This window comes from Aliirhizobium wenxiniae (genome assembly GCF_014201355.1).
In the GTDB taxonomy this organism is placed as follows: domain Bacteria; phylum Pseudomonadota; class Alphaproteobacteria; order Rhizobiales; family Rhizobiaceae; genus Neorhizobium; species Neorhizobium wenxiniae.
In genome coordinates, this window is the sequence record NZ_JACHEG010000001.1 from 1017343 (window position 1) to 1130874 (window position 113532).

Here is a 113532-nt window from a genome sequence, read left to right on the forward strand (position 1 = left end):
GGCCTTTGCTACCGCGACTGCGCCCCTGTTTCCGGCATGCGCATCGGCCCTGCCGGCGAAAACCTGAAGGTACATCTTACAGTGAAGCCGACACAGGAGCAGTCACAAGGCCAGAGCCAGTCCTGAACCTATTGCAGCGCAAGCCCGGCGCCATGTCCGGCTGCCAGAATGATATTTCTGGACCGAGGGACGCATGCTGTTAGGGCAGTCTATATTCCAGTCGGTGCTGACCCGGCTGAAAGAAGAAGAGAAGGATGACGAGGAGGCGTCGCCCGAAGGACCGGATTTCCGTATCCGTGGCCTTGGTGCAGGTTTTCTCACGCCTGATGGCCGCCCTGCAGCATCAGAGGCCGACGCTGGCAGCTATTTGGACTATCTGTACGAATGGTCCGCAAGCGAGCCGGATGCGCAGACAGACACTTCGCCCGAAGCAGTGAAAGTGGAAAAACCGCCGGAAAAGCCCGTGATGCCGGCACATCTCATGCGGCTGACGGAAGAGGAAATTGCCGAGGATCTGGCGATTTCACCTAAGGACAGTGAAGCGTCGCTCAACGAGAAACGCCGCCAGTTCGCCAAGCTGAACCACCCGGACCGGATAGAGCCGGAATTTCGCGACAATGCGACGGTAAGGATGAAGACGGCCAACCTCTTGATCGACCGGGCAATCTCCTCCCTCTACTGGCGCTGACGGAGGCCCTTGCCCCTCAGTCCTCCTGCCGCTCCTTGGGTTTCGCTCCCTCGGACGGCTTCCGATCGAAAAAGAGCTTGTAGGTGGCAAACAGACCGACGACAGCGACAATCCCCGCCCAGACCGCCTCGCCCGCATAAAGCTCGATGCCGACCCAGACGAAGCAAACCGCCGGGATCAAGATCCGGCGCCAGAGCGCATCGTAGAAAGGATGGTTAGGGTCGATCATCTGTCTTTTCTCCTCCGGCCGAACTTGCGCGGCCGCAGCTCGATATCCGGCTTGGCGGGAAAAAATGCAAGATCGCGTGCAGATGAACTTAGCTTTACCAAACCGACTGCGCCACCGTGCTTTCCTCTCATCGCCGATATTCACCCCCAAACATAAAGTTCAGCATCACAATCGATTTTTCCGTCATCCGAAGCGCTATGGGCATTGAAGCCTTAGCCGAGCTAGGCTAAGAACCAACCATCGGACACCGGCGAGTCATCGTCGGAACGGTTAGCACCCGTAGCTCAGCTGGATAGAGTGTTGGATTCCGATTCCAAAGGTCGCAGGTTCGAATCCTGCCGGGTGCGCCAAAAACACACTGAAATCATTGAATTTTATTTTTATTCTTGATCTCTAAAGGATCGGAATTACGCTAGCACAGCGTTAGCACAACGCTTACTGTATCCGAAAAAACTCTATGTTTTCAGTGCTGCGAACTCGCGGCAGGATTGCGTGTTAGCACAGTTTTAGCGCGCCCCGCCTACCGTAGTGACACCATTGGAGACCATGTTCCGTGCTACAGCGCGTCGATAAATTTAACAAACCTGAATATTCCGAGGCAGCGAAAGCGCCCTTTGTTCTTTTCCAACGCGACCGCTCAAATTGGAGCATGCGCTATACGATGAATGGCCGACAGATCCGCAAATCTCTCGGCACGTCGGATTACAATGATGCTTATCGGCAGGCCAATGAGATTTGGCATGAGCAAAAATATCGGCTGAAGCATGGATTAAGCATAAAAGAGCATGCGTTTCGCGATGTAGCGGAAGAGTTTATCGCAAAAGTCGAAGCGGAATCTGCCCGCAAAGAACGCAGCGAAGACCATGCGTACTACTGGCCACCTAAAATTCGGCGCTTCCTCATCGGTTATTTTGGCGAAAGGCCGATAGATAAAATTACGCCGCCCGACATAGAGCGGTATTTGGAGTGGCGAAAGACCTACTGGACCTCCGGGCCAGGCTCAGACATCAAAAAAATCCGCTGCGAGCGGGAAGATGGAAGGGTTTTCAATCGACCAGCACCTAAGAAAATTGCCGCGCCTTCAACGGTTAAAGGTGAAATGGTCATTATCCGGAACCTATTCCAGCAAGCAGTACGCTGGGGATATTGCCAGCCGATCGTAATCCCAGCGCCCTTCTTTAAGAAACGCGAGGACAATCGCCGTCCGGGTTTTACGAAAGAGGAATACACCAAGCTGTTCGACACAGCCATTGCACGTATTTCAGAGTGGCAGCCTAAAACCAAGCACATCAAAGCAAAAGATGGACGTGAGTGGTTCCAAACGCAAAAGCAACCGCCCAAACGCATCATGGCCGACCGAATTCGGTTATATTGCTATATCGAAATCATGGCGCATTCGGGAATGAGGCCCACGGAAGCCAAGAACCTGCTTTGGAGTAATATTGTCGGTTTCAAAAGCTCCCGAGATAAGCCCATAAAAGATAAAGACGTCAGACTGCAGGTTCGAGGCAAAGGCAAATCAGGAACATCCATCCCTCTTCTAGCCGTCGTTCCTGCACTTTCGATGCTGTGGGAGATGTTCGAAGCAGAAGTCGGTCGGGAACCGGAAGACGCTGATCCAGTTTTCGCGGATGCCCAAGGTAACGCAATCAAGTCATTCAAGACCGGCTTCAATGAGCTGTTGAAGGCAAGTGGTCTTGAGCTTGATTATCGCGGAAAACGCCGGACAGCGTACTCGTTGCGCCATTACTACATCTCACGAATGCTGATCAGTGGAGCGTCAATTTATGATGTATCTCTAAACACACGCACTTCATTGGAAATGATTGAAAAACACTACGCGCATGTTGCGACAGAGGACATCAAGGATCGCCTACGGCCGCAGTCTTCAGAGTGGTAAGGTACTGTGGACCAGACCGGGCATATGGAAGCGCGGCTAACTCTCGGACGCAGACATAGCTTTTCCTTAAGGGCGACCGAAACCAACTCTTTAGTCGCTCTTTCTGAAAAAGGATATACTTTCAGAGACATGGAAGAAATTCGGGAAAGGATTTTGGCATGTCTTACCTCAAAAATCTGAAACTTGCAGCAGTATCGGCATCTTCGATGTCAGGTGATCCCATGGTGCATACCAGGGAAAAGGCAGTAGCTGCCTTGCTCGAACAGAAGCGGATGGCCGAAGCGAAGATCGCGGGTCAACCGTTTACGGCAGCCCATATTGTTCGCCAGAAGAATGCGGAGGGGCAGCGTGTCGAGGTGGAAAAGCAGAAGCGCGTTCGTCAAAGCTGGTTTGCCGACGGCAGCGGCAAGATCTTTTTCGTAATCCGCTATGCCGGTAAGGCGATCGAGTTCGCCAAGGACAAGAACGCTATCGAGGTTGGTGAGATTGCCGGGCTTCCTAGCATCATCGATACGCTTACCGAGGCCGTTCGCGCGGGAGAACTGGATGCACAGCTGGCGAAAGCGGCAGCCGAGCGCAGCAAGCAGTTGCGCAAGGCGGGTTAAAACCAGCTTTTAATCCGCGAGGGCTTTTTAACGGGCATATAATCCGATGGATTATATGCCCGTCCTGCGTTTCGGTTGGAACGCATCACTGAGCCCCGTATGCGCGCTATTGGGTTATCGTGCTGCATGACGTGCTGGATCCCCGCAACCGCGCTGTAGACCCCTGTCCGGGCACAGCAGGGTTAGGCAAGCACATCTCCGTCACCGCGATGAACGATGTCACTCTAAGCAATTGTCTTTACTCGCTCTTTTCTTGAAAAGGCTGTTTGTTCGCCCTGCAATCCATGGGGCATGACATGAAAGAGACTGAAAATGACAAACGAGAAATCAGCGATGAAGAACCGCCGCAACCCACTTTATCGGGACTGCGCCGTGATCTCACCTTGTTATGCCTGAACGAGCTTTTCGTCGGTGGCGAGCCGTTACGGCTGCTGAAGAAACAAGGCCCTCTTTTCCTTCGCTATGAGACCGACGGCATTGTCTCCACACAGCACTATCTCTCACCGGCGTCATGGCGTGCGAAAATCCTTTTCGACCTCGCGGAAGGAAAGAATTTTCGTGTGCTGGAAATGGACCTGCCGGGACGCTTCAAGCAGATGTTCCCGAATACATTGCTGCGCCGCTTACTCTGGCATTCGCGGCCAAGCGCAAACTTCCCGCCTGTGGCACGATTTTATGATCCTGACGGTGAGGCGGAAATTCTCCTGACGCGCAGTAGGCTTTGCGGCAACGCCGTCGATGCACTTCATAATCTCAGCGGCGCACCTCGATTTCAGCCACTATGGATATCCGATCTTCTTGCATTGCGACCGATGGCGGGAATTGAACTGGTGCGGGACGAGCAATTCTCAACGACCGTCCCGATCAGCCGCTATATTCAAGCTGCCGCTGTGACAGGTCGCGTCGTCAAGGATGGGGAACTGAAGGCTCTATCGCTGAAAGGGAAACCAGCATGGCTTCCGTCACCGCCTCCATCCCGATATGTCGCGCACCTGCTGGAGCATGTGACAGGGAAGGCGGTACCGCAGTTTGAAGCTCTTACCTGCACAATCGACGATGATTACGATTTCAGATGATACGGCATTCATCTGGCGGTTGGTTGCATAATTGCGAGAATGTCTTCTGACTTTCGTGAAAACACCGTTTTGACGACGGTCGCTAGGGACTGTCGTTTCTTTTCTCGCGAGCTTGACGGGAGACTTTGATTTTAGCTATCGCCTGCCCTTCCAAATACATCAACTTGTCAAAGAGGCGCCTTTCAAGAAACTGAAAGCCAATCTTTTGTCGATCGGAGATCGGGCCTCGCTCACGTTGGGTCCGGGAATCAAATTCGAGGACTGCGGCTTTAAACTCCGGCTTTTGCCTCTCCGCAATAAAGGCTAGATGGCTCGCTGCGACATATGCTGAGTAGTCGTGGTTTTCATCAGGATCCAAATAATAATCGCGTAAACCCTTCTGCACTCTATTGCGCCAACGAACAGCTTGGTTTGCATATTTATCCCAGATGTAGACCTCGTCGTGAGGCTTGATAAAGGTGAGTAGCTTAGACGCTGCTGACGTCTGCTGTCCTTTTGCCTTTGTGGTGATTAGCGCCTTCAGCTTGGAAGATAGTGAAACGACCTCTGACTGGGCAGGGTTCTTATTGAGGATTACAATATTAATCTCATCGGCAACCGCTTGATATTCAAACTTAACAGCCTGACTTTCAAGTTGGAAATTGCGAAAGAAGGAACAAGCTTGATGCTTGTCAACATTAGCTTCCGAGAATGCTTCTAGCCAATATTGCTCGGATCGCTTCCCATCGATCTTATTCGCCGGATGGGGGTTCCGTTTGACTGCCTCGCACAATGCTTCTTCGAGCAACTCTTGGCGATAAACTGCCATGTAGGCATCGATATTGGATAAAATTCTCAACGTCTTTCCCCGTTTCCGCGTTCGGAGAATACGGCGCAGCACTTAATTCCAGGTGAAACCTACCTTATTCAAATCGGATATAGCTTTCTTCGAAAAAGGCGTTCGTGTGGACATCAATGAATAGCTCGTTGAGAAACGGGGGCATGGAAATCTTTTGAAACAGCAAGCATTACCGTGGATGAGGATTATCGGTTGGCGACAAAAATTTTCTACGACGTAAATCAATGATCGATCTGTGCGCGATATGCGCTTTCAGCTTATGCTTGAAATCTAGCAGGAAGCCGAAATGATCAGGCTCATGTTCAATAAGTCGTTCGAGACGCCATGATATGGCGCATAACGTTGCTAATCCCGGCTCTCGCCTGAAGACACGAGATGTGAGTAATATCGCGGGCTTCTTCCGAGCCAAATACGCGAAAATTCAAGCTGTGACTGGGTTAGTCCAAACTCTTTAAATGATTCATAAATAAGTGTAATTTTCATGCCACCTCCTTTTTTGAATATTTATCCTTGGCGGCCGGAGGATATATGCTTGTGCTTTATAAATAGCACTGAGATATATTTTCGAGAGGATAATAATGATTAATGATATTCAGAAAATTCGAGCAGAAATGATTAAGGCTAGGCTCTTCTCACGGAGGGAGCTTGGGCAATTTCGTTGGCTTTCGCCGGGAATGCAGCAGCAACGAGACAGGCTGCAGGACGCATTTGATGTTAATCATCCAGTCGTAACGAAGATGGCTACATGCGGTCAAATCGATGATTGGAACAATGTCCGATATTGTGGCCTACCATTGTGTCCGCGATGTTTCCTGCGGGAACGGAAAGATCAGACAAGGCAGGCAATCCGCTCGACGTTTAGTTGCTGCGCAAACGAGGATCTGGCATTCGCGACGATCCTTCTGCCGCCGATCATGTGCTTGAGTGACCTACGTCAGATTATGAACAAGGAAAAACGGAAGTTTGTCAATTTGGCAAATCGTAAGCGCCGCCAAGACATTAAGTGGGATAGCTTTCAAATGCTTGGCTGGTGGGAAGTCGATCGCATGGAATTCGGCGCCCTACAAAACGCAGGCAGGAAAACTCGAATTGCGCTTGAAGCGTTAGGAATGCCGCTTTTGGCCGCTGACAACGACACATTTTGGCGTCCCCATCTCCATGTAATTATTCAGACGGGAGGTGTGCCATTGGAAGAAATAAAGTTGGCATTTAAAGCTGATGGCCACTCGGGTCCGTATCAGGTGGACATTCAACCTTTCGACGTGGATAGACCAGTCAACCGAAACATCCAGAGAATAGTACGGTATTGCCTGAAGTTTCGCATAGAGGACGATTTTAAAGGCAAGCGCTTTGCTGATTTCGACGAGGACGACCGCGATGCTAAAAAGGACAGAAGCTGGTGGCCGGACAAGGACATCCGAGCTTACGTGGCTTGGCTGAAAGGCGACGATATGTCGGGATTTCGCTCCCTGCGTTTCGCACTGGGTAAGAAGCAGAAGACAGCGATGAATGCGGCATCAAAAATGGTCTCGCCGGAAACTTGTCCAAATGATGAGTGCGTTATGGCTGCGCATGCGGAGCCCATTTGTGCTGGCACGTTGGTGACGAATGGAGGTGTGCAAGGAGAAAGCCATTCCATATCACAAAGATGTAAAGTCGCAGCAATGAAGGTTATTGATGACGGAGGAAGGAATAAAAAAGTAATACTAGATACTAACTAGATGGGAGATCCTGGGAGGGACGGCAAGGGAGAGCCGATACTCCCTACGAAAGTTCGCCCAGCCGAACTTTTTTCCGTCGTTGACGACAGGATCAGGGGCGTACGTGCCACTATTTCACTGCAAGAACGTCAAGCATTGGTTCCATGCGTTGAATCATCGCCCGCGCACTATGAACGTTCTTGACGATGAGCGCTTCATTTAGAACCTGTTCGATGCAGGATTTGGCCACGTAAGCCGAAGTCGGAATGAAATCCTGATGCGCGGAATTATCTATATTGGTGTTGAGGCGGCGAAAGCAGCGAAGCAAGAATTCTGCGTTGTGGTTCATCAGGAAGGTGATGCCGTCGGGCGTCATTTTTCGCCCCTTGCCTGTCTTCCGTAGCATTAGCAGATCGCTCATTCTTACGCGCTCACCGATATGGGTGTTCGCTGGTAATTTGAAGATATTGTTCCATGGCGTTAGCTGGTCCTTTGGGACGACATCGGCGGAACTGAGCCGAGAGCAAAGCTCGTTTAACGTAATATCTTCGTTATCAGGCGCGACCTCCGGCAGTTGATAATGTTGTGCGCTGGACACGTGCTTGTCCTGTCGTGCGGAGGCGTAAAACAAACCATTGACCGCAAGAGTGAACGCGTTCGACGTGTCGAAGGAAATACCGATCGACGGATTAACCTGCCGAATGCACCGCAGGACTGTGGTGAATAGATAAGCTGCTGGGAACGTGGAAACGCCGAGAAAATGTATCCATTCGGCTTTTTGCAAATAGCCATCGCTCCACATATCCAGCAGACGATTCAAGACCATTGAGAACTTTTTCTGATGCACGCCGGCAAAAGCCCATCCCTCGAGATCGTAGCCCTTGACCCCATCGTACCAGATTTTGCTCTCTGCCTCGTTCCTGCCTTGAATGACGTTGAGAAATTTCGTTTTACCGATTGTGCGATGTTTGACGAAATAATCGAGGTTCAGCAGAGATTGATGTAGCGCGGCGTTAAAGAGCAAAGCTTGCCCGTTCTGGGCCGTCATCGCTTCTATATTATGTCCGTCCGCGACTAATCGCTTCAGGTGCGGCTCCATTTTTCCGCTGGAAATGCCACCTGTTGGAAAATCCAGTGTCATCGAATAATCGGCATGTGCTTCCAGCCACTTCAGGATACGGTCGCAAGTGTTATCGCCATCGAATTTTATGGTTCCTTGCTGTATCTGATAGCCACCGCTGTCGCCGATAACGAGCGTTTCTTCTTCGTTTCGAACACTCTTCGAAACGAATGTGGTCTTCTTGCCTTCAGCTTTGGTCTTCGCAGCCTGACCAGCGCTGTAAAGGCAGCAGGGATAGTGAAAGAGGCCGTCCATGGTCTTCGGATTGAGAAAATGTAGCTGCTTCTCTTCGAATGTGTAATCGCGCTTGAAGCTTTCCCCGTGTCCATATCGCGCGTAAGCCGTGCTTATAGCAGGGGTGTATATCGCATGATTGGAGAGTAGTCGCGCCATCGAAAAACCTATCGAAAATTGCTAGCTCGCTTTGCGAAATTATTAGGGATTTCCGATTGAGATCGCGCCGACGAGATGAAATACCAAAGCGAGCATCCAATGGCCCTAGCAGTTAAAAAACCTTCAACTGGAAGAGCAGCTGAAGAATTCGATCAGCGCTTTAAGGCCATCAGAACTTCGGCTGAAAAGTTCAATAAGTATGAAAGTGGCGGCCACGATCTGCTGTATGAAGCGCTGGGAGAGTTATTCACCTTTGGCAGAGACATCAGCAAGCTTGAGGAGGTTTTCGGCGCGTTCCTCAAAGCGAGCGACCAGAAGCTCAAGCTTAATAAGGTCACGAAGGAAAACCCTTACAACGCTCTCGTGAAGTTGGCATTTGGAAATCAGAAAAGCAAAAGCTGGTTGAGCGAGCTTAGTACCGTTCTCGCCTATGCGACCGATCAGATAGGCAATGTTGCGTTCACCGATTGGATTAAAGAGGGCGGCGTCAAAGCCAGATACGAAGAGGCTGTCGAATACTCTCGGAAAAAGAAGGGAAAGAAAACCAATTCTCTCCGCTCAACACAGTTGGAAAGCATTCGAGGAAGCTTGCGGCAATCCCCTATTTCCGCTGCGATCTCAGGCCTTCCCGAAATCAACGAGGGTTATCATCGCTCGCTGCTCTACTCGGACGGTAAGGGAAACACGTTTCTCGTTGATATTAAGAACGAATCGGAGACCATTAGCACTGACAAGTATCTGCTTGAATTGGCTAAACAACGCATTCCCGACACCCACCCGCTCAAGTCACGCCCGTTGTTCAATCTCTATCGGGCTATTGACCTGATCGTTGGAACGTGTGCCGCGTCGAGCAATGGGAAAGGCTTTATTCGATTCCGAAACGACACGTCAGAAGGCAGCAGCACGACAACAAAACTTGATTTCGTATCTGACGCTCCCAGTTTCGCTCACGCTAGTGTCGTGCTTGCCGCGCCGATTGCCGAGTTGGGAGAAAATGGCGTGTTCGTCATGACGGTCAATGATGCGAAGCAGTTTGCCGCTCATTTTCCAAGTGACCCGATTTGGTCTCTCAGCGTGGTCGACGGAGAGGTTCATTTTGTAGATGATAGCAGTATTGAACGCACCGTAAAACTTTTGCAGCTAGAGCCGGACCTCACCAAAACGCTCAGGCAGGGGCAAGCTCTCACTACGCAATCCCGCCAATTCAAGGCTATTGCAGCGGATATGAAGCATGCGATCGAAAACTTGCCGAAGTTATTAATTGGGAAGAATGCACCGAAGGCTTTGTCCTGGGATATTAAGGGCAATCAAATGTGGTTGATCTCGCCTGCACACATGCTTTCGGGTCTCGATTTCTTGAGCCCAGTCATGACGGTAACGCCGATTGGCGAGGACAGAGAAATGTCGATGGCCGATCTCTCTGCGTTTATCGGAACGGTCGTCCCCTATAATGAGGATCTGACCGGATACATTGCCGATAGCGATGTGAAGGACGCCGCGTTCTGCATTGATCATATCTGGTCTGACGGCGATCGCTTTCTCTACGTCTCGCCCTTCGCCATCAGTGCTAACCTTGACAGAACGATGGTCTGCGAGGAACTGAGATAATCAAAAGTTCGCCCGAGTGAACTTTTGATGGTCACAGAAGATCGACGGCGGCCTTCATCATATCGTCTCTCACGTCGATATAGCGCTGCGTGGTCGTCAGGTTCTTGTGTCCTGCAAGCGTCATGATGACCTTGGGGCTGACGCCTGAATGTGCGAGGCGGGTGATGAACCAGCGCCGACCGCTATGTGAGGTTGCCCCATCCATACCTGCGCTTCCGTAGATCTGCGCCATGAGCTGACAAAGGGTATTGGCGGAAAATGCCGTCTTCTTCTGTGTCATCAGCAACGGGGAGTTTGCTCCTCGGTCACCGAGGCATTCGACCTTATATCTGACGATTTCGCGGCGGAGTCTGTCGTTCAGAAAAACGACGCGGGCTTGACCGCCTTTCGTGATGTCGGCGCTCAGCCGTAGCTGCTCGCGGGGCTTTGCATCGCTGTCTATGATATCGGAGACTTTTAGAGCGGCGATCTCTCCGACACGTAACCCGGCGAAATGGGAAAGCAGGATCGCCAGCTTGTCTCGCGGTGCATGTTTCCTCTGCGCCACTACGGCCATCAGTCGCTTGAATTCGGCATCCGTCAGAACACGCGCTTGCTTCATCGAACCTCACGAAAAGCTGTCATCGTAGCTTTTCGTTATGTTGCCGAAATGGGAAAAGAGCGAGCGCAGATTTCGTCTGAAAATTTTCAAGCAAATTCAATGACTCAGGAGGGAGACGGCCGGAACCTAAGGAAATATGTGTTTTCTTAGGTTTTCCTTTCCCGGTGAACCGACGAGCAGCCATCCGTTAAAGATAACGCATGCAAAGTTCGATGCCGCCTGGCTTTCGACAAATGAGCGTCATCCCCAGCGAGGTAGGTCCCTCACCTATCAATTTGAGCAATGGGAAGATTCGGCCAATCGTCAGGTACTAAAGCCGGAGGTTTTGTCCACGGATCTTCTACAAGAGCGGCCTGGAACCACTCATCCCGAAGGTTGGCGTGCTCAGACACAATTAGTTGGAAGCCCGGCGCATCCTCCATCGCGAAGCGTGACAAGAGAGCGAACAATTTACGGACCGCCTCAAGGTCAACGTCCCCCTGTTCGGTCTCATCCACGGTGCCCCCAACGCTCTTGTAACTCGCCTCTGATGGAAAATAGACCTGCGTCGGCTGGTCGATAAGCATAAAACGTGGAACAGGTAGGTTGTACTGGGAAGTGAAGCGGTGAAATGCAAGCATCGCTGCGAGGTGGTAGGCCAGGTGGTTCGCCCCACCTCCGCTCTTGTACATGTAAACCGGACGACCGGGACGATCGATCACGACCGTCAGTGCTCTGAGATCCAACCTCGCTGGAAACTCTCCAAATTCACCACCAAGTTCGCGAATGTAACCAGACATATGTTGGGCGATGTTGCTGAGGGCTGCTTGGAGACGGGTGTCGGAATCGTCTGCACCGAGCCGCTCTTCCAGTTCCTGGACGCGCCGCCGTAAGCGTCGTTCTTCATTCACCAACCTAGTCAGTTCCTCATCGGGTACCAGATTCTCTAAAAACAAACTGATGCGGCCCACGACGCGTGCAGCCGCATTGTTACGGCTTCCCATTTCTTCAAGGATCTCGCTCGCAGCGATCGCCGCTGCCAGTTCGACCTCCCTCTCCGCAATGCGGCCGGTAATTACAGAAGAGTCGGCGACCTGCTTCGCAAGGTAAGCGTCGAGAACCGGCCGCTCACCTGTGACCGCAGTCATTTCCCGATCCAAAGAATGAAGTTCGCTCAAAAGAGCTTCGGCGACGGGAGTGGCCATTCCCAGGTCTTTCTCGGCGAACGGCCACTGCCATTCGCCCGTCGCAACGTTTCGCGGTAATGCCTTAATTGACGTGAGGCGGTCCTGTTGTTCCGAAACCTCGGACTCGAAGCTCCTAGATTGCCCAGCGAACTGCTGCGCGCCCTTGATACGGTCTTCCATCGCTCGACGCTGTTCCCGCAATTCGGTGATATCCTGCTCGATCGCGGATACTCGCTGTCCGTCGTCCTCGGGGATGGTTGTAGGCCTCCAAGACAGCGCCTGACGCAGAAGAGAGATGACGTCACCACCCACTTCTACAGAGGGCAAAATGCCAACGCCTCGCGCTTCGGACACAAGACCAACGGCCTTTGTCTCCATTCCCGCAGATGCGTCCCTCGCTTGCTGAACGAGTTTTGTGGTGATGCGAAGCTCGCGATTGGCGGCGCGCAACTGTGTGTCGATCAGAAATTTGTCCTTGCCCGATACACCGAGAATTATGGGCATCGTATCCCTGATGGTCTGCGGTTGATGGTCCTCGTTCTGACGATAGAAAAGCTGGGTCTTGCTTGTGACGAATTCCTGCTTTTGGAAAAGGTAATAAACGGTATGTTGGATCGTCGCCTCGAAGCTCGCACGGCTGTGGTCGATAGGTACGTCTGTGACGTTGTCCGGTATACCTACGAGACTCGAGAGAAGGGCAACGACGCCGTCGTCGTTGTTGTTCACAGCCAACTCATCCGCTTCTGGAGCTTCAACGACAGCACCTCGTCGGACCATCGCGATGCTGCAACTGGCCACCCCGGGTTTTGGCGCAGGTTTTGCGACCAAGACCTCCTCGCCGATGAACCGATAGATTACCGCGTACCAAGCCACACGATCCTGAATCGCTCCCTCGGGCACCAAAAAAGTTGAACGCCCCATACAATACTCGATAATCTCGGACAGCGCCGACTTTCCCGTAGACGAACGCCCCGTGATAATGTTCAGGCCATCGTGGAACACCACGTCACGACGGCGGCCATCCCCGCTGTAGAGGTGGATCGACTTGATCCTCAAGGGCGTACTCCTAATGTTGCGTAGACGGTACTACGGTCGGCGATGCGAGCAAATTCTTTACCGAGAAAGGCCGCCGCCCTTTGGCATTCAATCGACTCTGCCGTACCCGAGAGCGTCTTGCGGATACCCGGACCGATTCGTAGGCGACCATTCCCCTCAACCGCCAGTGCGCCCGACTGCATGAGGAGGCCGAAGCCCTCGAAGGTAAACGGAATAATATCGCTGCAACGTCTCGCTAAACCGACTTGCAACTCGGGATGCTCAGAGACGATCTTCAGGAAATAGCTCTTCTTATTTGCTCTCAGTACGTCTCTGGTTTGCCGATGGAGGCAGAGGGGTAGGACCAGAAGTGAAAGGGAGAAAGGCATTCCTCTTCCGTCAATCTCCTGGAAGGCAGTCAAAGCCCGTGAGAGCACCAGACCGCAGAAAGCGGGGTTGAAGAGGTTACGAATTTCGACCGGACGCTCATTCCAAGGTCTCAAACCGCGACCTCCAGCACTTTGGCCAGTCGCTCCATGAACCGGGGATGCCAATGCACTCGCGGGCTTGGATCAACATTGGCAAGCATTTGGAACGTCCCCCTGACAATGTAGGGTTCGGTGACGCGCTCTCGAATTCGCAAATCACCAGTCCTCATCTGCGCCCAATCGTAGAGTTCACGCCCCGCTTTCCGGCACAACTCCTCGCTGCTTTCGTCCGTCACAAGCTCGCACGCGATCTCGCGAAACCTGTCCCATTCCTCGACAAGACGTTCTTCATAATCCTCTATCTCGTTGGAGACTAAGAGACTCTCGCGAGCCCAGCTCGATCGCTGCTGGAAGGCGCGGTAGTAGTCTATGATGGCGCGACGAATTCGCTCGTCCGATAGACCCAATGCACGAAGCTGCTCAACGAAGGTTCGCGTATCGGAGGCGGCGTCGACGCTCTCAGGGCTCTTTCCCAAGAAGTCGATCGGCAAGCTGTCAGACTTGTATGCGTCGTTGATCGCACTCAGTTTGTCAGAGACTGCGCTAATATGGATCGGGTCGACGCCACCGCCGACGAGGTGATTTGTCACGACATTAACCCACCAACCTTCCAGCCGTTCAAAAACGGCTTGCCGGTGGCGACGGTCCACAGCTCGCAGCCGTTGCTCAATCATCGCGGGGAGCTCATCGATACGGGCGGACTCCTGTATGATAGAAATGCGACCGAAGAAGTCGCGCTGCTGCTCCTGCGTTAGTCTATCGAGTTCGGCGGCGATTTTCGTTATCGTTTCAGACGAGCTTTTAGCTAGGGTTTCGGCGGCCTTCTCCGTCCGAAGCATGTCGTCTTCTCCCTCTCCTAAGAACAGGCCGAGGAATGAATCCCGTTGAACGCTCGCAGTCGTGACCAAAATGAAGCGAACATCGTGTCCAGTCCCTTGTCCCGCCTTGATGTAGAGGCCCAGCCAAATCCGGACTGACTTCCAGAAGTCGGTCGCCAGATCGGTGAGCTTTTCGCCTACGGCTTTATGCTTAAGGGACGATGCCGAAACCAATCCGTCAGCAGCAACATGTTCAAAGTCGTCGTTTCGCTCAAGAAATAACGTGCCTCCGTCGGGAAGTTCGAGTGCTCTAAGCAGAGAGAAGCGATACTGGAAAAAGTAGCCCAAGCCTTGAGCGGCTGCAGAGAACGGTGACGCAGATATCATGGCGCTCATGCAAATGATCCAACATAAAGACTAGGCAGTGAACGCCTGAGTCCTTCATGCGACTGAGACAACTTTTGCAAGCAACGTAGTCGATGAATGTAACCTGTGCTAGCCTGATATTTGAGCCGCGCATGTCAATCGCGCAACACCTTTCCTTGTTTATTTTCCCGTAAAAAACGCTTTGCAGGCGACGTCTTCGAGCCTTCGGATACCTTCGCGCCCGGAGCTGCCATAGTCGTTCAAAATATCAAAAATTGTGCGAAATATTAGGTTTCGCATTGGCGCACGAATAGACGAACACACGATTACTTCTGGCCGCTGGTGAGCGTTTGGATCTGCGTCCTAAGAGCGTCATTTTCCCGGACAACATCGTCAAGACGCCGCTTGAGATTATCAACGTCAAACTTTAGCCGCTCCGCCTCCGTCGACTTTGCTGAATCTGGCTTAGCATCGTTCGGTTTGCTCTGGCGAGCGGCAATTTCGCCATCAAGTCGTGCGCCGAGTGCTGCCATGTCTGCTCTAACGCCAAAAAAGAACGTGCCCCATAGAGTGAAGGCAGTAGCCAAAGATAATAAAACACCGATGAGGCCGTAACTCTCGACCTTAGCCTTTATCTCTTCTAGCGCAGCCTTTGATTCTACAGACGACTTTTTTGCGGCCTCAGCTTCCTTCTTCGATTCCTCGGCTTGCTTCTGAGCTCTTGTCGCTTCGTCGGCGGCTGTCTCTGCCCGTTTACGGTTCTGCTCAGCCACAACCGAGATAGAGCTACGAATCGGGATAGATGGTTTGGCAGGATCTAGCGGCCTCGCTGCTTTCCTGATGAATTTCTCTATGTCCCAAAGCCCACGATCTAGAGAGTCTGATTGTTCCTGAGGATCGGAAACAAGAGGATTTCGCCCTACTATTTCTCCAGGGGTTGTTTTTGTGAATTCAACCCAGAAAAGCCCTTCATTCGGAGCAATAAGGTACTCTTCATTGGTCAAGTTGTGCAACGGGATGCACAGCCTCCCCCAAAAACCGGGATCAACGAGCGGTCCTGTCCCAAGCAGAAGGCCTCGATGTACGTGACGAATGGAGAGGTTGAAACGGAGCGCAATATAGTCAGGCAATCGAAATTCGAGGTCGCTTTCTACGAACACAATCGAATTCGCAGGAACTCGGAGCGGTTCCCCCTTAACAAGTATCGGCTCCAGATCCCCCTTCTCCGAAAAGAAATATGCTTTGCTGCCGATTCGTCCTTCGTATGAAGCCTTCTTCATACGGTTTCCCATTCCTCCTCCGGAGTAATAGGGAGAAATCAGTCCCGTCAGGCGAACATAGCGGTCGATATCGTACCCGGATAGAAGGGAGGGTGGTATGTCTGAGCAAGGGTCTGGCTGGTGCAGCATTTTGAACGCCAGTAGCTTAGCCTGCTCAGTCGAGAGAACCCTCTCCTCCTTTTCTACATTGGGATCCCCAGTCAACGCCGTGCTTCCCCGGTTTTTAACTGACATAAAGATGTATTGTGGACGACGTTATTTGGAGAAAATCCTAGCAGATGTACCGGCCCAATCTCTGACGTCACCCACTCCAGGAAATTCTCGACTTCCGTTCCCGGTCGGCCAAGTTGGTCCGGCTCACCAATGTAATCCATATGATTTATCACGACATGGTCCGGCCGGTTCACACTGATTGCCCGCTTGACCAGATATGGTTCAAATTCACCAACTCGTCGCAGCTTTTGTGTTACCGTAGTAAACTCCTGTAACCCGGTTTTACCGGTGCGTCTGCCAACCTCCTCCCAAGTCAACTCACCCACCAGCGGCCCGGACTCTCCGGCGACCCTGATCGGATATGACCGCAGGACCAAAGTTACATTGTCCACCACTCTCGGGCTGAGACCAGCTTCAGCAAGCGCACCGGCGGCAGTTGTGTAACGAGCGGTTGCCTGAGGCCAGAAACCTCCGTCGAGCAGCGACAGACCAAAACCTTGAGTTCCCTCAATAATTATCCTGCCATTTCGGCTGAGTGCAGTATCAAGATATGCGCCTACATCACAAGTAAAAGGACGAAGAAGCTCATTCTCACCAGCAGACGGTGACGGAAGAGCTAAGTTCTCAGCATTCCTTGCAATTGCGGCCAGCACTGCGGCACCGACACCAGACCCTGTCGATCCGATTGCTTTCGTGATACCTGCTTTTTTCTCCCAGTCACGATGTTCGTCGGTTATTACGCGAGCGAACGGGCTAATGCGCACTCTGTCCAGCGGGTAATCAAGATCCGTGATTTCGCGCAAAAGAAGTTCAGGCTCAATGTAGGACCCTGCAGGAAATACAACATCCACATTTCTGTCGAGGCAAGCTGCGGGCATCTGCCGCAGAGCCCACTTATTTCCGTCGCGATCGTAAGCGGTATGTCCGGAATTTGGCCCACCAACACGAACAACAGTTACATCGGATCGTGAGTGCTGACGAACGAGCTCGAGGGCAACTTTGCCCTTCCCTTCCGAGCCGAATTGCCCACCTATAACAATTGAGACTGGCATCCGTACTCCTCGACTTCCTGGACAATCTCGGCTACGCGCTTTGATAGCGCAGAGCGACTGCCGTCATTCGAAAAGATTTCGTGGGCTAGCGGCTTTAGTGAAGGTACGCCGCGTTCGACGTCTGATAAAATTATCTCTTCGTAGCAGCCGTTACCGTCCCTTGCCGAATAACGGGATTTCCTTACTCTGTCCTCCGTCTCGATGTAAATATGCTTGAAGCATCCACCGAAGTGTTCGGAAAAGAAGGCGTGATCGTCACCAAACCGCAACCCGTCTATGACGATCCGATCAGCGTGCTCAACACGTTTAAGGGTTCGCTCAGCAAGCCATCGCTGCCTACCGCTTAGATTGATTTCCTGACCCAACTTCTGGCGATTCTCCCTGCTTAGCTCGAGCCTCTGCTCTAGCAGAAGATCATCCAAGACCTCACTGAAGCGAACGTAGGCGAACCCCAAGGCTTCCAACTCGCGGGCAAATGTCGTTTTGCCGGATGCGATCGGGCCACTGACCCCGACAACGAAGGAGCCGCACCTTGCGTTCAAATCCGGTATGATGAGGGGAGCTTCATCGCTGTCGCCCAGCGCCTCCGTAAGGTTTGCTAGATGAAATGAGCCAACCAAAGCAGACGTGATCGCATCAAGCTCATCGTGTGACACATTCTCTTGAAGATAACTTCCACGGATACCGAACCGACCGAGCCCGAGCTTCAGCCATTCAATGCCCGCTCCTTTTCGAGGAATGCGCATGATGTCCTGAGCCGCCCCAGGATAGCTCTCTATGACTGGAATTCCAAGGTGTCGCAGTGTGTTGGCCAAGCGAATACCGCGGGCCGTAAGCTTCTGCATGCTCGGCAGGAGGCACGGATAAACATTCACTCCGCGCCGCTTCAACTCGCGCTCACAGCGACGCATGATCCCAAATTCATCGCGACCGGGGTCTGAATCCTCCACGGTCGTTCGGCCGAATGGCAAAGAAAGTGGGGAGTCAATTGAAACAAGATCAGGTTTGGAGGCCAGCGTCTGTGCGATCAGGTCGGCGTCGCTGAATACAAGGCGGCATTCGGCCTCACTACCTCGCAGCAAGGCCCACCCACTGCCCTTGGCTTCTGAGCCGGTGAGGTCGATACCGACGATCGTCGCGTTCCCGGCCCGAGTACTTGCAAGCAGTTCGTCAAAGTGAGGAGCGGCAACCAGATGCGGCGCAGGAGGCGAAAGATCTGGTAAGGATAACCAATTACTTGGCGCAGCCCACTCGGCAAACCGCGTAGAGGCCTGGAATAAATCACGCTCAACAGCAAAAAGCTGCAGAACACGATCGAAGATGGCGCCCATGGCACCGATGTCAGCGCGATTGTAGCGGATCAACTTTTGGAGTGAAGAGACGTCGCCACGCAGATACTCATGCCACAACAAGACCGCAGCGAAACCATCAACGTCGCCCAAACCATCTCGAAGACTGAGCTTGAGTTCACGCTCGATCGCTTTTTGTCCGCCAGTCAGACCAACTCGCCTGCAAAGATACATCAAGTCAATATGATGTTTCGGCAGCTCAATGCCTTCGAGTTCCTGGAGAATGAAGCGCTGGTCGAAACGGATTCCATTGAAGGTGATCATCACCTTGGCTCGTGCCGCATCTTGGCGGAAATCGTCGGCACTCGTCCCTTTTACAACGGTAGAAGCTTTGCCGTCAAAGGACCACCCAATGATCGTGATCTCGTCGTAGTAGTGACTGAGTCCCGTTGTCTCAATATCGAGGAAAAGAATGTCCTGAGGATATTCGTGGCAGAGCGCTAGCTGCTCACGCAGATGGCGGGGAAGAGCCTTCGGGACTTTCGATTGTTCGACCTTTTTAAGCATTTTCCCACCTGGGACAGGAGAGCCTCTAGTCAGGCAGGTTTGTCTCGCGCCAATCTACATTCTAAGATATCGCAGAGATGCGACTCTGTGATATCGATTGAGCATAGCGCAGTCTCACGGGTTTTCGCGACCCCATCAGATAATTTTGCAGTTGATAAGTAGGTGGCATTTGAAGCGCGAAAGAATAATTTCCTCTGATGGCGATCTAGAGTTTTCCGTCGAGATTTGGATCAACGACCAGTCGCGACTTCACGACTACGGAATCCCGAGATCCGCATGGTTTCGAGCCATCAGGCTTATGAAAAAGTATGGTAGCGAAAAAACCTTGGATGAACTCGATCGACGGGCACTTGCTGCGTTTGAGCGCGGAAACGAGCGCATGTCCTACCGCCTCCGAGATTTAATGGTCGCGATCCATGCGATGGAAGAGGATGAAGTGATGCCGAACGACAGAGTGCACTGATTACTTTGGCTTGGTTACCCAAGAGATTGAATAGCTGCTTTTTTTGAATATTGATTTTAGCTCGCTGCAAAGATTGCACAGCTTCTCATCAAATTTCCACGGCGTGTTGCATATCAAGAGGCCACCGCCAGCGAGAGAAACCCCATCGGGCGGGAAGGTCAAGAAATCGGCTCTTAGCGTCTCTTGAAAACCATTTTCCTCCGCGAATTTGGCCAACGCGTCTCCAATTGAAGAGGTTTTGTAAGGATACCAGAGGCAGAAAATTCCAGTTCCCCATTTTTTCAATCCCTTGGCCAGCCCCTTGCACATCGCGTGGACCTCGTCGCTTTTTTCAAAAGGCGGATCAACGAAAACCAATCCTCGACGTTCAAGCGGCGGTACCGTCGCATTTATCGCGTCATAGCCATCCCGGTTTTGCACCGTAACGCCACGCGACAGTCGATAGCGAATGCTCAAAAGGTCATGGTCGTCAGGGTGAAGCTCGTTTGCAATCAATCGGTCACCGGGACGGAGCGATCGCAAAATGATCTCGGGCGAGCCTGGGTAAATGGCCAACCCACCTGGATTGAGGTTCTTTAAGAGCTCGGAGTATGTCGGAGCACTCGACAAAGGCCTATCAAAGATTTTCCTGACCCCTTCCTCCCACTCTTGCGTCTTCCTCGCCTCGGTAGATTGGAGGTCATAATATCCAACACCGCTGTGAGTATCCAGAACCGCAAAAGGCTTTTCCTTCAATCGGAGATGATCCAACAGCAATGTCAAAGCTGCGTGTTTGAAAACCTCTGTGTGATTTCCCGCGTGGTAAGCGTGTCGGTAATTCATAAGCCCGTTCCATTCTTCAAACGGCGGGTAAATCACATTTATGAGCTATCTGTCGACATCCCGGCGACGGGTGCCTGAAAAACACACGAAACAACAGAAGGCCGCTGCCACCTCCAGAACGATCCCGGCAACAAGCCACCCCAAGAGGCGATCTGAGACGATCTGGCTGAAATAATAACCTTTCGCAAGATTGGACTGGTCGAAACCCAATGAAATCAAGATGATCACAAACAGAGCCGCGTTTGAGAAACACGCTAATCGGATTATCTTCTCGGCGACTTGGGCCTTCGCTTCAGTATCGGAACGGTTGATCTGCTGCTTGAAGTTGAAGCGCTTCTCTGCGTCCAGAAGGCGCCTCTGTGATACTTCACTTTCTACATACGATTTCACGATAGCCCTCTACTCTTTATATCTTTGAGGAACTTTGACGACTTCCTTGTCCTCAGTGTTCGGCCTCAAAACCCTCAAAGAACCATCCGGCTCGGAGTAATCTTTTAACAAAGTGGCGACTGCAAGAGCTCGCCTTATAACTCCGGTATATGTCTCTATTCCGTAGAAAACACGAAGGTTTTCCAACGCCTCTAATGTCTCATCATCCGGCTGAAAGTTATGCATTGAAGATCCTATCATCTGCAATATGAGTCGCACGCTGCAGCTGGCTTACGAACGGGGTCTTCCGCTGCGCCCAACTCAAAAGCCAATTCCTCCTCATTTTCCCCACTTTCATGACATTGCGATATGCTCGCTGGATAAGAAGCGGAGCGTCGTCATGATCTAAAGCATGGGTCATGAGTGAACAGGTGCTTTCCACCATGATACCCGTCTGGCGCTTATCAAAGTGATAAGGCTGTCTGTTTGGAGCCGAAGCTTTAGTCGCTGACAGTCGCATTTGCAGAAAGCACATCAGCAGCACAAGGCGTTGCCAGAGTTAAAAATATCAACGTGTTAAAACCCAATCATTCCAATTCCGATTCCAAAGGTCACAGGTTCGAATCCTGTCGGGTGCGCCACTAAACTACCGAAATCACTAGCCCTACCTCCGAAAAGCATCTCTGCGCGTGATTTTCACTCGCGTGGCTCAGTGCTGAGCAGCCAACAACGCGATCAGTCATGTAGCAGACGCCCAAAACGCAAAAAGCCCGGATTGCTCCGGGCTTTTCGCGTAAGATGTGCGATCGAATTAGAACGAGCGCTGCAGACGCAGGAAACCGTCCCACTTGTCGGCAGAGTCGGTGCCGTTATCAACGTCTGTGTAGTTGATCGTTGCCTTGGCAGCGAGGTTGGTGGTGATGGCGTAGTCAGCCGTCAGACCAACGCGCCATGCGTCACCGCCGTCGAAGTCGCCGTCGCTGTCGAGGCTGACCTTATCCCAGTACTGGGCACCCGGGGTCAGGCTGAACTTGTCGGTGAGCTTGATGGCGTATTCCGCACCGATCGTCCACTCGGAAGCGTCGAAGTAACGGTTCTGTCCGAAGGAGTAAGCAGCGAAGATGCCGAGCGAACCCGGGCCGAGCTCTGCAGTCAGCGTGGAAGCGAGAGCTGCATTTTCGTTGTCGAAGTCGTAACCAGCGAAGAAGTCGGCGGTTACGCCACCGAACTTGCCGGTGATGACGCCGTTGATGCCGATTTCGTCAGCATTGCCTGCATCGTCGGTCTTGTAACCGGCCTGCGAGTTGAACGCATCAACCTGACCGTAAACCGAGAATGCACCGCCGTCATAGGTGTAACGGATGGAGTTGTTCAGCGTGTCAGCGCCTTCGCCACCGTTGTTGTACGGACGGTCGTCGGCCAGAACGGTTTCACCCGGAAGCCCAGTGTCGAAATAGTTGTAGAAGTAACCAACGCGGAAGCCACCCAGTTCGATGTAGGTTTCTTCCAGGAAGAAGTCGCTATTACCCTGCGACGAGCTGTAGGTGTCAGTACCACCAGCAGCATTAGGAATATTTACCGAATAGGCGTTCGACGAGTTGTTGTTGGCGCGAAGCGTGATGCGCGAGGTGAGCGCACCGTATTCGGTGTCGGTCTTGGCTTCGAGGCGAACCTGAGCGCGGGTGTTGGTACGGTAACCGGCTTGACCGCCAAAGTCGTCGTCGCTGCGGCCATCAACCTGAACGCGGACATAACCGCCGATCTTCAGGCAGGTTTCGGTGCCGGGGATGTAGAAATAACCGGTGCCGAAGGCGTCACAAACGCGGACATATTCCATCGGCTCGGGCTCTGCCGCGACGATCGCATCGGCAGCCTGCGCGCCGGATACTGCTGCGAGAGCTGCAGCGGAGCCGAGAAGGAGGCTCTTGATGTTCATTATGATCTCCATTGAGATGATGGACCGCGGCTCGGAGCCCCCACCCACCAAATTGAAAAACCGAAGGCATATTCGGTGAGCAATGAATACGAGGGGTGGCCGGGAGGTGAAAGCAGCAGCACTTGCCGTCAGGGCGAGAACAGAGTGCCGTAATCGAGGATGTTGCCCAGCCGCATCGGTTTGTAACCGTACGTAATTTGATGGTAATCAAACCGTATCAACGGCGGGAGGCGGCCATGTTTCTGCGACAAAGACGCGGAGGGCTTTATCTCGTATTCCGGCCACATATAGCTGCGTGATTCCCGAGGCCGAGATTGGCTGGAAACGCTGGCAAAGGCGCAGCAACACCGCGAAACAGGGCTTATGCAGCGCCTGCCTGGTCCATCAATCGCGGCAGCATGATAACAGCGCGAGCGCCGCCCGAATCGGCTTCCTCGTAACGGATCTTGCCCTGATGGGCGTCAATGATCGACTTGGCCAATGCAAGGCCAAGGCCGCTTCCGCCCGTATCCCTGCAGCGGGATTCTTCAAGGCGAACAAACGGGTTGAAGACCCGGATCCGGTCCGCCTCGGGAATGCCCGGGCCGTCATCATCGATCAGGAGACATACGTCTCCCATTGCCGGACGAACGAAAATCCTCGCCCGGTAGCCGTAACGCAGGGCATTTTCCACGACATTACGGACCGCACGCTTCAAGGCGCCCCGGCGGCCATGGATAAAGAACCGGTGTGGATTGACGAGAGTAATGTCGCCTCCGGCGACGACCAGGTCCGCAATCAGCTCCTGCATCAGATCTTCGAACTGAAATACGGTTTCCGTCTCCGTGGTGTCATAACCTCGGGAAAGCGAGAGCGCGCCATCTACCAGTTCCTGTATCTCATCGAGACACACGCCCAGGCGATCCTTGGAATCACCGTCATCGAGAAGCTCGATCCTCAACCGCATCGCAGTGATCGGAGATTTCAGATCGTGGCCGATCGCCCCGAGCATCTTGGCGCGCTCGTTGAGCAATCTGGTAAGGCGCGCCGCCATGTCGTTGAAGGCATGGGTGAGCTTTCTAAGCTCGGAAGGACCGGAAGCCGAGATAGGCTGTGGGCTTTCGCCTCGACCAAGATTGTCGGCGGCGTTGGACAGATGCTGAAGCGGCGTGGTGATCTTTGCAACGATGATCCACACGACCGCCACGACGATCAGGATCGTTACAAGGATTGTTGCCATCAGTTGCCATGCCCATGTCTTTGGCAGGCGCATCACGTCACGCGCAGTAAGCCACCGGCCGTCATCCAGGGTGATGGAAGCCAGAAGCACCAAGTTACGGCCGGGCTTGGTCGCGTGGCCCATTATTTCATGGCTCGGCGCAATTTCTGTTGCAGCAAGAATGAAACCATCCCCGACGGTTACACCGAATTTGTTCTTGAGGAAGATTGCGATGTCATCAGAAGGCAGCAGCTCATCACGCACCTGCGGAGCCGCATCGGTAATCGTAAACTGCATGCCCCATTCTGAGGGGGTTTTGATGATCGCTTCATCGTCAGCTGCAGGCAGGGTCCTCAGCAATTTCGCGGTACTGAGCAATCGCTCGACTGCATCGAAAGCCCGATAACCAAGAATCTGCTTGTTCTTGTCATGCATGAAATAGGAAATGCTGAGTATCTGCGCCGCAAGCAGACAGCCAAGGAGCAGCAGGATAAGTTGTCCTCGAACGCTTTGGGGAACGCCGATTTTCATGTCTCAGACCTTGGTCACATCCGCAACGAGGCAGTAGCCGCCTCCGCGCACGGTGATAATGAGTTCGGGGCGATCCTTACTCTGTTCGATCTTTCGCCGCAATCGGCTGACCTGATTGTCGATGGCGCGATCGAACGGGCCTGCGCTGCGCGCCGAGGTCAGCTCGAGCAACCTCTCCCGTGACAGGATGACCCTTGGTCGCTCGAGAAACGCCATAAGCAACTGAAAGTCGGCAACGGTGAGCGGTGTCTCCACACCATCCTCATCGAAGAGGCAGCGACGATCAATCTGAAGGGACCAGTTACCGAAACGGAGCACCTGACCGCCATGCTCCCCGCCTAGCGAAGGCGCCGACGGCTCGTAACGCCTCAGGATCGCCTTGATGCGCGCCACAACTTCGCGCGGATTGAAAGGTTTGGCGAGATAGTCGTCCGCCCCGAGCTCAAGGCCGATGATACGGTCCGTCTCCTCATTGAGCGCGCTTAGCATCAGGATCGGAATCTTGCTTGTGGCTCTGAGCCGATGGCAGATCGCCAATCCGTCCTCGCCCGGCAACATGACATCGAGAATGATCAGATCGAACCCTCCGGACGTCAGGACCCTGTCCATCTCCTTGCCACTGTCGACCGCAACCGCCCGCATGCCTACCTTCTCCAGGTAGAGCCTCAGGGCATCACGGGTCTGGGCGTGGTCGTCGACAATCAGGATATTAGGAGAGCTTGCCATGGTAGCGATTTATCCGATGCCAGATCGCCACGCATCAGGATTTTTGTAACGGCACGTCGCAGACACTTCGAATGCGACAAACCGATACCATTCTGGCTTTTGTCAGGGATAATCCGGAGACAAACATTCGCTATAAGGATTTTGTCGAAGAGTTCGAAATTCTTACCCGGTCAATGGTAGCGTCGAATTCTCCGTTGATGTTGACGCTGTGAAAAGAACCACCTTTCACAGCTCCTTGCTTTGGAAGCGCAACCGGAACCGCCGGTTTATTCTCGACCTCCAGTCAGGACACCACTCGGTTGCGCTTCCAGCCTCACCCCTCCACACAGGCAACTGTCTTCCTTTGTCCTTCGGCTTGAACTAAATCCCTTATTACGGGTTTCTGTTCATCGCAAAAGCCGCACCCAGAGAAGGAAGCTGTTCAATGAAACAATTGCTTGTAATGGTTCTTGCGACAGTAGTGCTGACTGCCTGCAACTCCACGGGCAACCCCGAATTTCGTGCGATAGATTATGGACCCGGCATAGCACCTATCGCCGGCAGCCTCACGTATGGCGGAAAATCGAAAGCTCGGCTTGGAAACATGCCCGTCGGCTATACTTTCACTCACGAGTTTTTAAACGGCTTCGGAAACCGCGTCGAAGAGCGTTACCGCGTCCTGGAAGATGGTAGCCTCGATATCTACAGCCGCCGGATCACGCCGATCACCATCGGCCACGGCTACTAATTACTTCATCTGCGCGACAACGTTTTTACCTTGCGGAACAGACCGTCGCAGCGGTCGTTTTCCTCCTAACAAGAGATGGAGGCTACAATGGCAGAAGACAGAGACGCGCGCGAAGCAGTTGAACGTGGCAGTGCCTACGCAGGGACCGGACGCCATCCGGCAGCCGGGCCTCACGCCAAGGATCGCCTGACGGACCACGACAAGACACCGGGCACGGGGTCGCTGCCCGCAAAGGACAGCAAGGACACCGATTCCGGGCCGGAATGACCCGATAGCGTTGCGTTCATTCCTGGGCGTCCGCTCTCGCATGTAAGCGATACGGTCAATCTACTTGCCCGCCCCTCTCGCGCCGGTTAACACCGCATGAGGATAATGCGGGATGGGCATGATGACGGACGGGACCATCACTCTTTATGAAGCGATCGGCGGCGATGCGGCAGTAAAAGCGTTGGTGAAGCGTTTTTACGATTTGATGGACACCTTACCCGAGGCACGCAATTGCCGTGCTATCCATCCAGAGAATCTCCAAGACAGCGAAGCGAAACTTTATGAATACCTGACGGGCTATCTCGGCGGCCCGCCCGTCTATGTCGAAAAATATGGCCATCCGCGACTGCGTTCCCGCCACTTCGGCGCAGCAATAGGGCCGGCCGAACGCGACGAATGGCTTTTATGCTTCAGCCGCGCGCTGGACGAAACCATTGAAAATCCGAAACTACGCGACATCATCTGGCCGCCGATCGAGCGCCTTGGCCATCACATGCAGAACAGGGAATAGGCTCTTGGAAAATTTAGCGAAACTGCGCCCGTTGTTTCTCTTCGTCAGCGGCTTGATGGGTCTGTCCGGCGTGGCGCTCGCGGCCGCAGCAAGCCATGGCGGCGACACGCAGTTCCTTGGCAATGCCTCCACCATGTGCCTTGCCCACGCACCGGTTCTGCTGGCGCTTTATCTTGGTCACGCAACATTCAGGACAGCCACGCTTTCTGCCCTCGCCCTTGGTCTGGGGACAATCCTTTTTGCCGGCGATCTCGTGTCGCGGCATTATCTCGGAGACAGGCTTTTTCCATTTGCGGCACCGGCAGGCGGCTCGCTGATGATGCTCGGATGGCTATTGGTCGCGGCGGGCGCCTTTCTTGGCCGCCGCGCCTGACCATTCATGTCGTCTGCCGGCTTTACCGGCGGAACAACAGCACTTTACCCGCCTCCCAGGAAGGTACGGTCGCGGGGCTTATAGTGGCATGGGCGGGAAAACGGACGACATTACCGTCGCCTCGCTCGTCCCGACTACGGCTCGCCAGAATCTCGTAAAGTTCCGGCACCAGTCCCTCCCCATTCTGCTCAGCCAATTTGTGCAGGCCGATAAACAGGCTGGGATCAGGACGCTCGTCTTTCATCACTTTTATCCTTCATCGTCTGGAGCGCACGTTCAAGGCTCGATTTAGAGCCATTACGCAGCGGGACGAAGGCGACGCCGAACTTCTTGCAGCCCGTCTTCACCCTCAGACACGCATCGTGGCTGATACAGTCGATGGGGCAGAAAACGCAGTCGACAGAGGGAAGGACGGTATCGATACGGGAGACTGCCTCACGCAGGCCACCGTCATGATGGATCAGTTCAGCCCCGTGACGAGTCGCAATTGCACGCAGATGAGCGACCTGGCAGTCACGGCCACCTACATAAAGGAAGCTGCGGACATCGATCGCATCACGATCCGGTTTCGCCTGCTGGGGTGCAGGTGCCGCCTCGCTTGCGCCGCCATTCTTCCGTTTCTGCTTCTTCGCCATCACGCCTCGCCTGATCGATTCTCGTCTCGGGAACCTTCGGTGAGCGGCACCTTAGATAAGTTGACTATCAGAGTAAAGATTAAACGTGAGGATCATACTCATATTTATTCGGCCATCTGAACGGCATTGGAAGCAGCCGCAGATCGCCCCTTCAACGTCTCTTAGAGGCGGTTCTCGACCGACGTCATGCGGATACCGACAAAATTGTCGCGGTCGTCGGACACGATTTCGCCATGGCCGATCGTCTTTCCGTTCACCTGAATCTCGACAGGCTCACCAAAGCGTTTGTCGAGCCTGAACCATGATCCCTGCTTGGCTGCTGCCAATTGAGCGACAGAAACCTTCGCCCTACCGATGACAACCTGAACTTCAACGGGAATTTCGCCAAGACGGGCGCGAGAAGGAACTGGCTGCACGGAGCTTTCCTCCGACATCGGAAATTCTGGAAATACCGGAGACGGCTTGGCGGCAATGTCGTCAATCATAATGGTCACCTTCTGAAATGTGCGGGGCGCGACTCACTCAAAAATAAACGCTGCGACACCCGCATTCGCCCCGGACAGGCAGCCGTCCTTAACGAGTCGTTAACTTCCACAGTTGACGGATCATAAAGACGCAAACACGACAGGTGGTCACGAAACCGATTACGAATGCCCGCTGCGCATCGTACGTGTCCGTACAACTGTGGAAGCGCGCATCCGCTTCAGCGTCGTCAAAGGTAGTCCGCCCTTGGCCAGGGAATTGATAAAAAATGTGTCTTCAGCCTGCGAAAACACGAGGACCATCTTATCTTTCATTACGTTCCGCTTGGCACAGGTGAAGATGACCTCGTTCTCGCCAAGACAGAGATAGAAGTGGTCTGGCAGAAACTCCACCGCCCCGGTCTGAATGAGAGCACCGGTCTCGCATATCCCGACAATCCGGACCTGCAGGCTGGAAAAGGACTTCACTCCGCCATTCGGATAAACGGCACGCGCGACAATGTTAGTCCTGCGATATCGGACGTGCGGATTGTCGTTCGCCCCATAGAACTGCGCAAGATAATGGCGAGGCTTGCTGTTCTCCAACATTATGGCGACCCGGAAATGGTTAAAACAATCTTAACACCGTACCGAACTGGGAAAACACGTTCAATTATCAGATTTAAGGGGTATTTCAGATACTTGGCACATTCGCAAAAGAGTAAGTCCGCCCGCGATGGGAGGCCGTCGTGAATAGTGAAAATGCTTATCGGAGGGCTGGAAACTGTCGACAAGCCGGTGGCTTGACGGAAAACGGGAGGCAGAGACACCTGTCCCGATGCGGGCAACCGCAAGCCTTATGACTTGCGCTCCCGCGGCAAGGCCGCCCGCATGGCAGGCGGCCGATTACCCTTGAATCATAGCCTCACAGTCCAGCGAAGGACCGCAAAGACAGAGACGCCGAGCCCCCTCAGGCGGTGACGTCGATGACGACACGGCCTCTGATCTGGCCGTCGATGATGGCCTGCGCAAGTTCCGGCAGTTTCGACATCGGCTCGACAGTCGTGATGGCGTCGAGCTTGGTCTTGTCGAGGTCACGCGCCAGCCTGCTCCATGCCGAAAGACGCTGCTCCTTCGGCGCCATGACCGAGTCCACCCCGATCAGGGCAACGCTGCGCAGGATATGCGGCAGAACGGTCCCCGGAAGATCCGCACCGCCCGCCAGACCACAGGCGGCGATCGCCCCGCCCCGCGCGGTCTGCGCCAGCGCATTGGCAAGCGTCGTCGAGCCGACGCTGTCGACGCCGCCAGTCCAGCGTTCCTTCTGCAGTGGTCCGCCCTTCTGCTGCAACTCGGCGCGATCGATGAAATTCGTCGCACCGAGCGATTCAAGATAAGGATGGGTTTCGGGCCGACCCGTCGAGGCGGTGACCTTGTAGCCGCGGGCGGAAAGCAGCGCGATCGCCACCGATCCGACGCCACCGGCAGCACCGGTCACCAGCACCTCGCCCTCACCCGGCTTGATCGCGCCCCATTTTTCAAGCGCATCGACGCAAAGCGCCGACGTGTAGCCCGCGGTGCCGATCGCCATCGCCTGCTGCAGGGAAAATGCATCCGGTAGCGGGATCAGCCATTCGGCCTTCACCCGCTGATAGCGCCCATATGCGCCCGGTTCGGTTTCCGAAAGGCCCCAACCGTTCACGATCACCTTGTCGCCCGGCTTCCATTCTGCCGACCGTGACTCGACGACCGTGCCGGAAATATCGATACCGGCGATCAGCGGCGTGCGGCGGGCAATACGGCCTTTGCCGGTGATTGCCAGCCCGTCCTTGTAGTTCAGCGTCGAGTAGGCGATCTCGACGAGGACATCGTTGTCGGGCAAGTCTTTGAGGGAAACCTCCCGAAAGCCCGCGGCCGGCTTGCCGTCGACAGTGTCGATGACCATCGCTCTGAACGTTTCAACCATTTCGTCACTCCAATTGCTTTGATCTACGGAATGGTATTTAGGGCCGCCGCGGGTTCCGGCTATTGATACAGGTCACGATCGTCGGAACCGGACACCCCCGCGATCCGCCGCATGGTGCATCATCGGCAAGCTTGCCGGCAAAAATTTTACCGTTTGATAAAATTTTGAGCCGTGTTACGATCTGCCCAATAGTTGTCCATAACCATATAATGAGGGAACTCGGATGGAGCGACTGGGAAGCGGGATCGAGGCCGGCAGGCTCTCGACCAACGAATACGTATCGAATTTTTCCGACCTTCACCCACGCCTCGACAAGCATGAGGCGCTGGTGGCAGCAGACCGCTGTTACTTCTGTTACGACGCGCCGTGCATGACGGCCTGTCCCACCGCCATCGATATCCCGCTTTTCATCCGGCAGATATCGACTGGCAACCCGCTCGGATCTGCACAGACCATCTTCGCCCAGAATATTCTCGGCGGCATGTGTGCCCGCGTCTGTCCCACCGAAACGCTGTGCGAGGACGTTTGCGTCCGCAACACGGCCGAGGACCGTCCGGTCGAGATCGGCAGGCTGCAACGTTACGCAACCGACATCGCCATGGAGACAGGACGGCAGTTCTTCGAGCGCAAGGCCCCGAGCGGCAAGAAGATCGCGGTGGTCGGCGCAGGTCCCGCAGGCCTTGCCGCGGCACATCGTCTGGCGGTCAACGGCCACGAGGTGATAATTCTCGAAGCTCGTGAAAAGTCCGGCGGCCTCAACGAATACGGCATTGCCACCTACAAGGCGGTCGATGATTTCGCCCAGCGCGAAGTCGATTATGTCACCGCCATCGGCGGCATCACCATCGAACACGGCAGGGCTCTCGGCCGCGATTACTCGCTGTCCGACCTCAGCACGGAATATGATGCCGTCTTCCTCGGCATGGGCCTGTCCGGCGTCAACGGCCTCGGCATTGAGGGTGAAGACCTGTCCGGTGTGGAAGATGCGGTCGATTTCATTGCAGCGCTTCGTCAGGCTGAAGACAAGGCAACGATCCCGGTCGGACGCCGTGTCGTCGTGCTCGGTGGCGGCATGACCGCCATCGATGCAGCGATCCAGGCAAAGCTGCTTGGCGCGGAGGAAGTGACGATCTGTTATCGCCGCGGCAAGGAAAACATGAACGCCTCGGAATACGAACAGGATCTCGCGGCCTCGAAAGGCGTCATCATCCGCCACTGGCTGGCGCCGAAATCGATCATCGGCAAGGACGGAAAGGTCGCCGGCATCGAGGTAGAATATACCGCGATGGCTGACGGCAAGCTTGCCGGCACCGGCGAGACCGGCATCATCGCCGCCGACCAGATCTTCAAGGCCATCGGCCAGACCTTCTCAGCCACCGGCCTCGGCGCCCTGCAGTTCGAGAAAGGCAAGATTGTCGTTGACGTTCAGGGCCGCACATCGATTGAAAACGTCTGGGCCGGCGGCGACTGTATCGGCCACGGCGAAGACCTCACCGTCTCGGCCGTCGCTCAAGGGCGCGACGCCGCCGAAAGCATCAACAGCATGCTTGCCGCCGGTTCTCAACCGGCCAGTGCAGTGGCCTGAGGGGAGAGTTGAACCATGGCTGATATCCGCAACAATTTCATCGGCATCAAATCCCCCAACCCGTTCTGGCTCGCCTCGGCACCGCCGACCGACAAGGCCTACAATGTCGAGCGCGCCTTCAAGGCCGGCTGGGGCGGCGTCGTCTGGAAGACGCTGGGCGAACAGGGGCCTCCGGTCGTCAACGTCAACGGCCCGCGCTACGGCGCGATCTGGGGCGCCGACCGCAGGCTTCTCGGCCTGAACAATATCGAACTGATCACCGACCGCGACCTCTACACCAATCTCATCGAGATGAAGCAGGTGAAGAAGAACTGGCCGGATAGGGCAATCGTCGCCTCGATCATGGTCCCTTGCGAGGAAGAGGCCTGGAAGGCGATCCTGCCGCTGGTGGAAGAGACGGAAGTCGACGGCATCGAACTGAACTTCGGCTGTCCGCACGGCATGTCCGAACGCGGCATGGGCTCCGCCGTCGGTCAGGTGCCGGAATATATCGAAATGGTGGTACGCTGGTGCAAGCAATATACCCGCATGCCGGTCATCACCAAGCTGACGCCCAACATCACCGACATCCGGCACCCAGCCCGCGCCGCCAAACGCGGCGGCACCGATGCCGTATCGCTGATCAACACCATCTCCTCGATCGTCTCCGTCGATCTCGACAGCTTCTCGCCCAACCCGTCGATCAACGGCAAGGGATCGCATGGCGGCTATTGCGGTCCGGCGGTCAAGCCGATCGCGCTCAACATGGTGGCCGAGATCGCTCGAGATCCGGAAACCTATGGCCTGCCCATTTCCGGCATCGGCGGGGTGACGACATGGCGTGATGCAGCCGAATTCCTGGCACTCGGTGCCGGCAACGTGCAGGTCTGCACCGCCGCCATGACCTACGGCTTCAAGATCGTCGAGGAAATGATCACCGGCCTGTCCAACTGGATGGACACGAAGGGCCATCAAACCCTGGACGACATCACCGGCCGCGCGGTGCAGAATGTCACCGACTGGCAGTATCTCAACCTCAACTACATCGCCAAGGCCCATATCGATCAGGACGCCTGCATCAAATGCGGCCGCTGTCACATCGCCTGCGAGGATACGTCCCACCAGGCGATCACCGCAATGGTCGACGGAAAGCGGCATTTCGAGGTGAAGGAAGAGGATTGCGTCGGCTGCAATCTTTGCGTCAACGTCTGTCCGGTGGAAAACTGCATCACCATGGAAGCCCTCCCCGCCGGCACCCTCGACAAACGCACCGGCCGCCCGGTCGATCCCAACTACGCCAACTGGACAAGCCACCCCAACAACCCGATGGCGCGACAGGCAGCGGAATAGGATTGGAGAAGAAAGTCGGCCGCCCTAAATTCGGCCGACCTTCTATTGCCCGAATGTCTTCCTGTAAGCCGCCGGGCTTGTGCCCAGTCGCTTGCGGAAATGATGACGCAAGGTTGCCTGTGTGCCGAAACCGCAGGCGATTGCGATATCGTCCAGCGAGGATGAAACCCGTTTTTCGAGTAACTCGCGCGCCAGCCTGACGCGCTCTTTCACCAGCCACTCTCCCACGCTGTCGCCGGTCGCCGCCTCGAAACGGCGCTGGAACGTGCGCATGCTCATACCGGCCCGCTCCGCCAGCATGCGGATCGGCTGCTCTTCGAAAAGCCGCTCGCGCATCCAATCGATCAACGGCCCAAGCCTGAGACCTTCTCTCTCCTGCGGCACCGGCGAGGCGATGAACTGCGCTTGTCCTCCTTCGCGATGCGGCGGAACGACGAGCCTCCGGGCAACGCTATTGGCCGCCTCGGCGCCGAAATCGCCACGCACCACATGCAGGCAGAGATCGATACCGGCAGCACTTCCCGCAGCCGTCAGCGTATTGCCCTCATCCATATAGAGTACATCCGCATCGAAGGCGGCATCCGGATAAGCCTCGGCAATGGCCTCCACATAACGCCAATGCGTTGTCGCCCGCCGTCCGGATAGCAGACCAGCAGCAGCCAGAACCGCAACACCCGAACAGAGCGACATGACCCGTGCGCCACGCTGGTATGCTGCCTGCATCGCCTCGATCAACGGAGCCGGCACCGGCCCGCCGATCCCGCGCCAGCCCGGAACGATGATGAGGTCGGCCTCCGCCAGAACCTCCAGCCCGGCGTCGACGGAAACGGTCAAGCCGCCAGCGGCCCGCAGCGGCCCCTGCTCCACGCCGGCGACTGAGAACCGATACCAGCCCTCCCCCATTTCCGGTCGTGCCAGACCGAAAACCTCATAGGCGATGCCGAATTCGAAGGTGCAGAGCCCGTCATAGACAAGGGTGACGACATGCGGACCTTTTGTTCGGTGAGTAGCGATCTTTGGCATGATATTTACGCTGCAAGTCATGTTGGCCAATTTCGACCATCCCTATCATCAGGCATGATCACCCGCAACAAAGCCTCCAGCAACACTAGGAAAGGATCGCCTCGTGCCAAGCCCTGTCTCGAATTTTCCAGCCGCCACCTCACAGGATGCCGCCGAACATTTTGCTCGTAAGCTCGCCTTCGAAGCGGACTGTTGGGACGTGCATGCCTCCTTTGCCTCGGGCATGGTCGATTTCGTCCTGCTCGATGTGCGTTCTCCTGCGCTCTTTGCACAGGCTCATGTCCCCGGCGCACTCAACCTGCCCCACGGCAAGATGACCGCACATAAAATGTCGCAATGGCCGGCGGATACGTTGTTTGTCGTCTATTGCGCCGGACCTCATTGCAACGGCGCCGACAAGGCTGCGCTGCGCCTCTCCCGCCTTGGTCTTTCCGTCAAGGTGATGATCGGCGGCATGACCGGTTGGGCCGATGAAGGCTTCGCCTACGATGCCGCTACAGCGGCCTGACGAGGAAGGAACGGCTGCGGAGTTGCAGTGCCCGCAGCCGGTTTTTGACAAAAAGCAGGAAGACCGAGCAGAATCCCGGCGCACTCAATAAAAAAATCAACCTTATGCTGCACTGCAACAAATCATCCAGTCCGTCGCACCCGCAGAAGATGAAGTGTCGGGCAAACAATGAATTTTAGTCACATCTTTTACGAGCAATTGCCCAAAATTCGATGTTTTGCTCACGAGTAACCACAACAGCGTGGTTGGCCATGGAAGCAAATAATGCAGCACCAGAGTATTTTAACTCACAATTAGTTCAACCCTGACAATATTTTAGCGCGGCATCCTGACACGTCTCGTAAGACGGCAGCGAGCTGATGTGTTGGGCAAACTAAGTGGTGTGCATTATGGCATTTCGAGATATGGCTATTTCGAAGAAACTCGGTCTAGTCACCGTCGTGATGGGCCTTTCTTCCCTGATTATTGCGGGCATTGCGGCTTCCGGTCTTATCGGCCTGCAGAAGGCAATGATTTCTGTGGGCGCCCGCGAGGAAGTCGCCCGCGAGGCGATGGACCTTCGCGTCGATATCATCGCCATCAGCCGCATGACCTACCAGTTGGCCGCGGCGCCGGACAAGGCGAAGGATTTCCGCGCCGAAACGGACAAGCGCTCTTCCGAAATGCTCGCCCGCCTGCCGAAGATCGAATCCACGGCCGATACTTCCGAAAAGGATCAGCTCAAGGCGATCCGCGGCGCACTCGACAGCTATTTCGGTATGATCCGCATCATGGTCGACACGGCCGAGAAAAATCCGGCCGACACGGCAGCGATCTCCTCGGCCTTGAAGACCGCGCTTGATGGCCAGAAGGTCGTCACCGATACGGTTAAGGTCTACAGCACCTATTCCGGCAAGTCGCTGGCTGGCGCTCGTGAAGCCGCCGTCGCTTCCTCGACCACTGCCATTCTGATCTCGGCGGCCTCCGCTGTTATCTTCATCATCATCGGCGCTGCAATCAGCCTGATGGTTGCGACCCGCGGCATCGTCAGCCCGATCCGTTCGCTGACCCAGGCCATGACCCGCCTCGCCAACGGCGAACTCGACAACCTCAAGATCGATGCCGCCCGCAAGGACGAGATCGGCGAGATGGCCCGCGCGGTCGAAGTCTTCCGCACCAATGCGCTCGCCATGAACGAACTCAAGGCCCAGGAAGCCGCCCTGCATCGCAACAGCAGCGACCTGCAGTCGAGCATTTCCACCGTCGTTGCCTCCGCCGTCGCCGGCGATTTCTCAGGCCGCATCTCCAAGGACTACCAGAACGAAGACCTCAACCGCTTCGCCTCGGGCGTCAATGAGCTGGTCGGAAGCGTCGACGCCGCAACCACCGAAGTCCGCCGTGTTATCGCGGCACTCGCCGATGCCGACCTGACGCAGAGCATGAACGGCCAGTTCCAGGGCGCGTTCGCCGAACTGCAGACCAACGTCAACAACACGATGGTGCGCCTGCGTGGCACGATGAACAATGTCCGCGGCGCAGCCGGCACGATCAACAACAACTCCGCCGAGCTGTCCTCCGCCGCCAACGATCTGTCGAAGCGTACGGAACAGCAGGCAGCCGCGCTTGAAGAGACCGCAGCCGCTCTCGACGAGATCACGGCAACCGTCCGCGCTGCCTCCTCGCGTGCAACCGAAGCCCGCGACATGGTTCACGCCACCAAGCAGAGCGCCACGAAGTCCGGCGACATCGTCCGCTCGGCCGTCACCGCCATGGGCCGTATCGAAGATAGCTCCAGCAAGATCAGCCAGATCATCGGCGTGATCGACGAGATCGCCTTCCAGACCAACCTGCTTGCGCTCAACGCCGGCGTCGAAGCTGCCCGTGCCGGTGAAGCCGGCCGTGGCTTTGCTGTCGTCGCCCAGGAAGTCCGTGAACTGGCACAGCGCTCCGCAAACGCCGCCAAGGAGATCAAGACACTGATCAGCGCGTCTGCAGCCGAAGTCGAAGGCGGCGTATCGCTCGTCCGCTCGACAGGCGACGCCCTGCTCGAGATCGAAGGCCTCGTCAACAAGGTCAACGAGCACGTGGAATCGATCGCCACCGCCGCCCGCGAACAGGCAACGGCGCTGGCCGAGATCAATTCCTCGGTCAACCACATGGACCAGATGACCCAGAAGAACGCTGCCATGGTCGAAGAGACCACCGCAGCCAGCGAAACGCTCGCAGAGGAAAGCCGCCAGCTGCAGCAGATTCTGTCGAGCTTCAAGCTCGGCGGCGCCGAAGCCGCCCCTGCTCGCGGCATGCGCTACGCGGCCTGATCGCAGCAGATACCAGAACCAAGAAAGCCCGGCATTGCCGGGCTTTTTTTCGTTGGAGCGAGCCCCCCCAAGCCATCGCCCAGGCGTAACCTCGACCGAACATTGGCAAAACGCAACTCAGAGATGAGACCAACCGCCGCACTTGATCGAGATCACTCTCACCCGGCAAATGCCGCGCTAGTCAGCGCACCCTAATGCGCGCTGCACACATGAGGAGGGTTGCAGCATGTTGAACACAGCCACCCCAACCATGGATCAAGTATGAACGCGAACGTCCCTCCGTCCTCCACCAGCATCGCAACACCAACCGAACACGCGGCCTCCCATGGCGGCCACGGCAACCCCGCCGTTGTCGGCCTCGCCGGTTTCGGCATGACCACTATCGTCCTGCAGTTCCACAATGTCGGCTGGGCCTCGCTCGGACCGGTCATCTGGATGGGCCTGATCTTCGGTGGCCTCGCCCAGCTGATCGCCGGCCTGCACGAAGGCAAGATCGGCAACAATTTCGGCTATAGCGCTTTCACTGCCTATGGCTGCTTCTGGATCGCCCTTTGCCTGATCCAGATCGGCAATGCGATGGGCCTCTTCGCAGTCAGCGAAACCGATCTCGGCTGGTTCCTCGTCATCTGGGCAATCTATACCGCCATCATGACCCCCGGCGCGATGCGCGCCAGCACCGGCCTCGGTCTGGTCTTCATAACCCTGTTCATCGGCTTTGTGCTACTTGTCATCGGCCATTTCGGACCGCATGTATTCAACGTCATCGCCGGTTACGAACTGATGGTCTGCGGCGCCCTGGCGCTCTATGTCATGGCGCACCAGATCTACAAGGACGCCTTCGGCCGTGACGTGCTGCCGGTCGGCAAGCCGATGATCTGAGCAAGATCCACCGAGACCACCGACATTGCATGGCCTCGTCTTTTTTAAGGACGGGGCCATTTTTTATCATCCGGTACCGGCGACGCCTGCCAGTCCCTCGCCTCCAAAATCCTCATCGAGAAGATCCAGCATCGAACGCAGAGCGCGCGTCACATGGCGCTCGGAATGATAGGCGGCTGAAAATCGCCGCAGCGGCATGGGAAAATCCACCACATGCAGCCGCCCGGCCATCGAGTGAAACTGCGTTGCGCGACTGGAGAGCACGGTCGCAGAAAGCCCCGCCTCCACCGCCGCCATCGCCGCCTCGTTTGACGGCATTTCGAGCACGACGGAAAGCGCCTGCGGATCGAGACCGAGGCTCGAAAGCTGGCTCTCGAAGGCGGCCCTCGTTCCCGATCCCGCCTCGCGCATGATCCAGTTGGTTTCCAGAAGATCACTCGCCACAAGTTTGCGCCCGTCCGCCCAGCCATGGCGACGGCCGACGACGAGCACAAGTCGATCCTCCGCCACGGTCGAGCGCTGCAGGTCAGGAACCACGACCTCCCCCTCGACCACGGCAAGATCCGCCTCACCAGTCACTACCGCCTCAACGGCACTCTGCGTATTGCCGACGATCAGCCGCAGGTCGACGCGCGGAAAACGCTCATGATAGGCAACCAGCCGGGAGGGAAGCCAATAGCTCGCCACCGTCTGGCTCGCATGGACACGAAGAACGCCGGAAGCCGAGCCACCGAGATCAGCGAGTGCCAACTCAGCCGCCCTCGCCCTTTCCATTACCGCCCGCGCCTCATCAACGAAAAGCCGGCCCGCTTCCGTCAATGCAATACGCCGCCCTACCCGGTCGAACAGGATAACCCCGTGACGGGCTTCCAGCGCCGAGATCGCAGCACTAACGGCCGACTGCGTGAGGTGGAGCGCTTCCGCTGCACGCGTCACATGTTCCAGCCGCGCAACCTCGAGAAATATCTTCAACTGTTCCAGCGTCATCGGTAAACCATTCGATTTTATCGAACGATACCACAAAACTTATGAGTTGGATTTGTTCTTTTGCGAAATGGAGAATGGCATTCGATAATCTCGTGATTTTGTGGAATTTTATCAATGTCGTTTTCCGATTGGGCAGAACGTCCTTACTCATCGCTATCCGGACTGAAGCCGTTTTTGCCCGGCCTGGCGCTGACGGCAGCGATCGCTGCGGTAGCGCTGACGATCAGGTCCGCCACCGGCTGGATGGCACTGAGTCCGCTCATTCTCTCCATTATCCTCGGCATGCTTATCCGCAATACAATCGCCCTGCCGCAGATCGTCGAAACCGGCATCCAGTTTTCGCTGAAACGCATCCTGAGAGCAGGCATCATTCTGCTTGGCCTGCAGGTCACGATAGCCCAGATCGTGTCGCTCGGCGGCTCAGCCCTCATCATGGTGACACTGACGCTGGTGACAACCTTCCTTGCCATGCGCCTGGCCGGCAGGCTGATGGGCGTAGACCGTCAACTGACGGATCTGATTGCAGCCGGAACCTCGGTCTGTGGCGCATCGGCCGTCATCGCCGCCAATACCGTCGTGCGCGGCAGGCAGGAACATGTCGCTTATGCCGTCGCCTGCGTCACCCTTTTCGGGTCAATCTCGATGATCGCCTACCCGCTGCTGGCCGCACCGCTCGGTCTGGACGAACGCGCCTATGGCCTGTGGTCGGGCGCGACCATCCACGAAGTCGCGCAAGTCGTCGCGGCATCGTTTCAGGCAGGTGATGTGGCCGGCCAGTTCGGCACGATTTCCAAGCTGGCACGCGTCGTCCTGCTCGCGCCGCTGATCATGACGCTGGCGCTGGCAATGCGTTCGGACGCAGGCTCCGACACGGGCGAAGGCCAGCGCGTCTCGACACCCATGCCGTGGTTCGTCCTGGGCTTTATTGCGATGATGCTGGTGAACAGTGCAGTTTCCATCCCGGTCGATATGAGCCGCCACATCGTGATGCTGACCAACTTCCTGCTGTCCATGGCGCTTGCCGCAATGGGACTGCAGGCAAATATCGGCAAACTGCGTGCTGAGGGATGGCGACCACTGGCGCTTGGCGCATTTGGCTGGATTTTCATCGCAGCCTTTGGCTATGCCGCACTGAAGCTCTTCGGCTTCTGATCAGCCACCCGCGAGCGGGTGGCTTCGAACACTTTGAAGATTAGGGTCAGCAGGGTTTTGGCGTGTCGTGCGCGTGCTCATCCTCACGAATGGCCTCGCCGTGATACCAGCAAGTATCTACCACGGAGAAAATCACCTCCTTGGAAGAAGCCGGCGCCGTCAGCCCGTTATCGAGACGTCTCCGCTGCATTAGGGGAAACTCATAAATTTTTGCTGTTTCACGATGGATGCTTGCCATCTATCGCCTCCTGAACGACTGCATCACATTGGACAGGCACATATTCTGCCTATTATTTAATCCAATTGCTGCATTTTACATCATTCCGATGATTTCCGCCAGCGGAGATTGTAGTCAAATAACTTTGCACAACGCCGCATGCCGTTAACCCGAATAAACGTCGACGCACCCTCCTGAGTTCCGGGTGGGCGGGTCTATCTTCGAATTCGGCTTGTTTATTAAGCAAATCCAAACGAGGCAGCTTGTCGAAAACGGCCCATTTGAGCGGCAGTGACATTTTTTTCATCGCCACAGGCTCACCCGAATGCAAACTGGCACGCAGCATGCATTCATTTGTACAAGCCCGGGACGCCGGCCTTTATGAAAGGCATCCTCGGATTGGCTCAACGATGAACACTACGGCCTGAGAGACAAAACATGACCAAGTATAAGCTCGAGTACATCTGGCTGGACGGCTACACTCCCGTCCCGAACCTGCGCGGCAAGACGCAGATCAAGGAATTCGATTCTTTCCCGACGCTCGAGCAGCTTCCGCTTTGGGGCTTTGACGGTTCCTCGACGATGCAGGCCGAAGGCCGCTCCTCGGATTGCGTCCTGAAGCCTGTCGCGATCTACCCGGATCCGGCCCGCACCAACGGTGCTCTGGTCATGTGCGAAGTCATGATGCCGGACGGCGTCACCCCGCATTCGTCCAACAGCCGCGCAACCATCCTCGACGACGAAGATGCATGGTTCGGCTTCGAGCAGGAATACTTCTTCTACCAGGACGGCCGCCCGCTCGGCTTTCCGGAACAGGGTTACCCGGCTCCGCAGGGCCCGTACTACACCGGCGTCGGCTACAAGAACGTCGGCTCGGTTGCTCGCGAAATCGTTGAAGAGCACCTCGACCTGTGCCTCGAAGCTGGCATCAACCACGAAGGCATCAACGCCGAAGTGGCCAAGGGCCAGTGGGAATTCCAGATTTTCGGCAAGGGCTCCAAGCGCGCCGCCGACCAGATCTGGATGGCTCGTTACCTCCTGCTCCGCCTTTGCGAACAGTACGGCATCGACGTCGAGTTCCATTGCAAGCCGCTCGGCGACACCGACTGGAACGGCTCGGGCATGCACTGCAACTTCTCGACCAAGTACATGCGCGAAGTTGGCGGAAAGGAATATTTCGAAGCCCTCATGGCGCAGTTCGAAACCAACCTGCAGGACCACATCGACGTTTACGGCCCGGACAACCACCTGCGTCTGACCGGCAAGCACGAAACCGCTCCGTGGAACAAGTTCTCCTACGGCGTTGCTGACCGTGGCGCTTCGATCCGCGTTCCGCATTCCTTCGTCAACAACGGCTACAAGGGTTACCTCGAAGACCGTCGTCCGAACTCCCAGGGCTGCCCTTACCAGATCGCTTCCCAGGTTCTGAAGACGATCTCGGAAGTCCCGACCGCAAAGTCGGCTGCTGCCTGATAAAAGTCCTCCCAAGGATAAACGGAAACGCCGGCTTCAAGCCGGCGTTTTCGTTTTTGGTGGCGAGGGAGATGGCAGACTACCGCACCCGCAACCCATCCATGAACAACTGCTCCAGAAACCTCGCAGCATCCTCGAAACGCCCCTCGCCGGAATGCGCCTGGCCCAGCACCGCCCTTACCTGCACATCGAAGTCGGCATAATGCTGCGTCGTCGACCAGATCGAGAAGATCAGGTGATAGGGGTCGCATCTGGCGATCTTGCCGGCACGCGACCAGGTGCGGATGACACCGGCCTTTTCGTCCACCAGCGCTTTCAACGGCCCTTTCAGCTCATCCTCGATCCGCGGCGCGCCCTGCAGGATTTCGTTGGCGAACAGGCGGCTTTCGCGTGGAAAGTCACGCGCCATCTCCAGCTTGCGGCGAATATAGGATCGGATTTCGCTTTCCGGGTCACCATCGGCGTCAAACACTCTGAGCGGCTCCAGCCATGTGGTCAGAACCCGGTCGATCAGCTGCCTGTGGATCGCTTCCTTGGTACGGAAGTAATAGAGCAGATTGGGTTTGGACATGCCTGCAGCCTCGGCGATCTGGTCGATCGTCGAGCCGCGAAAACCATTCTGCGAAAACACGTCGAGAGCCGCCTCGAGGATCAGCTCTTCCTTTTCTTCCTGGATGCGCGTGCGCCGCTGCGTCTTCGCCGCTCTGGAAATGGCCATTCAGTATTGTGCCCCCTTGGCTGCCATCGTGGCTCCCCATCGCCAAATCATTCAAAACATCTGAAGTGAGACGATTTTCAGCTTGAGTGCTGCTGGGGAAATTGTAAGCTTTTACCAAGCGGTTAAATTATCGGCGACAAGCGGCTCAAACGCAATGCCGATCTTCCGGCTTCAAGGCCGGACGAGGCCCATGGGAACGAACAGATTTGCTGCCGGTCGGCAGAGCATAAACAGATAAGGAATTTTGAAATGGTGGCAGCACCGGGCGAGAACTTGCGCGTCAACGGCGACCGTCTCTGGGACATGTTGATGGATATGGCGAAGATCGGTCCCGGCATTGCCGGCGGCAACAATCGCCAGACCTTGACGGATGCCGATGGCGAAGGCCGCCACCTTTTCAAGCGCTGGTGTGAAGCGGCCGGCATGACGGTCGGCGTCGACAAGATGGGCACCATGTTCGCAACTCGCCCCGGCTCGGATCCCGACGCCCTGCCCGTCTATATCGGCTCCCATCTCGACACCCAGCCGACCGGCGGAAAGTTCGACGGCGTGCTCGGCGTTTTGGCAGGCCTTGAGGTGATCCGCTCGATGAACGACCTCGGCATAAAGACGAAACATCCGATCGTCGTCACCAACTGGGCAAACGAGGAAGGCGCGCGTTTTGCCCCCGCCATGCTCGCCTCAGGCGTTTTCGCCGGCGTCCATACGATCGATTATGCCTATGGTCGCAAGGACCCCGAAGGCAAGACCTATGGTGATGAACTGAAGCGCATCGGCTGGCTGGGCGATGAGGAAGTCGGCGCCAGAAAGATGCACGCTTATTTCGAGTATCATATCGAACAGGGCCCGATCCTCGAAGCAGAAGACAAGCAGATCGGCGTGGTCACCCACTGTCAGGGTCTCTGGTGGCTGGAATTTACCCTCACCGGCAAGGAAGCCCATACCGGCTCCACACCGATGGCGATGCGCGTCAATGCCGGCCTCGCCTTCGGCCGCATCATGGAGAAGGTGCAGGAAATCGCCATGGCCGAACAGCCGGGTGCCGTCGCCGGCGTCGGCCAGGCCTTCTTCACCCCGAACTCCCGCAATGTCCTCCCCGGCAAGGTCGTCTTCACCGTCGACCTGCGCACGCCGAGCCAGGAAAAGCTCGACCGCATGCGCGCAAAGATCGAGGCTGCAGCGACGGAAGTCTGCGAAGCCCTCGGCGTCGGCTGCTCGGTCGAAGCTGTCGGCCATTTCGATCCGGTCACTTTTGATCCGACACTGGTCGGCCGTGTTCGCGGTGCCGCTGAAAAACTCGGCTACAGCCACATGGACATTATCTCCGGCGCCGGCCACGACGCCTGCTGGGCCGCAAAGCTTGCCCCGACCACGATGATCTTCTGCCCCTGCGTCGACGGACTGTCGCATAACGAGGCCGAGGAAATCTCGAAGGACTGGGCCTCCGCCGGCTGCGACGTGCTCTTCCATGCAGTGGTGGAGACGGCGGAGATCATCGAGTGACCGTCACGATTGCCATAGAGCAGCCGAAACAGCCTGACGTCGTAGCCCTGATCGGGCTTTCCGACGATTATATGGCTTCGCTTTACCCGCCCGAGGGCAATTTCGCCGTCGATCTCGATGCCCTGTCCCAGCCCGACATTGCCTTCCTTGTTGCAAGACTGGACGGCAAGGCGGTCGGCTGTGGCGGCATCAAATGGTTCGCGGACGGCAGCGCCGAACTGAAGCGCATCTTCGTCCATGACGAAGCACGAGGCCACGGCATCGGCCGAAAGATCATGGCCGAACTGGAGGCCCAGGCAACCGCGCGCAATGTCACCCGGCTTTATCTTGAAACAGGCCCGCTGAATGTCGAGGCCGTTCGGCTATACGAAGCGCTCGGTTACCGAACCTGCGGCCCGTTTGCGGACTACGAGGAAAATCCGCACAGCCTGTTCATGATGAAGGATCTCAAACAGCGGGAGGCTGCCGAATGAGCGCCTTCCTCGCATCGAAACCGAAAATAAAACGATCACCACCCGAGATGTTCAGTCCCTGAGATCATACATCTCGGGAGATTGACTGCGGCACACGATAAGGGGAACAACCATGGCCACAGTAATCAAGAACGGAACCATCGTTACCGCCGACCTGACCTACAAGGCGGACATCAAAGTCGAAGGCGGCAAGATCGTCGAGATCGGCCCGGACCTCGCGGGGGACGAAACGCTCGACGCCACCGGCTGCTATGTCATGCCGGGCGGCATCGACCCGCATGTTCACCTCGAAATGCCCTTCATGGGTACCTATTCAGCCGATGATTTCGATAGCGGCACCCGCGCAGCGCTTGCCGGTGGCACAACCATGGTGGTCGACTTCTGTCTTCCCGATCCCGGCCAGTCCATGCTCGATGCCCTGAAACGCTGGGACAACAAGGCGACCCGCGCCCATTGCGACTATTCCTTCCACATGGCCGTCACCTGGTGGAGCGAGCAGGTCTTCAACGAAATGAAGACCGTCGTGCAGGAAAAGGGCATCAACACTTTCAAGCATTTCATGGCCTACAAGGGCTCGCTGATGGTCAATGACGACGAGATGTTTGCCTCGTTCTCGCGTTGCGCCGAGCTTGGCGCGCTGCCGCTCGTCCATGCCGAAAACGGCGATGTCGTCGCCGCCATGCAGCAGAAGCTGATGGATGAGGGCAATAACGGCCCCGAAGCCCACGCTTATTCGCGCCCCGCTTCTGTCGAGGGCGAAGCGACCAACCGTGCCATCATCATCGCCGACATGGCGGGCGTGCCGCTCTATGTCGTCCACACGTCCTGCGAACAGGCGCATGAAGCGATCCGCCGGGCGCGCCAGAACGGCATGCGGGTTTATGGCGAGCCTCTGATCCAGCACCTGACGCTCGATGAAAGCGAATATTTCGACAAGGACTGGGATCATTCCGCCCGCCGCGTCATGTCGCCCCCCTTCCGCAACAAGCAGCATCAGGACAGTCTCTGGGCCGGCCTCGCGTCGGGTTCGCTGCAATGCGTCGCGACAGACCACTGCGCCTTCACCACCGACCAGAAGCGTTATGGCCTCGGCGATTTCAGAAAGATCCCGAACGGCACCGGCGGCCTGGAAGACCGTCTCCCGATGCTCTGGACCTACGGCGTCGCCACCGGCCGCATCACCATGAACGAATTCGTCGCCGTCACCTCCACCAATATTGCCAAAATCCTCAATCTCTATCCGAGAAAAGGCGCGATCCTTGTCGGCGCCGATGCCGATCTTGTCGTGCTCGACCCTAAGAAGTCGAAAACGATCTCGGCCAAAACCCAGCAATCGGCGATCGACTATAACGTCTTCGAAGGCAAGCAAGTCACCGGCCTGCCGCGCTACACCCTGTCGCGCGGTGTCGTCGTGGTCGATGACGGCATGGTAAAGAGCCGCGAAGGCCACGGCCAGTTCGTCGCCCGCGAGCCCTATCCTGCGGTCAGCAAGGCGCTCTCCACCTGGAAGGAACTGACCGCACCGCGCAAGGTCGAACGAACGGGGATCCCGGCAAGCGGAGTGTGAGCGTCACATGGCAGAGAACAATTTCTCCGTCGTTTCCGCCAGAAAACTGGGCCTGACTTTCGAGACGAATGACGGGCCGGTCCATGCTCTGTCCGATGTTGATCTGGAGGTGAAGAGAGGCGATTTCGTCTCCTTCATCGGCCCCTCCGGCTGCGGCAAGACCACGTTTCTGCGCGTCATCGCCGATCTCGAAAGTGCCACTTCGGGCGAAATCACCGTCAATGGCATGACGCCGGAAGGTGCCCGCAAGTCGCGTTCCTACGGCTATGTCTTCCAGGCACCGGCGCTTTATCCCTGGCGCACGATCGAAAAGAATATCGCGCTGCCGCTGGAGATCATGAACTACTCGACCGCGGAACGGAAGGAACGCATCGAACGCACGCTCGACCTCGTCAACCTTGCGGGCTTCGGCAAGAAATACCCCTGGCAGCTCTCCGGCGGCATGCAGCAACGCGCCTCGATCGCCCGCGCGCTCGCCTTCGATGCCGATCTCCTCCTGATGGACGAACCCTTCGGCGCACTCGACGAAATCGTCCGCGATCACCTGAACGAACAGCTTCTGAAACTCTGGGCGCGCACGGAAAAGACCATCTGTTTCGTCACCCACTCGATCCCCGAAGCCGTCTACCTATCGACCAAGATCGTCGTCATGTCCCCCCGCCCCGGCCGGGTGACGGATGTGATCACCTCGACACTGCCAAAGGACCGCCCGCTGGAGATCCGCGAGACACCGGAGTTCCTGGCGATTGCCCATCGAGTGCGTGAAGGGCTGAGAGCGGGGCATAGCTATGAGGAGTAAGATATGACCCCCGCCTTCCTCCTCTGGCTCACGGGCGCCATGGCAACCTTTCTCGCGGCGGCCACCGCATCGCGGGCCTATATCGCCTCCAGCAACATGGCGCTGCTCCTCCTTTCGCTGGCGCTCTACTGTGTCGGCAACCTGATGATGGTGAAGCTGATGCGCGAAGGCGGGCTGGGGCTGGCGATCTCGGTATCGGCGATTGCGCAACTGTTGCTGATCAACGTCATCGCCTTCGCCATTTTCGGCGAACGTCTTACCGCCGCCCAGCTTGCCGGCGTCGGCCTCGGTGTCGTCGCCATGGTGCTGATGCTGTTTCCTGTCGGAGCGAAAAGCTGATGGGACGGGAAAAACTCATCCAGCACCGGATCATGCCCGTGGCGGTGATCGTGCTTGTCATCATCGCCATCTGGTATGTCGGCGCCTATTTCATGAACGCGCCCTTCCAGCGCGATCTGGACCGCCGCGCCAACGTCACCTCGACAGCGATCGAATTCCTCGAAAAGACCATGTCGCAACCGAAGCCGACCTTGCCGGCTCCGCATCAGGTCGCCTCGAACGTCTTCGAAAACACCTTTTTGCGAAAGGTCACCTCCAACCGCAGCCTTGTCTACCATGCCTGGGTCACACTTTCGTCCACCGCGGTCGGCTTTACGCTGGGCACACTTCTTGGCATCCTGATTGCCGTCGGCATCGTCCATGTGAAGGCGCTGGATCGCAGCCTGATGCCGTGGATCATCGCCTCGCAAATGGTGCCTATCCTCGCCATTGCCCCGATGGTCATCGTCGTTCTCGGTGCGGTCAACATTACCGGGCTTCTGCCCAAGGCGCTGATCTCGACCTATCTCTCCTTCTTCCCCGTCGCGGTCGGGATGGTGAAGGGTCTGCGCTCGCCCGAACTCATCCAGCTGGACCTGATGCGCACCTATAATGCCAGTGTCGCACAGACCTTCTGGAAGCTGCGTGTGCCGGCCTCTGTCCCATTCCTGTTTACCTCGATGAAGGTGGCGATCGCCGCCAGCCTTGTCGGCGCCATCGTCGGCGAACTGCCGACCGGCGCTGTGGCCGGCATCGGCTCGAAACTTCTTGCCGGCGCCTATTACAGCCAGACGATCGATATCTGGGCAGCACTGATCGCCGGTTCGGTGCTTGCCGCCCTTCTGGTCGCCATCGTGGCCTTGGTCGGCAAGCTCGTCGAACGGGCCATGGGTGCGAAACCGGAGAGGAGCCTCGGGTAATGACGATCCTGAAACGCTCCTGGCAATCCTGGCTGGCACTCGCCCTTGTCCTTGCGGCACTGGCGACCTTGCCCCTCCTCTCAGCCGAAGCACCGATCGCCTACAAGCCGATCCGGATGTTCTCCATCTTCGTCCTGACGATCGGCGCAACCGTCATTTCGCTCCTGCCCCTGCCGCCGGTCTTCGTCGCAGTGACCCTCCTCGTCTGCGCTCATTTCTCCACTGGTCTGCTGATCTCACGCCTTGCCGGAAACGAAGGAATGGCCTCTACGGCTTTTTTCTTCATCCTCGCGGCCAACTGGCTGCTGGCCTGGCGCTGCGTCAGCATCCTTTCCGAACTCCGGATTCGCTCCAGGGCGATAGACAGCCTCCTGCGCCTCGTCATCCCGGCAATCTTCGGCGCCTGGATTCTCATCCTCTGGGAGGCGGTCACCCGCGGCTTCGGCATCCCCTTCATCATCCTGCCGCCGCCATCCGCCATCGGCGCCCGGCTGGCCTCGTCCATCCCGACACTCTGGGCAGATATGCAGCAGACCGTCTTCAAGGCCGTTATCTTCGGTTATGTCGTCGGCTGCGCATCCGGCTTTGCCGTCGCAATCCTTGCCGACCGCATCGCCTTTTTCCGGCGCGGCCTGTTGCCGATCGCCAATCTCATGTCCGCCCTGCCGATCATCGGCGTCGCGCCGATCATGGTCATGTGGTTCGGCTTCGACTGGCAGTCCAAGGCCGCAGTCGTCATCGTCATGACCTTCTTCCCCATGCTGGTGAATACGATTGCGGGCCTTAGCGCAGCAGGCTCGATGGAACGCGACCTGATGCGATCCTACGCGTCGGACTACTGGCAGACGCTAACGAAGCTCCGGCTTCCCGCCGCCATGCCTTTCATCTTCAACGCGCTGAAGATCAATTCGACGCTGGCGTTGATCGGCGCGATCGTCGCGGAGTTCTTCGGCACGCCGATCGTCGGCATGGGATTCCGCATCTCGACCGAAATCGGTCGCATGAATGTCGACATGGTCTGGGCCGAGATCACGGTTGCAGCGTTTGTCGGATCGATCTTTTATGGTGTGGTCACGCTGGGAGAGCGGGCACTGACATTCTGGCATCCGTCTAACCGTGGGGGTTAGGCGCAACGAACCGCCCGCGTAACATCGCGCCGCGGAAAAGAGAGGGTAGCAGCAATGAAAAAGATCATGAAGGCATTGATGGCTGGTGCCATCGGAACCACCGTGGCGCTTTCGGCGGCCCAGGCAATGGCCGCCGACAAGTTGACGCTGCAGCTGAAATGGGTCGCTCAGGGCCAGTTCGGCGGTTATTTCGTCGCCAAGGACAAGGGCTTCTACGAAGAAGAAGGCCTCGACGTCACGATCAAGCCTGGTGGGCCGGATATCGCACCGGAACAAGTGATTGCCGGCGGTGGCGCGGATGTCATCGTCGACTGGATGGGCGGCGCACTGGTCGCCCGTGAAAAGGGCGTTCCGCTGGTCAACATCGCCCAGCCTTTCCAGAAGTCCGGCCTCGAATTGATCTGCCCCAAGGATGGCCCGGTAAAGACCGAAGCCGACTTCAAGGGCAAGACACTCGGCGTCTGGTTCTTCGGCAATGAATATCCGTTCTTCGCCTGGATGAACAAGCTGGGCCTGAAGACCGAAGGCGGCGGCGATGGCGTGACCGTGCTGAAACAGAGCTTTGACGTGCAGCCGCTCGTGCAGAAACAGGCGAACTGTATCTCCGTCATGACTTATAACGAATACTGGCAGGCGATCGATGCCGGCTTCAAGGCGGAAGACCTTGTCGTCTTCAATTATACGGCGCTCGGCAACGACCTTCTGGAAGACGGGCTTTATGTCCTCGATACCAAGCTGAAGGACGAAAAGTTCAAGGAGAACATGGTCAAGTTCGTCCGCGCCTCGATGAAGGGCTGGAAATACGCCATCGACAATCCGGATGAAGCCGCCGAGATCGTCATGGACAATGGCGGCCAGGACGAGAACCACCAGAAACGGATGATGGGCGAAGTCGCCAAACTGATCGGCGACGGCAAGCTCGACATGGCGACCTATGAGCGCACCGTCAAAGCGCTGACCGACCAGAAGATCATCAGCAAGGCACCGGAAGGCGCCTACACGGCGGACATTACCAGCGCGGCGCTGAAATAGAGCGATTGCGGCAGACGTGGAAACCGGCTTTGCGTCCGGAATTGCCCCAAAGTGATGTTGAAATGTTGCTGAAATAATCCAGCAACAAATGTCTCTGATACTTCTTCCTGCCCGGCTTCAAAGTCGGGCATTTTTTTGCCATCAGGACGTGTCAACCCGTCTTTGCCTGCATGGATTGATCGCCTGAAGACGAACACGTAAAGGTAGCTGCCAGGGCGGCCTCGAACTTTTTTGCGGTCAAAACGGAAGAAAGTGTCGGATGCAGCTTTGGTCTCGCGTCATACAGGGAGGAAGTATGGCGAAGGGATGCCGATGGTCGGCGCATGCCCGTTCCTTCAAACAGTGGATTTGCCGCATGCCGCATAGCTTGTCGAAATCGATCCCCGTCATCGTTCTGCTGCTCGCCTCAGTTGCATCAGCGCCGCTTGCAGCACAGGAAACCGGCCAGCCTGCCGCCGCGGAAGCCAAGCTGCCATCGATCATCGTGACCGAGGCGGTAACACGGTCGCTAACCGATCGCATCATCGCGACGGGCACGATCCGACCGATCGATGAAATCTACGTTCAGCCGCTTGTCGAGGGACTGTCCGTCAAGACGATCAATGTTGATGTCGCCGACGAGGTTGAGGCCAACGCGGTTCTGGCCACCCTGAACGACGATGCGTTGCTGCTCCAGAAAAGCCAGTATCAGGCAAACAAGGCCAAGGCCGAAGCATCGGTCGCGCAATACCAGGCTCAGGTGATCGAGGCCGAAGCAAACCTCGATGACGCAGTCAAACAACGCGACCGCACGAAGAAGCTCAACGAGAGCGGCACGAGCACGGTCTCTCAGCTTGAACAGGCGAACGCCCAGGTCGACGTCGCACGCGCCCGGCTGAATGCCGCCCGCCAGGCGGTGACGGTGGGAGAATCCGATGTCCACGTCATTGACGCCCAGCTTGCCGATGTCGAACTGCAGCTCGCCCGCACCGGCGTAAAGGCGCCCGTTGCCGGTGTCGTCTCGGCAAAGAACGCCAAGATCGGCGCCATCGCCTCCGGCAATGGCGATCCGCTTTTCACCATCATCAAGGACGGCGCGATCGAGCTGGTTGCCGATATCTCCGAATCCGACATCCAAAAGGTTAAGCTCGGCCAGAAGGCGCTGGTGACCGTCGCCGGCGGCCAGCGAGAGATCGAGGGCCGTGTGCGGCTGGTCTCCCCGACGGTCGACCAGACAACCAGGCTCGGCCTCGTCCATATCGAGATCGACTCCGATAGCGGCGCGCGCGCCGGCATGTATGGCCGCGCGGCAATCGTTGTGGATCAGGCAGATACGCTCGCCCTTCCGCTGTCCGCCGTAACGACAGGCCGCGAAGGTTCCTTTGCCCGAAAGGTGGAGGACGGCGTCGTCAAGCAAGTGAAGATCGACATCGGCTTCCAGGACGGCGGCTTCATTCAGGTCTTGAACGGCCTGCAGCCCGGCGATGTCGTCGTCGCCAAGGCCGGCGCCTTCGTCCGAGACGGAGATCATATCGCACCGGTTCCGGAAAAAGCGGCAGCGACCAAGGGCACGGAGGCTTCGCAATGAACTTCTCAGCCTGGTCTATCCGCAACCCGATCGCTCCCCTGCTCGCCTTCGGCCTGCTGCTCTATGTCGGCCTGCAATCCTTCTTCGCCCTGCCGATCACCCGTTTCCCGAATATCGACGTTCCTGTCGTCTCCATCACCGTAACCCAGAGCGGGGCCTCGCCGGCAGAGCTTGAGATGCAGGTGACGAAAGAGATCGAGGACGCCGTCGCCTCGATCAGCGGCATTGATGAGATCCAGTCGACCGTGACCGACGGCCAGTCGCTGACGACCGTCGTCTTCCGCATCGAAAAGCCCACAGAAGAGGCGGTTCAGGACACCAAGGACCAGATCGACAAGATCCGCAGCGACCTGCCTGCCGGCATCGAGGAGCCGATCGTCTCCAAGGTTGATGTCGAAGGACAGGCGATCCAGACCTTTGCCGTCTCCTCACCCAACATGACGCTGGAGGAGCTGTCCTGGTTCGTCGACGATACGATCACCCGCGACCTTCAGGGAAAACCCGGTATCGGTCGTATCGACCGCTACGGCGGCGCGGACCGGGAAGTGCGCGTCGCCCTCAACCCGGCAAAGCTCGACGCCTACGGCATCACCGCGGCAGACGTGAATACGCAAATCAAGGGCACCAATGTCGATCTCGGCTCGGGCCGCGGCCAGGTCGCCGGCAACGAGCAGACGATCCGCACGCTCGGCGACGCTCGTAATGTCCAGCAACTCGCCGACACCAACATCGCACTCTCGAATGGCCGCTTCGTAAAACTCTCCGAACTCGGGCGGGTGACCGACACCTATGAGGAGCAGAAATCCTTCTCGCGCTTCAACGGCACGCCGTCAGTCACCTTCGCCGTCTTCCGCGCCAAGGGTGCAAGCGAAGTGTCGGTGGCCGAAACCGTTGCCGAAGGTCTGGACGGCATCCGCAATGCGCATCCAGATGTCACGATCGAGATGGTCGATGACTCGGTCTATTTCACCTACGGCAATTACGAAGCAGCCCTGCATACGCTGATGGAAGGTTCGATCCTCGCCGTCATCGTCGTTTTCCTTTTCCTTCGTAACTGGCGCGCGACGCTGATCGCCGCCGTCGCCCTCCCGCTGTCCGCCATCCCGACCTTCTGGATCATGCACATGATGGGGTTCTCGCTGAACCTCGTCTCCTTCCTCGCCCTGACATTAGCAACTGGTATCCTCGTCGATGATGCGATCGTCGAGATCGAGAATATTGCTCGCCATATCAAGATGGGTAAGACGCCCTATCGGGCGGCGCTCGAGGCGGCCGACGAAATCGGTCTCGCCGTCATTGCCACCAGCTTCACCATCATCGCGGTCTTCGTGCCGGTTTCCTTCATGCCTGGCATTCCGGGCCAGTATTTCATCCAGTTCGGCCTGACCGTCGCTTTCTCGGTATTCTTCTCGCTCGCGGTGGCGCGCCTGATCACACCGCTGATGGCCGCCTATCTGATGCGCGCCGAAGACGGAAGAGAAGACGACCACCACGACAACGACGGAAGGCTGATGAAGGCCTATACCCGCGTCGTCACCGCCACGACCCGCAAATGGTACTGGCGTTACGCAACCATGGTCGCAGCTGTTGCATTTCTGGGTGGTTCGCTGTTCCTACTGAGCAAGGTGCCGGGCAGCTTTCTGCCGCCGGATGACAGTTCCCGCGTGGTCCTGTCTCTCGAACTGCCGCCGAACGCAACGCTGGAAGAAACGGATGCCGTCTCGACCAGCGTCTATGATGCGGTGAAGGATATAGATGGCGTCGAAAGCGTCTTCACGCTGGGCGGCGCCTCGCCCAAGGGCGATCTAGAACTGCGCCGTGCGACAGTCCGTATCATCCTGCAGAATATTGACCATTCGCTGGTAAAAACCCTGGTCAACAAAGGCCTGGGCTCTATCCCGCTGATCGGCGACCTGTTGCCGAAACTGCCCGAACACGGCCGAACGCGCCCGCAATGGGATGTTGAAAAGGATATCTTCGCGGCCGTACGTACGATCCCCGATGTGCGCATCTCCAAGGTCAACGATCGGGCCGAACGCGAGCTTTCGTTCAACTTCCTCTCGTCGAACGAGGACGACCTGAACAATGCCGTGAGCCTGTTGGAATCCAGGCTGCGAGCCTCGCCGATCCTGGTCAACGTCTCGTCGGAAGGCGCCCTGCCCCGACCCGAGCTGCAGATCCGCCCGCGCATGGCCGAAGCCTCACGCCTCGGCATCACCCCACAGCAGATTTCCGAAACCGTACGCGTCGCGACGATCGGCGATATCGACGCCAACCTCGCCAAGATCTCGCTCGACAGCCGCCAGATCCCGATCCGCGTGCAGACATCGCTCGACACGCGCCGCGACCTGCAGTCGATCCGCAATCTCAAGGTCAAGACATCGTCCGGCACGATGGTGCCGCTCTACAGCGTTGCCGATATCGACTATTCGGAAGGTCCAAGCTCGATCAAGCGCAATGACCGCAACCGCGTCGTGGCGATCGGCTCCGACGTTCCCTTCGGCACGGCGCTCGACACATCGACCGCCGAATTCAAGCGGATCGTCGACGAGACCGAGCTACCGCCGACGGTGCGCCTGGCGGAAAGCGGGGACGCCAAGGTCCAGGCCGAAATGACGCAAAGCTTCGGCAATGCGATGCTGATGGGCCTGATGCTTGTTCTCGTCGTACTGATCCTGTTGTTCAAGGATGTCATCCAGCCCTTCACCATCCTGTTTTCCCTGCCGCTCGCCATCGGCGGCGTGGCCGTGGCGCTGATCGCAACACAGAATGCGCTCTCCATGCCCGTCCTTATCGGCATCCTGATGCTGATGGGCATCGTGACGAAGAACGCCATCCTGCTCGTCGATTTTGCCATCGAGATGAAGCGGCACGGGCTGGAGCGGGTTCACGCCATGGTCGAGGCCGGACGCAAGCGCGCAAGGCCGATCATCATGACCTCGATCGCCATGTCGGCCGGCATGCTGCCATCCGCCATGGGCGTCGGCGAAGGCGGCTCCTTCCGTGCACCCATGGCGATCGCCGTCATCGGCGGCATCATCGTCTCGACGGTGCTCTCGCTTCTCGTCGTTCCCTCCTTCTTCCTCATCATGGACGATCTGTCGCGCCTGCTCGGCAGGCTCTTCGGCCGCTTCGTCGGAAAGAAGGAAGAAGAGGATTTGATGTCGTCGGAAGAGGTTGCCCACCATACCCGACAAAATCGTCGCAGCCTTTCGGAGTTGGAAGAACGGCTAAATCGCCTGGAAAACGATGAAAAAACAACATCTTCCGGCTCCCACTCAGGAGCACAGGCAGGCCAGCGCGTGCTTCGGTTGCCACCTATGGCAGCCGAATGACCCCTGATGGAGGCAATCTCCCCGGTCCGATTGTCAGACAACGCTCCGAATTGCGTGATTGATTGATCAGTATCAAATCCCTCTCTGCCTCACACGCTATCTTGCTCCTCAAGGATTTGGCGGTGTTCGCAAAAAAGGGAAGAGATAGCGAGATGAACAGCAGTCTGAAACTCAGCAATCGAGACCGGGCAGTGCTCATGAAGGCACCGTTTCTGGCGGGGCTGGGCAACAGTGCCCTTGTCCGGCTGATGTCCATGATGACGATCAGCACGCTTCCGGCCCGCAAATTCGTGATGCGCGAAGGCGAAACAGCAGACGCCTTTTACTGCGTTCTCAACGGTTACGTCAGGCTTTTCCGACTGAGCCGTGAAGGTCGCGAAGCCGACATCATGGTCTGCGCCCCTGGCGATACATTTGCAGAGCACCTTCTGTTCAGCGACAACGTTTATCTTTGCAACGCCCAGACGGCGGAGCCGGCAACGCTCGCCCGCTTCGACATGCAGGCCGTGCGTGACCTTGCCCAGCAGGATCCAGAAATCGCCAAGGCACTGATTTCCGCCATATCCCGGCATCTCGTCGGTACGATGGATTGCATCGCCAACGACCGCCTTTTCACCGCACCGCAGCGGGTCGCCAACTACATCCTCAGCCGCTGCCCGGTTGACGGAGGCTCCGCCTCGATCCGCCTGCCATTCCAGAAGAGCCTGCTTGCCGGCATGCTCGGCCTTGCGCCGGAAGCGCTCTCCCGCGCCTTCTCCAGCTTGCGCCGCGTCGGCGTGACAGTCAGGGGGCGCATCATCCAGGTCGGAGACGTTCAGGCGCTCAAAAACATCTGAAGCAATTCCATCTAAAGTGGGAACCAGTTTTGATGGAATTGCGCAAAACATAAAACATTGAGCAGTTTCGCGTTTCTAGGAAAGGCGGAATTGCTGCAGGCTCGAAGGCGCGCGAGACGACGCAGCCTTCGCAGCGGCCTGTTGCCACAGGGGTGTCCGGCGACAGGCGAGGCCGGCGGGTCATTAGACCGCCGGCCTTTTTTCTTTTCCGGTTGTAGGCCGGCGTTAAAGCCCGCCCTGAACCTTCAGGAATTCTACGATATGGCCGACCCCCTCGCCGCGCTTCAGGTCGGTGAAGACATGAGGCTTCATTTCCCGCATGCGGCTGGCATCCCGGTCCATCACGTCCATGTCGACGCCGACATAAGGCGCCAGATCCTTCTTGTTGATCACCAGCAGATCAGAGCGGGTAATGCCAGGCCCGCCTTTGCGCGGTATTTCCTCACCCTGGCAAGTGGAGATGACATAGATCGTGATGTCCGCCAGATCCGGAGAGAAGGTGGCTGCGAGATTGTCTCCACCTGACTCGATGAACACGACATCCAAATCCGGAAAACGTTCGTTGAGACCCGCAATAGCCTGGAGATTGATCGTCGCATCTTCGCGGATCGCCGTATGCGGACAACCACCTGTCTCGACGCCCACGATACGATCCGACGAAAGCGCCTGCATACGCACCAGCGCATCGGCATCCTCTTTGGTGTAAATATCGTTGGTAACGACCGCGACGGAGAATTCGTCCCGCATCGCCTTGCAGAGTTTTTCCGTCAGATGCGTCTTGCCGGATCCGACCGGTCCGCCGATGCCGACACGAAGGGGACCGTTTGCCGATTTCATGAAATGTCCTTTCAGTATCATGGTTTGACAATAATCCGCAGGGCGCTCCGCGCAATCGGAAACTGCGCTATCACGCGGCCGCCGCGCTACGCCTCCCACATCACGCATTCTCTGCATCGGAAAGATAAATTGTCATCCGGATTTTGCGAATTAAGTATATCTTTGGATATCTCTAGAAAATACGTCCTTAGAATTGTGGTGGCCGGATAAGACCGTCATATTACGTATTGTAGTTGCAATTTAATATCGCATGCTGAGACTTGCCTGAACTGAAAACGGGGAAATCAGAATGGATTATCAAACGACTGCGTCCACATCTGAAGTATTGGGAAAACAACACGACTGCCACAAGGCAGCGGAAGCTGCTCTTTCCAGCATGTTGAAAATGCTGGAATCCTATGGGTTTGACAGAACCGAGGTTGTCCTGTCGCTGGCAGACGCGATCGACGACCAGATCCTTCTCATCGCACAGGATGCCTGAGCGAAACCGCCTCCAATGACGATGCAATTCCGGCGTTTCAGGATCGAAACAGCCGGGAATGCTGCGTTTCGTGACGAAGAGACGCTATTTCGGCCTGAACGGCCGCGCCACCCAAATCATCGAGACCGCTTGAAGCCGCTCTTAAAGAAAGAGCTTCTATTCTGGTTTCAAGCCTCGCAGTGATCGCAACACCTTCCGCCTGACCGGCAACGCTCAGACGTATCCCGGCCGATACGGACTGCGATACGGCTGCGTGAAGGAATGCGGCAACCGCTTGCACACAGGCAACGTCATGCCCCGCAGCGACGGCTCCGACTGCGACAGGATATGGCACATTGGCCGGAAGCCGTTCGAAGACCGGGTGCGGCCATGCCGAAGCTGCGGCGATGAAAGCCTTGCCTAGTGACAGCGTCTCGTTGAAGCGCTCGGCCGAACCCGCCAGCGCGAGTCCGAGAGCCGCAGCCTCTGAAAGAGCGCCCTGATTATCGGCCTGGCGCCAGGCTTCGCAGAACAGCACGGCATCGTTCCACAGCGAACCATGCTCAAGCACGGTCGACAGCCAGTCCTCAAGACCCTGGGCATTTCTGACCAGCCCATCTTCGACAGCACGCTCCAGCCCGCCGGACCAGGCGAAGCCGCCGATCGGAAAGGCCGGCGAAAGCCAGGCCATCAGCCGCAGCAAGGCCTTCGTGTCCATCGCTCCGCTAATCGTCCCCTCTGTCGCCGGATCGCCCGGCCGCTGATGCTCTGTCACGATATGCGATCAGTCGTGATGATGGTCGTGATCATGGGAATGGTCATGGCCGTGGGAGTGCCCGTGATCATGCGAATGGCCGCCATGGGAACCATGCGAGTGATAGGCGCCGCGAGCCGGCTGGAACGGTTCCTCGACATCGCCGACGCTTGCGCCCAGCCCCTGCAGCATGGAGCGGATCACGTGATCGCGCAGGATCAGGATACGGCCTTCCTCGATCTGGGCTGAAAGATGCCGGTTGCCGAGATGCCAGGCGAGTTCGATCAGATGCAATGTATCGCGCGCTTTGACTTCGAACAGTTTTTCCGGCGCCGCCTGCACTTCAACCGTATCACCATTGTCGAGAACCAGCCGGTCGCCATGATGAAAGAGCACGGCCTCCTTCAGATCGAGCATCACCATGTCGCCATTCGAAAGATGCAGCAGCTTGCGGCGCAAGTGACGCAGATCATGCGGCAGGCTGACGGTGTCGATCGGCGGGTCGGAAATCTCGCCGGCAGGGCGATAGGAATGGATGTGCTGCATGATGATAACCCGTTGAACTGCAAAATCTTTGCCATCATTGCCAAAGGCGGGGCGGCGCACAAGGGGGAGTTATCGACGGATATGAAAAAGCCCGGCTCGAGAGCCGGGCTGGAAGAAATGCAGATCGCAAAACGCCTTATTCGGCAGCGATCTTCAGGGCCTTGAGGTTCTCAAGGATGTTCTGCGGCGAGGACGCACCATAGGGATCGCTCTCGCAATTGTCGGAATAGCCTTCTTCTTCGAACCACTGTTCGACGACGCCGTCGTTAACGATCGCGCCATAACGCCAGGAGCGCATGCCAAAGCCGAGATTGTCCTTGGCTACCAGCATTCCCATCTTGCGGGTGAATTCGCCCGAACCGTCCGGAATGACCGTGACGTTTTCAAGGTTCTGGCTCTTGGCCCATGCATTCATCACGAAGGCATCATTGACCGACATGCAGTAAATGGCATCGATGCCTTCAGCCTGGAAATCGGAAAACAGCTTTTCGAAATCGGGAAGCTGGTAGGTCGAGCAAGTCGGCGTAAATGCGCCCGGCAGCGAGAAGAGCACGACGCGCTTACCGGCAAAGTAATCGTCCGAGGTGACATCCTGCCAGCGGAAAGGGTTGGGACCGCCAACGGCCTCATCGCGAACGCGGGTGCGGAAAGTGACCTGCGGAACTTTTTTGCCCAGCATGATTGGCTCCTTGAAAAAATGAACTTCGCCCCGTCCAGGAGCAGATAAGAACGTCTCTAAAGTGAATCTCATCGCAGTGCAGCATTCTTCTTGAAAAAATGTCGCAGTGCAGAGCACCTATTCACAGAAAGCAGGGCTGCCGCGCCAGCAACTGACTTCCCGCTCGCAAGAGAGCCGATTTTCCGGTCACACCTTGCCCTTCGACGCTGGCCGGTTCGTGTGTGTCGCCCGTTAATTGAAGAGATCCAAAGACATTCCAAGCGTCTGCGGCAACGGGTTCCACCATCCGGTCCGGATGCCTGCGGAACGAAGTGCCCGAGCTGTCCATGTATTGCAGCCGAGGAACGCGTTGAACCGACCATGGGCCTCGAAGAACTGGTCGTAAGCCCCGTAGCCGGCACCGGGGATCACCACGACCTCTCCCCCGTCCCTCACGAAACTCGCCTGGATGAAGTCCGAAAGGTTCCGGAACTCAACAGGCTGCAGATCGAAGAAGCGTATGGCTGAATGTGTCTCGTCGATGCTTCCCGCCACGTCCACATGCATGACCGACTGGTCTATGGTCAGCGCCCGGAACACCGGCATCGGCTTCAGCTCACCCCAAGTCGGCGTTTCCAGATAAAATGCGCGCCCTCCCCAGCCGATCACCAGCCACTCGGCGGCCGGATCGGCAACCGGAATGCCCGATGCGCCGAGAAACGCATAGTCGGCGCGGGTCTCTTCATCGAGCGGAATGGCGATATCCGTGTGGATGGGATTGGAGAGCACCAGAACGCGCCGGGTTTGCGCAACGGCATCGGACGTCTCCGGCGCAAACAGCGGCCGCGGAACGAATGTGCCGGCGGCAACGAGAGATACGACAACGGCGACGACGATCAGCAATATGCGCAAGGCGGATTTCATTCGGAACGGCTCACAGTGTCTTGCGGAAATAGACGACCCGCTCCGTCTCGGCAAAACCCCAGCTCTCATGCGCATGGTGAGATGCAATATTGCCGATCTCGGCATCAGAGCAGAGTTCGACAAATCCTTCCGCCGCACAATCCGCCGAAATCCGATCGATCAGCAGGCGGCCGATCCCGTGTTGCCGATGAGCCGGCGCAATCCAGATCCCTTCAAGGAAAGGCACCGGCGATTGCGTGCTGCCATTGGCGTAACGGCGGATGGAAACCTCGGCAAAGCCTATCCCCCGTCCCTGCCCGTCGATTGCGAGGTAACCGCGCAAGACGCCGTTCGGCAGAGCAGCCGCAATCTCCTCGGCATGCTGTTCCGCCGATCCATTTGGCCACAACGCATGTCGAAGGCTTGCCCATTCGGCAAGATCTGCATCATCGCATCGCCGAATGGAAAAGCTCATGCCATCGCCCGTCAGAACAGGAAGTAACGCTGCGCCATCGGCAGGACCGTTGCAGGCTTGCAGGTCAGCAGCTCGCCGTCGGCGCGAACCTCATAGGTTTCCGGATCGACCTCCACATGCGGCGTTGCCGAATTGTGGATCATAGAGGCCTTGCCGATCCCCCCGCGCACATTCTTCACGGCGACCAGTTTTTTGGCAACGCCGAGACGCTGGGAAAGCCCGCCATCGAGCGAAGCCTGGGAAACGAAGGTGACGGAGGAATTGGTCCTGAGCTTGCCATAGGCCGCAAACATCGGCCGGTAATGCATCGGCTGCGGCGTCGGGATCGACGCATTCGGATCACCCATCGGTGCCGCCGCAATCGAGCCGCCGAGCAGCACCATTTCCGGCTTCACGCCGAAGAAGGCGGGGCTCCACAGCACGAGGTCGGCGCGCTTGCCCACTTCGACCGAACCGATCTCGTGGGAAACCCCATGCGCGATCGCCGGGTTGATCGTGTATTTGGCGATATAGCGTTTGACCCGGAAATTATCGTTGTCGCCGGTCTCGTCCTTGAGCGCACCGCGCTGGCGCTTCATCTTGTCGGCTGTCTGCCAGGTGCGGATCGCCACTTCCCCGACGCGGCCCATCGCCTGGCTGTCGGACGAGATGATCGAGAATGCGCCGATATCGTGCAGAATGTCTTCCGCCGCGATCGTCTCCTTGCGGATACGGCTTTCGGCAAAAGCGATGTCTTCCGGGATCGACGGCGACAGGTGATGGCAAACCATCAGCATGTCGAGATGTTCGGCGAGCGTATTGACCGTGTAGGGCCGCGTCGGGTTGGTCGACGACGGGATGACATTCGGATTGCCGCAAACCTTGATGATGTCGGGTGCATGCCCGCCGCCCGCCCCTTCCGTGTGGAAGGCATGGATGGTGCGGCCCTTGATGGCAGCGACCGTGTCTTCCACGAAGCCGCTTTCGTTCAGCGTGTCGGTATGGATCATCACCTGCACGTCGAACGCGTCGGCAACGGTGAGGCAGTTGTCGATCGCAGCCGGTGTCGTGCCCCAATCCTCATGCAATTTCAGCGACGACGCGCCCGCAAGGATCATTTCTTCGAGCGGTGCCGGCAGCGAGGCATTACCCTTGCCGGCAAGCGCCAGGTTCATCGGAAAAGCGTCAAAGCTTTCGATCATCCGTTCGATATGCCACGCGCCGGTACAGGTGGTCGCAAGCGTGCCATGCGCCGGGCCGGAACCACCGCCGAGCATGGTCGTGACACCCGACATCAGCGCCTCCTCTATCTGCTGCGGGCAGATGAAGTGGATATGCGCATCCATGCCACCGGCCGTCAAAATCTTGCCTTCGCCTGCAATCGCCTCCGTGGAAGGTCCGACGATAATGGTAACGCCCGGCTGCGTATCCGGATTGCCGGCCTTGCCGATCGCATGGATGCGACCGTTCTTCAGACCCACGTCAGCCTTGTATATGCCCGAGTGGTCGACGATCAGCGCATTGGTGATGACGGTATCGACCGCGCCTTCGGCGCGTGTCGCCTGGCTCTGCCCCATGCCGTCACGAATGACCTTGCCGCCACCGAATTTCACCTCTTCGCCATAGGTGGTGAAATCGCGCTCCACCTCGATGAACAGTTCCGTATCGGCAAGCCGCACCTTGTCGCCCGTGGTCGGACCGAACATCGAGGCATAAGCGGCGCGGGACATCTTGTAGGACATGAATTACCTCAATCCTTCGGGCAATATGAGTTCGGACAATTTCACCTGGATGGCGACGAGCCATTCCAAAAACTACAGCATGTTATCGACAAGCGCCTTCAGCTCGGCCGTGCGCTTGCGCGTCAGATCAGCCTCGCAACTGGAGACAAGCATCGGCTCCATCGAACCGCCGCGCGCCTGAAAACCAACGGAAGCACATTGGGCATCGCGATAGGCGAGCCAGGCGCGCTGCGCCTTGACCATGGCCTCTTCGCCGCCCTTCAGCTCCGTGGAAACCCCGGCATCCCGCTCCTTCAGCGCCTTGCGTGTCACCTGATATTGCGCGTTCAACGCCTTGTCCGCATCGGCCAGATCGCGGCCGGCGCAGATCGTCATATCCGCCTGCGTCTGCGGCTCCTTGCAATCCGGTTGCGGCTGTTGCGCGGATGTCGGTGCATCGAGAAGAAGCACACATCCACACAGCAACGGCAAGAGGGCGAGTTTCAGCATCGCTCAGGCCGCAGCCCCGTCATAATGATGCGAAGTCAAAGCCCGTGGATCGACGCCTTCCAGGCAGTTGACGTTGATCGCCACCATGGGGGAACCATCCTTCGGCGAATCCCCATAGGCAAAACTCTCGATGCCGCAGGTCTTGCAGAACAGATGCTGCAGCTTCTTCGTATTGAACCTGTATTCGGTAAGGTTCCCCTCGCCCGACGTCAGCGAAAATGCACCACGCGGCGCGAAGGCGAGAACAATGCCCAGCCGCTGGCAGCGCGAGCAGTTGCAGGTGACCGTCTGGTCGAGATCGGCATCGACCTCATAGGAAACCGCGCCGCACTGGCAGCTGCCGAGATAATGTTTCGTCGCCACGTCAGAGTCCTCCCATGATCTTCTGCTGGAAACCGAAGACACGGCGCGCACCCGAAAGCGGGATCAGCGTCACGGATCGGGTCTGGCCCGGCTCGAAACGAACGGCAGTTCCCGCCGGTATATCGAGCCGCATGCCGCGCGCCTTGTCGCGATCGAAGGATAGACCATTATTGGTCTCGAAGAAATGATAATGGCTGCCCACCTGCACCGGTCGGTCACCGGTATTGGAAACCTCGATAGAGATCGTCGGCGCGCCGGCATTGAGCTCGATTTCGCCTTTTGCGGCAATGACTTCACCAGGAATCATGAATCAGCTCCTCGGGCTGTTAAAGCGGTTTGGGGGCTGCAGCCCTCCGCCTTCAGGACACGCACCGTCGATGCAGGGTTACGGACCAGAGCGGCGGCCGGGCGGATCGGACGCCGCACCAGTTCGCCCGAGCAATTCGGGCAAATCCCGCCAAGCACATCCGTCGCGCAATCCGCACAGAATGTGCATTCAAACGTACAGATCATCGCCTCGCGGCTGTCGGGAGCGAGATCCTTGTCGCAGCATTCGCAATTGGGGCGCAGTTCGAGTGCCATGGCCTGCTCCTCAGCGGATCGGTTCGTGCACGGTCACCAGCTTGGTGCCGTCCGGAAAAGTCGCTTCGACCTGCACGTCGTGGATCATTTCCGGAATGCCTTCCATAACCTGATCGCGGGAGATGACATGTGCACCCGCTTCCATCAGATCGGCAACCGAACGGCCGTCACGAGCACCCTCGACGACATAGTCGGTAATCAGCGCGATCGCTTCGGGATAGTTGAGCTTGACGCCGCGCTCCAGGCGGCGGCGGGCAACCATTGCCGCCATGGAAATCAGCAGCTTGTCTTTTTCGCGTGGGGTAAGATTCATGGAAATCCCGCAATCGAACTCGGATATGGCAAATCAGATATGCCAGACTTTCGGCACTGGCGCGCCGTTACGCAATACGGAAATTGCCGGTACCAGGATTTTTCTGAGCTCGAATCCGGTGGGTGCGGCGATGCGTGCGATCAGCTTGCCATTCCAGTAACTGGCGCCACCGGCATTGCGGATGCACTCCCTCAGTTTGGGCAGCATGGATTCGCTCAAGGGACCTGTGTGGAAAAGCGTGGCGAAGGCGACCTGGCCGGAAAGAACCGCTGCGGCCTGCGCCATCTGCGCAATCTCGCCTTCGAAGCGCATCTCTTCGGCGTGGATCAACTGCCCATTGCGGCGCACCCGCCAGCGATCGCGGAAAAACCCGTTGACGACCGCCTCGCCCATCGCCCGGCGCCCGAGAAGCACGGCCTCGACGGCCAGAAATTCGGCACTTTCCGCCAGATCGACATCCAGGCGACGGTTGAGCGAGGACTGGTCGAACAGAATGGTTTCCTGCGGCAGCCAATGCACGGAAGCATTGTCGTCAACAGTGATATGGGTGGAAACCGAGGCGGTGCCGGATGACGCCTTGTAGATCTTCTCGTTCGCCTGGGTGGTGACCGAAAGCCTGGTGGAAGCCGCAGCGGCGACGGACCAATCGATCACGTCGCCGCCCGTCAGTCCCCCTGACGTATTGATGAGGATCGCCTCCATTTCAGGCGAAAATGTTTCCGGAAGGCGAATTTTTGCGCAGCCTTCCTGAAAGAACTCGTCGAGCCGCGTGCGCCCACCAAGCGCCTTTGTTACAAGGCGTCCTGAACCCCTTGCCCGCTGCGGCGCATAGTGTTCGACTGAGGAATGCTGCACGATGTACCTTCGAGTTCTGCCTGCGTTGCGCAGTCAGAAGCAATGGCCGTGCCAGACTTCGCAGCCGCAGACGGCTTTACGGGTGCGACCGTCGCAACGACGTCCGTCGCGTCGGCCTTGCCGAAGAAGTCCCACATCCGGAAAGCCGGATCAACATTGGCGTCGAAGGCAGGCTTTGCCGGCACGACGGCCGAAACCTTGGTCACGCTTGCGGCGCCATCCTTGGCAGCAGCCATGACGGCTTCCTTCGCAGCAACCGGCTTCGGCCAGTCATGCGTACCCTTTTCGAAGACATAGGTGGCGATACGCGCGCCGTTCTTGCACGTGCCGTACACCGTGTAGGTCACGCCATCGACGGTCTTCGGGTCACCATTGCCCTTGCAGCCGTCGAGATCGTTCCAGCGCTGGATCGCGGTGTTGAAACCATATTGCCAATAGGCAGAGCCACCGCCGGCATAAGGGTTCTGCGCATCCTTCTCGCCGGCAAAGGCGACGATGGAGATCGGCTTGGCCGGATTGCAGTTCGCCTTGTCCGGCCCCCACTTGCCGTCGACTTCGACCGGACGGCCGGCACGCAACGAGTTGACGAAGCCGGCACCGGCAAAATCGTCCTGGCCCGAGCAGACATAGGCCGACAGCATGCGCCCGCCGCCGGAATAACCGGACGCAAAGATGCGGTTGGGATCTACGCAGAAATCGTCCTTAACTTCATCGACGGCATCGTCGATGAAGGCGATCTCGTCGAGACCGCCCTGAGCGCCGGTCGGGATGATGGCCTTGCTGACAGCAACGAAAGGAACGTTCCAGGCAAAGGTGCCCGGCGCCTTGCCCGGCAGGCTGCCCTGCAGCGCCACGGCAATAAACCCGTTCTTCTCGGCAACCTTGTCCCACGACGAACGGTTCAGCTGACCATCCGGATTGCTGTTGCTGCCGTGAAAATCGAACACGACGGCGACCTTGTCACGGCCAGTATAAGAAGATGGAACATAATAGACGGCTTGACGGGCAACACCGTCGCTCTCGATCGTCATCTGGTGGCGACCCGGCGCCATGGCCTGGCCGCAACCGGCGAAGGCAGAGCCGGCGGCCAAGAAAAACGCTCCGGTCGCAGCGAAGCGAACAACAGCGGAGCGGGAACGGTTACCAGGAATGCATGCAAAGACCATCAGCGCCTCATCATGGGGTGCGGGTTGTCAACGATGTTCGGAGATGTCGTTCATCTGCCGTTCATCTAACACACCTGTTGAAGCATTGATATGCCTTGGATCAAAGTAAGCAATGCAAACATTCACCATTAAACTGTTAGATGCCGCCTCGCTTCTGCGGTATCCAAGGTTTCAGCAGGCCCCTCATGCACGATCTCGCCACGATCCATGATATAGACCTGATCCGCAAGCTCGCGACAGAAGTCGAGATACTGCTCGACCAGCAAAATCGCCATGCCGGTTGAATCCCGCAGGTAACGGATCGCCCGGCCGATATCCTTGATGATCGACGGCTGGATGCCCTCGGTCGGCTCGTCAAGAACCAGGATTTTCGGACGTGTGACCATGGCCCGGCCGATCGCCAGCTGCTGCTGCTGGCCGCCTGAAAGGTCGCCGCCGCGGCGTCCGAGCATGGTTTTCAGCACAGGGAACAACGAGAATATCTCGTCGGGAATGAACCTGTCCTTGCGGGCAAGCGGCGCATACCCGCTCTGCAGGTTTTCCTGAACGGTCAGAAGCGGAAAGATCTCCCGCCCCTGCGGCACATAACCGATGCCGTGCTTGGCGCGAGAGTAAGGCGCGAGCCCGTTCAGCACTTCGCCTTGAAAACTGATCGTTCCGCCCGAGACCGGATGCTGGCCGGTGACGGCGCGAAGCAGCGACGACTTGCCGACACCGTTGCGGCCCAGCACGCAGGTGATCTTGCCCATCTCGGCATTGATCGAGACCCCGCGCAGGGCTTGGGCCGCGCCGTAGTGGAGATTGACGTTGTTGACTGTCAGCATGAGGTGCCTCCCTGTTTGTTCAGGAGGGTGGCGTTGCCCCCCTCTGCCCTGCCGGGCATCTCCTCCACAAGGGGGGAGATCAGGGAAAGGCAACCGATCGCCTCCCCCTTAAGGTTGAGTGGAGGCTGGGCAGCACCGTTCGATGAAACCGAAGCCGAAAACGATGCTGGCTTGATGCGGAAAGAGCGCTCCCAGCGGATCTCCCTCCTTGTGGAGGAGATGGCTGGCAGGCCAGAGGGGGGTACGACAACCACTGAGCTCACCATCACCGCCCCAGATAATTCTCGATCACCTTCGGATCGTTCGAGACGAAATCGATCGACCCTTCCGCTAGCACCGACCCTTCCGCCAGACATGTCACCTTCACCCCGAGATCGCGGATAAAGCCCATGTCATGCTCGACCACCACCACCGAGCGGGTCTTGGCGATCTCACGCAACAGCACCGCCGTCTCCGCCGTCTCGGCATCCGTCATGCCCGCCACGGGCTCGTCGACCAGAAGCAGCTTCGGCTCCTGCGCCAAAAGCATGCCGATCTCCAGCCACTGTTTTTGACCGTGCGAGAGGTTGGCGGCATACTCGTTCTTGCGATGCGTCATGCGGATCGTGACGAGGATCTCCTCGATCCGAGCCTTGTCCTCCGCCGTCAGCGTGTAGAACAACGTCGCGAAAACCCCGCGGGAACGGTTGAGTGCCAGTTCGAGATTGTCCCAGACCGTGTGGCTTTCAAACACCGTCGGCTTCTGGAATTTGCGGCCGATGCCGAGCTGGGCGATATCGGCCTCGTCCTTTTTCGTCAGGTCGATCGTATCCTCGAAGATCACTTTTCCCGTGTCGGGCCGTGTCTTGCCGGTGATGATGTCCATCATCGTCGTCTTGCCCGCGCCGTTCGGACCAATGATGGCGCGAAGCTCACCCGGTTCCACCACCAGCGACAGCGAATTGATCGCCTTGAAACCGTCGAAGGAAACGGAGACGTCTTCGAGATAAAGCAGGCTCTTGGTGCGGGTTTCCGAAATCGTATTCATGGTGTCACTCCGCTGCCTGAGCTTGTTGCGCCGTCGGGGCTGCGCCGGCATCCCTGCCCTTTTCTGCCGCGGCTGCGGCCTTCAAAGCCTTGCGGGCGTTCCAGCCGTGCTGGATCGTGCCGACAATGCCCTTGGGAAGGAACAGCGTGACCGCGATGAAAAGGCCGCCGAGCGCGAACAGCCAGAATTCCGGAAATGCGCCGGTGAAATAGCTTTTCCCGGCATTGACGAGGATGGCGCCGATGATCGGCCCGATCAGCGTTCCTCGGCCGCCGACGGCCGTCCAGACGACCACTTCGATCGAGTTGGCCGGCGCAAATTCGCCCGGATTGATGATGCCCACCTGCGGCACGAAAAGCGCACCGGCAATACCGGCAAACATGGCCGAGACGACGAAGGTGAAGAGCTTGATGTTCTCGACGCGAAATCCGAGGAAGCGCACCCGGCTTTCCGCATCACGTACGCCGACCAGAACCTTGCCGAATTTCGAGCAGGTGATCGCCGAGGCGACGATCAGGCAAAGCGCCAGCATGATCGCCGACATGGCAAAGAGTACCGCACGCGTACCGCCCGCCTGCACTTGGAAACCGAGAATGTCCTTGAAATCGGTCAGCCCGTTATTGCCGCCGAACCCCATGTCATTGCGGAAGAAGGCAAGCATAAGCGCATAGGTCATCGCCTGGGTGATGATCGACAGATAGACGCCGTTGACCCTCGAGCGGAAAGCGAACCAGCCGAAGACGAAGGCGAGCAGGCCCGGCACGATCAGCACCATCGCCATGGCAAATGGGAACATGTCGAACCCGTACCAGAACCACGGCAGTTCCTTCCAGTTGAGGAAGACCATGAAATCCGGCAGGTCGGGATTGCCGTAGACGCCGCGAGAGCCGATCTGGCGCATCAGATACATGCCCATCGCATAACCGCCGAGCGCGAAGAACGCGCCATGGCCGAGCGAGAGAATGCCGCAATAACCCCAGACGAGATCGAGCGCGAGCGCCAAGAGCGCATAGCAGAGATATTTGCCCATCAGCGCCATGACATAGGTCGGGATATGCAGCGCGCTGTCCGGCGCAGTCAGGAGATTGAGTGCCGGCACGAGGATGGCGACAGCAAGAAGAATGCCGACAGCGACAACGATCTTGCCTTCGAGCGCGCGTAAAATGAAGCCGGTAATCATGCTTCCACCGCCCTTCCCTTGAGCGCGAAGAGACCGCGCGGACGTTTCTGGATGAAGAGGATGATGAGGACGAGCACGAGGATCTTTCCGAGCACGGCCCCGACGGAGGGCTCGAGGAACTTGTTGAGGATGCCGAGCGACAAAGCACCCACCAGCGTACCCCAGAGATTGCCCACCCCACCGAAGACCACGACCATGAAACTGTCGATGATGTAGCTCTGGCCGAGATTGGGCGAGACGTTGTCGATCTGGCTGAGCGCCACGCCGGCGATGCCCGCAATGCCTGAACCCAAGGCAAATGTAAGCGCATCGACCCAGGGCGTGCGGATGCCCATCGAGGATGCCATACGGCGGTTCTGGGTGACGGCGCGCATGTTGAGACCGTAAGCCGTTTTCTTCATCACGAAGAGCAGCGCGAAGAAGATCGTCAGCGAGAAGACGATGATCCACATGCGATTGTAAGTGATCGTCATGCCGCCGAGCGGGAAGGAACCGGACATCCAGGACGGGTTGCCGACTTCCTGATTGGTCGGCCCGAAGATCGTGCGGATCGCCTGCTGCAGGATGAGCGACACGCCCCAGGTGGCAAGCAGCGTTTCCAGCGGGCGGCCATAAAGGAAGCGGATCACGCCGCGCTCGATGACGAAGCCGACTAGGCCGGTAACGAGGAAAGCAACAGGCAGCGCAATCGCCAGCGACCAGTCGAACAGGCCGGGCGCATTATTGCGGATCACCTCCTGCACGAAAAAGGTGGAATAGGCGCCGAGCATGACCATTTCGCCATGCGCCATGTTGATGATACCCATCACGCCGAAGGTGATGGCAAGGCCGATCGCGGCAAGCAGAAGCACGGAACCGAGCGACATGCCGTACCAGACATTTTGGGCGAGGTTCCACAGCTGCTGCGCGTTCCGGATCGAAGCAATCGCCTTGTCGAGATCCGGCTTCAGGCTGTGATCGATCGTGCCCGAGACGGAGTTCAGAACACCGAGACCGGCAGCGCCAAGCCCGGAAATCGTCTCGATTGCAGCGCGTTTTTCATCGATGGAGCGATCGGAGGAGAGGAGCGACACGGCACGCGCCTCTTCCATGCGCGCTTTCACGTCCGCGTCGGTTTCCTTGGCAAGTGCGGCCTCGACCAATTCGAGCGCTTCGGCGCTTGGCGACCGCAGGATCGCATCGGCGGCGGAAAGCCGGGCGCCACGATCCGGGCTCATCAGCGTCAACCCGCCGAGAGCCGCGCGGATGGCGCGACGCAGATTGTTGTTGACTTTGATCTTGGTGACCGCGCCCTTGGCAACCTGCCCGGCGCTCTCACCCGTCACGGGGTCGATCAACTCGAGCTGAGAGCCAGCCACCTTGGCGGAAAACACGGCCTTGTCGGATTTGCGGAAATAGAGGTCACCCTCGGAAAAGGCGTTGAGCGCCGGGACCACACGCGGATCACCAGTGGCGGCAATCTGGCCGACAAGGGTTTCCGCCTGATTGAAATTGGCGTCCGCCAGCTGGTCGAACAGCGGCTTGGGGTCACTGCCTTGCGCAAACGATGTCGCAGCAAAGGACAGGACCAGAAAGATCAGAGTGAATAGACGGATAAGCATGCTTTTGTCCCCCGGATGAACGGGCGTCGAGAGTGCCTCTGCCCCTCATCCGCCTGCCGGCACCATCCTGCGATGGAAATGGTGATGATGCGCCCGAGCGAGATACCCCCTCTGGCCTGCCGGCCATCTCCCCCACAAGAGGGGGAGAAGACTTGCCGCACCCGCCCTAGCCCAATCAGGCCTCGGCGAGGTGGCTGGGTAAAAGCCCTCCCCCTTGTGGGGAGGGTTGGGAGGGATCTTTGCTCCGAGCGATGAAATCAGCTGCCCTTGCCGCCGCATTTGCCGGTGGCGACGTTGAAGTTGCCGCAGGACATCGGCTTGCGCCAATCGGAGATCAGGTCCTTCGAGTCCGGCAGGTAATCCGACCATTCGTCACCGACGACGGCCGGGGTTTCCTGCACGATGTCGAACTGGCCGTCGGCCTGGATTTCACCGATCAGCACCGGCTTGGTGATGTGGTGGTTCGGCATGACGGTAGAGGTACCGCCCGAAAGGTTCGGGACGGCGACACCGATGATGCTATCGAGAACTGCGTCCGTGTCGGTCGTGCCGGCAGCTTCGACGGCCTTAACCCAGGCGTTGAAACCGATATAGGCGGCTTCCATCGGGTCGTTGGTCACCCGCTTGTCGTTCTTGGTGAAGGCATGCCAGGTCTTGATGAACTCGGCATTGACCGGCGCATCGACGGACTGGAAGTAGTTCCAGGCGGCAAGGTGGCCGACGAGCGGCGCAGTATCGAGACCGGCAAGCTCTTCTTCACCGACGGAGAAGGCGACGACCGGAATGTCTTCAGCCTTCACGCCCTGATTGGCAAGTTCCTTGTAGAAGGGAACGTTGGCGTCACCGTTGATGGTCGAGACGACGGCGGTCTTCTTGCCGGCAGAGCCGAACTTCTTGATGTCGGAAACGATCGTCTGCCAATCGGAATGACCGAACGGCGTGTAGTTGACCATGATGTCCTCTTCCTTGACGCCCTTCGACATCAGGTAGGCCTTCAGGATCTTGTTGGTCGTCTGGGGATAGACATAGTCGGTACCGGCGAGAACCCAGCGCTCGACGCCTTCGGTCGAAGCGAGATAGTCGACGGCCGGGATGGCCTGCTGGTTCGGGGCGGCACCGGTATAGAAGATGTTGCGCGAGGATTCTTCACCCTCGTACTGGACCGGGTAGAAGAGGATCGAGTTCAGCTCTTCGAAGACCGGCAGGACGGACTTGCGCGACGAAGACGTCCAGCAACCGAAGACGGCGGCGACCTTGTCCTGGGAAATCAGCTGGCGGGCCTTTTCGGCAAACAGCGGCCAGTCGGAAGCCGGGTCGACAACGACGGCTTCGAGCTTCTTGCCGAGAACGCCGCCCTTCTTGTTCTGCTCGTCGACGAGCATCAGCATGGCGTCTTTCAGCGTCGTCTCGGAAATCGCCATCGTGCCGGAGAGCGAATGAAGAACGCCGATCTTGATCGTGTCGTCGGCCGCGAATGCGCCGTGGAAGGCCGTGGTGGAAAGCGCGGCAGCCAGCAGTGCTCCGCCCAGTTTCGCCTTGAAGCTCATAGGATCAAACCCCCTCTTTTTTTGGTTTGTTGGCACAACGGTGACGTTGACCGTTGCCTGAGGGGACTATCGGGTGCGACAGCCCAAAACCACATACGCAAAATGACGTATGCAGAGGGGAAAAGTGGTCGCAGCAGGTGCGACAGGATGCGGGTCGCCGCGATCCCTCAAGATCGCGGCAACTGGTTCAGATGGCTTGAGACGCTGGCGTCAGGCGTTATTTGCCGACGGTCAGGACCACGCTGTCAGCCTTGTATTCGACATCGCCCTTGGCACCGTCGATCTCCACCTTTGCGAACGAGCCGGAGATAGCACCGGCCTTGATCAGGTCGATGCTTTCGCCCGCCTTCGGCAAGTTGTCCTTCACCAATCGCACGACGAGAATACCACCGAGCTTAGCCGCCCCCTTGATCGTCACGACGGGCTTTCCGCCTTCGACAACCAGGGTCAGCTTGCCGGCATCGGCCTGTTCGAAAGAACCACCCAAAAGGAGCGGCTGCCCCGTCGCCATGGCAACTTCGCCACCGGAGATCTTGAGGTCACCCGTGCCGAAAGCCGACTGGGACGAAGCTGCAAGCAGACCGCCTTCGATAATCGTGCCGCCGCTATAGGTGTTGGTGCCGGCAAGGCCCAAAATACCAGTGCCACGTTTCGTCAGACCGCCCTTGCCGGAAATGTCGTTTTTCCAGGTGTCGATTTCGTTGAAACCGCCCTTTTCAGCCGCCATCGTCACTGTGGTCATCGCGTCGAAAGCGCCGTAGCCATCGGCGGCTGCAAACAGGTTCAGACGACCATAGCCTTCAGCGTCATCGAGCACGGCAAAACCGGAATGGATCTCGGTTGTGCGCAGCACTTCCCGGCGCTGATCGGCGTCGAGATAAGGCAGACGCGTTTCGAGCAGCACTTCCGCTCCTTTCGGAACCCGGGCCGGCTGATCGATCGCGTGGATCGCCGGGAAACCGTAAGTCGTCGTCTTTTCGATCAGCGCGGCATTTGTCGCCCGGTCCGCGAAACGGTCGGTCGATACCGGCTGCGACTGGGCAAAATGCACCAGTTCACTTGCGCGCTCCACGCCGGCCTTTGCACTCAGCCAGCTCTGCGCCTGATCGTAGGCTTGCTTCTTCAGATCAGTATTCTGCGCCCTGTTAAGATTATAGGTCACCTGCGCCACCGCCAGCACTCGGCCGCCGATCACGTCGAAGGGGGAATGCATGCCGGCGATGATGCGGTTGTCGCCCATGGCTGCAGCGCGGGTAAGCATTTCCTGATAACGCTGCGGCACGAGATAGGCCATGGCAATCGCATCGCGCCAGGCTTCCGCCGTGTGGCCGCTCGGAAAACCGCCATCTTCGGCAGGCTTGCCGCTCTTGGCCGGCTCAAGCGTCGGCAACACCACGACATCCGAGCTCCAGCGATACGGCCGTGCATATTTGAAATAGCGCTTGGCGGGTTCGGTGGATGCGTCATCGCTCGCCATGTTGATGAAATCGACAGCGAGGCCGAGATCGGGATTGGCCGCGGTCTTCGCCTTTTCGTCCGCCTTGCTTCCGAGGCCACGATTATTGCCGTCGTCATCATGCTTCACCGTGGTCGCATCGGCGGCAACGTCGGTAATCGTGGTCGTCTGCTTGGCGCCTTCTCTCCAGGCATCAGCCAGCGGTCCGAGACCATCGACGATGCTTGCATTCTTACCGCGACGGTCGTCGAGATAGGCGGCAAACGCCTGCTCGGCAGTGCGGCTGCGCGTGATCTTCACCACATAATCGATATTGGCCTTGTGCAGCGCCTGATTGACAACGGTACCGTCGGTGGCGCTGGACGGTATGCCGTCCCAGTCAGATTTGGTGACCGCAGGGCAATCACCCTTCGCAGGCGCTTCCACACCCGCATCGACAAAAGCCGAACGCGGTGTCCAGACCTCGAGGAAACCGGAAAGAACATGGACAGCGGCATTCGTGTCCCTGGTCGCAAAGCAGGCGTCACCACGCTTGTTGCTTGCACCTATATCCACGTAGGGCGCCGCGAGCGTCTCTGCCACAACGATGGACGGCGAGAGAAGCAGCACGGTGAGAAGCGCCGTTGCTCCGTGAAACTTGGCCGAAATAGACACGATAAAACCTCTTAAAACCTGAAAGGATATCAGCTAACTAGCTTGGCTTTGTGACATCTATGTTGCGGCAAAGCGGCTTCTGCCGGGCCAATTCCTTTACCCACATCGAGATCGGCTTGCCGTCCGCTGCCAATTGCACGGGTTTTCCGATGGGGACGCCCCGACTATTGCACTTTCGCCCTGCGCATTTCGTCATGTTCCAGAAATTAAAGATATGCTAAAACACCCCTATCGAGCGGGGTTGGAGGGCAACGAAATGTCTCGATGGGGGAAGGCAGCGTCGCTGGCGCTGCTGCTTTCGGCATGCGGCAGCGTCGCATCGGCTCAGCCATTCTGCGCCGATGTCGCACTGGTACTGGCGATCGACGGATCGGGCAGCGTTACCGACAGCGAATATCGGTTTCAGAAATCGGCGATAGCGGCAGCCTTCAGGGATGATGGCGTCATCTCGGCCATGAAGGATGCCGGGACGGTGATGCTTTCCGCAGTGTTCTGGGGCGACGGCGAGTTTCCGACCGAAGATCTCGGCTGGTTCGTGGTCTATGACGGTGTGGGGGCAGAGGGTCTTGCCCAGGGGCTGGAGCGAAACGAACGCCACGTCTACGGCAACACCAATATCGGCAGCGGCCTCTGGTCAGCCCTCGACAAGCTGTCCGAGCCTGGCGTCTGCGCCCGGCGCTCGCTCATCAATCTGTCCGGGGACGGCCGCGAGACCATGGCGCCGAAACAGCGCATCAGGGCAACGCTCTATCAGGCCCGCCTGCGGACCATCAGCATGGGCGTCACCATCAATGCTCTGGCGATCGCCGACGATGACGACGGACTTGCCGCCTATTATGCGCAGGACGTCATACGCGGCACTGGCGGCTTCACCATGACGATCAGAAGCCAGGACGATTACGCGGCGGCGATCCGCCAGAAGCTGAAACGCGAACTGTCGCCGCAATTCGTAGCAAGCATTGCCCGCCCCCGTTCTGCGCCCCACTGAAACGCTGGGGTAAACGCCGACAGTCCGACAAGAACATGTGATCGGTCGGGCGCTTGCAAAACAAACCGACCATCTGGTATGTTTACATATGACCGAAGCTCACGAACGCAAGAAGCAGCCGGAAATCGTCCGCCGCGCGCTTCTGGATTGCGCCGCCCAGATCTCGCAGGAACAGGGCCTGCCCGCAGTGACGCTGCAGGCAGTGGCGGATGCTGCGCATGTGACGAAGGGCGGGCTGCTGCATCATTTCCCCAACAAGCAGGCGCTTGTTCAGGCTGTCTTTCATGATCTGCTGGAGCAATTGGACGCCCAGATCGATGAACTTCTGGAAGACGACCCTGATGCCCATGGCCGTTTTACGCGCGCCTATATCCGGGCCTTTGCCAATGCCGACAGCCAAGGCGCCAGCAACTGGAACGCTCTTCCCCTTTCCTCGCTCACCGATCCCGAGATGAAGGCGATGTGGTCCGACTGGTACGCATCGCGGCTTGCACGACACGCGGAAACGGATGCCGGACCTGAACTGGGTATTGCCCGTTATGCCGCCGACGGTCTCTGGCTTGCCGGCCTTCTGGAATATTCGGGCGTCGAGGCGACAGGCCAGGACGTCCTGATCGAACAACTCATATCAATGACACGAAAGACATAAGACGTGAATCCCGCCCTTATCACCTACGGCTCACTGCTCTCCGCCATCGCACTGGAAGTCGTCGGCACAACACTTCTGCAGCAGAGCCAACAGTTCACACGCATCCTGCCGACGCTGGGCATGGCGCTGTGTTACGGCGCGGCATTCTATCTGTTGTCGATCACCCTGCGGGTGCTGCCGGTCGGCGTCGCCTATGCGATCTGGAGCGGCCTCGGTATCGTCCTGATCTCGGCTGTCGGCCTGATCGTCTTTCGCCAGAGCCTCGACATGGCTGCCATGATCGGCCTCGGCTTCATCATCGCCGGCGTTGTCATCGTCAACGTCTTTTCCAAGACGGTTGCGCACTGAACACGTCAATTCGGTTGCAAAACCGTAATCCAGCATCGAAAGTGCCTTTTTGACGATCACTCCTCCCAAGGGATCAAAAACAAGGCATGGCAGCGCGGCAGCGGATCATTCCGGTCCGGCGGGAATATAACCGCTGGGTCGCCAACCAGACATTGGAAGACTACGCCCTTCGCTTCACTGCAAAGAGCGCGCGCCGGTTTTCGTCCAGCCGTATCTCGCATACGGCGATCGGCGCGATCTCCTTTCTCGCACTTGAAGCCATTGGCGGTGCGATCACCCTCTCATACGGCACGACCAACGCCTTCTTCGCCATCATGGCAGCGGCGGTCGTCATGCTCCTTGTTGGACTGCCGATCAGCCGTTACGCGATCCGCCACGGCGTCGATATCGACCTCCTGACCCGTGGCGCATCCTTCGGTTATATCGGCTCGACGATCACCTCGCTGATCTATGCAAGCTTCACCTTCATGCTGTTTGCCATCGAGGCATCCATCATGACCGGCGCACTGGAACTCGCCTTCGGCATTCCGCTCTGGCTTGGCTACATCATCAGCGCCGTCGTGGTGATCCCGCTCGTCATATACGGCGTGCAGCTGATCTCGCGTTTCCAGCTTCTGACCCAGCCCTTCTGGATTGTCCTCAATATCCTGCCCTTCATCTTCATCGCTTTTCTCGATTGGGAGAAATTCGATCTCTGGCGGGCCTTTGCCGGGATTGGGCACTCCAATGGAGAGATAGGCGGCACGGCGCCCTTCGACCTCATAGAGTTCGGCGCAGCGTCAGCCGTCATTCTGGCGCTGATGCCGCAGATCGGCGAACAGGTTGACTTCCTGCGCTTTCTGCCGCCCGAGGGCATGCAGAAATGGCGGCACAAGCTGGCGGTCTTTCTCGCCGGCCCCGGCTGGGTGGTCGTTGGCGTACCGAAGCTGCTGGCCGGCTCCTTCCTTGCCGTCCTGACCTTGTCGACGGCGGTACCCGCCAACCAGGCTGCCGATCCGGCCCATATGTATCTGACAGCCTTCGGCTACATGATCCCCAACGAAACGGCGGCGCTGCTGCTGATGGCTGCCTTTGTCGTCGTCTCGCAGCTGAAGATCAACGTGATGAACGCCTATGCCGGGTCGCTCGCCTGGTCGAATTTCTTCTCGCGGCTGACCCACAGCCATCCGGGCCGCGTCGTCTGGCTCGTCTTCAACGTCGCCATCGCGCTTCTCCTGATGGAACTCGGCATCTACCGGCTTTTGGAAGAAACGCTCGGCATTTTCTCGATCGTTGCGATGAGCTGGCTCTGCACCATCTCTGCCGATCTGTTCATCAACAAGAAGCTCGGCCTTTCGCCGCCCGGCATCGAATTCAAGCGCGCCCATCTCTACGACATCAATCCGGTCGGCCTCGGTGCCATGTTCGGCGCCACAACAATCGCGCTTGCTGCGCATTTCGGCGCCTTCGGTGAACTGATGGTGTCGCTTGCGACCTATATCACCTTGACGGCGCTTGTGATCTCGCCGGCGATCGCCGTTGCCACCCGAGGCAAATATTACCTTGCCCGCAAACCGCGCCAGAGCTGGAAAACGCTCGGCTCGATCACCTGCTCCGTCTGTGAACATCCATTCGAACACGAGGACATGGCCTGGTGTCCGGCCTATGCAGCGCCGATCTGCTCGCTCTGCTGTTCGCTCGATAGCCGCTGCCACGACATGTGCAAGCCGCATGCGCGCCTCAACACCCAGGTCGGAACAGTCGCCCGGACCTTCCTTTCCGACCAGATCATCGACAAGCTGACCACACGGCTCGGGCGTTATGCGACGACAGCCATCGTCTCGATCTCGTTGATCGGTTCGATTCTTGCGATGGTCGCCTATCAGGCCGGCGAAGCGGCACCGGCCAATGCGGAAATCATCTACGGGACGATCTCCATCGTCTTTTTCGTCTTCGCCATCATCGCCGGCATCGTTTCGTGGTTCTACGTTCTGGCGCATGACAGCCGCGTCGTGGCGGAAGAAGAATCCTCGCGCCAGAATACGCTGCTCCTGAAGGAAATATCCGCCCACAAGAAGACAGATGCAGCGTTGCAAGACGCCAAGGAGACCGCCGAGGCCGCCAACCGCGCCAAGAGCCGTTATGTCGTCGGCCTCAGCCATGAACTGCGCACGCCGCTCAACGCCGTGCTCGGCTACGCCCAGATCCTCGAGCGCGACGAGACCATCCCTGTCCCGCGCCAGTCGGCGATCAAGGTCATCAAGCGTTCGGCCGATCATCTGTCGGGCCTGATCGACGGCCTTCTCGACATATCGAAGATCGAGGCGGGCCGTCTGCAGGTCTATTCCAACGAGATCAATATCCAGGATTTTCTCGATCAGATCGTCGAAATGTTCGGCCTTCAGGCCCAGGCAAAGGGGCTGGAATTCGAGCATGTCCGCGCAGCATCACTGCCGCAATATGTCCGCACCGACGAAAAGCGTCTGCGCCAGATTTTGGTCAACCTCCTGTCCAATGCGATAAAATTCACCGACGAAGGCAAGGTGCGCTTCGAGATCGCCTATCGCAGCCAGGTCGCGACCTTCACCATATCCGATACCGGGCGCGGCATTGCCGAAAAGGATCTCGGCCGGATCTACGAACCGTTCCAGCGCGGTGAGGCAGACAGCGTCAGGCCGATGCCGGGGCTTGGCCTCGGCCTGACCATCACCCAGCTTCTCACCAACACGCTGGGCGGCGAGATCTCGGTCAGGAGCGTCAAGGACGAAGGTTCCACCTTCCGCGTGAGACTGATGCTGTCTGCCATCGAGCGGCCGAACACGACACCGGCCACCGAGCGCAAGATCGTCTCCTACACCGGCCCGCGTCGAACTGTGGTTGTTGTCGACGACAATCAGGACCACCGTGACCTGATGCGCGAAGTACTCGCCCCCATGGATTTCGTCGCGCTGACGGCTGTCACCGGCCCGGAATGTCTGACGCTGATCGAAGGGGTGAAGCCGGACATATTCCTGATCGATATCTCCATGCCCGGCATGAGTGGCTGGCAGCTCGTCTCTCGCCTGCGCGAAGAAGGGCAAAAAGCACCGATCATCATGCTCTCCGCCAATATCGGCGACGGCACGACGGCGGATGCCGCGGGCGAAGGACATGACGACACGTTATCAAAGCCGGTCAATCTGCGCCGGCTTGCCGACAAGCTCGCCTCGCATCTCGGCCTTGCCTGGGTCTATGAAGGCGAGACACCGCCCTCGCCCATCGCTGCGGCGAAAAAACCGGTCAGAAGTCCGGGGACGAGCCATCTGCAGGACTTGCTGCGCCTCGGAGAGATTGGTTACGTGCGAGGGATCGAAGCCAAACTTGCCGACCTTGCCACTGATGAGACCAATCGCCCCTTTGCGGATGAGCTTGGTCTCTATCTCAAGGCCTTCGACATGGCCGGCTACATGAAATTTCTGGAACGCCTGGACAAGGAGGAGACAAGCGATGGCTGACACCACAACGCCCCGCGACATCGTTCTCCTGGTAGATGACAGCCCGGATGCGCTCGGCTTTCTAACTGAAGCGCTGGAGCAATCCGGCTTCTCCGTGCTGATCGCAACATCGGGTCAGTCGGCGCTCAATATCGTCGACAAGATCACGCCCGATCTCATTCTACTCGATGCAGTCATGCCCGGCATGGATGGGTTCGAAACCTGCAGGCGACTGAAGACCAATGCGGGCGTGGCACAGGTACCGGTGATTTTCATGACCGGCCTCACTGAGACGGAGCATGTCGTCCACGCGCTCGGATCAGGCGGCGTCGACTATCTGACCAAGCCGATCAATATCGATGAACTGAGGGCCCGCATCCGCGTTCATCTCACCAATGCCCGTTCTGCTCAGAGCGCGCGAGTTGCGCTCGATGCCGCCGGCCGGCACCTCCTTGCCGTCAGGGCTGACGGCAGCATTCAATGGTCGACGCCACAGGCAACCCGGCTGATCAACGCCGCCACCAACCGTGACGACGGGTTGGAACTTGTTGCCGGGCGGATAGCGACATGGATGGCCGAGCGCGATCGCCCCGGCTTTTCGCGCGATGCCGCCTTCTCGCTGGAGGACGGCGAGGAGAAGGGCCTGCAGCTCTCCTATCTCGGAGGCCTGGGTGCAGACGAATTCCTGTTTCGGTTGACGGCGAACAATCGGCGGCCCAGCGCCGAAATCCTGCGCCAGCATTTCCCGCTGACAGCACGGGAATCCGACGTCCTCCTCTGGATCGCCAAGGGCAAATCAAACCGCGACATCGGCGAAATTCTTGGCCTTTCCGCACGCACGGTCAACAAGCACCTGGAGCAGATTTACGTCAAGCTTGGCGTGGAAAACCGGGCATCGGCAGCCGTGAGAGCAGCACATGTCCTGCATGAGGACAACTAAATACGCTTGAGCCGCTGCCGACGCGAACCTCGAAAAAATGTACGCCATAGTTACATTCTCCAATTAGAATATATTATATTCCTAATTACAATCTGACGTTCGTTGTTGTGCAGCAGCGTCGCGGATACAGAATCATGGTACCCACGAGGTCGAACTGATGACATCCGACGATAGCAACTCTTCCATCGCCTCCCTCCTCAACCTCGTGAAGAGGTTGAAACAGGATAGCAATCGGCAACATCTGTCGGCCTCCGAAAAGGAAGCCAAGATTTTTGATGTCATCGCGAAGCTGGCAAAATTCCAGCCTCTTCCCGCTCAAGCGGCACCGATGACCTTCAGCGCTGAAGAAAGATAACGCGCAGCAAGAATTAGCCCGTTTCCTGGGGGATAGCAGAACGATCTCTTGCCCGGAAACGAGAAAAGCCCGGTCGAAACCGGGCTTTTCCATGAGACGTGATATATCCAGAGAGCTTAGCTGCCCTGCTGGAAGTAGCTGTACTTGCCGTCCGGCCCCTTCTTCCATTCGTACATGACGTAACCTGGAAGCTTCGGGTCACCCTTTGCATCGAAGGCAATTTCGCCGAGAACGGTCTTGAACGGACCCTTTTCATGCAGAGCCTTGGCAACCGCTTCCGCGTCTTCCGCACTACCGGCAGCTTTGATGCCTTCGGCGATCAGCTGGACGGCAGCGTAGGAATAGAGCGTGTAGGCTTCCGGGTTGAAGCCGGCGGCCTTGAACTTTTCGACCAGCGCCTTGTTTTCCGGGATCAGCGTCGGGTCCGGGCCGAAGGTGTTGAGCGTGCCTTCGACAGCGTCGCCTGCGATCGAAGCGAGTTCGTTGGAGACGATACCGTCACCCGAAACGAGCGTTGCCTTGAGGCCCTGGTCCTTTGCCTGGCGGATGATCAGGCCGGCTTCGGTGTGGAGACCACCCCAATAGATGATCGAAACGCCGGCTTCCTTCATCTTGGCGATGAGGGCGGAGAAGTCCTTGTCGCCGGTATTGACGCCTTCGCGAACGACTTCCTTCTTGCCGGCAGCGTTATAGGCCTTCTTGGTTTCTTCAGCGAGACCCTGGCCGTAAGGCGTCTTGTCGTCGATGATGGCGATCTTGGCATCGGCGAACTTGTCGGCAAGATATTTGCCGGCAACGCCGCCCTGCTGGTCGTCACGGCCGCAGGTGCGGAACGTGTTCCACAGGCCGCGTTCGGTAAAGACCGGGTTGGTCGCAGCAGGCGTGACTTCGAGAATGCCGTTTTCGGCATAAACTTCCGAAGCCGGGATCGAAACGCCGGAGTTGAAGTGACCGACGACATACTTGACGCCATCAGCAACGAACTTGTTGGCAACGGAGACGCCCTGCTTGGCGTCGGAAACGTCGTCACCGAGGGCAATGACAAGCTTCTCGCCATTGATGCCGCCAGCGGCATTGATGTCGGCAATCGCCTGCTCGGCACCCTTCTGCAGCTGCGCACCGAATGCGGCGTTCGGGCCGGTCAACGGACCGCCGACAGCGATGGTGATGTCAGCCCATGCGTTGCCGCTGAAGGCAACCATTGCCGTCAGCGCAACAGCGGAAAGAAGAGACTTCTTCATAGAATAACTCCCAGTTATTATGAGGTGAGTGTTTTTTGGGATCCGGCACAATACCCACCATTACTGCACCGGAAAGCTGTTCCACCTTTTGGTGTATTATTATCTTTGCCCAAACCGATCTGAATTCAGAAAAGACCGGCTGTCAATCTTTCTTCCTCCAGGAAAATGCGGAGGTCGACTCGTAGAGCCAGTAGTAGTTCTGAACCATTTGCCGGGTGCGCCGGAGGCGGAAACCCGCCAGCGCGAAGCCGAGCAAAAGGATAAGGTCCAGAATGAAGTAGAAGGCGTTGAGGATGGGTCCGGCAAACAGCGCGTAATGCAGGAACTGCATCGCGCAGGCCAGAAGTACCGCATAGATCACAACTTCGCGATAGCCGTTCCAGCCCTCGGCTGCAGCCTTGCCCGAACGCCATGCAGTCCAGAAACCGAGCAGCAGAACAATGCCACGCAGGAAATAACGGACGACTGTATCGTCTTCGAAAAACAGGCCCTGCATCTCAGGTTCTCCCGCTGGCCACAGTGATGGTGATCGCGCTCAATGCCGGCCTCCCTCGAGATAGGCTGCACGGACCTCAGGGTTCGCCAACAATTCCTTGCCGGAACCGCTCATCGTCACCTTGCCGTTGACCATGACATAGGCACGGTCGGACAGTTTCAGCGCCGCGAATGCGTTCTGCTCGACGAGGAAGACGGTCAACCCCTCCTCCTTGTTGAGCTTCTTGATCGCTTCGAAAATGCCCTTGACGATCAGCGGGGCAAGACCGAGTGAAGGCTCGTCCAGAAGCAGCAGCTTGGGACGAGACATCAGCGCACGGCCGATCGACAGCATCTGCTGCTCGCCGCCCGAAAGCGTGCCGCCGCGCTGGCTCTGGCGTTCCTTCAGACGCGGGAACATCACGAACACCTTCTCGACGTCTTCCTTGAAATATTTCAGGTTGTCGAGATTGGCGCCCATCTGCAGGTTTTCCAGCACCGTCATGCGCGGAAAGATGCGACGCCCTTCCGGCGACTGGGCGATGCGCTTGCGTGCGATCAGATGCGTCGGCAGCTTGGTGATATCCTCACCGTCGAAGATGACCTGCCCGTTTTTCGCCTGCGGCGAGCCGCAGATGGTCATCATCAAGGTCGACTTGCCGGCGCCATTGGCGCCGATCAGGCTGACGATCTCGCCCTTGTGGACTTCGACATCGACACCGGAAAGAGCGCGGATATTGCCGTAATAGGTTTCGACACCCTGGACTTTCAGAAGGGTTTCACCGGCCATCAGACGGTCCCCTCGTCGAGCTTTTCCTCGATTGCTTCAACTTCATCATCCTCGACGCCGAGATAGGCTGCAATCACCTTCGGGTCGTTCTTCACGTGATCGGGCGTGCCGTCGGAAATCTTCTGTCCATATTCCAGAACGACGACATGGTCGGAAATCTCCATGACAACGGACATATCGTGCTCGATCAGGAGCAGTGACGTGCCTCCATCGCGAATTGTGCGCAACAGCGTGTTGAGCGTCAGGGATTCCTTCGGGTTGAGGCCCGCCGCCGGCTCGTCCAGGCAGAGCAGTTCCGGCCCGGTGCACATGGCGCGGGCGATTTCCAGACGGCGCTGCGCACCATAGGAAAGGTCGCCGGCCGGATCATCGGCGCGATCGATGAGATCGGCCAATTCCAGCCAGTAGCGCGCCTTCTCGATCGCTTCCTTGGCTGCCGTCTTATAGGCCGGCAGACCGAGAAGACCGAGAACCGTGAAACCCGATGCCTTCATCAGCACGTTGTGCTGTGCGACCAGCAGGTTTTCCAGAACCGTCAGGCCGGAAAACAGCCGGATGTTCTGGAAGGTACGGGAAACCCCCGCCACCTTGTTGATCTCGAAGTCACGCAGACGCTCCAGCAGGAACTCCTTGCCGTTCTCGCGTGACAGCGTGATCATGCCCATCGTCGGCTTGTAGAAGCCGGTGATGCAGTTGAACACCGTGGTCTTGCCTGCCCCGTTCGGGCCGATCAATGCAGTGATCTCACCGCGCTTGGCTTCGAACGAGAAGTCGTTGATCGCCATCAGGCCACCGAACTTCATCGACAGGTGTTCGACCTTGAGGATTGCGTCTTTTGTCATTGTCGTACCCGTCGCCATCAGCCGTGGCCTTCCTTGGTGAAGCTGCCGGAGACAGCTTTTCTCTCCTTCAGGAAGGCGGTTGGCTCACGGGTGCCGACAAAGCCGCGCGGTTTGAACAGCATGACGATGATCATCGCCAGGCCGAACAGCAGCATACGGTAGAGTTCAGGCGTGAAGTCGGGCCCGAAAATATGCTTCAGGAACTCCATCTCGCGCAGCAACTCGGTGCCGCCGACCATGACGACCGCTGCAATAGCGATACCGGTCAGCGATCCCATGCCGCCAAGAACGACGATCGCCAGAATGACCGCCGATTCCAGGAAGACGAAGCTCTCCGGAGAAACGAAGCCCTGACGTGCAGCGAAGAAGGAGCCGGCAAACCCGCCGAACATCGCACCCGTCGCAAAAGCCGTCAGCTTGGTCGTGACCGTATTGATGCCGAGCGAACGGCAGGCGATCTCGTCTTCGCGCAGCGCTTCCCAGGCACGGCCGATCGGCATGCGGCGCAGCCGGATCGTCACGTAAGCAGTGATCAGGCAGAGCGCCAGGATCACGTAGAACAGGAACATCTTGTAATAGACCGACGAGGACGGCAGCCCCCAGGCCTTGTTGAAGTTGTTCGCAGCGCCGACGTCGAAGGACCAGATGCCGAAGAAAGATGCCTTGGCGATGCCGGAGATACCGAAGGTACCACGGGTAACATCCGTCCAGTTGATCAACACGAGGCGGATGATTTCACCGAAGGCCAGCGTCACGATTGCGAGATAGTCTCCTCGCAGTCGCAGCACTGGAAAGCCGAGGATGATACCCCAGAAGCCCGCAAGAATGCCGGCCATCGGCAGGAGTAGCCAGAAGGAAAAGCCGAAATTCGCTGACAGAAGCGCGTAGGAATAGGCGCCAACCGCATAGAAGGCGACATAACCGAGGTCGAGCAGGCCGGCCAGTCCGACGACGATATTCAAACCCCAGGCAAGCATCACGTAGATGAGGATCTGGATACCGAAATTGTCGACATATTTCAGCGAGCCCTGGCGTCCGAAGATCATCATCGCCAGGAAGGGATAACAAAGCAGGAAGACCAGCGCGATCTTCAGGAAATGCTTGTGGAAGAAGCTCTTCTTATCCGAGATTTCCAGGACGCCGCTTTTCGCCTTGGCGAGCTTGCGGGCATCCAGATGCGGCTTGATGAAGCCGACGGTCAGGAAGCGACCGATGGCGGCAATGGCAACGAAGACCGCGAGCAGGCCCCAGCGCGTGCGCCAGACCAGCTGGTTGTTGATGTCCTGATAGGTCTCGATGCCGACGAACAGAAGGAACATGCCGAAGGCGATCAAGCCTGCGAGAACGCCTTCCTTGACGGCCTTCGCCATCAGGCCCGATTGATTGTTTTCGGTCGTGTAAGCCATGTCAGACCTTCTCCACTTCCGGACGGCCGAGAATGCCGGTCGGCTTGAAGATCAAGACGATGGCAAGGATGGCGAATGTCGCCACGTCCTTGTAGGCGATAGAGAAATAGGCCGACCAAAGGCTTTCGATCAGGCCGATCAGGAGACCGCCGAGAACGGCGCCCGGCAGCGAGCCGATACCGCCGAGAACGGCTGCGGTAAACGCCTTGACGCCCGGGATGAAACCGTCGTTGAACGACGCAACACCGTAATACATCAGGTACATCGCGCCGGCGACGGCAGCGAGTGCGGCACCCATGATGAAGGTGATCGAGATCGTCCGGTCGACGTCAACGCCCAGGAGCGCCGCCATCTTGCGGTCCTGTTCGGTGGCGCGCTGGGCGCGGCCGAGCGGCGTCTTGTTGACGATGTACCAGAAGGCGAACAGCAGGATCGAGGTAATCACCACGATCAGGATCTGCTTCAGCGAAATGGTGATCGCGCCGAGATGATAGGTGTCGGTGACCAGCGGCGGGATCGGTTTGTTGCGCGGTCCCTGCGTCACCTGGATGAAGTTCGACAGGGCGATCGACATACCGATCGCCGTGATCAGCGGCGCCAGGCGGAAGGACCCGCGCAACGGCCTGTAGGCCACGCGCTCGATCGTCCAGTTCCACAGGCCCGTCATCAGCATGCCGACCAGGAGCATCAGCAGAAGCAGAAGGGCTACCGGTATGCCTGCAAAGAAGGATGTCAGGATCAGGAAGATGATGAGGGCAGCGAAGCCGCCGAGCATGAAAATATCGCCATGGGCGAAGTTGATCATGCCGATGATGCCGTAAACCATCGTATAGCCGATTGCCACGAGGCCATAGATGGATCCGAGAGTCAGCCCGTTGATGAGCTGCTGGATAAAGTATTCCATATAGTTTCCCCTAATGCGGTCCTTTGCGGCCGCACCATTCTTTCAAAGACCTGATGAGATCTTCAATTTTTTTGATTCCTATCCGTTTCGTTAAAAATGTGAAGTGCAAAAGAAAGAGGCAGATCAATTTTCACGAGCTTTTGCCCAGGATGGCGCAAATACACTCAGGAATGCCAGAAATGCGGCATGAAACTCACAGAAAATGAGCGTTTTTGGCGTGCAACAACGCCCTATCCAACCAGTGATTTTCTATAGAGTTTACAACTATCAAGAGCGCATTCGCGACCCGTTTGCGTCAAACAGCGGCACAGGCTGCAGGCGCGCCGGCAGCATTTCCCCCAGAATCTCGATCTGCCATCCATCCACCACCTCGGCGATCTCCTTCGGCACATAGCACATGGCGACCGACACGCCGGATGCGTGGGCATAACCGCCCGAAGTCACCCATCCCCTCACCTCGCCATTAAGCGAGATAGGCTCATCGCCGATGACGTCGGCATCCCCGGCATCGACGATCAGGGTTATCAGCCTAAGCGTCCCGCCCGACGCTTTTTCCTCAAGCGCCGCCTGCTTGCCGATGAAGTCTGCGGACTTTCCATGGACTATGAAACGGCCGAGCCCTGCTTCCAGCGGTCCGTAGAGGGGACGATATTCCCGCGACCAGCTGCCAAAGGATTTTTCCACGCGAAGGGCATTGAGCGCTCGCAGACCAAACAGCGAAATGCCGAACTCCTCTCCGGCCTCCATGATGAGATCGAAGAGATAACGCTGATATTCCGGCTTCATCCAGATTTCGTAACCGAGATCGCCGGTGTAGCTGACACGTCCAAGAATAACCGGCGCCATGCCGAGATCGATCTCGCGCACCGACATGAAGGGAACGGCCTTATCCGAGAGATCAAGATGGGTCAGCTTCTGCAGCACATCGCGCGCCTTCGGTCCGGCAACGGAAAGCCCCAGCAGACCGAGATTGAGCGCATCGACTTCGACCGAGCCATCTTCAGGCAGATGCTGTTCGAACCAGCGCATGTGATAATCCTCGGCGATGCCGGAGCCGATCAGCAGAAATTCGTCGTCTTCGAGTGCTGCCAGCGTGAAATCACCGATAAGCTTGCCCGCCTCGTTCAGCATCGGCGTCAGCGCCATGCGCCCCTCCTGCGGAATACGGCCGGCAAGCATGCGATCCAGCCAGCTCCGCGCGCCCTCACCTGCGATCAGGTATTTGGCGAAACCCGACGTCTCCATCATTCCGGCGGAAACACGCACCGCCTTCGCCTCGTTGCCGACATGCTCGAAATCGGTCGAGCGCCGCCAAGAGAACGTATCCTCTACGCCTTCGGGCGCGAACCAGAGCGGCGTCTCCAGCCCGTAGGACGCGCCGAATACGGCACCGGCAGCCTTGAGTTTGTCATAGACAGGGGTCGTCAGCAGTGGGCGAGCACCCGGCAGCTCCTCGTTCGGATAGCGAATAGAGAAGCGGCGGGAATAATTCTCGCGCACCTTGGCATTGGTATAGCCGAGCGTCGCGTAATCGCCGTAACGGCAGACATCCATGGCGAAGACGTCAAAGCCTGGATCCCCGTTGATGATCCACTGCGCCAGCGCCAGTCCGACACCGCCGCCCTGGCTGAACCCGGCCATGACCGCGCAGGCCGACCAGAAATTCGTCATGCCGCGCACCGGGCCGACCAGCGGGTTTCCGTCGGGAGAGAAGGTGAAAGGTCCGTTGATGATCGTCTTGATGCCAGCATTGTTGAAGGCCGGGAAATGCCGGAAGCCGACTTCCAGCTCGCCGGAAATCCGCTCGATATCTTCGGCAAGCAACTCATGTCCGAAGGTCCACGGCGTCTCGATCGGCGACCACGGACGACAATCCTTTTCATAGGTCCCCATCAGCATGCCGTTGCGTTCCTGGCGGATATAGATCTCGCCGTCGAAATCGACGCAATGCATCAGCTCACGGCCGGACTTTTGGTTGAACTCGATCACCTCGGGCATGTCCTCAGTGATCAGATACATATGCTCCATAGCCAGCACCGGCAGTTCCAGCCCCACCATGCGACCGACCTCGCGCGCCCACAGGCCCGCCGCGTTGACGACGTGCTCGGCGCGGATCTCGCCCTTGTCGGTCACCACCCGCCACATGCCGTCCGGCAGCTGAATCAGTTCTTCTACCTTGGTGTGGAGATAGATTTCCGCCCCGTTCTTCTTCGCCGATTGCGCATAGGCGTGTGTCGTGCCGTAAGGATCAAGATGACCTTCATGCGGATCGAAGACCGCGCCGACGAACTCTTTCGGATCAAGAAGCGGCATCATTGCATGCGCTTCCTCGACAGAAACGAGCCGCGCCTCGCCGCCGGCATATTTCCCCTTGGCGAGCAGCGACTTGAACCAGTCGAAGCGCTCGTTCGTCGCCGCCAGCATCAGGCCCGAAGTCATGTGCAGCCCGACATCCTGGCCGGAATAGGCCTCGATCTCCTTGTAGAGTTCGACCGTGTATTTCTGCAGCTTGGCGACATTGGGATCGCCATTGATCGTGTGCATGCCGCCAGCCGCATGCCAGGTGGAGCCGGATGTCAGCTCCGAGCGCTCAACCAGAACCACGTCCGTCCAGCCGAATTTCGTAAGGTGGTAAAGGATGGAACATCCGACGACACCGCCGCCGATCACGACAACCCGGGCATGGCTCTTCATTCAAATTCTCCGGTGAGAGCAGGACTTTCGTCATGCGTTGAATGCTGCAACTCACCGCAGCCTAATGGCAATCAGAACGGCTCAGTAGACTGTTCTGCGAAGCCCAATGTCGCTTAGCGAAAAATACTTATCCAGTAAGCGTCATCAATCATCACTCTGATTGACGATCCGCCTCACCCCTCCGCAAAAGCGGCAGTCAGCGCGAACTCGCGGCCCATCTCCATCACCTCCTCGAACACCGAGCCTGCGAAGGAACGTGGCACGATGATCTCGAATGCATCGGCACCGCTACGCGCCAGATTGGCCGTCACATGGCAGCACAGCATGTTGGCGGAAGAACCGATGGAGAATGCATCCGGATGCAGATCAACCGCCACACATTTCGCCAGAATCTTGCGGACATTCGGCCCGCAAATCCGGAGCAATACGCGGCCATCGCTCTGATCGGCGAGCGAAGCGCCGGCGATCTCGCCGAGAAGGTTCTCGACCACCGCAGCACCTGATGCCGTCGAGACAAGCAGCCATTCACCCGGCGCGCAGTCACGCAGCAGGGCGCCATCGGTCGACGTCAACGTTTCCTTGACGGAAGCCTCATGGCCGCGATGAGCCAGAACCGAAAAGATCGCCGGGCGACGGATAACGGCGAGATGGTTCGGATTGGCCTTGGCCTCGGAGCCCGCGAGATAGTCTTCCAGCACATGCCGGTGATAGAGAGTGAGCGACATGATGGCCTACCCCTGAAGCTTGCGGTTGTCGGGATCGACAAAGACGGGTGGGCAGACCTGCGCCAGCACCTCTTTTCCGCGCAATCCATCCCAGACGACAATGGTTTCGCCATATCGTTCCCGGCCCGATTTCAGCATGGCAAGGCCGATCGTGTGACCGAGTGTTGGCGAGTGGCAGACCGAGGAAACCCAGCCCTGATCGCTTGCCATCGAAGGCGGCACGTCTTCTTTCAGAAGATGCGCGCCGGCCAAAAATTCATCCAGCTTTTCCAGCGGCCTCAAGCCCACGAGCTGCAACCGGTCGGCAGCGGTGAGGCCGAAACGGCTCGACTGCCGCTTGCCGATGAAATCCGGCTTCTGCAGTGCCATCATCCGGCCAAGCCCAAGATCGTCCGGCGTCGTGCGGCCATCGATTTCGCTATGGGTGACAAAACCCTTTTCGATGCGCAGGACATTGAGCGCTTCGACGCCATAGGCGCAGATTCCTTCGTCCTTGCCCGCCTCCATGATCGCATCCGCAACCGCCTCGCCGTAACCGGCCGGAACAGCAAGCTCGTAAGCCAGTTCGCCTGAGAAGGAGATACGGAACAGCCGCGCCTTCAGCCCGCCACGGAGCGTCACGACCCTGGCGGCAAGATAAGGGAAGGCTGCATCGGAAATATCGTCTTCCACGACCCGACTCATGATCGCTCGGGCACGGGGCCCGGCGAGCGACATCTGCGCCCACTGATCCGTGACAGAGACAAAACGAACGTCGAGGTCAGGCCAGAAGGTCTGCGACGCAAATTCCAGATGCGCCATGACCTCCGCCGCATAGGCCGTCGTCGTGGTCATCACATAGTGGTTCTCGGCAAGGCGGCTCGTAGTGCCGTCGTCGAAGATCATCCCATCCTCGCGCAGCATGAGGCCATATCGCGCCCTGCCGACCGGCAGTTTGAGGAAATTGTTGCAATAGATGCGGTTCAGGAATTCCGCTGCATCTTTGCCGAAAATCTCGATCTTGCCGAGCGTCGAGACATCGCAAAGCCCGGCATTGCTGCGAACATTTTTGACTTCGCGGTCGACGCTTTCGCGCCAGCTATTCTCTCCCGCCCGCGCGAACCAGGCGGATCGATGCCAGAGGCCAGCCTCGACGAAGGTCGCGCCGTTTTTCTTCGCCCATTCATGCAATGGTGAGGTACGGACGGGAGCGGCGTGTTCTCCGCGCGAGGTACCTGCCAAGGCACCGAAGGAGACCGGCGTGTAGAACGGCCGGAAGGTCGTGGTCCCGATTTCGGCCGGCGAGACACCGCGCATGCCGGCAACGATACCGACCGTGTTGACGCCTCCGAGTTTGCCCTGATCCGTCGCCATGCCGGCGGTCGTATAGCGCTTGGTGTGCTCGATATGGCCGAACCCTTCACGCTGGGCAAGGCCGAGATCGCTCACCGCCACATCGTTCTGGAAATCGACGAAGGCCTTGTCTTTCGCGCCCGGTACATACCAGACCGGCGCGAAGGCCGGATCGTATTCACCTTCGACCTCTGGGATGTTCATCTCGTAGGCGGCAAAGCCGAGATCGCGGGCAAGCGCTGTGGCTTTACCGGCACCATCCTTAAGGCAGGCCGAAATCGTCTCGGCTCCTGCTGCAGAACCTGCAGCAATGAACGCTGAACCGACATCCGGCGCCATGAAAGCCTGGGCCTCGTCGGACCAGACGGGCTTTGCCCCGCGCTGACACATCAGATGCACGATCGGCGACCAGCCGCCCGACATCGCCAGCGCATCGCAGGCGATCTCTTCCTGAAAACCCGACCGCTCGGCAATCAGCGCATCGATGCGCTTGCGCCCCCTGGTGCCGACGACACCGCCATTGCGGATCACCCGCACGCCGTCCGGCACGGTATCAGCAGACTGTGCGCGTGCATCGATGATCGCCGTGACATCGACGCCGGCAGCCACCAGATCGGCCGCCGTCCGGTAGCCCGATCCGCCATTGGTGAAAACGGCAACCTTGCCGCCTGCCGCCACGCCGTAGCGATTGGCATAGCTACGCATCGCGCTTGCCGTCATCACGCCAGGCTTGTCGTTGCCGCCAAAAACTAGCGGCCGCTCTTCCGAACCGGACGCAAGAATGGCGCGCTTGGCGACGATACGCCAGAGCCGCTCCATCGGCAGGTCCGGCGAAGGCGCAGCCACATGTTTCTGCGCCCGCTCGACGGCCCCGAAAACCATATCGTCATACCAGCCGAACACGGTCGTACGCGGCATCAGCGTGACATTTGGAAGTGCCGCCAGTTCCTCGATCATCGCCTTGGCGAAATCGGCAGCCGCAATACCGCCCACCGAGGCGTTTTCGGACAGAAGCGATCCGCCAAGCCGGAAACCTTCGTCTGAAAGGACAACGCGTGCACCGGCACGCCCTGCGGCAAGCGCCGCCATCAAGCCGGTCGGACCGGAACCGATAACCAGCAGATCGCAATGCACCCAGGATTTCTCGTAGCGATCCGGATCGGCCAGCATCGTAAGCTTGCCGAGACCGGCCGCCCGGCGGATCACCGGCTCGTAGAGCTTTTCCCAGAGCGCTGCCGGCCACATGAAGGTCTTATAGTAAAAGCCGGCACCCAGCATCGGCGAAAGCAGGCCGTTTATCGCACCGATATCCGTCGATAGCGACGGCCAGCGGTTCTGACTGACCGCAGTCAGCCCGTCGTAAAGCTCAGCGACGGTCGCCCGCACATTCGGCTCGGCGCGAGCGCCGGACCCTATCGTCATCAGCGCATTCGGCTCGGAAGAGCCGGCCGTCACCGGCCCGCGCGGACGGTGATATTTGAAACTGCGACCCATCAGCATCCGGTCGTTGGCAAGCAGGGCCGAAGCGAGCGTGTCGCCCTCGAAACCCTTGTAGGTCTTGCCATCGAAGGTAAAGGTCAGCGGCTGGCCGCGATTGACCCGGCCGGCGGATCCGAGACGATAGGAGGTCATTCGCTCAGTCTCCCGATCGCTGCGGCATCGACGACGCTGAACACGTCATGGGTGACGTTATCGCGGTCGACGATCAGAAAGCGGCGACAGCCACCGGCATGGTGCCAGTATTCCTGGTACCGGCCTTTCGGATTTTCCCGCAGATAGACATAGGCGTGCCAGTCCTCCTCGCTCGCGGTGGGATGCGGCCGCGAAAGCGCCGTGCCACGGATGGAAAACTCTTCCTTGGGTCTGGTGCCGCAGTGCGGACAGGTGATGAGGCTTGCCATGAAATATCTCAGTGAATGTTCGGCTGGGGGCCTTTGCCCGCTTCGTCGATCATGTGGCCGCGCTCGAAGCGGTCGAGCCGCAGGAAGCGCGAAACATGGTGGCTCTCGTTCTTGGCGATCAGATGGGCAAAACAGAAGCCCGAGGCGGGCGTCGCCTTGAACCCGCCGTAACACCATCCCGCATTGAGATAGAGATTGTCGATCGGCGTTCGGTCGATGATCGGCGAACCGTCCATGGACATGTCCATCACGCCGCCCCAGGAGCGCAGCACCTTGGCGCGCGAAAGGCCGGGAATGAGCGAGACGCCCTCCTCCATCGTATGCTCGACGGTCGCAAGATTGCCGCGCTGGGCGTAGGACGAATAATAATCGATGTCCGCACCAAAGACCAAGCCGCCCTTGTCGGACTGCGAAATATAGAAATGCCCGGCGCCATAGACGATCACATGGTCGATCGCCGGCTTGATGCCCTCGGACACGAAGGCCTGCAGCACATGGGTCTCGATCGGCAATTCCAGCCCCGCCATGCGCGCGGTCTCGGAAGAATGACCGGCCGTCGCCAGCGCCAGCTTGTTGCAGCCGATGAAACCCTTGTTGGTGTCCACGCCCGTTACCCGCCCTTGCTCGTCACGGCGGATGGCGTTGACCTCGCAATGCTGGATGATGTCGACGCCGTGCATGTCCGCGCCGCGCGCATAACCCCAGGCAACGGCATCGTGCCGCACCGTTCCACCGCGTTTCTGCAAAAGACCAGCCAGGATCGGGAAGCGCGCGTGGTCGTAATTCAGATAAGGCATCAATGCCTGAAGCTGCTTGCGGTCCAGCAGTTCCGCATCAACCCCGTGCATGCGCATTGCATTGCCGCGCCGCGCATAGGCGTCACGCTGCCCGTCGGAATGCGCCAGCATCATCACGCCGCGCTGGCTGACCATGGCGTTATAGTTGAAATCCTGCTCGAGCCCTTCCCACAGCTTCAGCGAAAATTCGTAGAAGGGGATATTGCCTTCGAGCAGATAGTTGGAGCGGATGATCGTCGTGTTTCGGCCGACATTGCCGGAGCCGATATAACCTTTTTCCAGCACCGCGATGTTGGTGATGCCGAATTCCTTGGCAAGATAATAGGCCGTCGACAGGCCATGCCCGCCCCCGCCGACAATGATCACATCGTAATGCGATTTCGGCTCCGGCTCACGCCATGCCGGTTTCCACAGCCGGTTGCCCGAAAGCGCCTGCTTGATGATCGAATATGCCGAATAACGCATCCATCCATCCCGTTCATGCCCGGTCCAGCTTCGCATATGCGGGGATAAGGACAAGCGCAATGAGGACACCAACGGTTCCGTTTGCGACAGCTTTCCCTGCATCATCGGGCTCGTGCGCCGATAGGACGCACGCAGCCCCCGAAGCAGACCGCGGGGATGAATAGCAAGGTCACGAGAGTGCTTTCAATAGCTTGGCCTCAACTTCGTCCCCGCATCACCGGCACGGCCATAAAATCCGGCAGATACGATTTCCGGAGATGACCATGAGCGACCGCACCACCAATCTCGACATGCCCTTCATCATGCCCTCGCAGGCACAGAAGCACGTCACCCATAACCAGGCCCTGCTGCTGCTGGATGCGATCGTTCAGCTTTCCGTGATCGGTGAAAGCGGCGGCCCTCCGGAAACGCCTGCGCCCGGAGATCGCTTCGTCGTCGCAACCGACGCCACGGATGCATGGAGCGGTCGTGCTGGCCAGATAGCCATCTGGCAGGACGGCTATTGGGCCTTTGCAAAGCCGGGCACGGGCTGGCGCGCATGGTTCAAGACAGGCGGCAGGCTGAAGGTGTTCGACGGCTCGGCATGGCAGGACATGCCCCTACCCGAAAACGCCGGCGTCGTAACGATTGGCGTCTCTGCCACAGCCGACAGCACCAACAGGCTCTCCCTCTCCTCTCCCGCCAGCCTGTTCAATCATGCAGGCGACAGCCATCGGCTGAAGATCAACAAGGCGTCGGCAGTCGATACGGCCACGCTGCTTTTCCAGTCCGGGTGGACGGGCCATGCGGAAATGGGGCTGGCAGGAGACACCAATTTCTCCATCAAGGTCAGCGAAGGCTCAGACTGGAAGGCCGGCCTGGTCATCGACGGCGCCGGCCGCGTCACAATGCCCAACCAGCCGGCCGCAAGGCTCTATCGCAGCGGCACGAGTTTCGCACCGGCCTCGGGACAACAGAGCGGCATGTCGGACTTCGCATTGAACCGGGGCGGCTTCGCACTCGGCGCAGCTGTTGCAGGTGGCGGCAATGCGCTCGTCATACCCGCAACAGGTCTTTATCTTCTTGCCCTGACGCTTTCTGTCGCAACGGCTTCTGCCGCCTATAGCCTGTCAGTTTCGCGCAATGGTAGTCCAGGCCTGCTGATGCTTGCCGCCGGAGCCGGCAATGCCACGACATTGTCGTCCTGCGCCATCGTCCAGCTGCAACAAGGGGATACGCTGACATTCAGCCATTCCGGTTCCGCCGCGTTCAACCTCGGGCCAACAGGAACTATCCTTTCAGTCGCAATGATTTAGCGAAAAAACTTCAAAAAATGATACAGGCCCGTACCAAATTCGCACAGTCCGACCCGCTCAATTCGACTTTTGCGCTCCTTCCCCCTCCCCTGCAGGCCTTATTTTGCAGGGGATTGAGGGCTAAAGCACAGAAAAAATACGACCTTTGCGAGTTAGGTCACATTTGCGGAACCTGTTTAGTCAAATGTTAAAACTGCCGGACTAGGCTCTCCGGCGTGGTCTTGTGTTGTGTAGAGAGTTCCAATGACCGAAATGATCCGTCCACGAGTTAAATATGTCATCGGCCCCGATGGCAGCCCGCTTACGATTGCGGACCTTCCCCCGGCCAATACGCGCCGCTGGGTTATCCGTCGTAAGGCTGAGGTTGTCGCGGCTGTTCGCGGTGGCCTGTTGAGCTTGGAGGAAGCCTGCGACCGTTATACGCTTACCGTCGAAGAATTCCTCTCCTGGCAGTCGTCGATCAACGATCATGGCCTGGCCGGCCTGCGTACGACGCGCATCCAGCAGTATCGCCACTAGGCGCATCCGGCGAAAAGCCATCCTTTCATGGGTGCCGTGACCCAGGTCGCGGCATCCTTTGTTTTATCCATTTTCCGATTGCCGATCCGTCTTTCCCAGTTTGACCACAGAGGGAAAGATGGCCGCAATCACGGCAGACGCCGCGTAGCACCAGAAACCGGGAAGCGTTACGGCCGTTGCAACCCCGCTCGTCTTCGCAGCGAAGATGACGATCGCGACAAGCATCACGTCCATCATCGACCATCTGGCAAGATGCGGCATCGCCCGCTGAAGAAATCCGGAGCGGCCATCGCCGGCCACGACTTCAGCCGCCAGCACGATCAGCTTTGCAGCGGGAAATACCAGTGAAAATGCGCCGACGGCAATGGCGAGCACGACACTGCCATCCGACCAGAGCTCACCGATCAATTGCAACAACGACGGCTCATTGCTGAAAAAGTAGAGTTGCTCGAACCTCATGATCGGCAGGGAAATGCCGAGCACCAAGAGCACGGCACAAACAGCCAGTATCGAAAACGGCACTATTCGGTTCACAGCTACTCCCCGAAAACGAATGTATTGTCCCGAAATCGACATCGATTTTCGAAATGATCCCCGAGACGGTGCCGCGCCTTGCCTGCGCTATAATAGCGCATCGAGCGGCAAGCCCCGACCTTGTCTTCAAATATGAAGCTTCATACCATCGGTCAAATCGGACCATGCCTCATGACTGGCCGTGCATGAATAAGACAGGAAAAAATCCGGAATGAATATCACTCACGAAGAACAGCCGGCAGGTGGACGATACATCGTCGATATCGACGGACATGTCGCGGAAATGACCTATACCCGCAAATCTCCCGAGCTCATTTCGATCGATCATACCGGCGTGCCCGATGCCCTGCGCGGCAAAGGCATTGCCCAGGCGCTCGCCGAATTTGCGGTGAAGCAAGCCCGCAGTGGCGGCTGGAAGATTATACCGCGATGCTCGTTCTTCCAGGCTCAGGTCGAACGCCATCCCGACTGGCAGGATATCGTCAGCAGGTAAGTGACGATTGCCGGCTCGAGCGGATCCCGCTCATTGCCGTACAGAAAATGGAAAAAGGGCGCCGCCCCTTGCGGGTCGCCCTCTTCAGCCCCTCGATGCATCCGGCTTCAGGCGCGAGCGCGCATCCCGCCGTCACGCTCTTCGAGCGCAGAAGCCTTGGCGAGTTCCGCCTCCGCCTCTTCCAGTGCCAGTTCGGCACTATCCTGCTGAACCTTCAGTTCCCGAATCGAGACCTGCAGGTTATCCGCCCGCTGCCGTGCGGCCTTTGCAAAGGTCGGATAAGCGAAATGACCCGGATCGGTGATCCCGGACTTTTTCTCTTCAAGCGTGATCTGGTGTTCCAGTTCCTTCGCCATCCGTTCGAATTCTGCCATCATCATCTGCAACTGCTGCAGCTGACGACGCTTTTCGTTAACCTGAAATCCCTTCAGGCGAACAAGGCTGTCACGCGACTTCATACGCAATACTCCGTGGATACCAACACCCCGGCCCGTGATCTGCCTGTTACACTGCAGATCAAAAAATTTCTGACGCGTTAATAAATTTGACGCGGCATTAACTTTTCGTTTACGGGCATCATTAATGATAAAGACGATCGTTTAAGGGTCGGTAAATACCAAGTCCGAATTGGACAGCGGCAATGTGTCAGCCGCAAGAATCACTTAGCGAAACTTCCTCGTTCGCTGATTCAACATGGTGATGTCCAATCCGTAAAGGAAAACAGGCTGCTACTTATTTTGCTTAATAAATTGATGCACCTTGCCAAATCAGGTCACAGTTTGTTAACCATTTGGTGGCAGCTTCCAAATCAGGCACAGTCTGGATCCGTAACGAGTGAGGGGGCAAAAGGTAACCTTGCGCGGCGGTAAAGGGGAAAAATATGCGGGTTCTACTCATCGAAGATGACAGCGCGACAGCGCAGAGCATCGAGCTGATGCTGAAATCGGAAAGCTTCAACGTCTACACCACTGATCTTGGTGAAGAAGGCGTCGATCTTGGCAAACTATACGACTATGACATCATTCTTCTTGATCTGAACTTGCCCGACATGTCGGGTTATGAAGTTCTGCGGACGCTCCGTCTGTCCAAGGTCAAGACGCCGATCCTCATCCTCTCCGGCATGGCCGGCATCGAGGACAAGGTACGCGGTCTCGGCTTCGGCGCCGACGACTACATGACCAAGCCGTTCCACAAGGACGAACTGGTTGCTCGCATTCATGCGATCGTCCGTCGTTCCAAGGGTCACGCACAGTCGATCATCATCACTGGCGAACTGATCGTGAACCTTGACGCCAAGACCGTCGAAGTCGGCGGCCAGCGCGTTCACCTGACGGGCAAGGAATACCAGATGCTGGAGCTGCTTTCGCTCCGCAAGGGTACCACGCTCACCAAGGAAATGTTCCTGAACCACCTTTATGGCGGCATGGACGAGCCGGAACTGAAGATCATCGACGTCTTCATCTGCAAGCTGCGCAAGAAGCTCGCAAACGCTGCCGGCGGTGCCAACTACATCGAAACCGTCTGGGGCCGCGGCTACGTTCTGCGCGAGCCGGATGGTGCGGAATACGCCGAAACGGCCTAAAGCCAACGGCATTCCCCTTTGCCTTAAAACCCGCTTGGTTCGCCAGGCGGGTTTTATTTTGTCCGCCTTACGGGGCGTTAAGTGCGCCAAACAAAAACGGCGACCGAAGGCCGCCGCGGTAGTTCATCGAGAAAACTTTGCGCCTTCAGGCAGCGGCAGCATAACCGGAAAAGACCGAAGTCAGGATCTTGCGGTCGAAAGGCTTGAGCAGGAATTCGTCGGCCCCTGCCCGCTTGCCGGCCATCATCCTCTTCAGATCGGCCTCGATTACGCAGTAGAAGATCTTGACGCTTTTACCTTCCGGCAGGGCGCGAACGGCCGCAATAAGATCCAGCGCACCGTCAAGGCTTGCATCGACGATCATGAAATTCGGCAACTCGATCTGGCAGCCGCGCAACGCGTCATGCGCATCTCCGGCTTCGGCAATCAAAAAACCGAGTTCGGACAAAATGCGCTTGCCGACTTTTCGCACAATATCGGAATTGTCTGCGATCATCAGACGCTGCATAACCCGCTCCCCTTCAGCGACCACCCCGGTGGTCGACCGTTAAGGTATAGCCCGTTGCAGCTAACGAAAGGTTAGCAACCTCCGGCAGCACCGTCGGCGCAGCCGGAAGATAATCCCGCTGGCCTCAGGCGGCCGCCATCTCGGCGATGAAGGTGATATTGTCTTCCGAAACGATATGTTTCAGCTCCATGTCGCATTCCTCGGCAAGGAGCACGGTGTAATAGGGCAGGATCGAATGAGCATCGACCGCCTCTTCCAGCGTGCCGCTGCAGATCTCGACGAATTTCGCCGGCACGCGCATCATCCGGCCCTTGACGACGATTTCGAACCGGGCCGTCCCTTCGGGATCGATTAGTGTCACATCGACCGAACCGCCGCGCGGAATGCCGGCATAGGCGACGAGAAACAGATTGAGCAGCAGCTTGACCCGGTTCTTCGGAATGATGGCGCGCGGGCCGTTCCAGGTCACTTCGGTCTTCTTTTCAGCAACCGCGAAATCCTTGGCAGCCTTTTCAGCTTCACCAGTATCGATAGATGCGCCAACAGAACCGGAAGCACCGAAGGCGAGCCGGGCGAATTTCAGGCGAACCGAGGCGTTGATCGCCGAAGTACGGATAAGGTCGAGCGCATCAGCATCCGCTGCCCCCTCGTCGAGGAGCTCGAGACCATTGTTGATTGCACCGACCGGCGAGATCACGTCATGGCAGACACGGCTGCACAGGAGTGCCGCCAGATCCGGACCGCTCAGGGTGAGATTGGGGTTTTTCGGCATGCTGTTCTCCTGATGCATCTGGCGCCAACCGCCGCTCTTTGCCATGGCAAGGTTGCGCGGGGATGGAACGATAAGGCCGGCATAATGACACTACGTTTGGTAAATCGACCATTAAGCCCACACTGAAGAAGATGACAAAGATTGTCGAATTGTCCCATTTCGACGATCTGTTCTTCATCCATGACGGCGGGCAACGCCTCAACAATGACAAGTTCGGCGAGCCAATCATGCTGCAGCAACGGGTCGGAGACGGTTGCCGGAAGAATGGCAAAAGTCACGCCAGAGATGCGCAGCCATACCCATCCTCAAATATATCAACATCTTAGTATTTGAAATGCTTAACTGGTTGTTAATATCATCTCGCCAGAATGGTACGCGCTGAAGCATGATGCTACGCCTTACGGACGAATTAAAAACGGACCTGAACATGCGCCGCCTCCACGTCTCCGCTCTCGCCCTTCGCCTGAATGCCCTGATCGCTGCCTTTGCGACTGTCTGGCTTTGCGCCATGCCGGCTGCCGCGCAGCAAAACAGCAACCAGTATTCGCTGCAGGAAGTTGTCGATGCAGGTCACGGCTTCTTCGGCTCGACCAGCGGCGGACTTGCGAAGGTGGTGGAAAACGCCTTCCAGAAATTCGGTCTTCCGAATGGTTACATCCTCGGCCAGGAAGGCTCCGGCGCCTTCATAGCCGGCCTCACCTATGGGGAAGGCCAGCTTTACACCAAGAATGCCGGCCAGCACCCGAGCTTCTGGCAGGGCCCGTCGCTTGGCATCGACTATGGCGGTCAGGGCACGCGCGTGATGATGCTCGTTTACGATCTCCCCTCGGTTGATTCGCTTTATGCCCGGTTCGGCGGTGTATCCGGCTCCGCCTTTGTCGTCGCAGGCGTCGGAATGACGGTGCTGCGCAACGAGAACGTCATCCTAGTTCCGATCAGGACGGGTGTTGGCGCACGCCTGGGCGTTAATATCGGTTATCTGAAGCTGACCCGCTCGCCCACCTGGAACCCCTTCTGATTTTCCTTGTGGGTTGAGGCGAGTGGACGGCAAAGTGCGTGCTTGCCGCTTTCTGATCTCCATGCTTAAACGTGCATCCCTGCACATCCACACCAAGACGGCCCGGTCGTGATCGAATTTGCTCTGCTTTTTGGCCTCGGCTTCCTGAGCGCCCTGCTGATCGCGATGTTGGTTGCGCCTGCAATTCATCGGCGCATCGTTGTTTTCACCGAAAACCGCATCAGGGCCACGGTACCGATCAGCCCACAGGAAGTGCGGGCCCAGCGCGACATGGCGCGCGCCGTCTACGCTGCGGAAAATGCGCGTACCAAGCAGGAACTGGTGCAGGAGAAGGACAAGATCGTCTCTCTGACGTTGCAGGGCGACAACCTCAGGGACGAAGTCCGCAGGCTCACTGCCGACAATATCGAACTGAAGGCCGTTGCCGAAAATCTGGATGTTGCTGCCGCAGACTTGAAATCGCAGTTGCGTCAGGAAGAAAGCTATATCGCCGAATTGAAGGCCGCGCTGGAAGCCTCGGAAGAACAAAGCATCGGCAAGGATATTGATATCCAGGAATTGAAACAGGAGATCGAGCTCCTCGTATCCAAGCGGGACAATACCCGGATAGACCTTTCGACCCGAGAGACCGAAGTCGAAAACCTGAAATTCCGCATCAGCGCCTTGCGAGAGGAACGTGATACCCTTCGCAAGGATGTACGTATCCAGACGGCGAGAGCCAAGGAAGCCGAAACGCGTCTTGCTAACGAGGAATACCGTTCTACGAAGCTGGAAGACAAACTCACCAAGGAAGTGTCCCTGAGGACCGACAAGGAAACGGCGCTGGAGCGCCGCAACGAGGAGCTGGCCCGCTTGCGTGAAAAGATGACCGTCAAGAGCGATGTAAAGCCCGCCTTGGCAGTTGCAAAGGAAACACCCGCCAAGCCCTCGACAAAGGCCCCTCCGGCAAAATCGGATGACGACACGCAAGCCCGCATTACCCAGCTTGCAGGTGATTCGCGAAACCGTGCGACAGCGCTTTCGGAGCGGGTGGCGAATGGCAAGACGACCACTAACGACGACGTATTGCGCGAGGAAATGGCAACGATCGCCGCCAACATGGTGGCCATGACTTCGCTCTCCGAGGGCCGACCATCGCCGATTAACGCCATGATTGCCGGCAAGCCTGCGGAAGGCGAACGCAGGAGCCTCGCGACACGCGTTCGCTCGCTGCTCGAAACGACCAGCGGACCGACAACCAATCAATAAGACCAGGATCGGTCAGATGCCCCCTTGGGCACTGGCAATTTGATAAAGCGCGATACCTGTTGCCGTCGCGGCATTGAGACTGTCGAGACCTGGCGCCTGAGCGATGCTGGCCGTCTCTATTTTTTCCATCAATGATGGCGGCAGGCCATTTCCCTCGCTTCCGGTCAAAAGCGCCATCCGGGGCTGCGATTGAACCTTGCGGATTTCCGTTCGACCGGCAGGTGAAAGCCCCCACACGGCAAAGCCGTTCTCGAAAAGACCAGACACCAACTCCAGTGTCGTTCCGCCCCGCGCGTAAGGAACCTGCAAAACGGCACCTACCGACACCCTCAGGGACTTGCGATAAAGCGGATCGCAACAACTTTCGTCGAGCAGTATGGCGCTGACACCGAAAGCTGCCGCATTGCGAAAGATCGAACCAATATTGTCGTGATTGGATATGCCGATCGCAGCCGCCACAAGCGCACGCTCCGGCAACGAAGCAAGCAGTTCCGAAGCCTGTACGTCCCTCACCCGTCTGCCGACAGCAAGGATACCACGATGCAGGTGAAAGCCGACGATACCGTCCAGCACCGTGCTGTCGGCAACATAGATGGGCACCTCGGCCGGAAAATCGGCCAGAATGTCGGTCACCCCGGCAAGCCGGTTTTCAAGAATGAGGATTTTCTCGGCTAAAAACTCGTCACCACGCTTATGCGCCGCCGCCAGCATGCGCAGCACTACCGTTCCCTCGGCGATGAAACGTCCATGCCTTCCGACGAGATCCCGTTCGCGGATGGAGCGGAACTCGTCGATGCGGGCATCATCCGCATTTTCGATGCGGATCACATTCATCAGCGGCCCTGGCCGACCGTCACGTCGGCGATCACGCGACCGACGGAGAGATCGAAGATGAAGACTTTCGGAGTACCGTTCAGGGCACCGTAAAACAGCACCTGGCTGCCCGAAAGCGAAACCTGCTGGATATCGAAGCCAGGCGGCAGGGCCGCGGTTACGGCAAGCGGCTGATCGGCAGGAACGGAAAAACCACCGGAAGTAGCGGCAATCGCAGGTGCTTCCGGGCGCTGGGAGATCTTGTAGACAATGGCGGCAATGACCGCCATAAAGCACACCACCAAGATACCGCCCGAAATGAGCTGCAGGCGCACCATCTTCTGGCGGATACGCTCCATGGCCGGATCGAGTGGCTGTTCCTTATCCTCTAGATCGGGCTGCGGCATGAACTGTCCTTTGAACGGAATGATTGAATGAGCGAGACCTTTAGCGAAGCCGGACTGCCAAGGAAAGTCCTGAATGCCGGAGAGGACGACGGCGGAAGGCTGGACGCCTGGCTGACTGCAAAGGTTGACGGAGAATTGTCCCGTAACCGCATAAAGGCGCTTATCGAGGAAGGCGCGGTCTCGATCAACGGCAAGGTTGTCACTGAGCCGAAGAAGAAAGTCATGCCTGGCGACGTGATCGAACTCGTACAGCCTGAACCCGAAGACCCGGAACCCAAGGGCGAGGATATTCCGCTTGAAGTGCTCTATGAGGACGATGACCTGATCGTCATCGCCAAGCCGGCCGGCCTCGTCGTCCATCCCGGCGCCGGCAACTGGACCGGCACGCTGGTCAACGCGCTCATCCACCATTGCGGCGCAAGCCTTTCCGGCATCGGCGGCGTCAAGCGTCCCGGCATCGTCCACCGCCTCGACAAGGAGACGAGCGGCGTCATGGTGGCCGCCAAGAACGACATCGCCCATCGCCATCTCGCCGAACAATTCGCCGATCACGGCCGTTCGGGAGATCTGGAGCGTGCCTATCAGGCCGTCGTCTGGGGGCGCCCCAGCCAGTTGAAGGGCACGATCGACGCGCCGCTCGGCCGCGCCACTGGCGACCGCACCAAGCGTGCCGTCAAGCGCGAGGATTCCGCCGACGCCCGTCATGCAGTCACCCATTACGAGGTGATGGAGCGCTTTCAGGAAACGCCTGACGCCACCGCCCTCGCCTCCCTGATCGAATGTAGGCTTGAAACGGGCCGCACCCACCAGATTCGTGTTCATATGGCGCATGTCGGCAATCCGCTGGTCGGCGATCCGGAATATTCCGGGGGCTTCCGCACCAAGGCGAACCGCCTGCCCGAACCGGTGAGAAGCGTCGTTGCCGCCTTCCCGCGCCAAGCCCTGCACGCCTTCCTGCTGGCCTTTGAACATCCCCGCACCGGCGAGATCATGGAATTCGAAGCACCGATGCCCGACGACATGGCAGCACTGGTCGAAGCTCTGCGCGGCTAGGACAAACTCGGCGAGCTGGGCGTAACCGCATCACGGCGGATTACGCCCCTATTTTTTGGGGATGGAAACAAAACGCGAACAGGCATATATCTCGGTGATGTTTTCCGGGAGAATGCCCCGCCGCCATGTCCGTTAGCCATATGCAATCGACAAAACTGCTAGAGACCGAGCTCGTCACGGTTTGGGATGTCGTTTGCGATGGCGCATGCAGGCATTTGAGCGAAGAAGAGACGGCAAGCAACACATGCCTCGTCTTTCCTTACCGCGGCGTCTTCATGCGCCATATCGGCGATGACGAGGCGGTGGCCGAGGCCAGCCAGGTTCTGTTCTTCAACAAGGGAGACGTCTATCGCATCAGCCACCCGGTCGAAGGTGGCGACTGCTCGATCAGCGTAAGCCTGCCGGAAGCCTTGTTCGACGAAGTGGTGCCCGACGTCCATCGACGCCCCGGGGAAAGCTTTGCCTTCAACAAGCAGCGCCTCGGCATCGATGCTCGCGCACAAGCGCAAGTGGCCCTGTTACGGCACAGCCTGCTCAGTCGGATTGCCGAACCGCTGGAAGGCGAAGCCCTGGCGCTGACACTTGTACGCCGCTCCGTCGGTGAGCGGACCGCGCGTCCCCCGACACCCGGCTTCAGCACCCAGAAACTCGTCAACCGCACCAAGCTCCTGCTTTCCTCCGACCTCGCGCGGCGCTGGACATTGTCGGAGATCGCCAAGGAGAGTGGTGTGTCGCCCGTCTATCTCACCCAGGTCTTCCGCAAAGTGGAAGGAATGCCGCTTTATCGTTACCAGTTGCGCCTCCGGCTTGCCCGCGCACTCGATCTGCTTGGCAGCTATGACGACCTGACCGAGCTGGGGCTCGATCTCGGTTTCTCCAGCCACAGCCATTTCTCCTCATCCTTCCGGCAGGCCTATGGCCGCACGCCGGCCGAGTTCCAGCGCTTCGCCGGATTGCGCTGACTGTAGCTGGCTCGCCTGATGGAGCACCAGAATGAGATCGCTAAAGATTCTGACAGCGCAAAATCTCTGATGGGTGTTTCCTCACGCCATCGAAACCGAGCAGTGGAGAGATCAGATGAAGGACAATACCTGCGCCGTCTGCGATTGCGAACTGGATGACACCCACATCGCCGTCAGGATCGGCGGAAAGACCGTCGAAGTATGTTGCGAGGAATGCGCAACCGTTCTGCGTGAGGCGGAAGCTGCAGCACGCGCGGCAGCATCGACAGCCCACCAAGCTGGCCGCTGAGCTTCAGGCCTTGCAATGAACTGATAGGCGCAACCGCCGCCCCTTCCCGGCCTGAAGGAACGAAGGCCGACACCCCCAGGAGGATATCATGAAAAACGAAAACCGGGCGGCCTTTGGCCGCGCGCCGGAACCGATAGACTATGCTTTTGACTTGCCGCTCGAAGATCATGGCAATACCGGCGCCACATCCGCGTCGGCACCAAGGGAAAATCTCCTAACCCGCTTCGCTCAAAGGATCGTCGCATGGCTCAATCGACGCGGCACCGCATTGGCGTTGATGGAACTGAACGACGAACAGCTCAAGGATATCGGCATTTCCCGTTGCCAGGCCTGGGGCGGCTATAGCCGCTATCGTCGAAGCAGCACGCATGACCTGGAAAAACGTAGCCTCTAGCCCGGATACGTTCATGCCAACCAAACCACCCACCGATTGGGCGGCCGTGCATCTGAAAATCGATGCACGGCCGAATTCGATGTATCCACAGAGATAAAAGCAACCATCGGCTCATGCGATTGCATAAACACAATATTAAAATAATACATTTCCAATTTATGAAAATAATGTACTTATTTAGAAGGTCGAAATCGAGGACGATTCCTTGAATGCCAGACAATAAAAATCCGAAACCTATCAATTTTGCTGCAGAGCAGCAAGAACATCAGGGAAATCAGAACTTCATAGATCACCCGTCCGCATCGCCTTTCCTTGTGACATGCGCCTCACCGGGTCAGCCCTGCGAACGGTAGAGGACCAGCGATATGAACGGAGATATCCGGAAATTCATCTTCAAGGACCTGCAGACCGTCGAGGGCTATATCGATCCACCCGATGCGCTTGTCTTCATGGCCTTGCTGCAGGCACAGAGCGCACATGCCCTGAGCGGCGGCATTGCCGAGATCGGGGTTTTTTATGGACGCTCCTATTTCCTCTTCAAGAAAGTCTGCGGCACCAGCGAAAAAATCCTCGCCATCGACCTGTTCGACATCGACCAGAAGGCCGGAGAAACGGTTACGCAATATCGGCGTTTCATCGACAATGGAGAGAGGTTGAACCTGCCGGTGGATCAGGATCTGGTCATCAGCGGCGACAGCACGCAGCTTCGGCCAGACGAGATCATCGGCAAGATCGGCCATACGCGTTTTTTCAGCATTGATGGCGGACATATGCTGCATCACGTGAGCGCTGACAGCATGCTGGCGCTCAGTACGCTGGCTCCGCACGGCATCATCGCGTTCGACGACACGTTCAATCCGGCATGGCCGGAAGTGACCGTCGGCGTGACAGACTTTCTGCGGGAGCGGCAGCACGAACTCGCAACCTTCTGCATGACCAAGTACAAGACCTATGTGTGCCGAAAGCAGTTTCACGACTTCTATCGCCGCGTCATCGACGATGCCGCCGACCTTCGCGCCTTCGATCATGTCGAAACCGACTTCCTCGGCTCCAAGGCAGTAAGATTGCACAATCCGATAGCCCGCCGCATGGTCTATGAAATGATGGTCAGGTCAGGAATGAGAGCCCTTTCGGAACGGGTCTATCGGTGACCCGAAAAGGCGCAGAAGCATTACCAAAACGTCATGATATAACGCCTTCGTGATATCTTGAATCACTGTTCCGCCGTACTTACTTGATACCTGCATTGGTGCGGGATCGGGAACGATCCGCGCCATATTCGGTTCGCCTTCAAGCAGGGACAATAGACGTCTGAGGGAGCCGACAACGTTTGGAAAGGGGTGCTTTATGGCCCGCAATACTTTGCCTTCCATTACCGCCGGTGAAGCCGGCCTCAATCGTTATCTCGACGAAATCCGCAAGTTCCCCATGCTGGAGCCCCAGCAGGAATACATGCTTGCGAAGCGTTACGCCGAGCATGGTGACCGTGACGCCGCCCACAAGCTGGTGACCAGCCACCTTCGTCTCGTGGCAAAGATCGCCATGGGTTATCGTGGCTACGGCCTGCCGATCGGCGAAGTCGTCTCCGAGGGTAATGTCGGCCTGATGCAGGCCGTTAAGAAGTTTGACGCGGAACGTGGCTTCCGCCTTGCCACCTACGCCATGTGGTGGATCAAGGCTTCGATCCAGGAATACATCCTGCGCTCGTGGTCGCTGGTGAAGATGGGCACGACCGCCAATCAGAAGCGCCTTTTCTTCAACCTGCGCCGCCTCAAGGGCAAGATCCAGGCGATCGATGAAGGTGATCTGAAGCCCGACCAGGTGGCCGAGATCGCCACCAAGCTGAACGTCTCCGAGGAAGAGGTCATCTCGATGAACCGCCGCCTTTCCGGCGACGCATCGCTGAACGCCCCGATCCGCGCTTCGGAAGGCGAATCCGGCCAGTGGCAGGATTGGCTGGTGGACGACAGCGACAGCCAGGAAGACGTGCTGATCGAGCAGGACGAGCTGGACACGCGCCGCCGCATGCTGGCCAAGGCGCTCAGCGTGCTGAACGATCGCGAACGCCGCATCTTCGAGGCCCGCCGCCTGACCGAGGATCCGATCACGCTCGAAGAGCTGTCATCGGAATTCGACATCAGCCGCGAGCGCGTCCGCCAGATCGAAGTCCGTGCCTTCGAAAAGGTGCAGGACGCCGTTCAGAAGGAAGCCCTCGCACAGGCCCAGGCCCTGCGCGTGGTCGACGCCTAATCATCCAGAAATAAAGACTAATTTAGAAAAGCCGCAGCCAGATGGTTGCGGCTTTTTTTGTATCCGCACCTGTCTCAAAGCTGCGACACTTTGACCAGATTTCGAGTTCCCCTCACGCTGTCGTGCATCAAGTTCCGCATGCTTCCCCGCTAGAACCGACTGACTGCGCAAGTCAGATCCTAGAGGAGAATAAGCAATGAAAGCAGCACGCTGGTACAGCGCCAAGGATATTCGCGTCGAGGAAGTCACCGAGCCGAAGCCCGCAGCAGGACAGGTCAAGATCAAGGTCAAGTGGGCCGGCATCTGCGGCAGCGACCTGCATGAATATGTGGCAGGCCCGATCTTCGTGCCGGTCAAGGCTCCGCATCCGGTCAGCCACGACGTCGCCCCGATCATCATGGGCCACGAATTCTCCGGCGAAGTGTCCGAAGTCGGTGAAGGCGTCGAGCGCGTCAAGCCGGGCGACCGCGTCGTGGTCGAGCCGATCCTCGCCTGCGGCAAGTGCGATGCCTGCTTCCACGGCAAATACAATCTCTGCGACAATCTCGGTTTCCACGGCCTTTCTGGCGGCGGCGGCGGTTTTGCCGGCTACACGACGGTGGGTGAGCGCTGGGTTCACAAGATGCCCGAAGGCCTGTCCTTCGAACAAGGCGCTCTCGTCGAGCCAGCAGCGGTGGCCCTGCATGCGGTGCGCATTTCCAGCCTCAAGGCAGGCGGCACGGCAGCCGTCTTCGGCGCCGGCCCGATCGGCTTGCTCGTGGTCGAAGCCCTGAAGGTGGCAGGCGCTTCCGCCATCCATGTCGTCGAGCTTTCTCCTCAGCGCGGTGCAAAGGCGATGGAACTCGGCGCCACCAGCATCATCGACCCGTCCAAGGAAAACGCAGCCCAGCGGATCCGCGAACTGACGCCCGGCGGCGTCGATGTGACGTTCGAAGTCACCGGTGTGCCCGCCGTCCTGCAGCAATGCATCGACGCGACCCGCTATGAGGGCGAGACGGTCATCGTCTCGATCTGGGAAAAGGAAGCCCCCTTCCAGCCCAACACGGTGGTCCTGAAGGAAAAGAGCCTGAAGGGCACGATCGCCTATCGCGACGTCTTCCCGGCCGTTATGAACCTGATGGTTCAGGGGTATTTCTCCGCCGAGAAGCTGGTGACCAAGCGCATCGAACTGGACGACATCGTTGCCCAGGGGTTTGACACGCTGGTGGCGGAAAAGAGCCAGATCAAGATTCTGGTCCGCTCGCCGGATTGATCGATCCAAAACTCGCTTCAATAAACGACAAGCCCGCGGCCATTACCGCGGGCTTTTTTTGTTGCAGCCCTTCGCCTCAGCGCATGCCCGGCGGCATGTTACGCTGTTCTGCCGCCATCATCTCCGCCAGTGCGGCGCGGAAAAAATCGATCAGCAGGAAGACCAGCAGGCTGGCACCCATCACCGGCAGTGCGATACCGAAGAAAAGAGCCACTGCGAGTGCCGTGATCTTGGCGACGGGCGGCAGGTAGGAAAAGCTGCGGATCAGCGTCCGTGCAGAGGTGCCCGGCGCGGGACGGCGCAGCCACCACATGCGGTAGCCGTAGACGATCATCGCCGTCAGCGCGATACCGAGCGCCGCCATCAGAGCCTGATTGGCGACACCGAACAGCACGCCCATGTGAGCATCGATCCCCCAGCGGATCAGCTTGGCAACAATCGGAAACGTTTCGAAATCCGCCCGGCTCGTGACTTTGAAATCGGAGGGATCGACGGCGATCGTATCCACCTGCGTCGGCCAGCTGCGATCGTATTCGCTGACACGGAATGCCTGCCCGACGGTGCGTGGCGGGCGGATCTCGATCATCGGCGAATCGATGCCGGCTGCACGGGCGGAGGCCACGACACCGTCGAAGCGAGCAACCATATCCTGCTCGGAAACAGGAGGCGCCGTATCGACCGCCCCCCCCATCCCATGAGCGGCATGTTCACCCAGAACCGGCGCCGCCGCGTGCGGATTAAGCGCGGTCGTGATGGCCGGCGTGATCCAGCCCACCTCATTACGAAAGGTATCGATATTACCACCCGCCCAGCGAGACCAGGTAAGCCCGGTTGCGGAGAGAAACAGCAATCCCAGCGCCGTCCACAGACCGATCAGCGTGTGGAGCCTGCGCGAACGTTGCCAGCTACTGACCTTGGCATTTTTTGGGCGTGCCACGCTTCGCTGCCAATACCACAGCAACAGCCCGCCGAGGATCGAGAACCAAAGCCAGGATGCGGCAAGCTCGCTGTAATGCCGCCCGATATCGCCGAGCAGCAGGTTGCGATGCAGGTAGTCGAGCGTGATGCGGAACGGCAGGATACCGCTCGTGCCATAGGTGATCAGCTCCCCCTGAACCGCCAGCGATGCCGGGTCGACAAACACAGTGCGAGTTTCGGACTCACCGAGATCCGGCTGGGTGAACATCACCCGCGTCGTCAGTCCGGGCGCGGTCGCGGGCCTCACGGCAAAGAGCCTCGGAGCTTCGCCGATCGATGCCCGCGCCGCCGCGATCTGCTCCGCGAGCGGCCGCTCAGGGCCGGTAGTGCGCGCCACCAGTTGATCACGATAAAGCAGGTTCTCGATCTGCGGCGTCAGCACGTAAAGCGTGCCGGTTATCGCGGCAACCAATAGGAACGGCCCGACGAACAGGCCGACATAGAAATGCAGGCGCGTGATGAACTGCCTGATGGCGGCAAAGGCCGGCTGCGCGGGTTCAGCCTGCATATGCACCTCCTGAGACGGATGCTTCACAGGGGAGCGCCGGAAGAATTATCCGGGAAATGGTCATGATGATCTCCAATAGGACGACAGCCGGTAACAGCCGGCAGAAAAAGGTGACGTCAGACTGGAAGGATTGGTGGACCTCTCGCCTCACCGCCGAGACCGAGCCTCCGCGGCGTGACAGACGCCTCGACTACGGCTACGAGCGTTGCCGAGACAATCGCGATACGCCCGACAGGCGCAGGCGCCTTGGACGGAATACCGACATGGACCGCAGCCGCCACCTGGCAGGCTGTCAGGCAGCAATCCTTGGCGTGCTTGGCGTTTTTCGGCTCACCCGAACCATGCATCCCGCCATGGCCAGCATGCGGATCAACCGCGTGCTGCGAATGACCATCGGCGCTCTCGGTGGAACAGATCACCATTTCCGCGGAGGATGCAAATGCCATCGCACCGGTGCCAAAGCCTCCGATCAGGGCTTGCAGCGCCATCAGCACGCCGATCAGAGCGGCCAGCGGGCCGCCGCAAAATCCGTCTCTGATAAGTTTCCGAAAAAAGCGCATGGCTGAACCTCATCACCGCCAAGGTGATGATTGTCAATGCGACATTAGCGCATATCGACGCGCGACATTTCGCCGGCCCGCAACCCATAAAAAGAAAAGGCCCGCAGGGTTTTCAAACCCGCGGGCCTCTCGATTTCATTGAGCGACTTACTGGCCGGTCTGGCCACTCGTGTTCTGGCTCCACTCGCGGATCGCCTCGTCGAAAGCCTTCACGCCTTCAGGCCCCTTCTGCAGCGTCAAGAGAGCGCGGCGACCGTTGCGATAGGCAAGCGGGATGTCGATCCAGTTGCGGGTCCTCAGGAGCTCAAGGTTGGTCCTCTGCGCATCCGGGAAGTCGTTGAGCGCGATCATGTGGAAATCGTCGGTGATCTTCGCCGGAACGGCAACCAGAGCATTTCCACGATCCTGCTCGGTCTGCTTCATCGCAATCCGCAGGACGCTGTCGATGGCACCGCCTTCGAAGTCCGGCGGCACGGCGAAGACGATCTCGATCAGATGGCTCGCGGGCAGCGACGAATCGCTGTTCTTCTTGACGGTCAGAAGTGCAGTCAGGCCACGACCCGGAATTGTGATACGGCCCTGGACCACGGGTTCCGCCGGTCCGCCATTCTGGCCCGGCTCACGCTGGAGAGACCACGAAACAGTACCTTCGATCGCTGTTGGCGCGGATTGGCCGATACGCTCCTCGTAAAGGAACATCTTCTCGCCGGCAGCCGCCGGCACTTCGGTCGCCGGCGCGGCCGGCGTTGTCGGTGATGCACCTGCGGCAGGAGGGGCTGTCGTCCCGGTGGTTGAAGGCGTTGCAGGCGCGGGATCGGCCGGCGGCGCATTCAACTGGGCAACAGACTGTCCCTCGGCATTTTGCGCAAGGCTACCCGCGTCGCCCGGGCCTGCATCGACTTCGCTGCCGTTTTCGAGAAGCCTCTGCGTGAACTTCGTCGCAGTCGACGAACCGTCAGCCGGCGGCGGCGTGGTCGTCTGCGGTTGCGCAGGCGTTGGTGCGCTCTGCTGCGGCTGGGCAGCGGGCGGCTGTGCGGCGGGGCCGGAATTTGCCGGCGCGCTGGCAGCAGGCGCCTGCTGAGCAGTTTCGCTCGTGCTGGAGCCCGACGGCATCAGACCGCCAACCATGTCGTTAAGCTTGTCGCGATACATCCAGGCACCATAAGCGCCACCGCCGATGATGATCAGGCCGAGAAGCCCGAGGATCATGCCGGCATAGTTGCGCTTGCGAACCGGCGTGACCCGATAGGGCTTGGCCGGCGGTGACAGCAGATCGCTGAAATCATCTTCATCGGCCGCCTTCTGCGGCTTCTGCTCAGAAGCAGGTGCATCCTTCGTGTAGCCGATCAGATCTTCCAGATCGCTCCACGGGTCACGCTGCTCATCCTGCTGCGACTGCGGCTGTGCCTGAGCCTGTTTCGGCTGCTCCACGGGCGCGGAAGGCTGGGCGTTCACATAGGCTGCGAACGGGTCTTCGTCGACTTCGTCCGCCGGCCGGGATGTCTGCGGCATATCTGTCGCTGGCGGCATGCGGACCGGCTCGGCAGAGACACGCATCTCTTCGCCGAAATGGGCTGCGACCGGTTCGCTGCGATGTCCGGTATCGAGATGGCGGGTAAGGTCATCGACCTCTTGCCATGACGATGCTGCGCGATGCTCTTCGACAGGCTGAACCGGTTCCTGTTCCTGTGCAGGCCATGTTGCGTGATCCGGAGCTACAG

Annotated in this window: 116 protein-coding genes and 1 tRNA gene (2 of these 117 cut by a window edge); 52 read left to right on the forward strand and 65 right to left on the reverse strand. The window is 58.0% G+C overall.

The features are described from left to right. Together HNQ72_RS04935 and HNQ72_RS04940 are read left to right on the forward strand one after the other, a co-directional pair. Positions 1-126, forward strand: the end of a protein-coding gene (locus tag HNQ72_RS04935; protein ID WP_183990060.1) for a transglutaminase family protein. It extends 702 nt beyond the left edge of the window; only the last 126 of its 828 coding nucleotides appear in the window; its start codon lies off the left edge, out of view; the stop codon is at positions 124-126. Between the two features lie 67 nt (positions 127-193). Then, a complete protein-coding gene (locus HNQ72_RS04940) occupies positions 194-688 on the forward strand; it encodes a hypothetical protein (RefSeq protein WP_183990062.1) in 495 nt (164 codons plus the stop codon). Between the two features lie 16 nt (positions 689-704). Here the strand turns inward: HNQ72_RS04940 and HNQ72_RS04945 are convergent, their stop codons facing one another. Continuing rightward, positions 705-917: a DUF3329 domain-containing protein gene (locus HNQ72_RS04945; RefSeq protein WP_183990064.1), complete on the reverse strand. Its 213-nt coding sequence runs from the start codon at positions 915-917 to the stop codon at positions 705-707. A gap of 273 nt (positions 918-1190) precedes the next feature. Here HNQ72_RS04945 and HNQ72_RS04950 point away from each other — a divergent pair. The 4 genes from HNQ72_RS04950 to HNQ72_RS04965 all read left to right on the forward strand — a co-directional run bounded on the left by HNQ72_RS04950 (position 1191) and on the right by HNQ72_RS04965 (position 4498). Next, positions 1191-1267, forward strand: a tRNA-Arg gene (locus tag HNQ72_RS04950). Positions 1268-1470: 203 nt separating this feature from the next. After that, a complete protein-coding gene (locus HNQ72_RS31060; protein ID WP_183990066.1) occupies positions 1471-2817 on the forward strand; it encodes a tyrosine-type recombinase/integrase in 1347 nt (448 codons plus the stop codon). 158 nt (positions 2818-2975) lie between these two features. Beyond that, on the forward strand, positions 2976-3422 hold the full coding sequence (locus HNQ72_RS04960) for a DUF6641 family protein (protein WP_183990068.1): 447 nt from the start codon (positions 2976-2978) through the stop codon (positions 3420-3422). A 296-nt stretch (positions 3423-3718) separates the two neighbouring features. Then, the gene (locus HNQ72_RS04965; protein ID WP_183990070.1) at positions 3719-4498 is read left to right on the forward strand and encodes a DUF2958 domain-containing protein; all 780 of its coding nucleotides are present in this window, start codon (positions 3719-3721) and stop codon (positions 4496-4498) included. Between the two features lie 82 nt (positions 4499-4580). On the opposite strand, the gene HNQ72_RS04970 is transcribed toward HNQ72_RS04965, so the two are convergent. Together HNQ72_RS04970 and HNQ72_RS31220 are read right to left on the reverse strand one after the other, a co-directional pair. After that, positions 4581-5306, reverse strand: a complete 726-nt coding sequence (locus tag HNQ72_RS04970) for a hypothetical protein (protein WP_183990072.1) — start codon at positions 5304-5306, stop codon at positions 4581-4583. Between the two features lie 375 nt (positions 5307-5681). Continuing rightward, on the reverse strand, positions 5682-5819 hold the full coding sequence (locus HNQ72_RS31220; RefSeq protein ID WP_373289367.1) for a DUF6626 family protein: 138 nt from the start codon (positions 5817-5819) through the stop codon (positions 5682-5684). A gap of 95 nt (positions 5820-5914) precedes the next feature. On the opposite strand from HNQ72_RS31220, the gene HNQ72_RS04975 reads away from it, so the two are divergent. Further along, complete coding sequence (locus HNQ72_RS04975; protein ID WP_183990074.1) at positions 5915-7057, forward strand: hypothetical protein; 1143 nt, start codon at positions 5915-5917, stop codon at positions 7055-7057. A 109-nt stretch (positions 7058-7166) separates the two neighbouring features. Here HNQ72_RS04975 and HNQ72_RS04980 read toward each other — a convergent pair whose 3' ends face one another. Beyond that, positions 7167-8549: a hypothetical protein gene (locus HNQ72_RS04980; RefSeq protein ID WP_183990076.1), complete on the reverse strand. Its 1383-nt coding sequence runs from the start codon at positions 8547-8549 to the stop codon at positions 7167-7169. A 99-nt stretch (positions 8550-8648) separates the two neighbouring features. On the opposite strand from HNQ72_RS04980, the gene HNQ72_RS04985 reads away from it, so the two are divergent. After that, the gene (locus HNQ72_RS04985) at positions 8649-10157 is read left to right on the forward strand and encodes a hypothetical protein (protein ID WP_183990078.1); all 1509 of its coding nucleotides are present in this window, start codon (positions 8649-8651) and stop codon (positions 10155-10157) included. 31 nt (positions 10158-10188) lie between these two features. Here the strand turns inward: HNQ72_RS04985 and HNQ72_RS04990 are convergent, their stop codons facing one another. The 7 genes from HNQ72_RS04990 to HNQ72_RS05020 form a co-directional block, all read right to left on the reverse strand. Further along, on the reverse strand, positions 10189-10758 hold the full coding sequence (locus tag HNQ72_RS04990; protein WP_183990080.1) for a tyrosine-type recombinase/integrase: 570 nt from the start codon (positions 10756-10758) through the stop codon (positions 10189-10191). A 263-nt stretch (positions 10759-11021) separates the two neighbouring features. Further along, positions 11022-12980 carry a DUF3732 domain-containing protein gene (locus HNQ72_RS04995; protein ID WP_183990082.1) on the reverse strand — a complete coding sequence of 653 codons (1959 nt, stop codon included), beginning with the start codon at positions 12978-12980 and terminating at the stop codon, positions 11022-11024. Next, positions 12977-13462 carry a three component ABC system middle component gene (locus tag HNQ72_RS05000; RefSeq protein ID WP_183990083.1) on the reverse strand — a complete coding sequence of 162 codons (486 nt, stop codon included), beginning with the start codon at positions 13460-13462 and terminating at the stop codon, positions 12977-12979. The genes HNQ72_RS04995 and HNQ72_RS05000 overlap by 4 nt, the downstream gene beginning before the upstream one ends. Next, on the reverse strand, positions 13459-14661 hold the full coding sequence (locus HNQ72_RS05005) for an ABC-three component system protein (protein ID WP_244654294.1): 1203 nt from the start codon (positions 14659-14661) through the stop codon (positions 13459-13461). The genes HNQ72_RS05000 and HNQ72_RS05005 overlap by 4 nt, the downstream gene beginning before the upstream one ends. A 296-nt stretch (positions 14662-14957) precedes the next feature. After that, complete coding sequence (locus HNQ72_RS05010) at positions 14958-16115, reverse strand: hypothetical protein (RefSeq protein WP_183990084.1); 1158 nt, start codon at positions 16113-16115, stop codon at positions 14958-14960. Further along, positions 16112-17176, reverse strand: coding sequence for an adenylosuccinate synthetase (locus HNQ72_RS05015; protein WP_183990085.1), 1065 nt, complete (start codon positions 17174-17176; stop codon positions 16112-16114). Before HNQ72_RS05015 ends, HNQ72_RS05010 begins: the two co-directional genes overlap by 4 nt. Beyond that, a complete protein-coding gene (locus tag HNQ72_RS05020) occupies positions 17155-19032 on the reverse strand; it encodes a ribonuclease H-like domain-containing protein (RefSeq protein ID WP_183990086.1) in 1878 nt (625 codons plus the stop codon). The genes HNQ72_RS05015 and HNQ72_RS05020 overlap by 22 nt, the downstream gene beginning before the upstream one ends. Before the next feature lie 169 nt (positions 19033-19201). Here HNQ72_RS05020 and HNQ72_RS30380 point away from each other — a divergent pair, with 169 nt between their 5' ends. Continuing rightward, positions 19202-19495 (forward strand): hypothetical protein, encoded by a 294-nt coding sequence (locus tag HNQ72_RS30380; protein WP_188868308.1) that lies wholly within the window; start codon positions 19202-19204, stop codon positions 19493-19495. Here HNQ72_RS30380 and rlmJ read toward each other — a convergent pair whose 3' ends face one another. The 5 genes from rlmJ to HNQ72_RS05050 all read right to left on the reverse strand — a co-directional run bounded on the left by rlmJ (position 19496) and on the right by HNQ72_RS05050 (position 25077). Beyond that, positions 19496-20317 (reverse strand): 23S rRNA (adenine(2030)-N(6))-methyltransferase RlmJ, encoded by an 822-nt coding sequence (rlmJ, locus tag HNQ72_RS05030; protein ID WP_183990088.1) that lies wholly within the window; start codon positions 20315-20317, stop codon positions 19496-19498. A 45-nt stretch (positions 20318-20362) separates the two neighbouring features. Further along, entirely contained in the window at positions 20363-20707 is a 345-nt protein-coding gene (locus HNQ72_RS05035) for a hypothetical protein (RefSeq protein WP_183990090.1), read from the reverse strand. 790 nt (positions 20708-21497) lie between these two features. Further along, positions 21498-22622 carry a porin gene (locus HNQ72_RS05040; RefSeq protein WP_183990092.1) on the reverse strand — a complete coding sequence of 375 codons (1125 nt, stop codon included), beginning with the start codon at positions 22620-22622 and terminating at the stop codon, positions 21498-21500. A gap of 361 nt (positions 22623-22983) precedes the next feature. Then, positions 22984-24351, reverse strand: coding sequence for an ATP-binding protein (locus HNQ72_RS05045; protein WP_183990094.1), 1368 nt, complete (start codon positions 24349-24351; stop codon positions 22984-22986). A gap of 3 nt (positions 24352-24354) precedes the next feature. Continuing rightward, positions 24355-25077 carry a response regulator gene (locus HNQ72_RS05050; protein WP_183990096.1) on the reverse strand — a complete coding sequence of 241 codons (723 nt, stop codon included), beginning with the start codon at positions 25075-25077 and terminating at the stop codon, positions 24355-24357. A 424-nt stretch (positions 25078-25501) separates the two neighbouring features. Between HNQ72_RS05050 and HNQ72_RS05055 the strand changes: the two genes are divergently transcribed. The 4 genes from HNQ72_RS05055 to HNQ72_RS05070 all read left to right on the forward strand — a co-directional run bounded on the left by HNQ72_RS05055 (position 25502) and on the right by HNQ72_RS05070 (position 26955). Continuing rightward, on the forward strand, positions 25502-25804 hold the full coding sequence (locus HNQ72_RS05055) for a hypothetical protein (protein ID WP_183990098.1): 303 nt from the start codon (positions 25502-25504) through the stop codon (positions 25802-25804). 87 nt (positions 25805-25891) lie between these two features. Continuing rightward, positions 25892-26071, forward strand: coding sequence for a hypothetical protein (locus tag HNQ72_RS05060; protein WP_183990100.1), 180 nt, complete (start codon positions 25892-25894; stop codon positions 26069-26071). 121 nt (positions 26072-26192) lie between these two features. Then, on the forward strand, positions 26193-26582 hold the full coding sequence (locus HNQ72_RS05065; protein ID WP_183991326.1) for a group II truncated hemoglobin: 390 nt from the start codon (positions 26193-26195) through the stop codon (positions 26580-26582). 4 nt (positions 26583-26586) lie between these two features. Continuing rightward, positions 26587-26955: a DUF423 domain-containing protein gene (locus tag HNQ72_RS05070; protein ID WP_373289369.1), complete on the forward strand. Its 369-nt coding sequence runs from the start codon at positions 26587-26589 to the stop codon at positions 26953-26955. A 22-nt stretch (positions 26956-26977) separates the two neighbouring features. Here HNQ72_RS05070 and HNQ72_RS05075 read toward each other — a convergent pair whose 3' ends face one another. From HNQ72_RS05075 to HNQ72_RS05095, 5 genes are all read right to left on the reverse strand, one after another. Continuing rightward, positions 26978-27199 carry a hypothetical protein gene (locus tag HNQ72_RS05075; protein WP_183990102.1) on the reverse strand — a complete coding sequence of 74 codons (222 nt, stop codon included), beginning with the start codon at positions 27197-27199 and terminating at the stop codon, positions 26978-26980. Continuing rightward, the gene (locus HNQ72_RS05080; protein ID WP_183990104.1) at positions 27180-27590 is read right to left on the reverse strand and encodes a DUF2325 domain-containing protein; all 411 of its coding nucleotides are present in this window, start codon (positions 27588-27590) and stop codon (positions 27180-27182) included. The genes HNQ72_RS05075 and HNQ72_RS05080 overlap by 20 nt, the downstream gene beginning before the upstream one ends. 161 nt (positions 27591-27751) lie before the next feature. Continuing rightward, on the reverse strand, positions 27752-28075 hold the full coding sequence (locus HNQ72_RS05085) for a FliM/FliN family flagellar motor switch protein (protein WP_183990114.1): 324 nt from the start codon (positions 28073-28075) through the stop codon (positions 27752-27754). Positions 28076-28234: 159 nt separating this feature from the next. Then, positions 28235-28660: a hypothetical protein gene (locus HNQ72_RS05090; protein ID WP_183990116.1), complete on the reverse strand. Its 426-nt coding sequence runs from the start codon at positions 28658-28660 to the stop codon at positions 28235-28237. A 361-nt stretch (positions 28661-29021) separates the two neighbouring features. Beyond that, positions 29022-30017: an MDR family oxidoreductase gene (locus tag HNQ72_RS05095; protein WP_183821225.1), complete on the reverse strand. Its 996-nt coding sequence runs from the start codon at positions 30015-30017 to the stop codon at positions 29022-29024. A 223-nt stretch (positions 30018-30240) separates the two neighbouring features. Here HNQ72_RS05095 and HNQ72_RS05100 point away from each other — a divergent pair, with 223 nt between their 5' ends. Both HNQ72_RS05100 and preA read left to right on the forward strand, forming a co-directional pair. Further along, positions 30241-31602 (forward strand): NAD(P)-dependent oxidoreductase, encoded by a 1362-nt coding sequence (locus tag HNQ72_RS05100; RefSeq protein WP_183990118.1) that lies wholly within the window; start codon positions 30241-30243, stop codon positions 31600-31602. A 15-nt stretch (positions 31603-31617) separates the two neighbouring features. Next, positions 31618-32931, forward strand: coding sequence for an NAD-dependent dihydropyrimidine dehydrogenase subunit PreA (gene preA / locus HNQ72_RS05105; RefSeq protein ID WP_183990119.1), 1314 nt, complete (start codon positions 31618-31620; stop codon positions 32929-32931). Between the two features lie 42 nt (positions 32932-32973). On the opposite strand, the gene ftrA is transcribed toward preA, so the two are convergent. Further along, positions 32974-33975, reverse strand: coding sequence for a transcriptional regulator FtrA (gene ftrA, locus HNQ72_RS05110; RefSeq protein WP_183990121.1), 1002 nt, complete (start codon positions 33973-33975; stop codon positions 32974-32976). A gap of 82 nt (positions 33976-34057) precedes the next feature. Between ftrA and HNQ72_RS05115 the strand changes: the two genes are divergently transcribed. The 3 genes from HNQ72_RS05115 to HNQ72_RS05125 all read left to right on the forward strand — a co-directional run bounded on the left by HNQ72_RS05115 (position 34058) and on the right by HNQ72_RS05125 (position 37638). After that, positions 34058-34462 carry a rhodanese-like domain-containing protein gene (locus HNQ72_RS05115; protein WP_183990123.1) on the forward strand — a complete coding sequence of 135 codons (405 nt, stop codon included), beginning with the start codon at positions 34058-34060 and terminating at the stop codon, positions 34460-34462. 389 nt (positions 34463-34851) lie between these two features. Continuing rightward, the gene (locus HNQ72_RS05120) at positions 34852-36759 is read left to right on the forward strand and encodes a methyl-accepting chemotaxis protein (protein WP_183990125.1); all 1908 of its coding nucleotides are present in this window, start codon (positions 34852-34854) and stop codon (positions 36757-36759) included. Positions 36760-37020: 261 nt separating this feature from the next. Beyond that, the gene (locus tag HNQ72_RS05125; RefSeq protein WP_183990127.1) at positions 37021-37638 is read left to right on the forward strand and encodes an acetate uptake transporter; all 618 of its coding nucleotides are present in this window, start codon (positions 37021-37023) and stop codon (positions 37636-37638) included. Positions 37639-37704: 66 nt separating this feature from the next. Here the strand turns inward: HNQ72_RS05125 and HNQ72_RS05130 are convergent, their stop codons facing one another. Continuing rightward, positions 37705-38625 carry a LysR family transcriptional regulator gene (locus tag HNQ72_RS05130; RefSeq protein WP_183990129.1) on the reverse strand — a complete coding sequence of 307 codons (921 nt, stop codon included), beginning with the start codon at positions 38623-38625 and terminating at the stop codon, positions 37705-37707. Positions 38626-38739: 114 nt separating this feature from the next. On the opposite strand from HNQ72_RS05130, the gene HNQ72_RS05135 reads away from it, so the two are divergent. Continuing rightward, positions 38740-39777: a YeiH family protein gene (locus HNQ72_RS05135; protein WP_183990131.1), complete on the forward strand. Its 1038-nt coding sequence runs from the start codon at positions 38740-38742 to the stop codon at positions 39775-39777. Between the two features lie 46 nt (positions 39778-39823). Here the strand turns inward: HNQ72_RS05135 and HNQ72_RS05140 are convergent, their stop codons facing one another. Then, entirely contained in the window at positions 39824-40015 is a 192-nt protein-coding gene (locus HNQ72_RS05140; RefSeq protein WP_183990133.1) for a DUF2735 domain-containing protein, read from the reverse strand. Positions 40016-40432: 417 nt separating this feature from the next. Here HNQ72_RS05140 and HNQ72_RS05145 point away from each other — a divergent pair, with 417 nt between their 5' ends. Further along, positions 40433-41467, forward strand: coding sequence for a glutamine synthetase beta-grasp domain-containing protein (locus HNQ72_RS05145; RefSeq protein WP_148145780.1), 1035 nt, complete (start codon positions 40433-40435; stop codon positions 41465-41467). A 79-nt stretch (positions 41468-41546) separates the two neighbouring features. Here the strand turns inward: HNQ72_RS05145 and HNQ72_RS05150 are convergent, their stop codons facing one another. Beyond that, positions 41547-42185, reverse strand: coding sequence for a TetR family transcriptional regulator C-terminal domain-containing protein (locus HNQ72_RS05150; RefSeq protein WP_183990135.1), 639 nt, complete (start codon positions 42183-42185; stop codon positions 41547-41549). A gap of 249 nt (positions 42186-42434) precedes the next feature. Between HNQ72_RS05150 and HNQ72_RS05155 the strand changes: the two genes are divergently transcribed. From HNQ72_RS05155 to HNQ72_RS05205, 11 genes are all read left to right on the forward strand, one after another. Then, complete coding sequence (locus HNQ72_RS05155) at positions 42435-43688, forward strand: Zn-dependent hydrolase (RefSeq protein ID WP_183990137.1); 1254 nt, start codon at positions 42435-42437, stop codon at positions 43686-43688. Then, positions 43685-44161, forward strand: coding sequence for a GNAT family N-acetyltransferase (locus HNQ72_RS05160; RefSeq protein ID WP_244654295.1), 477 nt, complete (start codon positions 43685-43687; stop codon positions 44159-44161). The genes HNQ72_RS05155 and HNQ72_RS05160 overlap by 4 nt, the downstream gene beginning before the upstream one ends. Before the next feature lie 112 nt (positions 44162-44273). Beyond that, complete coding sequence (gene hydA, locus HNQ72_RS05165) at positions 44274-45728, forward strand: dihydropyrimidinase (RefSeq protein WP_183990139.1); 1455 nt, start codon at positions 44274-44276, stop codon at positions 45726-45728. 7 nt (positions 45729-45735) lie between these two features. Further along, positions 45736-46527: an ABC transporter ATP-binding protein gene (locus HNQ72_RS05170; RefSeq protein ID WP_183990141.1), complete on the forward strand. Its 792-nt coding sequence runs from the start codon at positions 45736-45738 to the stop codon at positions 46525-46527. Between the two features lie 3 nt (positions 46528-46530). Continuing rightward, complete coding sequence (locus HNQ72_RS05175; RefSeq protein WP_183990143.1) at positions 46531-46866, forward strand: hypothetical protein; 336 nt, start codon at positions 46531-46533, stop codon at positions 46864-46866. Next, a complete protein-coding gene (locus tag HNQ72_RS05180; protein ID WP_183990144.1) occupies positions 46866-47765 on the forward strand; it encodes an ABC transporter permease in 900 nt (299 codons plus the stop codon). The genes HNQ72_RS05175 and HNQ72_RS05180 overlap by 1 nt, the downstream gene beginning before the upstream one ends. Further along, positions 47765-48892, forward strand: coding sequence for an ABC transporter permease (locus tag HNQ72_RS05185; protein ID WP_183990146.1), 1128 nt, complete (start codon positions 47765-47767; stop codon positions 48890-48892). The genes HNQ72_RS05180 and HNQ72_RS05185 overlap by 1 nt, the downstream gene beginning before the upstream one ends. A gap of 54 nt (positions 48893-48946) precedes the next feature. Continuing rightward, positions 48947-49924, forward strand: a complete 978-nt coding sequence (locus tag HNQ72_RS05190) for an ABC transporter substrate-binding protein (protein ID WP_183990148.1) — start codon at positions 48947-48949, stop codon at positions 49922-49924. Between the two features lie 355 nt (positions 49925-50279). Then, positions 50280-51491, forward strand: coding sequence for an efflux RND transporter periplasmic adaptor subunit (locus HNQ72_RS05195; RefSeq protein WP_183990150.1), 1212 nt, complete (start codon positions 50280-50282; stop codon positions 51489-51491). Continuing rightward, on the forward strand, positions 51488-54826 hold the full coding sequence (locus HNQ72_RS05200) for an efflux RND transporter permease subunit (protein ID WP_183990152.1): 3339 nt from the start codon (positions 51488-51490) through the stop codon (positions 54824-54826). The genes HNQ72_RS05195 and HNQ72_RS05200 overlap by 4 nt, the downstream gene beginning before the upstream one ends. A 152-nt stretch (positions 54827-54978) precedes the next feature. Next, entirely contained in the window at positions 54979-55662 is a 684-nt protein-coding gene (locus HNQ72_RS05205; RefSeq protein WP_183990154.1) for a Crp/Fnr family transcriptional regulator, read from the forward strand. A gap of 225 nt (positions 55663-55887) precedes the next feature. Here HNQ72_RS05205 and ureG read toward each other — a convergent pair whose 3' ends face one another. Next, positions 55888-56499, reverse strand: a complete 612-nt coding sequence (ureG, locus tag HNQ72_RS05210; RefSeq protein ID WP_148145792.1) for an urease accessory protein UreG — start codon at positions 56497-56499, stop codon at positions 55888-55890. A 289-nt stretch (positions 56500-56788) separates the two neighbouring features. On the opposite strand from ureG, the gene HNQ72_RS05215 reads away from it, so the two are divergent. Next, complete coding sequence (locus HNQ72_RS05215) at positions 56789-56980, forward strand: hypothetical protein (protein ID WP_183990156.1); 192 nt, start codon at positions 56789-56791, stop codon at positions 56978-56980. A gap of 37 nt (positions 56981-57017) precedes the next feature. Here the strand turns inward: HNQ72_RS05215 and HNQ72_RS05220 are convergent, their stop codons facing one another. Continuing rightward, positions 57018-57689: an urease accessory protein UreF gene (locus HNQ72_RS05220; protein WP_373289408.1), complete on the reverse strand. Its 672-nt coding sequence runs from the start codon at positions 57687-57689 to the stop codon at positions 57018-57020. A gap of 54 nt (positions 57690-57743) precedes the next feature. Further along, positions 57744-58259, reverse strand: a complete 516-nt coding sequence (gene ureE / locus HNQ72_RS05225; protein ID WP_183990158.1) for an urease accessory protein UreE — start codon at positions 58257-58259, stop codon at positions 57744-57746. Here ureE and HNQ72_RS05230 point away from each other — a divergent pair. After that, positions 58245-58424, forward strand: coding sequence for a hypothetical protein (locus HNQ72_RS05230; RefSeq protein WP_183990160.1), 180 nt, complete (start codon positions 58245-58247; stop codon positions 58422-58424). The genes ureE and HNQ72_RS05230 overlap by 15 nt on opposite strands. On the opposite strand, the gene HNQ72_RS05235 is transcribed toward HNQ72_RS05230, so the two are convergent. The 17 genes from HNQ72_RS05235 to HNQ72_RS05315 form a co-directional block, all read right to left on the reverse strand. Then, positions 58396-58938: a peroxiredoxin gene (locus tag HNQ72_RS05235; RefSeq protein WP_183821207.1), complete on the reverse strand. Its 543-nt coding sequence runs from the start codon at positions 58936-58938 to the stop codon at positions 58396-58398. The two genes, HNQ72_RS05230 and HNQ72_RS05235, sit on opposite strands and share 29 nt — an antisense overlap. A gap of 231 nt (positions 58939-59169) precedes the next feature. Beyond that, complete coding sequence (locus HNQ72_RS05240) at positions 59170-59841, reverse strand: TIGR02117 family protein (RefSeq protein WP_183990162.1); 672 nt, start codon at positions 59839-59841, stop codon at positions 59170-59172. 10 nt (positions 59842-59851) lie between these two features. Then, positions 59852-60295 carry a GNAT family N-acetyltransferase gene (locus HNQ72_RS05245; protein WP_183990164.1) on the reverse strand — a complete coding sequence of 148 codons (444 nt, stop codon included), beginning with the start codon at positions 60293-60295 and terminating at the stop codon, positions 59852-59854. Between the two features lie 11 nt (positions 60296-60306). Beyond that, a complete protein-coding gene (ureC, locus tag HNQ72_RS05250; RefSeq protein ID WP_183990166.1) occupies positions 60307-62016 on the reverse strand; it encodes an urease subunit alpha in 1710 nt (569 codons plus the stop codon). 72 nt (positions 62017-62088) lie between these two features. Continuing rightward, positions 62089-62505: a lysozyme inhibitor LprI family protein gene (locus HNQ72_RS05255; RefSeq protein ID WP_183990168.1), complete on the reverse strand. Its 417-nt coding sequence runs from the start codon at positions 62503-62505 to the stop codon at positions 62089-62091. A 3-nt stretch (positions 62506-62508) separates the two neighbouring features. Then, on the reverse strand, positions 62509-62868 hold the full coding sequence (locus HNQ72_RS05260) for a GFA family protein (protein WP_183990170.1): 360 nt from the start codon (positions 62866-62868) through the stop codon (positions 62509-62511). A 1-nt stretch (position 62869) separates the two neighbouring features. Continuing rightward, complete coding sequence (locus tag HNQ72_RS05265) at positions 62870-63175, reverse strand: urease subunit beta (protein ID WP_183990177.1); 306 nt, start codon at positions 63173-63175, stop codon at positions 62870-62872. Continuing rightward, the gene (locus HNQ72_RS05270) at positions 63172-63450 is read right to left on the reverse strand and encodes a DUF1272 domain-containing protein (RefSeq protein ID WP_183990179.1); all 279 of its coding nucleotides are present in this window, start codon (positions 63448-63450) and stop codon (positions 63172-63174) included. Before HNQ72_RS05270 ends, HNQ72_RS05265 begins: the two co-directional genes overlap by 4 nt. 10 nt (positions 63451-63460) lie before the next feature. Further along, a complete protein-coding gene (locus HNQ72_RS05275; RefSeq protein ID WP_112454072.1) occupies positions 63461-63763 on the reverse strand; it encodes an urease subunit gamma in 303 nt (100 codons plus the stop codon). Positions 63764-63796: 33 nt separating this feature from the next. Further along, entirely contained in the window at positions 63797-64618 is an 822-nt protein-coding gene (locus tag HNQ72_RS05280; RefSeq protein ID WP_183990181.1) for an urease accessory protein UreD, read from the reverse strand. Beyond that, positions 64555-65709 carry a CE1 family esterase gene (locus tag HNQ72_RS05285; RefSeq protein ID WP_183990183.1) on the reverse strand — a complete coding sequence of 385 codons (1155 nt, stop codon included), beginning with the start codon at positions 65707-65709 and terminating at the stop codon, positions 64555-64557. The genes HNQ72_RS05280 and HNQ72_RS05285 overlap by 64 nt, the downstream gene beginning before the upstream one ends. A 203-nt stretch (positions 65710-65912) precedes the next feature. After that, the gene (gene urtE, locus HNQ72_RS05290) at positions 65913-66608 is read right to left on the reverse strand and encodes an urea ABC transporter ATP-binding subunit UrtE (RefSeq protein ID WP_183990185.1); all 696 of its coding nucleotides are present in this window, start codon (positions 66606-66608) and stop codon (positions 65913-65915) included. A 265-nt stretch (positions 66609-66873) separates the two neighbouring features. Next, positions 66874-67635, reverse strand: coding sequence for an urea ABC transporter ATP-binding protein UrtD (gene urtD / locus HNQ72_RS05295; RefSeq protein WP_183990187.1), 762 nt, complete (start codon positions 67633-67635; stop codon positions 66874-66876). Between the two features lie 4 nt (positions 67636-67639). Further along, positions 67640-68815 carry an urea ABC transporter permease subunit UrtC gene (urtC, locus tag HNQ72_RS05300; RefSeq protein WP_183990189.1) on the reverse strand — a complete coding sequence of 392 codons (1176 nt, stop codon included), beginning with the start codon at positions 68813-68815 and terminating at the stop codon, positions 67640-67642. Then, positions 68812-70416: an urea ABC transporter permease subunit UrtB gene (gene urtB, locus HNQ72_RS05305; protein WP_183990191.1), complete on the reverse strand. Its 1605-nt coding sequence runs from the start codon at positions 70414-70416 to the stop codon at positions 68812-68814. The genes urtC and urtB overlap by 4 nt, the downstream gene beginning before the upstream one ends. 257 nt (positions 70417-70673) lie before the next feature. After that, positions 70674-71963: an urea ABC transporter substrate-binding protein gene (urtA, locus tag HNQ72_RS05310; RefSeq protein ID WP_183990193.1), complete on the reverse strand. Its 1290-nt coding sequence runs from the start codon at positions 71961-71963 to the stop codon at positions 70674-70676. Positions 71964-72180: 217 nt separating this feature from the next. After that, positions 72181-74073, reverse strand: coding sequence for an acid phosphatase (locus HNQ72_RS05315; RefSeq protein WP_244654296.1), 1893 nt, complete (start codon positions 74071-74073; stop codon positions 72181-72183). A gap of 256 nt (positions 74074-74329) precedes the next feature. Between HNQ72_RS05315 and HNQ72_RS05320 the strand changes: the two genes are divergently transcribed. The 6 genes from HNQ72_RS05320 (at position 74330) to HNQ72_RS05345 (ending at position 80805) form a co-directional block, all read left to right on the forward strand. After that, positions 74330-75061, forward strand: a complete 732-nt coding sequence (locus HNQ72_RS05320) for a DUF1194 domain-containing protein (RefSeq protein WP_183990195.1) — start codon at positions 74330-74332, stop codon at positions 75059-75061. A gap of 88 nt (positions 75062-75149) precedes the next feature. Further along, positions 75150-75710: a TetR/AcrR family transcriptional regulator gene (locus HNQ72_RS05325; protein ID WP_183990197.1), complete on the forward strand. Its 561-nt coding sequence runs from the start codon at positions 75150-75152 to the stop codon at positions 75708-75710. 3 nt (positions 75711-75713) lie between these two features. Next, on the forward strand, positions 75714-76058 hold the full coding sequence (locus HNQ72_RS05330) for a DMT family transporter (protein ID WP_183990198.1): 345 nt from the start codon (positions 75714-75716) through the stop codon (positions 76056-76058). An 86-nt stretch (positions 76059-76144) separates the two neighbouring features. Beyond that, on the forward strand, positions 76145-79531 hold the full coding sequence (locus HNQ72_RS05335) for a hybrid sensor histidine kinase/response regulator (protein WP_183990200.1): 3387 nt from the start codon (positions 76145-76147) through the stop codon (positions 79529-79531). Next, the gene (locus HNQ72_RS05340) at positions 79524-80450 is read left to right on the forward strand and encodes a response regulator transcription factor (RefSeq protein ID WP_183990202.1); all 927 of its coding nucleotides are present in this window, start codon (positions 79524-79526) and stop codon (positions 80448-80450) included. The genes HNQ72_RS05335 and HNQ72_RS05340 overlap by 8 nt, the downstream gene beginning before the upstream one ends. A gap of 157 nt (positions 80451-80607) precedes the next feature. Beyond that, on the forward strand, positions 80608-80805 hold the full coding sequence (locus HNQ72_RS05345; protein WP_183990204.1) for a hypothetical protein: 198 nt from the start codon (positions 80608-80610) through the stop codon (positions 80803-80805). 116 nt (positions 80806-80921) lie between these two features. Here the strand turns inward: HNQ72_RS05345 and HNQ72_RS05350 are convergent, their stop codons facing one another. The 11 genes from HNQ72_RS05350 to HNQ72_RS05400 form a co-directional block, all read right to left on the reverse strand. Next, positions 80922-82046, reverse strand: a complete 1125-nt coding sequence (locus HNQ72_RS05350; RefSeq protein WP_183990206.1) for a branched-chain amino acid ABC transporter substrate-binding protein — start codon at positions 82044-82046, stop codon at positions 80922-80924. Between the two features lie 142 nt (positions 82047-82188). After that, positions 82189-82542, reverse strand: coding sequence for a DUF6867 family protein (locus HNQ72_RS05355; protein WP_183990208.1), 354 nt, complete (start codon positions 82540-82542; stop codon positions 82189-82191). A gap of 39 nt (positions 82543-82581) precedes the next feature. After that, a complete protein-coding gene (locus HNQ72_RS05360; RefSeq protein ID WP_183990210.1) occupies positions 82582-83310 on the reverse strand; it encodes an ABC transporter ATP-binding protein in 729 nt (242 codons plus the stop codon). Continuing rightward, entirely contained in the window at positions 83310-84170 is an 861-nt protein-coding gene (locus HNQ72_RS05365) for an ABC transporter ATP-binding protein (RefSeq protein WP_183990212.1), read from the reverse strand. Before HNQ72_RS05365 ends, HNQ72_RS05360 begins: the two co-directional genes overlap by 1 nt. Continuing rightward, a complete protein-coding gene (gene livM, locus HNQ72_RS05370) occupies positions 84170-85522 on the reverse strand; it encodes a high-affinity branched-chain amino acid ABC transporter permease LivM (RefSeq protein ID WP_373289409.1) in 1353 nt (450 codons plus the stop codon). The genes HNQ72_RS05365 and livM overlap by 1 nt, the downstream gene beginning before the upstream one ends. 37 nt (positions 85523-85559) lie before the next feature. Further along, positions 85560-86462, reverse strand: a complete 903-nt coding sequence (locus tag HNQ72_RS05375; protein WP_183990216.1) for a branched-chain amino acid ABC transporter permease — start codon at positions 86460-86462, stop codon at positions 85560-85562. 267 nt (positions 86463-86729) lie between these two features. Continuing rightward, entirely contained in the window at positions 86730-89156 is a 2427-nt protein-coding gene (locus HNQ72_RS05380; protein WP_183990218.1) for a GcvT family protein, read from the reverse strand. Positions 89157-89329: 173 nt separating this feature from the next. Next, on the reverse strand, positions 89330-89881 hold the full coding sequence (locus HNQ72_RS05385) for a sarcosine oxidase subunit gamma (protein WP_183990220.1): 552 nt from the start codon (positions 89879-89881) through the stop codon (positions 89330-89332). Between the two features lie 6 nt (positions 89882-89887). Next, entirely contained in the window at positions 89888-92845 is a 2958-nt protein-coding gene (locus HNQ72_RS05390) for a sarcosine oxidase subunit alpha family protein (protein WP_183990222.1), read from the reverse strand. Then, the gene (locus HNQ72_RS05395; protein WP_183990224.1) at positions 92842-93114 is read right to left on the reverse strand and encodes a sarcosine oxidase subunit delta; all 273 of its coding nucleotides are present in this window, start codon (positions 93112-93114) and stop codon (positions 92842-92844) included. Before HNQ72_RS05395 ends, HNQ72_RS05390 begins: the two co-directional genes overlap by 4 nt. Before the next feature lie 8 nt (positions 93115-93122). Continuing rightward, complete coding sequence (locus HNQ72_RS05400) at positions 93123-94376, reverse strand: sarcosine oxidase subunit beta family protein (RefSeq protein WP_183990226.1); 1254 nt, start codon at positions 94374-94376, stop codon at positions 93123-93125. Positions 94377-94639: 263 nt separating this feature from the next. Here HNQ72_RS05400 and HNQ72_RS05405 point away from each other — a divergent pair, with 263 nt between their 5' ends. Both HNQ72_RS05405 and sciP read left to right on the forward strand, forming a co-directional pair. Further along, positions 94640-95671 carry a DUF2793 domain-containing protein gene (locus HNQ72_RS05405; protein WP_183990228.1) on the forward strand — a complete coding sequence of 344 codons (1032 nt, stop codon included), beginning with the start codon at positions 94640-94642 and terminating at the stop codon, positions 95669-95671. Positions 95672-95914: 243 nt separating this feature from the next. Then, the gene (gene sciP / locus HNQ72_RS05410) at positions 95915-96190 is read left to right on the forward strand and encodes a CtrA inhibitor SciP (protein ID WP_105414767.1); all 276 of its coding nucleotides are present in this window, start codon (positions 95915-95917) and stop codon (positions 96188-96190) included. A 63-nt stretch (positions 96191-96253) separates the two neighbouring features. Here the strand turns inward: sciP and HNQ72_RS05415 are convergent, their stop codons facing one another. After that, a complete protein-coding gene (locus tag HNQ72_RS05415) occupies positions 96254-96724 on the reverse strand; it encodes a paraquat-inducible protein A (RefSeq protein ID WP_244654297.1) in 471 nt (156 codons plus the stop codon). 211 nt (positions 96725-96935) lie between these two features. On the opposite strand from HNQ72_RS05415, the gene HNQ72_RS05420 reads away from it, so the two are divergent. Beyond that, positions 96936-97217: a GNAT family N-acetyltransferase gene (locus tag HNQ72_RS05420; protein WP_183990232.1), complete on the forward strand. Its 282-nt coding sequence runs from the start codon at positions 96936-96938 to the stop codon at positions 97215-97217. Positions 97218-97324: 107 nt separating this feature from the next. Here HNQ72_RS05420 and HNQ72_RS05425 read toward each other — a convergent pair whose 3' ends face one another. Then, positions 97325-97675: a flagellar export protein FliJ gene (locus tag HNQ72_RS05425; RefSeq protein ID WP_112454130.1), complete on the reverse strand. Its 351-nt coding sequence runs from the start codon at positions 97673-97675 to the stop codon at positions 97325-97327. A gap of 422 nt (positions 97676-98097) precedes the next feature. On the opposite strand from HNQ72_RS05425, the gene ctrA reads away from it, so the two are divergent. After that, the gene (gene ctrA, locus HNQ72_RS05430; RefSeq protein ID WP_046794530.1) at positions 98098-98799 is read left to right on the forward strand and encodes a response regulator transcription factor CtrA; all 702 of its coding nucleotides are present in this window, start codon (positions 98098-98100) and stop codon (positions 98797-98799) included. 145 nt (positions 98800-98944) lie between these two features. Here ctrA and HNQ72_RS05435 read toward each other — a convergent pair whose 3' ends face one another. Both HNQ72_RS05435 and chpT read right to left on the reverse strand, forming a co-directional pair. Next, a complete protein-coding gene (locus HNQ72_RS05435; RefSeq protein WP_183990234.1) occupies positions 98945-99307 on the reverse strand; it encodes a response regulator in 363 nt (120 codons plus the stop codon). Between the two features lie 124 nt (positions 99308-99431). Further along, positions 99432-100079 carry a histidine phosphotransferase ChpT gene (gene chpT, locus HNQ72_RS05440; RefSeq protein ID WP_183990236.1) on the reverse strand — a complete coding sequence of 216 codons (648 nt, stop codon included), beginning with the start codon at positions 100077-100079 and terminating at the stop codon, positions 99432-99434. A 508-nt stretch (positions 100080-100587) separates the two neighbouring features. On the opposite strand from chpT, the gene HNQ72_RS05445 reads away from it, so the two are divergent. Together HNQ72_RS05445 and HNQ72_RS05450 are read left to right on the forward strand one after the other, a co-directional pair. Then, complete coding sequence (locus tag HNQ72_RS05445) at positions 100588-101097, forward strand: DUF1134 domain-containing protein (protein ID WP_244654349.1); 510 nt, start codon at positions 100588-100590, stop codon at positions 101095-101097. A 108-nt stretch (positions 101098-101205) separates the two neighbouring features. Beyond that, positions 101206-102345: a coiled-coil domain-containing protein gene (locus tag HNQ72_RS05450; RefSeq protein ID WP_183990238.1), complete on the forward strand. Its 1140-nt coding sequence runs from the start codon at positions 101206-101208 to the stop codon at positions 102343-102345. 12 nt (positions 102346-102357) lie between these two features. Here HNQ72_RS05450 and HNQ72_RS05455 read toward each other — a convergent pair whose 3' ends face one another. Both HNQ72_RS05455 and HNQ72_RS05460 read right to left on the reverse strand, forming a co-directional pair. Continuing rightward, entirely contained in the window at positions 102358-103179 is an 822-nt protein-coding gene (locus tag HNQ72_RS05455; RefSeq protein ID WP_373289373.1) for a TrmH family RNA methyltransferase, read from the reverse strand. Then, the gene (locus HNQ72_RS05460) at positions 103179-103565 is read right to left on the reverse strand and encodes a hypothetical protein (RefSeq protein ID WP_183990240.1); all 387 of its coding nucleotides are present in this window, start codon (positions 103563-103565) and stop codon (positions 103179-103181) included. The genes HNQ72_RS05455 and HNQ72_RS05460 overlap by 1 nt, the downstream gene beginning before the upstream one ends. Positions 103566-103592: 27 nt before the next feature. Here HNQ72_RS05460 and HNQ72_RS05465 point away from each other — a divergent pair, with 27 nt between their 5' ends. From HNQ72_RS05465 to HNQ72_RS05495, 7 genes are all read left to right on the forward strand, one after another. Next, a complete protein-coding gene (locus tag HNQ72_RS05465; RefSeq protein ID WP_183990242.1) occupies positions 103593-104618 on the forward strand; it encodes an RluA family pseudouridine synthase in 1026 nt (341 codons plus the stop codon). Positions 104619-104743: 125 nt separating this feature from the next. Continuing rightward, positions 104744-105580 carry a helix-turn-helix transcriptional regulator gene (locus tag HNQ72_RS05470; protein WP_244654298.1) on the forward strand — a complete coding sequence of 279 codons (837 nt, stop codon included), beginning with the start codon at positions 104744-104746 and terminating at the stop codon, positions 105578-105580. Between the two features lie 115 nt (positions 105581-105695). Beyond that, on the forward strand, positions 105696-105869 hold the full coding sequence (locus HNQ72_RS05475; RefSeq protein WP_183990244.1) for a hypothetical protein: 174 nt from the start codon (positions 105696-105698) through the stop codon (positions 105867-105869). Positions 105870-105957: 88 nt separating this feature from the next. After that, positions 105958-106263: a DUF1127 domain-containing protein gene (locus HNQ72_RS05480; protein WP_183990246.1), complete on the forward strand. Its 306-nt coding sequence runs from the start codon at positions 105958-105960 to the stop codon at positions 106261-106263. 365 nt (positions 106264-106628) lie between these two features. Beyond that, positions 106629-107414: a class I SAM-dependent methyltransferase gene (locus tag HNQ72_RS05485; RefSeq protein WP_183990248.1), complete on the forward strand. Its 786-nt coding sequence runs from the start codon at positions 106629-106631 to the stop codon at positions 107412-107414. A gap of 196 nt (positions 107415-107610) precedes the next feature. Next, complete coding sequence (gene rpoH / locus HNQ72_RS05490) at positions 107611-108513, forward strand: RNA polymerase sigma factor RpoH (protein ID WP_183990250.1); 903 nt, start codon at positions 107611-107613, stop codon at positions 108511-108513. Positions 108514-108709: 196 nt separating this feature from the next. Continuing rightward, on the forward strand, positions 108710-109765 hold the full coding sequence (locus tag HNQ72_RS05495) for a 2,3-butanediol dehydrogenase (RefSeq protein WP_183990252.1): 1056 nt from the start codon (positions 108710-108712) through the stop codon (positions 109763-109765). A gap of 76 nt (positions 109766-109841) precedes the next feature. On the opposite strand, the gene HNQ72_RS05500 is transcribed toward HNQ72_RS05495, so the two are convergent. The 3 genes from HNQ72_RS05500 to HNQ72_RS05510 form a co-directional block, all read right to left on the reverse strand. Beyond that, complete coding sequence (locus tag HNQ72_RS05500) at positions 109842-111251, reverse strand: PepSY-associated TM helix domain-containing protein (protein ID WP_183990254.1); 1410 nt, start codon at positions 111249-111251, stop codon at positions 109842-109844. A gap of 116 nt (positions 111252-111367) precedes the next feature. After that, entirely contained in the window at positions 111368-111811 is a 444-nt protein-coding gene (locus HNQ72_RS05505; protein WP_183990256.1) for a DUF2946 family protein, read from the reverse strand. A gap of 147 nt (positions 111812-111958) precedes the next feature. Next, on the reverse strand, positions 111959-113532 hold the 3' portion of the coding sequence (locus HNQ72_RS05510; protein WP_183990258.1) for a hypothetical protein. Its footprint extends 745 nt past the window's final position; the window shows 1574 of its 2319 coding nt (coding positions 746-2319); its start codon lies beyond the right edge, outside the window; its stop codon occupies positions 111959-111961.

Excerpts from the sequence above, each read along its gene's own strand:
- HNQ72_RS04940 (WP_183990062.1), top strand. The coding sequence starts at position 194 with ATGCTGTTAGGGCAGTCTATATTCCAGTCGGTGCTGACCCGGCTGAAA.
- HNQ72_RS04945 (WP_183990064.1), bottom strand. The coding sequence starts at position 917 with ATGATCGACCCTAACCATCCTTTCTACGATGCGCTCTGGCGCCGGATC.
- HNQ72_RS04960 (WP_183990068.1), top strand. The coding sequence starts at position 2,976 with ATGTCTTACCTCAAAAATCTGAAACTTGCAGCAGTATCGGCATCTTCG.
- HNQ72_RS04965 (WP_183990070.1), top strand. The coding sequence starts at position 3,719 with ATGAAAGAGACTGAAAATGACAAACGAGAAATCAGCGATGAAGAACCG.
- HNQ72_RS04970 (WP_183990072.1), bottom strand. The coding sequence starts at position 5,306 with ATGGCAGTTTATCGCCAAGAGTTGCTCGAAGAAGCATTGTGCGAGGCA.
- HNQ72_RS31220 (WP_373289367.1), bottom strand. The coding sequence starts at position 5,819 with ATGAAAATTACACTTATTTATGAATCATTTAAAGAGTTTGGACTAACC.
- HNQ72_RS04975 (WP_183990074.1), top strand. The coding sequence starts at position 5,915 with ATGATTAATGATATTCAGAAAATTCGAGCAGAAATGATTAAGGCTAGG.
- HNQ72_RS04980 (WP_183990076.1), bottom strand. The coding sequence starts at position 8,549 with ATGGCGCGACTACTCTCCAATCATGCGATATACACCCCTGCTATAAGC.
- HNQ72_RS04985 (WP_183990078.1), top strand. The coding sequence starts at position 8,649 with ATGGCCCTAGCAGTTAAAAAACCTTCAACTGGAAGAGCAGCTGAAGAA.
- HNQ72_RS04990 (WP_183990080.1), bottom strand. The coding sequence starts at position 10,758 with ATGAAGCAAGCGCGTGTTCTGACGGATGCCGAATTCAAGCGACTGATG.
- HNQ72_RS05005 (WP_244654294.1), bottom strand. The coding sequence starts at position 14,661 with ATGAGCGCCATGATATCTGCGTCACCGTTCTCTGCAGCCGCTCAAGGC.
- HNQ72_RS05015 (WP_183990085.1), bottom strand. The coding sequence starts at position 17,176 with ATGCCAGTCTCAATTGTTATAGGTGGGCAATTCGGCTCGGAAGGGAAG.
- HNQ72_RS05020 (WP_183990086.1), bottom strand. The coding sequence starts at position 19,032 with ATGCTTAAAAAGGTCGAACAATCGAAAGTCCCGAAGGCTCTTCCCCGC.
- rlmJ (WP_183990088.1), bottom strand. The coding sequence starts at position 20,317 with ATGAATTACCGACACGCTTACCACGCGGGAAATCACACAGAGGTTTTC.
- HNQ72_RS05040 (WP_183990092.1), bottom strand. The coding sequence starts at position 22,622 with ATGAACATCAAGAGCCTCCTTCTCGGCTCCGCTGCAGCTCTCGCAGCA.
- HNQ72_RS05045 (WP_183990094.1), bottom strand. The coding sequence starts at position 24,351 with ATGAAAATCGGCGTTCCCCAAAGCGTTCGAGGACAACTTATCCTGCTG.
- HNQ72_RS05050 (WP_183990096.1), bottom strand. The coding sequence starts at position 25,077 with ATGGCAAGCTCTCCTAATATCCTGATTGTCGACGACCACGCCCAGACC.
- HNQ72_RS05055 (WP_183990098.1), top strand. The coding sequence starts at position 25,502 with ATGAAACAATTGCTTGTAATGGTTCTTGCGACAGTAGTGCTGACTGCC.
- HNQ72_RS05060 (WP_183990100.1), top strand. The coding sequence starts at position 25,892 with ATGGCAGAAGACAGAGACGCGCGCGAAGCAGTTGAACGTGGCAGTGCC.
- HNQ72_RS05065 (WP_183991326.1), top strand. The coding sequence starts at position 26,193 with ATGACGGACGGGACCATCACTCTTTATGAAGCGATCGGCGGCGATGCG.
- HNQ72_RS05075 (WP_183990102.1), bottom strand. The coding sequence starts at position 27,199 with ATGAAAGACGAGCGTCCTGATCCCAGCCTGTTTATCGGCCTGCACAAA.
- HNQ72_RS05080 (WP_183990104.1), bottom strand. The coding sequence starts at position 27,590 with ATGGCGAAGAAGCAGAAACGGAAGAATGGCGGCGCAAGCGAGGCGGCA.
- HNQ72_RS05085 (WP_183990114.1), bottom strand. The coding sequence starts at position 28,075 with ATGATTGACGACATTGCCGCCAAGCCGTCTCCGGTATTTCCAGAATTT.
- HNQ72_RS05090 (WP_183990116.1), bottom strand. The coding sequence starts at position 28,660 with ATGTTGGAGAACAGCAAGCCTCGCCATTATCTTGCGCAGTTCTATGGG.
- HNQ72_RS05095 (WP_183821225.1), bottom strand. The coding sequence starts at position 30,017 with ATGGTTGAAACGTTCAGAGCGATGGTCATCGACACTGTCGACGGCAAG.
- HNQ72_RS05100 (WP_183990118.1), top strand. The coding sequence starts at position 30,241 with ATGGAGCGACTGGGAAGCGGGATCGAGGCCGGCAGGCTCTCGACCAAC.
- preA (WP_183990119.1), top strand. The coding sequence starts at position 31,618 with ATGGCTGATATCCGCAACAATTTCATCGGCATCAAATCCCCCAACCCG.
- ftrA (WP_183990121.1), bottom strand. The coding sequence starts at position 33,975 with ATGACTTGCAGCGTAAATATCATGCCAAAGATCGCTACTCACCGAACA.
- HNQ72_RS05120 (WP_183990125.1), top strand. The coding sequence starts at position 34,852 with ATGGCATTTCGAGATATGGCTATTTCGAAGAAACTCGGTCTAGTCACC.
- HNQ72_RS05125 (WP_183990127.1), top strand. The coding sequence starts at position 37,021 with ATGAACGCGAACGTCCCTCCGTCCTCCACCAGCATCGCAACACCAACC.
- HNQ72_RS05130 (WP_183990129.1), bottom strand. The coding sequence starts at position 38,625 with ATGACGCTGGAACAGTTGAAGATATTTCTCGAGGTTGCGCGGCTGGAA.
- HNQ72_RS05135 (WP_183990131.1), top strand. The coding sequence starts at position 38,740 with ATGTCGTTTTCCGATTGGGCAGAACGTCCTTACTCATCGCTATCCGGA.
- HNQ72_RS05140 (WP_183990133.1), bottom strand. The coding sequence starts at position 40,015 with ATGGCAAGCATCCATCGTGAAACAGCAAAAATTTATGAGTTTCCCCTA.
- HNQ72_RS05145 (WP_148145780.1), top strand. The coding sequence starts at position 40,433 with ATGACCAAGTATAAGCTCGAGTACATCTGGCTGGACGGCTACACTCCC.
- HNQ72_RS05150 (WP_183990135.1), bottom strand. The coding sequence starts at position 42,185 with ATGGCCATTTCCAGAGCGGCGAAGACGCAGCGGCGCACGCGCATCCAG.
- HNQ72_RS05155 (WP_183990137.1), top strand. The coding sequence starts at position 42,435 with ATGGTGGCAGCACCGGGCGAGAACTTGCGCGTCAACGGCGACCGTCTC.
- hydA (WP_183990139.1), top strand. The coding sequence starts at position 44,274 with ATGGCCACAGTAATCAAGAACGGAACCATCGTTACCGCCGACCTGACC.
- HNQ72_RS05170 (WP_183990141.1), top strand. The coding sequence starts at position 45,736 with ATGGCAGAGAACAATTTCTCCGTCGTTTCCGCCAGAAAACTGGGCCTG.
- HNQ72_RS05175 (WP_183990143.1), top strand. The coding sequence starts at position 46,531 with ATGACCCCCGCCTTCCTCCTCTGGCTCACGGGCGCCATGGCAACCTTT.
- HNQ72_RS05180 (WP_183990144.1), top strand. The coding sequence starts at position 46,866 with ATGGGACGGGAAAAACTCATCCAGCACCGGATCATGCCCGTGGCGGTG.
- HNQ72_RS05185 (WP_183990146.1), top strand. The coding sequence starts at position 47,765 with ATGACGATCCTGAAACGCTCCTGGCAATCCTGGCTGGCACTCGCCCTT.
- HNQ72_RS05190 (WP_183990148.1), top strand. The coding sequence starts at position 48,947 with ATGAAAAAGATCATGAAGGCATTGATGGCTGGTGCCATCGGAACCACC.
- HNQ72_RS05195 (WP_183990150.1), top strand. The coding sequence starts at position 50,280 with ATGCCGCATAGCTTGTCGAAATCGATCCCCGTCATCGTTCTGCTGCTC.
- HNQ72_RS05200 (WP_183990152.1), top strand. The coding sequence starts at position 51,488 with ATGAACTTCTCAGCCTGGTCTATCCGCAACCCGATCGCTCCCCTGCTC.
- HNQ72_RS05205 (WP_183990154.1), top strand. The coding sequence starts at position 54,979 with ATGAACAGCAGTCTGAAACTCAGCAATCGAGACCGGGCAGTGCTCATG.
- ureG (WP_148145792.1), bottom strand. The coding sequence starts at position 56,499 with ATGAAATCGGCAAACGGTCCCCTTCGTGTCGGCATCGGCGGACCGGTC.
- HNQ72_RS05215 (WP_183990156.1), top strand. The coding sequence starts at position 56,789 with ATGGATTATCAAACGACTGCGTCCACATCTGAAGTATTGGGAAAACAA.
- HNQ72_RS05230 (WP_183990160.1), top strand. The coding sequence starts at position 58,245 with ATGGATGTGCTGCATGATGATAACCCGTTGAACTGCAAAATCTTTGCC.
- ureE (WP_183990158.1), bottom strand. The coding sequence starts at position 58,259 with ATGCAGCACATCCATTCCTATCGCCCTGCCGGCGAGATTTCCGACCCG.
- HNQ72_RS05235 (WP_183821207.1), bottom strand. The coding sequence starts at position 58,938 with ATGCTGGGCAAAAAAGTTCCGCAGGTCACTTTCCGCACCCGCGTTCGC.
- HNQ72_RS05240 (WP_183990162.1), bottom strand. The coding sequence starts at position 59,841 with ATGAAATCCGCCTTGCGCATATTGCTGATCGTCGTCGCCGTTGTCGTA.
- HNQ72_RS05245 (WP_183990164.1), bottom strand. The coding sequence starts at position 60,295 with ATGAGCTTTTCCATTCGGCGATGCGATGATGCAGATCTTGCCGAATGG.
- ureC (WP_183990166.1), bottom strand. The coding sequence starts at position 62,016 with ATGTCCTACAAGATGTCCCGCGCCGCTTATGCCTCGATGTTCGGTCCG.
- HNQ72_RS05255 (WP_183990168.1), bottom strand. The coding sequence starts at position 62,505 with ATGCTGAAACTCGCCCTCTTGCCGTTGCTGTGTGGATGTGTGCTTCTT.
- HNQ72_RS05265 (WP_183990177.1), bottom strand. The coding sequence starts at position 63,175 with ATGATTCCTGGTGAAGTCATTGCCGCAAAAGGCGAAATCGAGCTCAAT.
- HNQ72_RS05270 (WP_183990179.1), bottom strand. The coding sequence starts at position 63,450 with ATGGCACTCGAACTGCGCCCCAATTGCGAATGCTGCGACAAGGATCTC.
- HNQ72_RS05275 (WP_112454072.1), bottom strand. The coding sequence starts at position 63,763 with ATGAATCTTACCCCACGCGAAAAAGACAAGCTGCTGATTTCCATGGCG.
- urtE (WP_183990185.1), bottom strand. The coding sequence starts at position 66,608 with ATGCTGACAGTCAACAACGTCAATCTCCACTACGGCGCGGCCCAAGCC.
- urtD (WP_183990187.1), bottom strand. The coding sequence starts at position 67,635 with ATGAATACGATTTCGGAAACCCGCACCAAGAGCCTGCTTTATCTCGAA.
- urtC (WP_183990189.1), bottom strand. The coding sequence starts at position 68,815 with ATGATTACCGGCTTCATTTTACGCGCGCTCGAAGGCAAGATCGTTGTC.
- urtB (WP_183990191.1), bottom strand. The coding sequence starts at position 70,416 with ATGCTTATCCGTCTATTCACTCTGATCTTTCTGGTCCTGTCCTTTGCT.
- urtA (WP_183990193.1), bottom strand. The coding sequence starts at position 71,963 with ATGAGCTTCAAGGCGAAACTGGGCGGAGCACTGCTGGCTGCCGCGCTT.
- HNQ72_RS05320 (WP_183990195.1), top strand. The coding sequence starts at position 74,330 with ATGTCTCGATGGGGGAAGGCAGCGTCGCTGGCGCTGCTGCTTTCGGCA.
- HNQ72_RS05325 (WP_183990197.1), top strand. The coding sequence starts at position 75,150 with ATGACCGAAGCTCACGAACGCAAGAAGCAGCCGGAAATCGTCCGCCGC.
- HNQ72_RS05335 (WP_183990200.1), top strand. The coding sequence starts at position 76,145 with ATGGCAGCGCGGCAGCGGATCATTCCGGTCCGGCGGGAATATAACCGC.
- HNQ72_RS05340 (WP_183990202.1), top strand. The coding sequence starts at position 79,524 with ATGGCTGACACCACAACGCCCCGCGACATCGTTCTCCTGGTAGATGAC.
- HNQ72_RS05345 (WP_183990204.1), top strand. The coding sequence starts at position 80,608 with ATGACATCCGACGATAGCAACTCTTCCATCGCCTCCCTCCTCAACCTC.
- HNQ72_RS05350 (WP_183990206.1), bottom strand. The coding sequence starts at position 82,046 with ATGAAGAAGTCTCTTCTTTCCGCTGTTGCGCTGACGGCAATGGTTGCC.
- HNQ72_RS05355 (WP_183990208.1), bottom strand. The coding sequence starts at position 82,542 with ATGCAGGGCCTGTTTTTCGAAGACGATACAGTCGTCCGTTATTTCCTG.
- HNQ72_RS05360 (WP_183990210.1), bottom strand. The coding sequence starts at position 83,310 with ATGGCCGGTGAAACCCTTCTGAAAGTCCAGGGTGTCGAAACCTATTAC.
- HNQ72_RS05365 (WP_183990212.1), bottom strand. The coding sequence starts at position 84,170 with ATGGCGACGGGTACGACAATGACAAAAGACGCAATCCTCAAGGTCGAA.
- livM (WP_373289409.1), bottom strand. The coding sequence starts at position 85,522 with ATGGCGAAGGCCGTCAAGGAAGGCGTTCTCGCAGGCTTGATCGCCTTC.
- HNQ72_RS05375 (WP_183990216.1), bottom strand. The coding sequence starts at position 86,462 with ATGGAATACTTTATCCAGCAGCTCATCAACGGGCTGACTCTCGGATCC.
- HNQ72_RS05380 (WP_183990218.1), bottom strand. The coding sequence starts at position 89,156 with ATGAAGAGCCATGCCCGGGTTGTCGTGATCGGCGGCGGTGTCGTCGGA.
- HNQ72_RS05385 (WP_183990220.1), bottom strand. The coding sequence starts at position 89,881 with ATGTCGCTCACTCTCTATCACCGGCATGTGCTGGAAGACTATCTCGCG.
- HNQ72_RS05390 (WP_183990222.1), bottom strand. The coding sequence starts at position 92,845 with ATGACCTCCTATCGTCTCGGATCCGCCGGCCGGGTCAATCGCGGCCAG.
- HNQ72_RS05395 (WP_183990224.1), bottom strand. The coding sequence starts at position 93,114 with ATGGCAAGCCTCATCACCTGTCCGCACTGCGGCACCAGACCCAAGGAA.
- HNQ72_RS05400 (WP_183990226.1), bottom strand. The coding sequence starts at position 94,376 with ATGCGTTATTCGGCATATTCGATCATCAAGCAGGCGCTTTCGGGCAAC.
- HNQ72_RS05405 (WP_183990228.1), top strand. The coding sequence starts at position 94,640 with ATGAGCGACCGCACCACCAATCTCGACATGCCCTTCATCATGCCCTCG.
- sciP (WP_105414767.1), top strand. The coding sequence starts at position 95,915 with ATGACCGAAATGATCCGTCCACGAGTTAAATATGTCATCGGCCCCGAT.
- HNQ72_RS05420 (WP_183990232.1), top strand. The coding sequence starts at position 96,936 with ATGAATATCACTCACGAAGAACAGCCGGCAGGTGGACGATACATCGTC.
- HNQ72_RS05425 (WP_112454130.1), bottom strand. The coding sequence starts at position 97,675 with ATGAAGTCGCGTGACAGCCTTGTTCGCCTGAAGGGATTTCAGGTTAAC.
- ctrA (WP_046794530.1), top strand. The coding sequence starts at position 98,098 with ATGCGGGTTCTACTCATCGAAGATGACAGCGCGACAGCGCAGAGCATC.
- HNQ72_RS05435 (WP_183990234.1), bottom strand. The coding sequence starts at position 99,307 with ATGCAGCGTCTGATGATCGCAGACAATTCCGATATTGTGCGAAAAGTC.
- chpT (WP_183990236.1), bottom strand. The coding sequence starts at position 100,079 with ATGCCGAAAAACCCCAATCTCACCCTGAGCGGTCCGGATCTGGCGGCA.
- HNQ72_RS05445 (WP_244654349.1), top strand. The coding sequence starts at position 100,588 with ATGCCGGCTGCCGCGCAGCAAAACAGCAACCAGTATTCGCTGCAGGAA.
- HNQ72_RS05455 (WP_373289373.1), bottom strand. The coding sequence starts at position 103,179 with ATGAATGTGATCCGCATCGAAAATGCGGATGATGCCCGCATCGACGAG.
- HNQ72_RS05460 (WP_183990240.1), bottom strand. The coding sequence starts at position 103,565 with ATGCCGCAGCCCGATCTAGAGGATAAGGAACAGCCACTCGATCCGGCC.
- HNQ72_RS05465 (WP_183990242.1), top strand. The coding sequence starts at position 103,593 with ATGAGCGAGACCTTTAGCGAAGCCGGACTGCCAAGGAAAGTCCTGAAT.
- HNQ72_RS05470 (WP_244654298.1), top strand. The coding sequence starts at position 104,744 with ATGTCCGTTAGCCATATGCAATCGACAAAACTGCTAGAGACCGAGCTC.
- HNQ72_RS05475 (WP_183990244.1), top strand. The coding sequence starts at position 105,696 with ATGAAGGACAATACCTGCGCCGTCTGCGATTGCGAACTGGATGACACC.
- HNQ72_RS05480 (WP_183990246.1), top strand. The coding sequence starts at position 105,958 with ATGAAAAACGAAAACCGGGCGGCCTTTGGCCGCGCGCCGGAACCGATA.
- HNQ72_RS05485 (WP_183990248.1), top strand. The coding sequence starts at position 106,629 with ATGAACGGAGATATCCGGAAATTCATCTTCAAGGACCTGCAGACCGTC.
- rpoH (WP_183990250.1), top strand. The coding sequence starts at position 107,611 with ATGGCCCGCAATACTTTGCCTTCCATTACCGCCGGTGAAGCCGGCCTC.
- HNQ72_RS05495 (WP_183990252.1), top strand. The coding sequence starts at position 108,710 with ATGAAAGCAGCACGCTGGTACAGCGCCAAGGATATTCGCGTCGAGGAA.
- HNQ72_RS05500 (WP_183990254.1), bottom strand. The coding sequence starts at position 111,251 with ATGCAGGCTGAACCCGCGCAGCCGGCCTTTGCCGCCATCAGGCAGTTC.
- HNQ72_RS05505 (WP_183990256.1), bottom strand. The coding sequence starts at position 111,811 with ATGCGCTTTTTTCGGAAACTTATCAGAGACGGATTTTGCGGCGGCCCG.